Consider the following 115,343-nt stretch of genomic DNA (forward strand, 5'->3'; position numbering starts at 1 on the left):
TGATTCTGGCGATTGTCGGCATTCTCGGTCCAGGCCTGCTAAATGTCGTCGTCGCCAATATTATCGCCAAATGGGCCTGGTACACCCGGATGATTCGTACAACAGTTATTCAATATACGGACAAGAACTATATTCGGTTTGCCAAAGTCTCGGGATGCGGGACGGGTCATATTATGAGAAAACATGTGCTGCCTGGCGTTTCAGGCGAAGTCGCTGTCTTTGCGACGCTGGATACGGGTTGGGTTATCCTCAATATATCGGCGTTGTCCTTCCTTGGTCTGGGTGTACAGGCACCTACGCCGGAGTGGGGCATGATGCTGAATGATGCAAAAAATGTAATGATTACACATCCAACGCAAATGCTTGCGCCTGGATTGGCGATTTTGCTGGTCGTGGCTGCGTTCAACTTTTTGGGAGACAGCCTGCACGCGGCGATGAATCCGAAAAGTTATATGCATAAGAAGGGAGGCCGGTTGAATGTCTTTGTTAGAAGTAAAAAATCTGTCCATCACTGATTCCAGAACCGGTCTGCCCATTGTGCAAAATCTGAGCTTTGCGTTGCAGTCCAACACCTGCCTTGGCATTGTGGGCGAGAGTGGCAGCGGCAAGTCCTTATCCACCAAAGCCATTCTGGGATTGACCTCTCCCTGGCTTGAAATTAGTGGAACAGCCTTTTACCAGGGGAAAGATCTATTACAGCAAACCGGGGAAGAGCTTCGAAAGATCCGCGGTCAGCGTATTTGCATGATTTTACAGGATGCAATGACGGCATTTAACCCGCTCGAACCGATTGGGAAACAAATGATGGAGACCTTTCGAGAGAACCTTCGAATCTCCAAAAAAGAAGCCAGACAACTGGCGGCGGATGCCTTGCATCGTGTTCATATTCTTCAACCTGAGCAGGTGCTGCAAAAGTATCCGCATCAACTATCAGGGGGCATGCTGCAAAGAGTAATGATCTCCATTGCCATGATGCTGGAACCTGACATTATCATCGCCGATGAGCCGACAACCGCACTGGATTCGATTAACCAGCGTGCGATTGTTGAGCAATTCAAGCAGCTTCGCGAAACGATGGGTATGTCCATCATCTTCATATCGCATGATTTGGGTGTCGTGCAGTATTTGGCGGATGATCTTATCGTTATGCGGGATGGGGAGTGCGTCGAACAAGGAAAGGCGAATGACGTATTTACGAATCCTCAGCATGAATTTACACAGTTTCTGATCCAGACCCGAATCAAGCTGTCCGAGCCTTTTCAGGCTTCCATGGAAGCAGGTGTGCAGTAATGCTGGTTGAAGTGAATCATCTGTCCAAAAGCTATCCCAAATCGGGTGGTTTCTTTCGAAAAGAGAGAACAGAAATTCTAAAAGATATTCATTTTGAGATCCGTGAAGGTGAATGTCTGGGTCTGATTGGTGAGAGTGGAAGTGGGAAAAGTACGTTAAGCCGCCTGATTCTTGGATTGGAGAAACCAACGCAAGGAGAAGTTCGGATTGAGGGGATGGCCGTTTCCCAATGGATGAAGAAGAATAAAGGGAAAATAAGCGTTGTTTTTCAGGATTATACGTCTTCAGTCAATGGCAAATTCATCGTGCGGGATATCATAGCTGAACCCTTGGTTGCACTGGGTGATATTGCGGATCTGGATGACCGGGTCAATGACCTGCTCGCGAAGGTGGGGCTTCCTCATGCGGTGATGCACAAATATGCTCATGAACTGAGTGGTGGGCAATTACAGCGGGTATGTATCGCCCGTGCAATCTCAACCCGCCCGAAATTTCTGGTGTTGGACGAAGCACTTAGTTCTTTGGATGTCTCCGTCCAGGCGCAAATCCTGGAGTTGCTGCACACTTTGCAGCATGAAATGAACATGACCTATCTCTTTGTAGCACATGATCTTCAGGCTGTGGCGAATCTGTGTGACCGGGTACTCTTTCTCTATCGGGGAACGATTGTGGAGGAGCTTGAACGAAATCGTCTCTCGGATGCTACCAATGATTATGCAAAAGCATTGCTGGCATCCGTTATGCCTTTTAGAAGTCGCTGATGAATCTCTAATTGCATACGTTTGGCTAAATAGGGTTGACGCAAATGCGTCAGCTCTGTTCCTGTTTGAACATAAAATGACAGTTGTAACGCTCTCTTTTTGATATGGAAATATTTGTTGACGCTCCCAAGTAGGATGTGCTATATTTTTCTCGACTGATAATCGTAATCATTACTATTAACATTGTATAGCAATGTGAACTTAGGCTTAATTCCATATCAAGAATAGGAGTAGCGGCTGCGATGAAACAGGAGATCGATTTTATCAAGTTCAATCCCACGCAAAATATGACGGTTCTGGTGAAAACGGATCATCCGGCTGAGACATATCCACACATTGCCGCTCAAATTATGTCTTATGACAATGTGTACGCTGAACAAGTGGGGTTCATTGGGGGAGCAAAAAAGCAGGAGGCGGCTGCCCATTTGGAAATGGCCGGGGGAGAGTTCTGCGGGAATGCCTGCATGGCCTTGGCCGCGTACATCGCGTCCGAAGAGGAGCTGGAATCGTATGAGTTTACAGAAATCATGTTGGAAGTCTCCGGAACAGACCAATTAATCCGCTGTCAGGTGAAGAAGCAGCAACAGAATGAGTATTTCTGTCAGGTAACGATGCCGGTCCCTCAGCAGATTGAACGGCGAACGATCAAGTATGAGGGAACAGACATGGATATGGTGATCGTGCGGTATCGGGAGTTCATTCATATCGTCATTGAAGTGGAAACGTTTGATGAAGCGATGAGAAAGAGGGCACAAGCGCTGGCGCGATTACTCGGATTAACCTTGGGGGATAAGCTGATTGGCATTTTATTATACAACTCCCGATCCGAAGAGCTGGCACCGCTCATCTTTGTCCCGCAGCTGGATAGTCTGATCTGGGAAAGGGGGTGCGGTTCAGGTACAGCCTCCGTGGGAGCCTATCTGGCATGGAGCAGGCAAGGGGAGATCATTCAGCATATCAAGCAGCCCGGTGGTGCGATCAAAGTAATGGCTGAGTGGAATGGAGCAGAGCTTGAACGAATTACGATCGAAGGATCTGTTGGAATTGTAGCACAGGGCAAAGCATTTATAGATGCATGACCATGACAAGTTACAGGAGGAAAAGGAATGGAGACCTTGATTGATTTTCAAGCATGCTTGAGTGAATTTTCCGGGAAATTCGATGAGCTGGCAGGCAGATATGATCATACGGTTCAGCATAGCTCCGAGCTGGAGGCTTTAATCGATGACTATTCCACGTTTATAACAGACAAGCAAAATGAACGAATCTGGGAACAGCTCGATCGTCAGGAATCTGGCAGCATGCATCAGCTTGTCCTTGATCTGAGAGACAAGTCTGCACGATGTGTGGCGATTATGGAGAAATATAGGGCATTGAAGCTGCAAGACGGAGATGTGGAAATCGCGGATTATTTCAGAAACATCGAAGAATGTATTGAAAAAGAGTTTGGCAGCTCTTATGTCACTTCGGATTCCAAAGTACTGCTGATCGGCTCCGGGGCATTTCCGATGACGCCTTTGTTTATCGCCAAGCGAACAGGAGCGAAGGTAGTCGGCATCGATATTGACGAGGAAGCCATTACACTCGGGAAGCAGGTTGTGGAGAAGCTGGGTGCGGGCTTGAACATTCATTTGCAGCAGACATTAGTGCAGGACCTAGCTTTTACAAAAGAAGCCACGCATATCATTTTCAGTTCCACGGTTGCCAATAAATATGAGCTGCTGGATCAATTGCATGCATTGACGAATGAACATGTAGTGGTGGCCATGAGATACGGTAATCAGTTAAAGTCGTTGTTCAACTATCCGATGAGAGAGACCGACAGCAGCAAGTGGAATATGATCGACAATATTCTGCGTCCGGATGATGTATTCGATATTGCGTTATACCAAAAAGCATAGCTCGCTTGAGCTTGTGAAAAGGGAGGCTTAATATGAGCGGATTTCAGAAAATCTTGTTGCTTGGAACAGGTCCGGCATCCATTCAGCTGGCGGTAACGCTCAAAAAGCAATTCAGCTGCACCTTAGGCATCGTGGGAAGAGAATCGGTGCGTTCAGAATCTTTTTTTGAGGCCATTCGGCAAACGGACGGATTCATTGGGGCAAGCATTCAAAATGAAAAGCATCGACCGTTGGCGGGTGAATGCTTCATTGACCGGGTGTTTAGGGGATATGAGAGCATAGAAGGTGAATGGGATACACTCATTTTGGCCGTGACAACCGATGCTTACATCGATGTACTGAAACAAATGAATAACAACTTCATTAAACAAGTGAAATGCATTATTTTGGTCTCCCCAACCTTTGGCTCCAACCTGCTGGTAAAGCATTATGTCAGACAGCTACATGCGGACACGGAAGTTGTCAGCTTCTCTACCTATTTGGGGGACACCCGCTGGATGCACGACCAACCGTCCAATCATGTGATTACAACAGGCGTCAAGAAAAAGGTCTACATTGGTTCTACTTCAACACCTTCCGAACATGTGGACAGACTGTGCAAGATGTACGAGCAATTGGGCATTGGACTGGAAGTCATGCCATCTGCAATTGAGGCGGAAACGAGAAATATTTCTTTATATGTGCATCCGCCGCTGTTCATGAATGACTTTTCATTGGATGCCATTTTCGGAGCGTCAGACATTCGGAAATATGTATACAAAATCTATCCCGAAGGTCCGGTAACCCAATATTTGATTCGGGACATGCGAACGCAGTGGAACGAAATTATGACGATTACGGATCGACTTCGTATCCAGGGGGTCAATCTGCTGCAATTCATGACGGATGATAATTATCCGGTACGATTGGAGAGTTTATCACGCCAGGATATCGAGAATTTCAATCAATTGCAGGACCTTCATCAAGAGTACTTATTATACATACGATACACCTCGCTATTGATTGATCCCTTTTCGGAACCGAGTCCGGAGGGCAAGTATTTTGACTTTTCGGCCGTTCCTTTCAGGAAGATGTTCATCAATCAGGATGGAGCTTTGGACATTCCCAGAATGCCCAAGGAGGATTATTACCGCATCAAAATCATTCAGGGCATTGCGAGACATTTGCAGGTAAGCTGCCCAACCATTGATACATTTATTGCCACGTATGAGGCGAAGATTCAAGAAGTCGCTCGCGCTCACCCCGAACAGAATCTGTCGGATGCCTTTGCCGTTCAATCCTTCGATGAAGACATTCGGATGATCTGCTCAGGACTGGCGAATAGCAAGGTTTAATTACATCTCAATCTATACAAGTGAACCTGAATTTTACATCATAACGGAGAGTGCAGAACCAATCTGAAGAAGCGAAGCGTGCGCCTTTATCCCCGGATTTTTCCTTTTATATAAGGGAATCAAAAAAATCTGGGGATAAGAGCGATCGGAAGATGGTACTGCAATCGGAGTAGCACGATGTAACATTTTCTAAGTGAACTTGTATATATCTTTCATCATCAGGGGGAAATGTTGTGAAAAAAGGTAGTGGTTTTCGTTTTATATTGCTTCTATTGTCTGTTATTACGGTGCTCGGAGGATGCGGCCAAAAAGAGGGTGCCAACACCCAAACCGAGTCAGCCAATAGCGAAGTCAAGTCTGAACTCATATATGCATCCGCCAAGGATATTAATGATATGAATCCCCATCTGTACACAGGTTCAATGCCCGCACAAGGGATGGTTTACGAATCTTTGGTTGAAAACACAGTCGATGGAATCAAGCCATTACTGGCGGAATCCTGGGATATTGCCGAAGACGGGAAAACGTATACGTTCCATTTGCGACAGGATGTGAAATTCCATGATGGTGAGCCGTTTAACGCCGAGGCGGTCAAACAAAATATCGATGCGGTTCAGGCGAATGCCGAAAAACATGCCTGGATCAAGCTGTCCACCAAAATCGTAAGTACAACCGTCATAGATGAATACACATTCCAACTGGTACTTTCCGAGCCCTATTACCCAGCCCTGGTAGAGCTGTCCATGACCAGACCTTATGTATTTATATCACCGAAGGATTTCAAGAATGGGGGTACAAAGGACGGGGTGAGTGGCTACGATGGCACCGGACCCTACAAGCTCACCGGACATAAAATCGACGAGAATGCAACGTTTGAAGCCAATGAAGAATACTGGGGCGGCGCACCTGAGATTCAAAAAATTACGTCCAAGGTTCTGCCAGCAGGAGAAACGACATTATTGGCATTACAGAAGGGCGAAATCAACTTTGTGTTCACGGATGACCGGGGTGCAGACAGCATAGATGTTGAAGCCATGAATCAATTGGCTGACTCGGGTGATTATCAGGTGGTCCGAAGTGAAGCGATGAATACAAATATGATCGTCGCCAATAGCAGCAAAAAGGATAACCCTGTGCACGAGACGGCTGTTCGTGAAGCAATATGGTTTGCGATTGATCGGGAAACGATCAGTAATGATATTTTTGATGGAACACAGACTGTAGCGGATACCTTATTCTCATCAAACGTCAATTATGCCGATGTCGAGTTGAAGAAGCGGGAGTATAGCCCGGAGACGGCAAAGGAGCTTTTGGAAAACGCAGGCTGGACCCTGTCAAACACGGAAGCAGTGAGGACAAAGAACGGCCAGCAACTAGCCATGACCCTGTATTATGACAGCAATTCGTCTTCCCAGAAAACACAGGCGGAATTGATCCAGCATGCCTTAAAAGGATTGGGAATTCAATTGGAGATTGTCGGAGAGGAATCCACATCCATCGCGAACAGAAGGGCAACCGGGGAATATGATCTGTTGTTCAACCAAACCTGGGGACTGGCGTACGATCCACAGAGCACCATCTCTGCCTTTACTTCGGATTCCGCCTACAAGCATACAACAAGTGACCTTGCCCAAGCGGATGAGCTGTACAAGAAAATTGATGAAGTCATGGTGTCCACAGACGAGGCATCCCGCCAATCCCTGTACGCTGATATTATGAAAATCGTCCATGATGAAGCCGTGTTTATTCCAATTACCAATGGGCGGGTTACTGTCGTTGCTCCCAAAAATCTGGCCGGAATCTCATTCAAGCAGACTCAATATGAATTGCCATTCGAGCAAATGAATTTTAAATAGAGCGGGGATGGATATGGGAAGTTATATAGTCAAACGAATATTGCTCGCCATACCCTTGCTATTCGTTATTTCATTTATAACGTTTGTACTCATTAATTTGTCGCCTCTGGACCCTGCTGTAGTTGTATTACAGGCACAGGATGTTCCTCAGATTACGGATGAATTAATTGCGCAAACCAATGAAGCATTGGGGTTCGATAAGCCGTTCGTCATCCAGTATGTGAATTGGTTGATGGCCTGTATGCAGTTTGATTTTGGCAGCTCGTATGTATCCGGTGAAGCGGTATGGTCCCTGGTCGGTCCGGCATTCCTGAACACATTAAAATTAACGCTGGTATCCTCGGTATTCATTATCGGGTTGTCCATTCTTCTGGGTGTGATCTGTGCCATGAGAGAAGGGAAAGTGATTGATAAATCGGTCAGAGGCATTTCGTTTGTCCTGACCGCGATGCCTTCCTACTGGCTTGCAGCTATCCTGATCTGGTATTTTTCCGTGAAGCTGGACTTGTTGCCTACGAGCGGGATGGACTCATGGAAGAGCTACATTCTGCCGGTCATCGTGATTACGGTGAGTTATACAGGCATTTATTTTAGAACGGTCCGGAGTTCGATGTTAAGCAACATGAATGAGGATTACGTGCTCTACGGAAGGGCAAGCGGCTTAAGTGAGCGGAAGGTGACCCTGCATATTTTGCGAAATTCGCTGCAAGTGGCGGTATCCATATTTTGTATGGCGATCCCCATCGTGCTCGGCAGTACCGTCGTGATTGAAAATGTGTTTGCGTGGCCGGGACTTGGGAGGTTGAGTGTGAGGTCGATCCTCAGCCGGGATTTCCCGATTATTCAGGCGTATGTTCTTATATTGGCCGTAACCTTTGTGCTGTTTAATACGATTTCTGACGTGATCAATGCGGCGATGAATCCCAGGTTAAGAAAGGATCTCTGATGCGATTATTAAGAAATTTGAGCAAAGACAAGCTCGCGATGACATCGCTCGCTTTCATTGTGATCATTATTGCTGCGGGCCTATTTGCCCCTTGGTGTGCACCCCATGACCCGGAGGAAGTGAACATGAAGCTTCGATATGCTTCCTCCTCCTGGACCTATTGGCTAGGAAATGATCATCTCGGCAGATGTGTGTTTTCCAGACTCATTTATGGTATTCGTCCCAGTGTGCTATGGGTGCTGGCTGCCTTGATGATGTCTGTTCTGGTCGGAGCTGTCGTCGGATTTATCGCAGGTTATTTCAAGGGGAAGACAGATGCCTGGATCATGAGAATATGTGATGTCATGCTGTCTTTCCCGGGGTACGTCATGACACTGGCTGTAGTCGGTATTCTGGGTGCAGGACTTGAACATATTCTGATAGCGTTTGTGGTCCTGAAATGGGCGTGGTTTGCCCGCGTCATTCGGACATCCGTGATGCAATTCTCCGAAATGGAGTATGTGAAGTTCGCCAAAGCATCTGGCATTGGCAGCCTTAGCATTATCACCAAGCATATTGTTCCGGTTACCTTTGCTGATATAGCAGTGATTGCGAGTGGCTCCATGTGTTCGATGATGCTGCAGATGTCGGGGCTTTCCTTTCTGGGTTTGGGAATCCAGGCTCCTCATGCCGAATGGGGGATGATGCTGAATGAGGCAAGGCAAGTTATGTTCTCCAGACCGGAGTTAATGTTGGCACCTGGAATAGCCATTGTCATTGTGGTCTCGGCCTTTAATTTTTTATCAGATGCACTTCAGGTCGCTTTGGACCCCAAATTAATGACTTCCCAAGGTAAGCTTCGTAAAAAAGAGGTGGGAAAGAACGTTTATGAATACAGTAGAGGTTAAACATTTGAAGGTCTGGGATGCTAATACGGACAAGGTCATTATTCATAACAGTTCATTTCAGGTCAAACAAGGAAGCTGTCTGGCCATAGTCGGGGAAAGCGGAAGTGGCAAGTCCGTCACCTGCAGGTCCATTATGCGTTTGAATAAACCCTGGATTCGCCAATCCGGAACGATTCTCTTCCAAGGCGAGGACTTGAACCAGCTTTCTGAACAAGAAATGAGACGAAGAAGAGGCAAAAATATATGCATGATTCTGCAAAATGGCATGAGCGCTTTTGACCCTTCTTCAGTAATAGGCGTCCATATTCGAGAGACGCTCCAGACGCATTTTGACTGGAATAACAGAGATAGCGAACGGAAGATCATTAGTGCTATGGAAAGTGTCATGTTAAAGCATCCGCAGGAAATCCTGAATCAATATCCACATCAGCTATCGGGCGGCATGCTGCAGCGAATCATGATTGCATTGGCACTCGTGTTGGAGCCGGATCTGATCATTGCGGATGAACCAACAACGGCGCTGGATACGATCTCTCAATATGAAGTGGTTGAACAATTAATTCAACTGCGTGAACGAATGGGGTGTTCCATGCTGTTTATATCCCATGATCTCGGTGTGGTTCAGAAAATTGGGGATGAAGTGATGGTTATGAAAGACGGAGCCATTGTCGAAAGCGGGGACATTCGGTCTGTTTTTACGAAGCCGAAGCATGCCTATACTCAATATTTGGTTTCCACCCGGTTGGAGCTGAGCAATCATTTCAGGAAATTGATGCAGGGAGGGGATACAGATGCTCAAGGTGGATGGGATAGAAAAATCCTATAAACAAGGCGGATTGTTCTCCAAACAAAAGCAGCAGGTTTTGAAAAACGTGGCATTTGAATGCTACCAAGGCGAATGTCTCGGCATTATCGGCGAAAGCGGAAGCGGCAAGTCCACATTGGGACGTTTGATCCTGGGCATTGAAAAGCCTGATCGCGGTCGTATTTTATTTGATGGGAAAAACGTGAACAATCGCCGTGTGCGAATGGGCAGCATCAGTGCCGTATTTCAAAATTATGCGTCCTCCATTAATCCATTTCTCACGGTGGAGGAAGCCATTATGGAGCCCCTGAAGGCTCAAAAAAAAGTGGAAGCGGATATGCAAAGCAAGGTGGATCGGTTGCTGCATCAGGTGGGGTTGAATTCTTCCTACAGGCTTAAATATGCACATGAACTGTCCGGTGGAGAGGCCCAAAGAGTATGTATCGCAAGAGCCATATCCACAGAACCCCGATGCATTGTATTTGATGAAGCCATCAGTTCGCTGGACGTGTCTGTGCAGATTCAGGTGCTGCGATTGTTAAAGGAATTAAAGCAATTCTATCAGATGATCTATGTGTTTATTACGCATGATATTCAGGCGGCAGCCTATATTTGTGACAGGATTATTATTTTCAGGGACGGTCAGATTGAGGAAATGGTACCGATTAAGCAGCTAAAGGATGTTCAGTCTGATTATGCCAAAAAATTATTAACCTATTTAATTACTTTCCAGAGGGAGGACCAAAGATGAGTGGAGCGATGTCTTGGCCTTTTCTGCGTTTGTACATCTTGGTTCTTCTGTATTTTAGTGCAAATGCCATTCTTAATGTGATTATTCCTTTACAGGGTGAATCCTTGGGAGCGAGCAGTACAACCATTGGGCTGATTATGGGCGCCTATATGTTTACGACCATGTTTTTCAGGCCATGGGCCGGGCGGATCATTCAAAAGCGCGGGCCGATTAAAGTGCTGCGTTTTATTCTGATTATCAATGGTTTTGCCCTGATTTTATACACGTTTACGGGTCTCGGGGGTTATCTGGTGGCTCGTATTTTACAGGGGGTATCGACGGCATTCTTCTCGATGGCTTTGCAGATTGGCATTATTGATGCCTTGCCGGAGAAGGACCGTTCCCAGGGTATTTCCTATTATTCGTTGTTCAGCTATATCCCCGGCATTGTGGGTCCTGTTCTTGCGTTAGGGATTTGGCAAACAGGTGGCATGGATTATTTTACAGTTGTCCTGATCGGTATTGCCGTCTGCACAGGCGTCTTCGGATATACGGCCAAAATGGACAAGAGCAAGGAGCAGCCTCCTGGGAATTCGTCCGAACAGAACGTAAGCATGTTTCAGTCCTTTCGTCAGTTAGTGCAAAATCGATTCTTGTTTAGATGCAGTGTACTCATGTTAAGTGCTTCCGTTGTGTTCGGTGCAATTACGACTTTTATTCCCCTCTACGCCAGTCAATTGCCAAGCGGCAATGCAGGTGTCTATCTGATGCTTCAGGCGGGAACGGTTGTGTTGACCCGGATCATGTTACGCAAAAAAATCCCTTCCGATGGCAGGTGGCATGCACCTTTTATCATGGGAACAATGCTGCTGCTGGCAGTAGCCGCACAATGTGTCAGCCTGGCTATTACTGGAGGGGCTGCCTTGCTGTATGTGGGGGCAATCTTGATGGGCATTGCTCAATCCATCCTCTATCCGACGTTAACCACCTATTTATCCTTTGTGCTGCCGCAGCTGAATCGGAATGTATTGATCGGCTTATTTATTGCGACAGCAGATCTGGGTGTATCTCTGGGTGGTGTGTTGATGGGACCGATCGCTGATCTGTCCTCCTATTCGTTTATGTACATGATTTGTGCTATCCTAGGAGCGGTAATGATTGCTTTTGCCTATGAACGAAGAAAACCAGTCACAGATATGTCTGTGGGTTAACGCAACTAGAAAGTGGGGACATGTTTTGAAGTCTTCTGTCACGACCAGCGGTACATTAAATCCGGTATCCTTTTCGTTTATCCGGTTTTATCTGTTGGCCTTTTTATTTTTTGCCGCCAATTCGGCTTTGACGATTATTCTCCCTTTGCGGAGTGAAGCAGCAGGGTTGAACCAGGCCGAGATTGGTCTGATGATGGGCGCGTACATGTTTACGTGTATGCTTCTACGGCCTTTTGCGGCGCAGCTTCTGGGGCGTTATGGTCCGCTGCGTGTAATGAAGTGGCTGTTGATTTTGCATGCCGCAACATTACTGTTGTTTGTTGTGTTTGGTGTGGAAACGTATTTGTGGCTGCGGGCGCTGCAAGGTGTAGCGACGGCGTTCTTTTCCATGACGATGCAGGCTGGCATTGTGGAAAAGCTGGAGGACAAGGACCGGGCTCAGGGACTGTCCATGTATACCCTTTTCACGATGGTTCCGTCCTTGGTCATTCCCATTCTCGCCATCCAAATCTGGGAAAATGCCAGCGATATCTGGTTTACTTTGCTGATGATCGGTTTGGCAGCTTTTCCGCTCCTGATTGGCTATAACGTGGATCTGCCCCGAAGCACGGTGCAAAATAAATCGTATACGCTGGGTGATATGATGCGATCATTCGGCGGTATCTGGTGCAGCACACCACTGCTGATTAGCAGTGTGGTCATGCTGTTTGCTTCCTGTGTATTTGGAGCCACGGCGACCTTTCTTCCGTTGTATATGGTATCGACCGGAATGGCGAGTGCAGGGGTGTTCTTAACGATCCAGGGGCTGGTGGTCATTCTGTGCAGATTCATTTTGCGCAAAAAAATACCGTCTGACGGCAGCTGGAATACGTGGCTGATGGCGGGTTTGCTGCTGTGTGCAGCACTGGGAACCCAGTTGCTCGCAATGTCCGAGACGGTTGGTTCATTAGTGTACCTGTCCGCGGTGTTCAGCGGTTTTGCCGTAGCATTGCTCTACCCGACATTAACCACCTATTTATCATTTGTGCTGCCTGCCGATTCCAGATATGTGCTCATGGGTATTTTCATGTCCTCGTATGATCTGGGCTTCTCCCTGGGCGGTCTTGCGATGGGACTGATTGTACAAATAAGCTCGTATTCCACCATGTTTACGATCTGTACGCTGTTATCCGTTGCAGCCATGATCCTGGTTGTGGCCTACAGGCAACGGATGGAATCAGGCAATAGGGCTAAACCTGTGGTGACGGCCTGATTGTATGGCACATATAAAAACAAGAGTTAAAGGCATATGGACTGACTTTTCTGGAATCGTATCATTATGATTCGAAGCTACAGGAAACAGGCCATAGGCCTTTTTTTGACGGGGGTTTGCGGCAGTAGCGGAGGGGACGGAATCGATCTGAAGAAGCGGTAGCGTTCGCCTGAAAGCTTTCTGTAAGAAAGCTGCTTCGAAAGCATACGCTGTCTTTCGAATTTCTAACCTTTGATAGACTAAATTAAGGAAATTTGGAGACAACAGCGATCGGAAGACGATCCGTGACCAAAGCGGCCACCTCGCACGAGAAAAACAAAAATGATTTGACAACATCGTTCAACAGGATTATAGTCATTGTTGTTAATCGTAATAATTACTATTAAGGTCAGAGGCATATGACCACAACTATAAGGAGTAGATACACATGACACAAAAGCAAGTTCCGGTAACTGTTCTTAGCGGTTACCTCGGCTCAGGTAAAACGACGGTTCTGAATCACGTGCTGCACAATCGGCAGGGACTCAAGGTCGCCGTCATCGTCAATGACATGAGTGAGGTAAACATTGATGCTGCACTGGTAAAAGGGGAAGCGACCTTATCGCGCACTGAAGAAAAGCTGGTGGAGCTGTCCAATGGTTGCATCTGCTGCACGCTGCGGGATGATCTGATGCAGGAGATTGAAAAACTGGTGAATGAAGGCAGGTTTGATTATATCCTGATTGAATCGACAGGAATCAGTGAACCTGTTCCGGTAGCGCAGACCTTTACATATGCCGACGAGGAGTCGGGTATTGATCTGACAAGTCTGGCGAAGCTGGATTGTCTGGTGACGGTCGTGGATGCGAATCGTTTCTGGCAGGATTTTGCTTCAGGACAGAGCCTTCTGGATCGGAATCAGGCTACAGGGGACGAAGATACCCGTGACGTGGTGGACCTGCTGATTGACCAGATTGAGACCTGCGATGTGCTGTTGCTTAACAAGTGTGATCTGGTCGAAGACGTGGAGCTGAACAAGCTTGAAGGTATCATTCGCAAGCTTCAGCCCAACGCCAAAATTATTCGGACCATGAACGGACAGGTCAACCCGTCTGAAATTTTGAATACAGGTCTCTTCGACTTCGAGAAAGCAAGCATGTCCGCCGGATGGATTCAAGAGCTGGAGAAAGAATCACATACACCCGAGACGGAGGAATACGGTATTGGTTCCTTCGTGTACCGTCGCCGAAAACCATTCCATCCTTCTCGTCTGGCTGAATTCATGAGCTATTGGCCCGAAGAAGTGGTGCGAGCCAAAGGCTTGGTATGGCTGGCTGCTGAAGGGGATGTGGCTGCAAGTCTGAGCCAGGCGGGTTCATCCATTCAGTTTGGCCCTGCCGGACATTGGGTCGCGGCGCTGCCGGAAGCGGACAAGGAAGAAATTTTGCGTACGGAGCCTGATGTGCTGGAGAAGTGGGATGCACAATGGGGAGACCGCCAGACTGAGCTTGTCATGATCGGAATTGAAATGGAGCGTTCCATCATTGAAGAAGAACTGGACCAATGCCTGCTCAGCGATGAGGAAATGAAGGCCGACTGGGGCCATTTTGACAATCCGCTGCCTTGGCCCGTTGAAGTTGTATAAAAAAAATGCATAAAAGGAGCTGGAATCCATGGCTAAGAAATCAAAAGTAGTACGCGAAAAACAACGTCAGGCCATCGTCGCCAAATATGCGGACCTGCGTCGTGAACTGAAAGAAAAAGGGGATTATGAAGCGCTGCAGAAATTGCCGCGCAACGCTTCAGCGACCCGATTGAAAAATCGCTGTGAACTGACGGGCCGCCCGAGAGGGTATTTGCGCAAGTTCAAGGTATCGCGGATCGTGTTCCGTGAGCTGGCTCATCAAGGGCAAATTCCAGGCGTCACGAAGTCCAGCTGGTAAGACGCATGAATGATCCTTTTGATTATGATTGCGTGATTGTTGGAGGGGGGCCAGCCGGAATCGGCATGGCTTCTGTCCTGCAGGATATGGAGCTGTCCCGCTTTACCGTGCTGGAACGGAGTGAAGTGGGGGCCACTTTTCTTGCGTGGCCGGAGGAAATGCGTCTGATCACCCCTTCGTTTACAAGCAACGCCTATGGCATGATGGATCTGAACGCAGTGACTCTTCATACGTCTCCAGCGTATACGTTGGGAACAGAACATCCGACAGGGGTGGAGTATGCGAATTATTTGCAGGTGGTGAGCCAGTTTAAGAAATTGCCTGTGCAGACGGGTGTAGACGTTTCGGAAGTGATTCCTGAAGAGAACGGCTTTCGGGTTGTGACATCCAATGGACAACTGCGCACGCGCTTTGTCGTCTGGGCAGCCGGTGAATTCCAGTACCCGAGACTGGACCCGTTCCCTGGTGCCGAATATGGTGTGCATAGCAGTTTATTTTCCAGCTGGACGGCAGTTCAGGGAGAAGAATGTGTCATCGTTGGCGGCTATGAGAGCGGCGTGGATGCAGCCATTCACCTGAGTAAACTGGGGAAAAACGTAACGGTAATCGATCGGAACGGACGCGGGCTTGCCAAGGGCAGCAGTGATCCAAGTGTGGAGCTGAGCCCCTATACGAAGGATCGGCTGCGCGCGGCGATGATGGATCAGCGGATACGAATGATGCAAGGCTATGAGGTCAAGTGGATTGAGCCGGATGAACTGGGCGGTTACGTCATCTATTGCGAGAATGATTCCGGGGAATCCCACTTGCTTAAGACGGCTCAGGCTCCTGTTCTGGCGACGGGGTTCCGCAGCAGTTTACACCTGATTGAGAACCTGGTCGAGCGCAACAAGGAGGGACAGCTGCAATTAGGAGCAGCAGATGAATCGACGATTGCCCCTGGGCTATTCATTACCGGACCACAGGTCATGCATGCGCACCTCCAATTTTGTTTCATTTATAAATTTAGACAGCGCTTTGCAGTTGTGGCCGGGGCCATGGGTGAGAGACTTGGATTGGATCTGACTCCGCTGGAAACCTATCGCAAAGAAGGCATGTTTCTTGATGATCTGTCTTGCTGTGGTGAAGATTGCACATGCTGAATTCGGTTCTGGAACAGCCGGAAGAACTTTGTCAAGTGGTGCTGGTCGGTTTCGAATCTGCAGGTAAATCGGCTCTGTTTCGGGGCCTCACGGGCAGAGATACTGGCGAAGAATCCAATGTTCGAGGCTCCACGGTAACTGTCCGCAGGGCAGAACTGCCTGAACAGCAGCTTGAGCTGATCGATACGCCTGGAATCCGGTTGAAGGATGACAGTGTCACGACCATGCTGGCCCTAAAACAACTCGCAGCAGGTGATACGGTTGTCATGGTGGTACGCGGCACAGATGTCGTGCAGGAGCTGCCTTTACTGCTCGGCATGCTGGATGTCACAGGCAAAAATGCTGTGCTGGTGCTTACGTTTGCCGACAAATGCGGACCGGGTTTAACGGCTCAGGTTGACTATTACCGTAAAGGCCTGGGGATTTCCGTCCTGCCCTTCAATACAAGGGAAATGGACGGGAGCGCCCAAGGCCTGTTATGCCGCGCGATCGTTGCCGCCAGACCGATGAAGAGGCATCTACAGTTGGAATCACCGCCTGCCTCCCCTGTGATCGAACCGCAAACAACGATGTTTGAACACACGGTTTGGGGGCGTTTTGCGGCTTTGGCAGCACTCATCTTATTATTTGCAGTTCCGGTATATGTGGCGTATCTGTTCTCCGGCTGGGTACAACCACTCGCGGATGTCTGGATTCTTGAACCACTCGATCGGATGACTGTGGGATTATGGAACCCGCTACAAGCGATGATGCTCGGAGATTACGGCATGATCAGTCTGGGCTTGTATTCCTTTATCTGGGCTTTTCCGGTCGTATTCCTGATTGGCGTCAGTGTGGCGGTGACGGAGGAGAGTGGACTGAAGGATCGCATTACCGACTCGCTGGATGGGTGGATGCGCAAAATCGGCCTGAACGGTAAGGATCTGATTCCGGTCCTCAGTGGTTTTGGCTGCAATGTTGTGGCTGTGTTCCAGAGTCGTACATGCAGTTCCTGCACAACAAAGGCCTGTGTTTCAATGATCTCCTTCGCTTCGGCGTGCAGCTATCAGATTGGGGCTTCTTTATCGATATTCAGTTCCGGTGGCAAGCCGTGGCTGTTTTTTCCTTATATGCTTGTCCTGGTCCTTGTGGGCGCACTTCATACCCGTCTGTGGAATCGAAATCGGATGGATGATACGCTCCCGTTACATGCGAACCGGACATTTCTGCAAAAACCTTCATGGCGTTCCGTAAGCTGGCGCGTAAGATCCGTGATGAAACAGTTTCTCATACAGGCAATGCCCATTTTCATCGGTATTTGTGTGGTAGCCTCACTACTGGAGCAGACAGGAGTATTGTCTGTTCTGACCCGCACGCTTACGCCGCTGCTCGCGATCTTTCATCTGCCGGGCGATGCCGCGGGCGGCATTTTATTTTCCATTTTAAGAAAAGACGGGTTGTTGGTACTGAATCAGGATCAGGGCTCCTTTATTGCAGACTTGAGCGGCGGACAGTTATTTATCCTGGTGTATCTGGCTTCCACGTTAACAGCATGTCTGGTGACCATGTGGACCGTACGCAAGGAATTGGGAGCAGCCTTTGCTGCACAACTGACAGGCAGCCAGCTGCTAACGTCACTGGGCAGTGCATTTGTACTGGCATGGGTGTGGAACTGGATGGCGTAACGATGTGGAGGAAAGGGGGGATCACCATGCTGGACTCGTTTACCATTCGGAGAATTCAGTCGGTGCTGGACGGTTATATTCACGAGAAGGTGCCGGCTCCCCTGCGAACAATGGTGAAATTAACGTATGAGTTGAATAATAATGAACTGATTTTGACCGAGGAAAGGCCTGCTGAGGAACGCTATCAGTGGGACAAGCTGCCCATTGCCCGATTTTACTGGGAAGCGAATCAGTGGAAGGTATATGCGAAAGGTGATCACAGTAGCTGGAATGTGGTCGACGTCATTGAGCCTTGTCCTGATTTTGAAGTTATCCTGGAGCAGGTTGAGCGGGACGAGGCAGGTTTGTTCTGGCGATGAAGGTGCAGCGGATAACGGAAATATGTGATGGAGGGAGAGATTTGGAAAATGCAAAAGGAACAGCTGGTTAACAGGAGTAACCGAGTGGCGAGTGATGCTTTGATCATGCCGGACAAAGCCGAGCGCTTGCGGTTATTCGGCTCTGTTGACCCGATACAGGGAGATAAGCCTGTACGAAAAGAAGATATGCAGGATTTGCAGAACAGCAAAAATGATTTTCTGTTTGAGCTGCAACAAGTCGGTATTGATCAGGTGAAGTATCCTCTGGATGTCATTTCGGCCAAAGATCCCGAGAAATTGTCCAGCATTGGAACGTTCCGGCTGACGACTTCGCTGGATCGAGAATCCAAAGGCATTAACATGAGTCGCTTGATGGAGCAGCTTCAGAAAAGTCGCGGTGAAGGACTGAGTGACCGGATTCCGGATCTGATTGCGCTGACGCAGCAGATGGCCGAACAGATGAATCAACCGAAGGCAGAGCTGAAAGTAACCTATCCCTGGTTCTACGAGCGATCCGCGCCCGTAACCGGTATGTCTGGACTAAATCATTCTTTGGCTACGGTTCATGTCCTCTGGGAAGCTGGCAAATCCCCCGTTCTAAGAACGGGTTTACATATACAGATCACGACGTTATGTCCTTGCTCGAAAGAAATCAGCGAATATAGTGCGCACAATCAGCGAGGTTTACTGCGTATCCAGGTGCAGGGCGACCCGGGAGAAGCCTTGCCGGGCTATTGGAAGGAAGAGCTGCTGAATGTGGCCGAAACCAATGCAAGCAGCTGCCTGTATCCCATTCTCAAAAGACCTGATGAGAAACGGGTCACGGAACGTGCATATGAGAACCCGCGGTTTGTGGAAGATATCGTCAGGCTGGTGGCGGCAGATCTGTATGAGAAGCATTGGGTACGCAAATTTAAGGTGGATTGCAGGAATGAAGAGTCCATCCACCAGCATGATGCGGTGGCCCGCATCGTATATGATAAGTCGAGATAGCATGCCTGATGGCTGCAGAATTTTCATTTTATATATATGAAAGAAAACAGAAGAAACGCCGTCAGAGAGAGCAGAGGCGTTTCTTCTGTTTTTTCTGTACTTCCGAATTCCCATGAGAAATCCAGGTATAATCGCGCTAAACCTCGTATAAAATTTCACCTGTTCGAGATACATCATATCCCTCAAACGATTGCAGTTCATGCCGGAACTCCGTTGATTGAAGAATACGTAATACCGATTCGGTCCACGCTTCGTTTCCCGGTTTCTTCAGCATTACCAGGTCATAACGTTCCTGGACAAGTGGAATGAAATCAACCTGACCGACAAGTCGTGCAGCCTTCTCGCTGCCGATTCCGACATCGGCTTCGCCGGAACTGACCTTGGCGGCTACGCCCATATGACTGGTTTCTTCCACGTCATACCCGATCAGATGAGAGGTAGGGATACCGTGCAGACGCAATTGTTCGTCCAGGAGTACACGTGCACCCGAACCTTTCTCCCGGTTCGCCAATCGCAGCTCGGGCTGCTTCAGATCGGTCCAGTTCTGCAAGCCGCGCGGGTTACCGCGTTGGACGTACAGCCCGGCAGGTCGTGTCAGCAGATTGACGACGACATACGACCAGCCAATCAGGATTTTGCGTATATAAGGCAGATTATATTCTCCTGTATCTCCGTCGAGCAGATGGGTACTGACCAGATCAGACTCCCCGCGGTACATGGAGATCAGGCCGTCCAGACTGCCCATGAAGGAACGCAGTGGTCGAATATCCTGTGTTTGTTTCTCCATATATCGCATGAGAATATCGAGGCTGACATCCTGTCCCGTAATGACCAGATGGCGAGTCGAATGGACTGACGAAGTGTTGCCCGTCATGGAAGATGAAGCGGCGAATGTGCCTCTGGATGGAGAGGAAACAACATTTGCAGCGGAGTGAACGGCAGGATTAGATAGATTGGTTCCCGTCGCGTAATCAGATTCAAGAGGTTGACCCGAATCCACAGCGGCCCGGTGTGCTGGCGATTGCAGCTGCTTGGAGCGCTGTTTATACGCTTCCAGATCGGTGGCGTCAACACGCATTTGTTTGCCGACGCGATAAGCGACGAGGTCTCCCTTTTTGATCAGATCGTAGACCGTCAGTTTGGATATTTTGAGCAGCTTGGATATTTCTTCGGTGGTATAGGATTGCTCCTCCGTCATCAGTGAAGATCCTCCTTCAAGGTGCAGATCATAACTATATAACCTCAACTAATGAATATTTACACTGGCACTTCGATGACAGAACAATCTTCCGATCGCTGTTATCCCCAGATTTCTTTGATCCCTTTATGACAGATAAACGCTGTGGTCTCTTGTACTATACCATTAACAGCCAGAGGGTATAAACTCGCCACCGGAATTCAGTATATATGGCTTGCTCTTCAACGGGTTCATCAAAGACGACCTTCCTATTTCAATGATCTTATGTATAATGAAATATAATTAATTATATCTAGTTATAACTAAACATAACATCGGGGGAGAAGTGGATGAAAAAGAGTATTGGATATGTGTTGGGGAGTATGTCACTTGGACTGGCTCTCGTATTGGCCGGTTGTGGTGCAAGCACGGAGAGTACAGATACATCCACAGCAACACAACAAACGGGGTTAACTCCAGCGGCATTAGGCGAGGGTACATCAACTGAAAGTACCGAGTCGCAGGAAACAGTGGAATTGACGATCTCGGCAGCAGCCAGTTTGACCGATGCGATGAAGGAGATTGAGGCGAATTATGAGAAGTCTCATCCCTACATTGAACTCAACTTCAACTTTGGCGCATCAGGTGCATTGCAACAGCAGATTGAACAAGGTGCGCCAGCAGATGTTTTTGTATCGGCTGCGACCAAAAATATGAACGCGCTCGTGGATGAGAAATTAATTGCATCCGGTGATCAGAAGAGTTTGCTGCAAAATTCATTGGTAGCCATTATTCCAGCGGATAGCTCGAATACCGTAACAAGTGAGAAGGATCTGACGGCCGATTCCATCAAGACAGTCGCGATTGGTATACCGGAAAGTGTGCCTGCTGGAACCTATGCGAAGGAAGCATTGACCAATGCCAAACTATGGGATCAGCTGGAAGGCAAGCTTGTGCAGGGCAAGGATGTCAGACAGGTTCTACAATATGTAGAGACAGGCAATGCGGATGCGGGTTTTGTGTACAAAACGGACGCGCTCACTTCGGATCAGGTGAAAATTGCATTTGAAGTGGACCAGAACAGCTATACACCTGCCAATTATCCAGTAGGGATTATTGAAGGTACGAAACACCGGACAGAAGCGGAACAATTCTACACGTATTTGCAAACCCCTGAAGTGCTCGATGTATTTGCCAAATACGGATTCTCTATTCCGGAATGAATGTGAGCGCAATAGACTGGGCGGTATTCTGGCCACCGGTTCGTCTTTCCCTTCAGGTTGCCCTGCTGTCCAGCGTAATCGCAGCGGTGGCGGGTATCGCTGTGGCCTGGAAGATGTCGCGTACTACGTTCCGTGGGAAAATTTTTCTGGAAACGGTATTTATGCTTCCGCTCGTGCTTCCGCCGACCGTGGTCGGGTTTATATTACTCGTGTTATTGGGTCGTAAGAGTCTGCTGGGACAGTGGATCGAAGCGATATTCTCCGCGCCTGTCATTTTCTCCTGGTGGGCTGCCGTCATTGCCTCCGTGGTGGTTGCTTTCCCATTGGTATATCAGACGATGAAATCCGGATTTAGCGGGATTGATCGGGATCTGGAAGATGCAGGCCGCTCCATAGGAGCGAATGAATGGCAGGTATTCCGTTATATCTCGCTTCCGCTTGCAGGGAGAGCATTGATGACGGCTTTCATCCTGGGTTTCGCTCGTGCACTGGGGGAATTCGGAGCTACGCTCATGATTGCAGGTAACATTCCGGGCAAAACGCAAACCGTACCCACTGCGATCTATGTTGCTGTCGATTCGGGCAATCAGACGATGGCCTGGGCCTGGACAGGCTCCATTATTATTATTTCGTTTATCATGCTGCTCTTAACCAGACAGCCGCGTGACGGCAAGGCCTGATTTGAGCCATCCATGTGAATAAGACAAAACCCGCTTAAGGAATCTTCCCTCGGAGCGGGTTTTTGAATGATTTGAGCCGGGTATAGTCGTGTATATCATGTATGGTTGCGTTCATCCAAGACGTTCTTTATTTATCCGGTATGTACAGAAGGGGTCTAAAAACGGGAAGGGTCCAGCGTTTTGACCATAAATACAATCTCTTCCTGCCGTTCAGGGGTCTATAATATTTTGGTGTTATTTTATCATGAAATTGATGGTTGGAATATCATTCTCGAATCAGATCTGTCTATAAGTCCATCGAAAGCTTCTATATGTAAAAATGACAAAACTTTTTCCAATTTTACTCGTTTCAGGACTCGCCTAAAGCATGCTCCATCCTGTAAAATAGAAATGACTGATTCCAGCCAAGAACTGAAATAAGGAGAGACGACTAATGAATACGAAATCTGATTGCGGTATATCGTTGCAAATTGACGACTATCTGGATCTTTTGCATTTTGCCATCCAAATCGAGGATCAGGAATGGCAGCAGTCCCTTATCCACCAGCTCAAAATATTTCAGCCGGAAGCGGAGCAGCGCACACCTGAAGAAGAATTATGGATGAGATTTGACTATATCAACAGTAAACTGACAGGTCTCTGCCACCAGATTCACGCGACCCATTCAACGGATGAACGCAAGAAGTTTGAAGAACGAATCGGATTGTTGCAACTGCAGCGTATAGAAGTGGCTCGTAAAATTAAATGGGCCAGTCGCAGATAGATGGGTATTTGAAATGAAGTGATCTGGAATTGAAGAAGCGATCCCCAACCTGGTTGGTGAATCGCTTCTTTTGCTTTACTTTTAGATCATATCGCTGGTGAAGCATAGAGAAGTTCTATAACGTTATCAGGATGTCCTATTAACATATATATTGCCTGGATATGACATAGGGTGTTATTCTTTGTTCAATCTAATTCCGACTATACAAGTGTGAATGGTTAGTTAAATCAAAGATGAGGAATGGGAGTACACATCATATTGGCTGAAATGACAGCCTGTGGAGGAGATCGGGAATGGTTAATCAATGGGGGATTCGGAAATTCCGGACAGCATTGCTGTTCATTACGATGTTGGTGGTACTGGCGGGTTGCAGCTCAGGCAATGCAGCGAATGAATCGGATACCGCAGCTGCGTCCGGTCAAGATAAAGTGAAGAAGATTATCGTGGGTACAGGCACTCAATTCCCGAATGTTTGCTTTATTGATGAGAATGGCAAGCTGACCGGATACGATGTAGAGCTGATTCGCGAGATTGATAAACGATTGCCTGAATATGAATTTGAGTTCAGTACGATGGAATTCAAAAATCTGCTGCTCAGTCTTGAAACGAAGAAAATAGACCTGATCGCTCACCAGATGGAAGTGAATGAAGAGAGGCAGGCCAAGTTCCTCTTTAACGACGAGGCGTATAATATTTTTCCTAATAAAATCGTAGTCAGCGAGAAAAACCAGGATGTAAAATCCATCGAGGATCTGAAAGGGAAGAAGCTGATTGTTGGCGCAACAAGTAATGCAGCTGTATTGGCTGAAAAATGGAATGCAGCGAATGGCAAAGTCATTGATATTGTGTATTCCGGAGCAGGGGAAGATACGAATACCCAGATCAAAACAGGCCGGGTGGATGCAACCATCAGTACACAGTTTGCCATCGATTATCAGAATAAAGTAGTGGATGCCCAATTGAAAACGGTTGGTGAAGCGCTGTCCAATTCCAAGGTCTATTTTATTCTGAATAAGGATGAGCAGGAGCTCAAAACGAAAATTGATGAAGCGCTCAAATCAATCAAGGAAGATGGCACATTAAGCAAATTGAGCACAGAGTGGCTGGGAGCCGATTACACGGTTGAGGAATAGTTCGTTGAGAAAGGTGAGCGACGGTTATGGGTAAATCATTCGATCTGTCATTGGTTCTGGATTTCGTCCCTGAACTGCTGCGATATTTGCATATTACACTGATTGTACTGGGTGGTTCCATTGTGCTTGGCCTTGCGGGCGGTGTGCTTCTGGCGGTTCCGAGATTATACCGGATTCCGGTGCTGAGCCAGCTCGCGACCCTGTACATCTCTTTTATGCGGGGCACACCGATTCTCATCAAATTGTTTCTGGTCTATTACGGATTACCCGAATTGCTCAAGCCCATAGGTGTGGATTTGTCCAGAACTGATCCGCTGGTATTTGTCATCGTGACTTATGCGCTCAGTGATGCAGCGTCCTTTGCGGAAATCTTTCGCGGAGCTGTACGCAGTGTGGACAAGGGCCAGACGGAAGCAGCTTATGCTGCGGGCTTGACCACGTTTCAGTCATTTCGACGCATTGTGGTACCGCAGGCGCTCATTGTTGCTTTTCCGAATATGGCGAATACGTTGATTGGTTCGTTAAAGGATACGTCTCTGGCTTTTTCCATTGGGGTCATGGATATGGTGGGCAGGGGGCAAACGCTGATCTCGGCTACATCGCATGCACTTGAAGTGTATATTAGTCTATCGATCGTCTACTATGTTATCGTGCTTGTACTTGAAAAAGGATTTGCGCTCGCAGAACGCAGACTCCAGCGTCACGAACGCAAAAAAGAAGTCCGTGGGCCAGCGGTGAGAGCTGAACGCCTGAAACGAATAGCGGGGTGAGCGAATGTCTATTGATTTTAACTTTATCTACACCTCTTTTTTCCAGATTCTAAAGGCATTGCCACTGACACTCGTCATTACGATTGTACCGTTGATCGCAGGCTTTGGCATGGGGCTGGTTACTGCTTTGGTGCGGATCTATAAGGTTCCATGGGTCTACCGGATCGCTGATTTCTATGTTTCGTTTTTCCGTGGTACACCGATGCTGATGCACTTGTTTCTAATCTATTACGGAATTCCGTTGATCATCGACAAGCATGCTGCCCGGTACGGTTGGGCTTTTCAATCGTCTTCCATTCCGATTCTGGTATTTGTGCTGTTTGCCTTCTCGTTAACTGCGGGAGCCTATATGTCTGAGATTATCCGTTCCGGTATTCTGGCGGTGGATACCGGACAACTGGAAGCTGCCCATGCTGTGGGCATGAGTACCTCTCAGGCCATGAGACGCATTATTTTACCGCAGGCGGTTGGTGCAGTTCTGCCGAATCTGTGCAGCATGTTTGTTGGTTTCCTGCATGGATCAACCCTGGCGTTCACCGTGTCTCAGATGGATATTCTCGGCAAAGCGGATGTGGTCGCTTCGGTCAGTCTGAAATTTCTGGAGGCTTTCATTGCTGCTGCATTAATCTATTGGGGTCTGACAGTAATAGCCGAACGGATTACAGCTTTGCTGGAACGCAGGGTTGCCGTGTACAGCAAAGGAGGGGTGTCATGATATCACTGACGAATATACACAAATCTTTTGGCCAGCAGGAAGTGTTGAAAGGCATTGATCTGACTGTGGAACAGGGGGATGTTGTTGCCATTCTTGGACCAAGCGGGTCAGGTAAAACGACATTACTGCGTTGTGTGAATTTTCTTGAACGTGCCGATGAGGGCAAGGTACAGATCAGCGGATTAACCGTAGACTGCAAGCATGCGCGCAAACATGACATTGTGCAGTTACGGCGAAAAACGGCGATGGTGTTCCAGCATTATAATCTGTTCAAACATAAAACAGTGCTGGACAACGTTACCGAAGGGTTAATTATTGCCCAGAAGATGTCCAAAACAGATGCTCGTGAACGAGCCTTGCGTGTGCTTGAACAAGTGGGTCTGTCCGCCAAGATCAATGAGTATCCCAGCATGCTGTCAGGTGGACAGCAGCAGCGGGTTGGTATTGCTCGGGCGCTGGCATTGAATCCAGAGGTGATTCTGTTCGATGAACCTACCTCGGCGCTTGATCCCGAGTTGGTAGGTGAGGTACTGTCCGTCATTCGATCTATTGCCAAGGAAGGCATCACCATGATTGTTGTCACCCATGAAATGGGCTTTGCCCGCGAGGTGGCGAATCGAGTTGTATTCATGGATGGGGGTTCCGTCGTGGAAGAAGGAACACCGGAGGAGGTATTCGTGCGTCCCAAACAGGAGCGTACCCGCCAATTCCTCAGCCGATACTCATCCGATTGGAGTTATGTCATCTGACGATATAGGCGCAAGCTGGAGTAACTGACGATCCCGGCCCGGCATATGCTGTAGCAGGCAAATGCTGATAGGCCGGGTTTTTCTATGGGTGAAAGCAGGCCGTGACGGTAAGGAGGAGGACCATGCAGAGCAAGATCGATGAAATACTCACACATATTGCACATTCTCACCAGCAGGTTGCACGTGTACTGGATGCCAAACGTCAAGTCGCTGTGCGCATGTCTGAAATCATTAATCATTTGCCGGATATCGAACCGGAGCTGGATGGCGTTGACGGTCTGCTGGACAGCTCAGGACAAATCAACAAAAGCATCATCTCCTATTTGGGAGGCCTGGCAGATCTGGAAGAAGCCGTAGCCGAAACGCTGACCCAGGTAATGCGGGAGATGGCGGACCAAGAGGAAGAATAAGCCCGAAAGGCGGGTGAATGGACATGAGCAGAGAACAAAGCCTCATCCTGATGCTGGATGCAGCCGCCAAAATGCAGTGGAATATTGCCCTGATTTTGGAGGCCAAGGCGATTGAAGCTGAGAAGGTAAGGAACTGGGCGCTAAATCATCTGAATGGTGAAGCTTTTCTGACGCATAGCGATCAGGTGGCGGAGCCACTCAAGATGCATGATCAGCTGGTGGAAATACTGGAAGGACTGACCCGAATGGAAACCGGATTATGCAACAACCTGAAGGCCATTTTGGTCCAGAGCGATGGTGAAGAAGGCGGCATGGACGGTGGCATGTTTGGCGGTATGGATATGGGGGATCTCGGAAAATGAGTCTGTTGCGGCGTGAGCAGGAAGCGAAACTGTCCCTCATTGAGTCCATTGCACACAGTCAGCAGGCGCTCGCCCGCATTCTGGACAGTGTGGCCAGCGTGTCTGCCCACTCGGAAGTATCCGCCCGCAGTCTAGCTGAGAACATTCGTCTACTTAGCCGTTATCAAGAGGAGATGTCCCGGATGGTTACGGGGATAAGGCTGGCCCAAATCCAGCATGGGGAGCCTGGAGAGCCATGGCTCAAAGACCCTGGATATGCGATACGCATGGTCCGGAACATACAGGAGGAATGTTGACATGTTAAAGAAGAAAAAAATACGTCTGAGAACCAAAAGAGCTCTGCTTACTCGGGGGGCCCGTCTGCGCAAAATCCGTAAACTGCGTGCGGTCAAAGGCAAACGTGTACTGCATAAACGTACTCTCAAAGGACGCAGTGCGTGGCTCAAAAAAAAGAAACGTGCGGTACGACGGCACCGGAGTGTGAAACCTGCACAACCGTTCGTCCCGGCTACCCCTACCGATCCGAACCCGGACAGCGCCTACAGCCAGGGGTACAACGAGGCGTACAACGAGGGATTCAACGCGGGTTTCGCCAAGGGATTCGAGGACGGACATCAGCTGGCTTACAAAGCGCAATAACCGAATAGGTGTGCATTTTCTAAATAGTTAGATACATCCCAGTGTATGACGATTGCCCGGGGGGACAGATCCCTCCGGGTTATTTGTATCGCCGCAAAAGCGGACATGCCCGTGCAGGCGGATGTGGAGGGCAGACGCCAATTTTGCGCCTTGCAGGACACCCGTCCATGATGCATCTGACCCCGGGGCATATCCTTTAGAGGGAACACCAATCTCGGGGAGAATCTGACAATGGGATCTCCTGAAGGAAGACAGGGTGAAGGATGTGGCAAAACGAAGACACCGACCGCCCACAGAAGCGGCGACGGCTTACCGTGGCGGATATGTAGAAGGCCGCAGATTTGGCGGCTGTCAGGCCATGATGGAGCGAGTGCAGATGTTTGAGCCGACCGTGCGAAATATGAAAGTGCTGTATATTCCACAGGGATTCGATGCCATCGATGAAGGCGTCATTGGAGCTCTGCAGCAATCGGTTCGTGAGTGTGTTGTCGGATCGCCGGCAAACATGCTGCAGGAAGCCAGCCAGCACAGGCCCGATCTGGTACTGGTCATGAATGGACTACACGTATTCCCACCCGATCATCTGGAGCAGGTGAATGGCATAAGGGCACTGGGAATTCGAACAGCGGTATGGTTTGTGGATGACCCGTATTTTACTGAAGATACGACAAGCATCTGTCAGCATTATGATGTCGTGTTCACGCATGAGGAAGCGGCCGTGCCGTTCTATACTGCACATGGAGCGGGTCGAGTGATCTATATGCCGCTTGCAGTGAACCCGGGCATGTTTCAACCCAGACGTACGGCACCACAGCATCAGTATGACATTTGTTTTATCGGCACCGGATTCTGGAACCGAATTGCACTGTTCGACGAGCTGGCTCCTTTTTTGGCGGACAAAAAGGTATTCATTGCCGGCAGCCAGTGGAACCGGCTGAAACGCTTCGACATCCTGGGCCAATTCATCCATGAAGGCTGGATCGATCCTGGAGCGACAGTGGATTATTACAATGGCGCCAAAATCGTCATTAACGTTCATCGGACTTGCGAGAACGGGGAAGACAATCGCAATACACATCATCTTGAAGGTCATTCCATTAATCCACGCACGTATGAAATCAGCGCCTGTGGCACGATGCAGATTACGGATGCACGCCAAGATCTGCCACGCTACTACCGGCCCGGGTATGACATCGAAACCTTTACAACGGCGGCAGAACTTCAGCACAAAATCAAATATTATCTGCACCATGAAAAGGAACGGCAAGCGCTAGCCTGGCGTGGACTGCTCACCACGTTGAACCAGCATACGTTCACCCGTCGTATCGCTCAGCTGCTGGAGCACGTGTAAATCTCTTTCTGCAGGACAGCAGAGTTAGAGAACCCTATCCCAAAAATAAAAGGAGTGGCGGTATGTCTCTCAAACACCGTAAAACGAGAAAGTTTCATGCACCAGTGCTCAGTCTGGCTGACCAAGCACGCAAAAACGGGCAACATGCCGGATATGATGCGGGCAAGGAAGAAGGATATCTGCGCGGCCGTGCCAACTATATTGTCAATTGTGCACAGGAGCCATTGCCGTTCCGGCAGCTTCACGTGCTGTATGTATCTTCGGGCAAAGGATTCCCATATTCCCCACTGGATGAAGCCATCATGGCAACATTGCAGGGTATGGTTGCCCAGGTAACTCTTTCCGACCCGCGTCAGCCTGTATCTGAAATTGCGCTGCAAACCCGCCCTGACCTGGTGCTTGTGCTGGATGGCATGGATATTCCGCTGGAACATCTGGATGCGATTCGTCAAGCAGGCATTAGGACAGCAATTTGGCTCACGGATGATCCGTACTATACGGATATGACACTTGAGACAGTACAGCATTTTGACCATGTGTTCACATTGGAGCTGAACTGTGTCGAGTTGTATCGACAAAATGGCTGCCCTTCTGTTCACTACCTGCCCTTTGCTGCATTCACCAACCACTACTTCCCGATCACTACTCCATCTCCATTGCACCGGGATGTCAGCTTTATCGGTTCGGCTTACTGGAACCGGGTGTATTTCTTCAATCCGATCATGGCACAGCTGATGTCGCACAATACCGTATTTAATGGCATCTGGTGGGATCGCTTGCCTGACTATGCCGCTTACGGCGAGAAGATTGAACTGGGTCGCTGGATGAGTCCGCAGGAAACGAACGATGTCTATAACGGTACCAAAATTGTCATCAACCTTCACCGCTCCCACGAAGACGATTCCGTTAACAACAACCATGTTAAAATTCAACCAGCCTCCCCGAATCCGAGAACATTTGAAATTGCGGCTTCGACGACTCTTCAGTTGACCGATGCGCGGGATGACCTGGCACGTTTCTATAAACCGGGTGTGGAAATCGAGACTTACTCTTCCCCTCAGGAGCTGCTCGATAAGGTTGAATACTATCTCCATCATGAGAAAGAGCGCCGTGAGATTGCACTTCGAGGACTGGAACGGACATTGAAGGATCACACGTATGGCAAAAGAATCAACGAACTGCTGAGTATTATATTCCCATAATCCTGTCCGGAAGGAGGTGTGCACAGAACCCTGCATATTCGTATTCAGGGTCCGTGCAGCCATGGCGACTAAACCCAAACTCATGTTGTTTTCCCATGTGTGCAACACCCGCAGTATTACGGGCGCGGAGAAGCTGTTGCTTCATTTTATGAGGGAGATGGGTTCCGTCTTCGATTGTGTACTCGTCGTTCCTCAGGAAGGAAAGCTCGCCGGACTTGCACGGAGATTCGATATTCAGGTCAAAGTATGCTTCCTGCCGATGCTTCACGGTGTGTACACACCTTACCGGGGGATTGCAACGGATGCAGAACAGCTTCGTCATAAGCCAGATTACCAGGACGTGGTCTCCCTTATCCGGGAGACTGCACCTGATCTGGTGTTAACGAATACCTGTGTCAATGTGATGCCTGCCGTAGCAGCGAAGTCTCTGCAAATTCCGGTGATTTGGAAGATTACCGAAATTATTGAGTTGAATGAACATACAAACGAAGCCATACAGATGATTGGGCGTTACTCGGACTGGATCATAGGTATATCCGAAAGTGCCGTAGCGCCATTCAAGCAAGCCGGCATGAGTGCCAAATTGACCGTGATCTCCCCAACCTGGGACCCGGCCTTGCCGGCTCCGGAGCGGTGGGTTCATCTGAGAGAACGCAAACGCAAAGAGCTCGGTTTCAAGTCATCGCAGATCTGTATTGGTTACATCTCTTCCTTCATATATGATGCCAAAGGTCTGAAACCTTTTGTAGATATGGCTCTGCAATTGTGTGAAACCCATCCACGCTGCCGTTTCTGGATCATTGGTACATCAGCGGACAAAAAGTACTATGACGAATGTGTATCACGGGTGAAAAAATCAGGTTATTATCGCAGATTTACCTTTACGCCGTTTGAAGAGAACGTATCACTGGCCTATACGGCCATGGATATGGTGGTTATTCCGAGCATGGTTAAAGAAGGCTTCGGCATGACCGCGCTGGAGGGGCTTTATTTCGCCAAACCGGTTATTGCCTTTGCCCAGGGCGGACTTAAGGAATTGCTGGAATCGGTAGGCAGTGGTGCATTTTTGGCCCCGGCCGGGGATTACCAAGCGCTTGTCACCTTGGCAACAACCCTGCTAAATGATCCTGAACTGGCCTCAGACACCGGTTGGCGTAATCGGACAGAAGCGGAAAAGCTGTACGGTATTGAAACCTACAGGGCAAAGCTGCATACGATGGTGACACAGTGGTTGATGCGTTTTCCCGGATGGTTTCCGTACATTCAGCCTCCGAATGGGCCAGTGTACGCTTGGGATGAGGGCCGTTTGCGAACCGTGCTGATTCTGGATCCGGCTTCGGTTCGGACACGATTGTTCCCATTGAGTGTGATGCAGGCCTTGCCGCTCTCGTCCTTGCCTCCGCTTGCCATCGGTCAGCCTGTTCATGAAGAATCAGAACCTTACTCAAGCCACAGAACAGGTCGAAGTCGTTATCCGAAATCGCCTCACCGCAGGGGGAGACGTTACCGGTTGAAACGAGGAACGGGAACTGGTGGAAGAAAACTGAAGCCAGGCAAAAAGAAGAAACAGCGTGTGCGTGTGATGCAACCGACTGTTCGCAAACGTGTGCCTGGCAAAGCCAAACGAAGCCGGGTTCGCCGGAGATTATCCAATAGACGATGAAGGCAGGGGTTACGATGAAGATCATGACGGTGCTGGGTACGCGACCTGAAATTATACGGCTCAGCCTGATCATTTCCAAGCTGGACCAGTACGCGTCCAAACATATTCTGGTACACACGGGACAGAACTTCACGGAAAGTCTCAGCGGTCTTTTCTTCAAGGAAATGGGCCTGCGGGCGCCGGACTACGTCCTTCAGGATGAAGCGGCCTCGCTGGGTCGACAGTTATCCTCGATGTTTACGCAAATGGAAGATCTATTACATCAGGAGAAACCGGATAAAGTACTGCTGCTCGGGGATACGAACAGTGCATTATGTGCCGTTCTGGCAGAACGGATGGGCATACCCGTCATTCATATGGAAGCAGGCAATCGATGCTTTGATCTGGATGTGCCCGAGGAGAAAAATCGCAGGGTTATCGACGCCATTTCCACCATTAACATGCCGTATACCGAACAGAGTAAGAAACATCTGGTTAGTGAAGGAGTGCCCAGTCGCCGAATCGTGCTGACAGGTAACCCAATCTATGAAGTGATGCAACACTACGACGCACAAGTGAGTTCCAGCAAAATACTAAAGAAATTGAAGCTGAAGTCCGGGCAATATTTCTTGGTTACGGCCCATCGGGCGGAGAATGTCGACCACCCTCCACATTTGCTGGAAATCATGAAAGGCTTGAACCAGGTCGCTGAAGAACATGCCATGCGAGTCATATGCAGCATTCACCCTCGAACGGCCATTCGAATCGCCGAGCATCTGCAGCTGGAGATGCACCCGCTGGTGGAATTTCACGAGCCATTCGGTTTTTTCGACTTCGTGATGTTGGAACGACATGCACGCTGTGCACTTACGGATAGTGGAACCGTTCAGGAGGAGTGCTGCATCATGGGAGTGCCTACGGTAACCATGCGTCGAACGACAGAACGTCCGGAGACCGTGGATTGCGGCAGTAACGTGGTCTCAGGTCTGGATGCGGAGCGTATTGCGGGCTGTGTGAAAGTAATGACCGAAATGTCAAACGACTGGGATTGCCCACAAGGTTACAAAGCAACCGATGTATCCAGTAAAGTGGTCAAATTTCTGCTTGGAGGGAAAATGCATGTTTGAAAATAAGCGTATACTCGTGACTGGCGGTACGGGATCATGGGGTTATGAACTTGTGGCTCAACTGCTGCCCCAGCAGCCCAAGGAGATTATTGTTTACTCCCGGAATGAGTCCAGTCAAGTGGCGATGAGTCGTGAATTCGAAGACCCGCGCCTTCATTTTCGCATTGGTGATATTCGAGACAAGGATGCCCTAACCGTTGCCTGTCAGCATGTGGATTATGTATTTCATCTCGCAGCGCTCAAGCATGTGCCGGTGTGTGAAGACCAACCGTATGAAGCACTCAAAACCAATGTGATCGGCACACAGAATGTCATTGAAGCTGCGATTGAAAATAATGTGGAAAAAGTCATTTATATTTCGACCGACAAGGCAGCGAATCCATCCAATTTCTATGGCATGACGAAGGCAATCGGGGAGAAGTTAATCGTATATGCCAATCTGCTGCACAGCAATACTCGGTTTGTAACCGTACGTGGTGGGAATGTACTTGGAACGAACGGCAGTGTCGTCCACTTATTCAAGAATCAGATTCGATCCAAAGGTCAAGTATCCATCACGGATATGAAAATGACCCGATTCTTTCTCACCCTGAAAGATGCGATCACATTGCTGTTCAAGGCTTCGGTGGAAAGTGTCGGTGGTGAGATTTTTGTCATGACGATGCCAACCTGCAAAATTGTAGATCTCGCAGAAGTACTGATTGAGGATTCAGGCGTGGAGAATGTATCCATTGTGGAGCGCGGTACTCGGCCTGGTGAGAAGATTCACGAAATTCTGATGAGTGAATTCGAGAGCATGACCACTGTGGTATACGATGAGCAATACTTGGTGATTTTGCCTACACTGGGTATTCCGGGATTGAAAGAGCATTACACGAACTGTCCTCCGGTCTCCTTCAGCAGCTTCAGTTCCGAGCATCAACTGATGAGCAAAGCAGAGATTCGTGAAATTTTGCAACGCGGAGGATTCCTGTCATGAAACTTCTGATACTTGGGGGAAACGGAATGGCCGGCCATATCTTGGTCGACTATTTCCGCCGTCAAGGCGTGCATAGTGTCTTCTACACGACCCGGGATGTATCCGATCCTAACGGTCTGCTGCTGGATGTAAACGACTGCTTCATGGTCGATCGTCTGGTGGAGGCTGTGCACCCGGATGTCATCGTTAATGCAGTGGGTGTATTGAACAGCTTTGCGGATGAAGACAGAATTACCGCTTATCATATTAACGGATTTCTGCCACATCGTCTGCGGCGGATTGCCGATACGATCGATGCACGTCTGATTCACATCAGTACCGATTGTGTGTTTAGTGGGGACCGGGGAGCATACCGGGAGGATGATGTAACGGATGGAACATCTGCCTATGCCATCACGAAAGCACTGGGTGAAGTTCAGGATGCCGGGCATCTGACGATCCGTACGTCCATTATAGGACCTGAAATTCGAAAAGGCGGCATCGGTTTGATGCACTGGTTCATGTCTTGCACAGGCGAGGTTGGTGGGTATACACGTGTCTTCTGGAATGGAGTGACCACCCTAGAACTGGCCAAATGGGTAGATCATTATCTGGCGTCGCCGGTCAGTGGTCTCATCCATCTGGCGCATCCGGTGCCTGTCAGCAAGCACGATCTGCTTGTGCTGTTCAAACAGACATGGGATAAACAGGATGTTGTTATCGTACCTGATGATAGCGTTGTGCAGGACCGCACGTTAGTATCCACACGTGAGGATGTGAAGACAGACCTTCCGGATTATTCTACGATGCTGAAGGAGCTGGCATTATGGATGGAGCAGAGCTAACAGGCAAAAAGGTACTGATCACGGGTGCCTCCGGCTTCACTGGACGGCATGCGGTTGCTTACTTCAGGGCAGTCGGTGCGGAGGTGGCAGCGGTGGTCAGGCGGGTAGGCATACATTCGTTTGGCGATGGCGTGGCTGTACATGTCTGTGATCTTAACGATAAACAGCAAGTCCGTCATTTGATTGATGAGATAAAACCGGATTATGTGTTACATCTTGCAGGCAAAAATTCCGTACCGGATTCATGGACTGATCCGTTGCTCGTACTGGAGACCAATGTGATGGCTGTTCTGTACCTACTGGATGCGCTGAGAAGCTGTCCGGCGGCACGGATCGTAATTGTAGGTTCCCGATTAAAATATACCGCCGAACCCGGTCGTACACCGCAGCCTCCGCATCCGTACAGTCTCAGCAAAGCATTAGAGGAAATGGTATCTCTATCCTGGATGTCTCTCTTTGGACAGCAGATTATGCTGGCTGAGCCGGGAAATCTGATTGGGGCAGGTCCTTCGACGGGCATATGTTCGCTGCTGGCACGTCATATTGTTGCTTGTGAACTGGATGGCAAGACGGAAGCCTTTCGTCTATCCGGCCGGGATAATACCCGTGATTTTCTGGATGTGAGGGATGCGGTCAGAGCCTATGCAACACTGCTTGTTCAAGGCACCATGGGGAATGTATACCCGGTTGTGTCAGGCACGGAGCGCAGCCTCGGAGAGATTGCGGATATGCTGCTTACCATGTCCGAAGCGGAGGTGCCTGTACGATGGGACGGCGCTTCTTCCGGTCCGGACGGGGCAGGAGATCAGCAGGAATTCTCGGCGCTGCGCAAGTTGGGCTGGCAGCCACTGATTCCATTTGCCCAATCTCTTCAGGACATTCTGAGTGATGTTCGTACCCAGCATGGGAGGTCGACTGAATGAATCCGAAAGTGTCCATCGTCATTCCGTTTTACAATTGTCCCTATGTGCCTCAAGCGATCCAGAGTGCACTGAACCAGACATATACCGATGTGGAGATCATTATCGTCAACGATGGTTCTACCCGGCATGCGGAGCTGCTTCAGCCGTATCTTCCATACATTTATGTTCTTGGCAAAAGTAACGGCGGCACAGCTTCGGCTCTGAATCACGGCATCCGTCATGCCTCCGGGGACTATATCGCATGGTTAAGTTCGGATGATCTTTTATATCCGGATAAGATTCGTCATCAGGTTGAATTTATGCAACGGGAGAATGTGCTCATCTCACATACCAACTTTAATTACATTAATGAACATTCTGCGGTGACCAAGCTGAACGGAGGGGCTGACCCGGTACCTGAGCCAGATTGGCTGCGCCTCTTCGTTAATGGTAATCCGGTGAACGGTTGTACCGTGATGATCCGCAAGGATCTGTTCAGTGCGGTGGGATTGTTCGATGAACTGTTGCCTTATACGCATGATCTGGATCTATGGATGCGTATCCTGCTGAACGGTCATCGTTTTCCATATCTGAACGAGTCGCTCACAGCATATCGACGGCATGGAGAAATGGGGTCGGTACGTCATGCGGATTCCATCGGCCGGGAGGCCTCCATGGTGTGGTCCAGATATCGGGAGTCTTTGTTGCAGCGAATTGCTGTGATGGGAGGATAAAAAAACTTGGTGGGGGTTATGGAGGCCGCAGGGTGGCCGAATAACGCCCTCTTTTTTTGTAAGCATATTTCATAATTCACTAAAACTCGCTCCGGGAACAAGATGTAGACGAATAGAAGCATTTCGAGCTGTTTCCTACTGATTGAAAGATGCTCTCTGGATTAATGCAAGATGCTTATTTAAATTGTGGATAATTTATGCGTAGCTATGCCAACAGATGCCTGATACCTATCGGATCTGTCCTCATATAATAGGGGGAATGGGGATTATTTACGCGGAGAAAGGGGAGGACCGAATGGAGCCGAAAGTATCAATTGTCATTCCTTTTTATAATTGCGCGTACATCGAGCAGGCTGTTCACAGCGCCGTTCACCAGACGTATCAGAATATTGAGGTCATAGTGGTAGATGATGGCTCTACGCAGCATGTGGAGCGGCTGCAGCCCTTCATGGATCGCATTCGCTATATTCGAAAAGAGAATGGTGGAACGGCAACCGCGTTAAACGAGGGTATCAAGCAGGCGACAGGAGATTACTTTGTGTGGCTCAGCTCCGATGATGTGATGCTGCTCGACCGGGTAGAGAAACAACTGAAATTCATGCTCGACGTCAAGGCATCATTCTGTCACGGGGCCTATCATTATGTAGATGCAAACAGCGAGTGGATAGACACGGTGAGACCGGAGGTAGGAAGTCGTCTGGAGATGCTTCAGGTGTTGACCGAAGGTTGCCCAATTAACGGCTGTACCGTGATGCTAGAGATGGATGCATTTCGAAAGTTCGGCATGTTTGACACCGATTTTCGTTACACGCATGACTATGAGATGTGGCTGAGACTGTTTCCGCTCTATGAGCTGTTCTATTACAATGAGCCGTTGATGTGTTATCGGGTTCATGAATCCATGGGAACCAAGAAACACTTTGAGGCATTGAAAGCCGAAATGGAGCTTGTTCAAGCGAAGCATCGGCCTGTGCTGCTTAATCTGCTGCAGGTAGGCGGTTATTGGAAGTAGAGAAGCAAAAGCTAAAGTCGTGGGAGCCACGAATGCGTATCGCTAAGCTAGCTAGTGAAACGTAAGATAAAGAGAAAAAGAGGGTATTCGATTGCCGTGGTGGGGGCGGCATGAACGAATATCCTCTTGTTTGTTCCTGTTTGCCAAGTGTCTTGATTCTAGTTATTCTCAGAAGTCAGAATGATCATGGTTGCTGGATCAGGGAAAACATATCCTTTGGGCAGTTTCCTCATTAATTCGTTCATTACAGCGTAATCCACCTCAATATGTGTCGTCGACACTGGGATGGAGAACCAACGGTTATACAAATCACTGGGGACAAGCAATGTCATATTCTCTGACCTCCTAAATAAATGGCTTCCTGGTAAACATGCAGCGTGCGCAATCCCATCTCCTCCAGTGATCGATGTTGTTCAGCCCATGCTTTAGCCGCTGCTCCTACCTTCGCACGGCTGGCATTATCCTGCAGAAGAGCGTTTAACAGTTCACTAAGGGCCTCGACATCCTGCGGTGGCACGACCCAGCCGGTATGTTCAGGCTGCACCATCTCAGGCATACCTGCCGTCCCGCTTACGATGACAGGCAATCCGGCGAGCTGAGCCTCTGTGACCGAGAAAGGCTGCGTATCCTGCAAGCTGGGCTGCACATAAATATCGGCACGACGCAGGAATGAAGGAATGTTGTCGAGTTTACCCCAGAAAACGATGTCACCACCTACGCCAAGATCATTGGCCAGGGAACGCAAATCCTCCATCAGGTTGCCTTCTCCAGCAATCCAGCAGACCCAATCGGATCGGGTCTTCTTCAGGCTGGAGAGTGCTTTGACCAGAATATGCACCCCTTTGATGTGCTCCAGTCTGCCCGTAAAGGCGATCACTTTTTTGCCTGCTGGCTTGCGCTGACGGAACTTGACCGCTGCTTGTGCACGGTAGGCTGGAATATCCACAGCATAAGGAATAATTCGGAATTTTGATTCGGGAACACGGAGGTCCGTAAGTGTGCTCTTAATCCAATGGCTGGAGACCAGAATAAGTTCGGATTGTTCAGCACTTCGCTCTTCTAATGACAGGAAGTATCGTCCGCGTTTGGATTGCATATATTCGGGAAGTGTAAGCTTCGCGTTAGAGTTTTGAGCATCGTAAAAGGCTTCGCGCGCAAGCGCTCCGTGGTAACTTGTGACCAGCGGTGTATTGCGGTTCAATATGCGTTTCATTGCAACGGCAGCGACCGGATCCTGCGCATGGATGACGTCGTAATGATCAACGCCTAGATAGGCAGCACCCATTTCAAAGGCATATCTGTTCAACTCATAATAAGCCACGAGAGAATCGGCAGTGAATTGAGGAAAATCTGTTGGATTAAGCTTGGCTTGAAGCATAGGCCATACCTTATCCTTTGAGAAGGAACGATTTAGATTGCGAATGTACACTTCATTTTTGGCTCCGTTGGTGCCCATTATATCCACCTCTACGCCAAGTGCCATCAGCCTGTCAGCCAGCTGCTTCACATATGTCCATATTCCACCCATCTGTGTAAGCTCCCAATAGGTCACGAGCAGAACTCTCATAGGTACCCCCTTGTCTCGGCCTGCACAGGCCGAGCTTCTATCTATCCAGTCTATGAAAAAAGACAGACGAAAGGGTGGGCGTTTCCGTGGAATTGGTTAAAATGGGTGATTTTAAATAGCAATGGACGAGAGAAGGCATAACATATCTGGAGAAAGGTTCAACTCGCTTTACAGGAGGCGATGTACAGTGGTCGCATTTGTGTTGGAGATTCACGAAAACCTGCTGCAAACCGTTGTTCCGGTGAGATACATGGACATTGAATTGGCATTTGCAGGGAACGACGATGTGGATATATTTGTTGGAGGAGTAAGTTCTACCCGGGGGGAGCTATATCGATACCTTTTTCGGATAGGGGCAGATACAGGGAACTATATTATTCATAATCTGGCGATCTCATCCGATCCGTGCGAGCTGCGTATCATTAGCAACAGTTCTTCACCAAGCCATCTGGTTATTCGCATATACTGCAGAAGTGACCAGGGTCAGACCCTGGGAATACTTTCGGAGCATCAGATGATCAAGATGGCAGATTAGTAAAGCTCACATCGAGAACGAGTTTATCCAAACGGATGGAGCAGGAGAAGACCTGGTCCATTTTTTGGCATGCACACTTAATTCGTTGCCCAATAAAAATAGCTTGACAGCAAAGGTATTTTCATTAGAATTAACCTATGCTTAAACAAAAGTTTAAAACGACGGTTTAAAACAAAAGTTTGAAACGTCGTGAATATAAGGCCGATCGAGAGGCAGATACCAAGATAACGCCTCCAGGCCGGAAAAGAGAGTGGAGAGAGTGAAACAACAAACAGCAGTGCCCCAGGACCCGGCAGAGTTTTCGATTAAAACGATTATTTTGCCGCTACTGGCTATTATCGTCGGGATGATTATGGTCATCTTGGACAGCACGGTGGTTAACGTGGCGATTCCGAATCTGGTTCAATATTTTGAGACGGATCTGAAGACCATTCAATGGACCGTTACAGGTTATACGTTGGCCTTGTCAGCTGTCATTCCGCTGGCAGGATGGTTGACCGACCGATTTGGAGCCAAAAGAGTATTTCTGTTTACGATTGCCATGTTTACCTTGGGTTCGGTATTATGCTCAATTGCGCAATCTCCTGAACAATTGATTATTTACCGGATCATCCAGGGACTTGGCGGAGGCATGGTTGCTCCGATTGGTATGGCGATGGTGTTCCGTCTGGCTCCTCCTGAAAGAAGAGGCTCGATCATGGGGATGCTCGGAATTCCGATGTTGCTGGCTCCTGCACTGGGCCCCGTATTATCCGGCTGGTTCATTGAATCATTCAGCTGGCACTGGATTTTCCTGATCAATCTGCCGATTGGTATTGCCGCTTTTATTCTATGTATCAAGTTCCTGCCGGATACGGATCGTGGACGCACACCTGCACTAGATCTGCTCGGCATGATTCTGGCGCCAATTGCATTCTCGATGCTTGCATACGGTGTAAGTGAGGGTGGAACAAGCTGGAGTTCTGCAACAGCATTGACGGGTGTGATTGTCGGGGGCGTGGCCCTGATTCTGTTCATTATCGTGGAACTTCGTCACAAAAATCCACTGCTGGAACTTCGAGTATTCAGATCCTCGGATTTCACACGTGGTATTATTCTGGCATGGGTATCACAGGTTGCTTTGTTCGGAGCGATGATTTTGATCCCGCTGTATTTGCAGCAGATCAAAGGCTACACTGCACTGGAAACAGGACTCATTCTGCTTCCGCAGGCGCTGGCTTCGGGTGTGGGTATGCCACTTGGTGGACGATTGTTTGATAAAATCGGTGCAAGACCACTGGCCTTTGTGGGTCTGGGTATCATCTCGGGTGCACTGTTTATTCTGTCTTCCATTACGGCGGAAACCGGTCTGGGTCTAATCATTCTTAGTCTTGTCATGATGGGCTTGGGTATGGGCTTCTCCATGATGCCTCTTAATACGCATGTACTGAATGCTGCTCCACGTAAGCTGGTAGGTCGGGTCACCCCGCTTACTGCGGCTGCACAACAAGTAGTCGTATCCTTTGCCGTTGCCGGCCTGACCGGATTCCTGACCTCCCATATTGCAAGCAATACAGCTGGAGCTACTGATGCTGCAGGTATGGTGAATGGATTAGTGGCTGGTTTTAACGACACCTTCTTCCTGGCGGCTTGCATTGCCCTGTTTGGATGTCTGCTCAGTCTGATCCTGCGCAAACCGAAACGGGTGGAAGAAGATTCCCTTCAAACAGGGGATAAACCCGATCCAGCGATGATGATGGGACACTAATTCAAATCAGCTGAGATTAAGGTAACACTTCACTTGAATTTAAGGCAGTTCAGAGATTTTTCTGAACTGCCTTTTTGTTTTGTTCAAAAGAAAATGCTCAAGGCTGTCATCATTTCACGGAATGAAATGGCGTATCGGTCAGGTGAGAAGGAAACGGCCATATGCTGTCTGCCCTGAATGCGTATATAATCCCGCAGCTGTATGTTGTGCATCAGGTCTACTGCTTCAGATACAGCGGCATTCACGTTTCCAATCGGATAGAATTTCCCCGTTCGGTTATGTGTAATGAAGGAACGTACGCCATCCGAATCGGTACTGAGTACAGGACAGCCGCAGCTGATGGCTTCAGCAACAGCGTATCCAAAGCCTTCGAGCAGTGATGTAGACAGCATGATTCCCCCCGAAGCTGCGATCATGGAGTAGAATGTGGGCATCTGGGAATGGGGGACGTTGATAAAGATGCCAATCCGATCTTCTAGCCCGTACTCCGCAAGCATGTGTCGGAACATGACCTCATCCTCTGGATTGGCCAAGGTGGGATCATGGAACATCCATAGTCTGGCTTCTGGAACACTTTTAATAATTTCGCTGGATATCATCAAATATTCCCGCCAGTTTTTGTTGTGCTCGAGCCTTCCCACCCATGCAAGTACCGGATAGGGTGGGATATCCACCGAGATGGGGGCAAAGGTAGTGGTATCCAGCATATTGGGAATGACAAACCGATGAAGCCATGGACACATATGGATGAACAGCTCCAGTAAATGATCCGTAGGAGGAATGACCGCGGCATTACAGTGGGCTTGCAGATATGGTACTCCCATCTGAATGGTTTCCATAGCATGTTCACGCGTCCCTAGTCCCTGTGCTTCAAAGATAATGCGCCCATTATACCCGAGGGACCTTAATCTACCCGGCATGTAAATATCCGAAGTGACAATAATGGCATCATAACGATGATGATGGATCAAGCTGTGTATCTCCTCATCACTGGAAGCTGTGAAGACCGGCGTGCTGTTATTGTTCTGCATTCCCGAGCCAGGGTACAGATACAATACATGCGCTTCGATGCCATGGCGTTGCAGAACGGCTGTACGAAGTCGGTTTAATGTATTCACACCACCGCTTGGAACAAAAAATGTGAATAGTACTTTCACACGGTTCACCCTCTGACTTTTGTGAAGGAGCTCATGCTCCCGTACTGTATGGTACGTTGCCCCAGAGTACAGGGTGTGGGTGAATGAAGAGTTGTTCACATTTTAGACACATATTTTTAAGCTCTCTTTTAAGTGACTTTAAGCTGCATTTAGGATACAACACGTAAGATACAAGGAACTTCCCGTGTTGACCATCCGAAGAAAAGCGACGATGGCACACGGGTATTTTAACGGGAAAGGATGAATGATGTGCTCGAAGTGAAACAGGTAAGCAAAGTATTTGATGGACGGCGTGGCGTGCATCAACTGGATTTCACAATGGAGCGCGGTGAGATTGTTGGATTTTTGGGACCAAATGGTGCCGGGAAAACAACGACGATGCGAATGATCACAGGTTATTTGCATCCAACGGAAGGTTCCATAACGGTAGATGGCATATCCGTGCACGATCAGGGGCGGAGCGTTCGTTCCAAGATTGGTTATCTGCCGGAGACACCACCGCTTTATCCCGATATGACGGTGCAGTCGTATCTCAAATTCGTCGCTAATCTAAGAGATGTCCCAACACGTGAAGTAAAGTCACGGGTCAGTGAGATGGTGAGCAGACTGGGTCTCCAGGATCGGGAGAAGCAACTGGTTCGTGGACTATCCAAAGGGTACAAGCAACGTCTGGGTCTGGCTGGAGCCATTATTCACAAACCGGATTTGCTTGTGCTGGATGAACCCACTTCAGGACTGGACCCGAATCAGATTATAGAAATACGGGATCTGATTCGTGAACTGGGTGAGAATCATACTGTGCTGCTTAGTACACATATTTTGCCTGAAGTAAGCGCAATTTGTAATCGCATGTTAATCATTAATCAGGGACAGCTTGTATTGGATGGTTCACCTCAGCATTTTGGCTCAGCGATGGGTGATCAGTTCAAAGTATCCATTGAAGTGAAGGCAACAGAGCAGCAATTACATAACTTGCTGACACCTTGGGAGAAGGTGCGGAGTGAACTCGTTCATACACCTGATGGACATGCGTCCAACGATTCTTCCGATACGGTCAAAATGCTGCTTACGGGTGAATCGTCGGACGATTTTCGGGAAGAACTGTTTTACCTTTTGTCTGGGGCAGGCTTGCCGATCCTGGAGATGAAGAAAGAAAATCTCAGTCTGGAACAGATATTCCTGAAGCTTACGACAATGGAATCCGAAATGGAACTGCCAACCAAGGAGCCTCAAGCGGATACCGTGCAACTCGCGGCGACTGAAGCAGAGACCCAATCGGATATCGCTTCAGATCAAGAGCCATCGGCAATGTCCAAGAGCGCTTCATCTGAATCCCGCACAGGGGAGGAGTCCAAATGAGAAGAATGATGGCGGTTTGCAACAAAGAATTGCAAGCATACTTCCTGTCACCGACGTCGTATTTCGCGTTTGCTGTATATGTACTGATGACAAGTTTGCTGTTCTATTCCAGCTTTGTGTACTATCAGCCAAGTATTGTGGATTATCGCCTCGTACTGGGCGACACGTTATCCATGCTGCTGTTTGTAGTGCCCCTGCTAACGATGAGACTGGTGGCAGAGGAATTCAGACAGGGGACGGACGAACTGTTGTTGACTTCACCTGCACGGGTGACCGAGATTATTTTCGGCAAATATCTGGCATCACTGGCCATTCTCGTCGTACTTATTCTGTGCAGTCTCGTTTATCCGTTTATTATGTCCTTCTTTGGTGAACTGGATCTGACATCGGTGTGGTTGTCTGCACTGGGTCTATTTTTCCTGGGCGGAAGCATGATGGCGATCGGACTGTTTGCTTCCACGCTATCTCAGCACCAGATGGTCTCTGCGGTAGCCGGTTTTATTATCTTGCTCGTATTCTGGATGCTTGATTCATTTGTTGGCAATTCCGGATCTGCCCTACAGCAATGGCTTGACCCATTTGCACTGACGAACCGGTTTGACAGCTTTACGAAGGGCGTACTTAGTGGCCCGGATATATTGTATTACGTGACGCTCTCAGGTGTGTTTCTCCTGTTAAGTATTCAAATTGTGGAACGGAAGCGGTGGAGGTGAGAAGATGAAAAAATGGTTGAGTCATACCAACAGTACCGTGCTGTCTGTAGCGGTGATTGGCATCTTTATTTTGCTGACCCTGTTTCTGAATTCGCTTGGCGGTTTCCAATGGGATCTGACCTCGAACAAACAATATACCTTGTCAGACCAGTCTTTAACCGCGATCAAAAATGTAAAAGAAGACGTCAACGTCTTGGTGTTAACTGTCGAAAATGCGAATAATACAGTCTTGAACCGCGAAGTTACCGATATGGTTCAGGAATACACGAAACGCAACAGCAAACTGAAAATGAAGCAGTACAATCTGACACAGGAGCCTACGCTGGCTTCTAAATATGGCATCACAGGCAGCTCTATTGTATTGGAACAGGGCGATCAGCATAAAGTCATTGATATCGCCAGTCTGTTCACCGCTGTCGGGGATGGTAGCGATGGATCGTACCAGTTCACAGGTGAGGAGAAGCTGACACAAGCCCTAATGAACCTTTCTTCAACGGAGATGCACAAGATGGTCTTCCTGACAGGGCATGAGGAGCTTGGGGTGGATCAACTGACTACGCTGCGTTCATCACTGGAACAGAATAATATCACAACAGAAGAACTTCAACTGAATCAGGCAGGTCAGGTTCCCGAAGATGCGGATGTGCTTGCGATCATTGGTCCACAGCGCGACATCAGTGATACGGAACTGAAGGCAATACGGACTTATTTGAGTAACGGAGGAAAATTGCTGTTATCCCTCGGTTTTCACGAAGACATGAAATTGACATGGAAAAATATTGATGCACTCATGACCGATTATGGCGTGGTGGATGAGCATGCAGTCATGGTGGATAATCAGCAGGCCAGCACAATGGGACCACTTTGGGTCGTGCCGGAGTATGGCACACATGCCATCACGGATAAACTGGCAGAAAGCAAGCTTTATCCCATGTTATCCCTGTCTATTGCTTTGACAAGCAAAGAGCAGGATAAATACACGTTGTCGCCGCTCATTCATTCATCGAATGACAGTTATGGTGAGACGAACATTGGAGGCTTATTGCAAAACGAGACATCCAATGATCAAGATCAGGATGTACAAGGTCCTGTCGAGCTTGGATATGCGGCTGATACAACGGATGGCAAACCGAAGGCTGTTATTCTGGGTTCATCCATTTTCATGCAGGACTCGGAAATAGCGAACGGCGGAAATAGGGATTTTATTCTGAATACCGTTAATTATTTAAGTGAAAAAGAAGACGGGGTAACCATCCGTCCGCGGGTGCAATCCGGTTATCAAACGGCGTACCTGGACGGTGAGCAGGCCAGAACTATTTTCTTCGTGGCAATTGTCGCATTCCCGCTCATCTTTGTTATGATAGGTGTACTCTTATGGTGGAGGCGCAGACGGGTATGAAAAAATGGCTCCCAACGATTCTGGTCGTATTGGTTTTGATTATCGGCTGGGTCTATGCGGCCAGTCAAAATTATTTTCGTGAAGAGGAAGCGGAGAAGGTCAAGTTGCTTGGTATTAAGTCTGCCGACATTCAGTCCATCACGATTCATGACAACAATGCAGACACATCAGGTGCCTCAAAGCCCTCCCAATTGGAACTAAAGAATGGCGTATGGAGTATGGTGGAACCAAAGGCTTATCCTTTGAATGGTTATGCGGTTAGCAGTTGGCTTGATGCCTTGAGTGGCGCGGATCAGGAACTGATTGTGGAGGAAGAGACGAAGGATCTCGACAAGTATGGATTGGGTGCAGATGCAACGCTGCTGGATATCCAACTGAAGGATAACTCTGTAATCAAACTGAGCATCGGTGGCCAGCTGCCAGCAGATGACGCTCGTTATGTTCGGGTAGACTCCGGGCCTGTCGTAGCCGTACAGACGGAATCCATCAGCAATATAGAAAAATCACGGCACGATCTGTTGGACACGACTCCCTTTAATCTGGATGAAAGTAATGTGACTACGCTGGAGTGGGAAGGTGAAGCAGCCACATGGATGCTCAAATCAGCCTCTGAGGAGGGTGCAGCAGAGCAGACGTGGACGCTTAATGGTGAATCGGTTGAAGCTACAGATGCTGTATCGCTGATTGGCAAAATTAAAAACCTGTCCACAGCAGACGATGTACGCAAAGCTTCTGAACTGAAAGGCACCGTGCCACGCTTTACTTTATCCGTTGAGCAGACGGTTAATGGAGAAGCTGTTACGGATGTGTACCGTGGGCTTACTATTCCATCGGAACCGGATCAGATCTGGGTAGTCACACCAGACGGTCAGTGGGCTTATCCTATGGATGCAGCTAGTCTGAGGGAAGCAGAGCAATTTCCGACTTCGATCCAAAAATCAGATGTGTCATCTTCAGCGGAGAAGGACACTGATGGAACTTCCTCATCCAAATAAGTGAATTGTCTGCTTCAACATACAATTGAGGAGCTAACTGAAACAGGAATACGAAGGTAACGAAGGTGGTGCTGCACTTTGTGCATGCACCGCTTTTTTTGTTTTTTTTTTGAAACTTGAAAGAATTCCCGTTTAGCCCCGATAAATAGAGGTTGATGTTCCATATCCTTTCAGCATATCGGTCCGTACAGAAGAGCATCCTATCCTTGTGACCAAAACCAACATAATTGGAGGATGAGACATGCCAGCAGCCAAAAAGGCGACAGCAATCAGCTTATCTTTGTCTACTGCAATCTTCGTAATGGCCGGATTGACGGGTTGTGGAACCAGCACAAAAGATAACAACAATCTGCACACCCAAAGTGTTCGTCATGAAGTGAAAGGCATTAACCGTTATGGTGTTGAGTCCAATGGGATGGATGGTATTCGTGCGAAAAGCTATCGGACGCATAACGTCACTGACCTGAAATCAAGTGACGAGCTGGCTAAACGTATTACGGAAATGAAGGAAGTGAAGTCAGCACATGTTATGCTGACCGATCGTAACGCGTATGTTGCAGTCCGTTTGACAGATGGTCACACTGGCAAATTGGAAAGCAAATCTTTGCGTAACCGTGCAAATGGCACAATGCGTACCGAAAGCATGGGGCAGGAAATGGGCGGTTTGCGTGTAAATGGTGGTAATGGAACGATGTCTCCATACAGCACAAGTGGCATTGCACCAGGACTGAACACCAATGCAGCTACGGATCGCAGCCACATGGGCAATGACCGCAGCATCTATGGAACCATGGGTACTGGATCTTATGGCATGATGCGTGGTCTGACCAACAGTGGCAATGGCACTTCACGTTCAATGAGCGATGGTCATTATGGCATGAAGAGTGAGACCACGCGAATGGACAGCACGGATGACAACACACCGGAAGAGATTAAATCCAAAATCTCGGCCAAGATCAAACAGTTTGCACCTAACGTAGAGAACGTATACGTGTCGGCTAACCCGGAATTTGTCCAGCATGTGGAGAGCTATGCCACGGATATTCGTAATGGTAAACCGGTTAGAGGCATGATTAACACGTTCCAATCGATGGTTGAACGTATTTTCCCAACGAATGCGTTGAACACCAAGCACCGTGACGGCGTGCTCGATGATGGCATCATGAATCGTAACAACAACGATGGCATGATGAACCGCATGAATCATCGGTAACCAATAGTCAGAAGAACAAGTTGCCTTTGCGCAGATGGTTACATCAGCAGCAAAGGCATGCTTGTTTCTGAGTGAGAATAACGTTTTTAACAAAATGAAATAGAATGCTTATATAAGACTGAGCTTATTCTTAAAACCCCAATTTACTGCCCATTTTTTTGATAAAACTGAACCAACGCCCTTGACCTTACATAAGATGAGTTGACTGTATCCCCTTAACCTTGTTACACCAACACAACCCGAGCAAGGAGGGGTGAACATTGAAGGGTATCGATCATAAAAGCAAATTTCTGTTGACCCACCGTGAACGCGAAGTATTCGAATTACTGGTTCAGGACAAAACAACGCGTGACATCGCAGGGCAGTTATTCATCAGCGAGAAAACGGTGCGTAACCATATTTCGAATGTGATGCAAAAACTCAATGTTAAGGGTCGTTCGCAAGCAGTTGTTGAGCTGATTAAGCTCGGAGAACTGAAGATCTGACGCGATACTGCACAGTTGATTGAAGCAGCATGAAAGTCTTTTTCTATTCTTCATGATGAAGAATGGGGAAAGACTTTTTTGTGTTAGGTTGGAAAGCAAAAACAAGCGAATTCTCAAAGTGGAGAAATCGCTTGTTTTAAATAGTCATTCTCAGAAATTTAAATTCAAAATTTGCTGATTGCACTCCACTATTCTGGTTAGATCAGATTTAGGATAGCCTAGCCGCTTTGTCTTTTTACAGCACCACCAGCAGGAACAATGTATCTTTCCTTTGGCAAAAATCCCTTCGAACTTGTAGGACCAACCGTACCGAATAGCAAGCTGTTTTTTACGCTGAATAACACGCCTTCTGTGATGCCTGTAATAGGCTCGATTTCTTTGCTGAGATTTCATTGATCATCACGCTCCCTTGGGAAAAGGCTCAGCCCGCAGAAATTCCAAGGGTACAGATTGCTACGGGCAGAGCGTGATGGAAATCGTAATCGTATATGGCATAAGGGTTCACCTACATATTGTTATTGGAATGATCCTTCCTTAAAAAGGAAATTTCCACATTCGCTTCAAAGTTCAATTCCAATATAAGCTGAATCCGGTTCCTTAATCAAGAAAATGCCTTCTCAAAATTTCAACATACATACTGCTACTATATGGTGAGAATCCTCTTGATTTGCAGCAACGTATTGATTAAAATGAAAATATAAAAATGATTTTCTTTATTTATAATGAATTTATAAAAATAATTTTCAAAAAAGGAGTACTCATGGCAGCCATACTACATGCGTTGCAGCAAGAACTGAATGACCTTCCGTCACAGGAACGACGAATTGCAGAGGTGATTTTACAGTCCCCATCTGATATTCCTGGCTGGACCATTAACCATCTTGCACAGCAAAGCGGAACAAGTGCGGCTACGGTAACCCGCTTTTGCAAATCATTCCATTTCAAAGGTTTTCCTGATTTCAAAATGAAGCTGGCCGCAGAATTGTCGCATTCCACCAATGAAACAGCATATCAGGATATCGTGGCGGGCAATCCATTATCCAAAATTGTGGAAGCCATTGAAGCCAATCATCTAGCCTCCATTGCGGATACTACCCGTTTGCTGGATTTAGGAAGGCTGGAGCATGCGGTTCAGCTGTTATGTCATGCACGTCGCATTGATCTCTACGGTGTCGCAACCTCTTCCATTGTTACGCAGGATTTCTACCAGAAACTTGTGCGGATCGGCAAAAGCTGTACCGCCTTCTCGGATTCACATATGCAAATTACGTCGGCCTCTTCACTGTGTGAAGGAGATGTGGCGATGGCAGTATCCTATTCGGGTGAAACGCCGGAGACGATCGATGCTTTGCATTGTGCCAAACAGGCTGGAGCTTCAACGATTTCGCTAACTTCCTATGGGAATAACAAGCTTGCGGGGGTGTCGGATATTCCGCTGTTTACTTCTTCACTGGAAGAAGGCATGAGGCGGGGAGATATGGCTTCACGTATTGCACTGCTGCATGTCGTTGATATTTTGTTTACGGGCATGGTGAGTGCAGACTTTGATCGTTTTATCCCCAAATTGGAACAATCGTATCACAATGTACAGTCTTATCGAGTTCAACATAACGGAGGTGCCTAAGAAGATGAATATACGTATTTTTGAAAATGAAGAAGATTTGAACGCAACGGGTGCAGGTGTGATTGCCAGCTTGCTTCAGACGAAACCCCGGGCTGTACTGGGACTTGCGACTGGAAGTTCTCCTGTGGGTATCTATAAATCGCTTATTGCTTTGTATCAGAAAGGTCTGGTCAGCTTTGCGCAGGCATCGTCCTTCAATTTGGATGAATATGTCGGTCTCCCTGTGGACCATCGCGAAAGTTACCGCAGCTTTATGAATGAACAATTGTTTTCCCATATTGATATCGATCTCGCCAGAACGCATGTGCCGGAAGGACAGGCTTCGGATTTGAGCCAAGAATGTGTTTCCTATGAACAACGGATTGATGATCGTGGCCCTGTAGATCTACAGCTGTTGGGTATCGGCCATAATGGTCACATTGGCTTCAATGAACCTGGAACCGAGCTGACAGGGCGGACACATGTGGTGGATCTCAAAGAAGAGACAAGAAAAGCAAACGCCCGCTTTTTTAATAGCATTGATGAAGTTCCGACTCAGGCCATTACGATGGGGGTAGGTACGATTCTAAAAGCCAAACAAATTCTGCTGATCGCTCGTGGTGAGGAGAAAGCCGAAATTATTCGTGAAGCCTTTATGGGGCCGATTACGACACAATGTCCCGCTTCGCTGCTGCAATGTCATCCCAATGTGGTCGTATTGCTGGACCGTGCTGCCGGGAGGTTGGTGAAGTGAGCGTAGAACCTATGGAAAACCAGGAGCAAGGGAGTGAAAAAACCATTTCCCTTCTTCGAGGCAAACTCGTATTGCCCGATGGTGTAATGGAGGATGGTGCGCTCGTCTGGGCAGAAGGGAAAATCCTTTATGCTGGCGCACCCGAGGGACTATCTGAACACATTCGCCGTGAAGCCGTATCTGTGCCTGTTTCCAAGCATGGTGTCATTGTCCCTGGGTTTATAGATATCCATGTACATGGGGGTAACGGAGAGGACTTCATGGACGCGAGTAAGGAAGTGTTGGATAAGATCACTTCATTCCACAGCACACAGGGGACCACTGCAATGCTGGCTACGTCCATGACAGCGCCCAAAGATAGCCTGGATCGGGTATTGTCTGAAGTGCACAGCTACCGTTCCGGTGAAATGCCTTATGCACAGCTGGAAGGTGTACATCTGGAGGGTCCCTTTTTCAGTCCCAAATGGCCTGGCGCACAAAACCCAGATCATATCGTATTGCCTAATGTGTCTTGGCTTGAGGCGTGGGAAAAACAATATCCGGGCCTGATTCGTCAAGTCACACTGGCGCCAGAACGTGAGGGAGCGCTGGAAGTCATTTCGTGGCTGCGAGAGCAGCGAATTACGGCGGCATTAGGTCATACGGATGCTACTTATGAAGAAGTAGAGCGGGCTGTTGAAGCCGGACTGCATCATGCAGTGCATACATTCAATGCGATGACACCGCTGCATCACCGGAATCCCGGAGCTGCCGGAGCGGTGCTCAGTGATCCACGCATTAGTGCAGAGGTTATTGCAGACGGTATTCATGTACATCCAGCGGCGATCTCACTCATCGCACAATTGAAGCAAGCTTCCGATCAAATCGTGCTAATTACGGACGCCATGTCTGCTGCCGGGCTGGATGATGGGGAATACAAAATTGGCGACCTGCCTGTGATTGTTAAGGAAGGCGTAGCCAGATTGAAAGATGGCGGTGCACTGGCAGGAAGCACGCTCACGATGATTCGTGGTTTCCGCTATCTGGTACAGGAAGTAGGTATGAGTCTGAATGCAGCTTCACGTGCAGCCAGCCTGACTCCGGCACGTCTGCTCGGCATTGATCACCGAACGGGTTCCTTTACTAAAGGCAAACAGGCGGACGTCGTTTTGCTGAATGGTGATTTGAAAATTGAGGAAGTGTGGGTGAAGGGTAGAAGGGTGTAAGACTTCAATCTAAAGTTAAACATTAGGAGCCAATTCCACTGAGGTATAGCTCCATGAATAAAAACAAGCGTTGAAAGACAGAGCTATATGTCAATCGACGCTTGTTTTCTTTTTTTGTTTAGCAAGAATGGAAGAATTGTTAATGATATTCATTTTCTTTATCTTACAGAAGACGTTCGAAAAGCCAGAATGCACCTGCCGCTGCGATGAGGCAAGAGGCAACCTTCATACCGTTGTTGTAGGCAGAGCCCTTTTGTAAATATTTAAGGATAGGTACTGCAATTGCTACTAGGGCCAACTGAATGATCTCAATACCAATATTGAAGCTTGCCAAATCAATGGCGACCTCTTTTGCGGGAATGTGCATGCCCATAAGGATGTCTGCAAAGCCCATTCCGTGAACCAATCCGAACAGAAACGTAATTAGCCAGCGGAATCGGATGTTTCTGAGGAAAATATTTTCCACCGCGACATAAACAATGCTAAGTGCAATGCCGGCTTCAATCCACTTCGAAGGCAAATGAATAAGGTCCAGATAGGTCAGTGTAAGTGTAATGCTATGGGCAACCGTGAACGCGGTGATAGTCAGGGCATATTGCTTGAAAGTCTGCCTTCCAAGCAAGAGAGCAAGTAAAAATAACAAGTGATCATACCCTCCAAGGATATGATTCATCCCCAATTGCAGGAAGGATAACCATGCGGAACGAGTTGCAGGAGAATGTGATGTGGTTTGTTCCACCTCCTGGGTCGAACCTGAGCCTGATGACGACAGGGGGGCTGGCGTTGTCATTCCTTGCTGTTCAACTGAGGGCTCGTCCTGACTGATCTGATTCTCGGTAAGCAGAATGGTCCAATCCCGTTCTTTGCCCTGAAGAATGGCCTGACTTAGCTGTCCACCCTGTGTAGCCGCAAGAAGGTTGGTATATGTTGTATTTCCGTTATCGTAGTACAGTCCGTCATTGATCGTAATGGTTGTACCAGGTGAATAGGCAGGGAACTCCCAGTGAATGGTCACATAACGGGTACCGTTCTCATCCTTCATGTCCAGGTTCAGCAACGTCTCGGCCTGCTGTCTCCCGTCGGCTTCAAGGGCAATTGAATCCCCGATCCAATCGGCTATTTTATCTCCCCATACATCCAACTCATCCGGATCCAGCTTCTCGTTATTGTTGGTGTCTGCCTTAATGTTTTCAAGGACGGAGGTTTCATCTATGGAAAAATCAAGCGTAGTCCTCTCTTGTTCGAAATCAATATTGGTATAACTGGCGCTTAGCGGATGAGCTTGGGCTACCTGTGGATATGTAATTAACACAGTCATGGTTAATAGGATTATCCAGAATACAGATAGAAGGCGGTTCGCCCCGAGATGAGTGGAAATATGTGATGCGTTCATGAAGTTCCCCCTGATGGTATTTTTGCCAAGCCTGATAATGAGGTGAATTATAAGCTTGTCGTAATTCTGTGTCAATAAATTTAACATATATTTTACTTGTTTTTAACAATTGGTGAAAAATAGTTTACATAAACATAACGCTTTACAAACAAACTCATGTTCATATGTCACTATTTGATGTATATTATCCGTGATAGTGCACATTTGCTAATGGATACTTTACATAATTTCGTGCATTATTCAAAAGTATCTCAAGTAGGACGATTGTGTGGGGAGTGAGATTAGGGAAAAAGTGTTGACGTTTAGATAAGGACTCAAGTCGGAAGGGCATCTAAGAAGGAGAGGGAAACATGAAGTTAAATGTATTCAGAAAATTCAAGCAATGCATAAACATCGCACTTGTTATGTCGCTGATGCTATCGGCTTTGTCGGGGGCATTTGCTCTGCCAGTTCAAGCGTCACCTGCAGTGGACAATGTCGTAATTAGTCAGGTTTATGGCGGAGGCGGGAATAGCGGTGCTCCATATAAAAATGATTTCATTGAACTCTATAATCCTACAGGTAATGATATTGTACTGGACAATTGGAGCATACAATATGCAAGCAGCGCAGGAGCTCAATACACGCCAGAGAACATGACGGTTCTAAGCGGAACAATCCATGCGTACGGTTATTATCTGATTAAGGAAGCCACTGGTGGAGCTATCGGTTCGGATTTGCCTACTGCAGACGTTTCTGGAAATATCGCTATGGCCGCAGGCAGTGGAAAGGTTGCATTGGTTAAATCGAACACAGCTTTGAGCGCATCACCAGGTTCAGTCTTGCTTTTGAATAATTCAGACTTGGTGGACTTTGTTGGATATGGTTCAGCCAATCAATCTGAGAAAAATCCAACAGCTGCTCTGGCCAATGCGAAAGCAGCGATTCGTAAAGCTAACCCTTCGGATACAACTGCTTCTACTGGAAAAGGAGCAGGACAAGACTCAAATGACAATTCACTAGACTTCGTTGTAACTACCCCAAATCCACGCAATTCATCTATTATTGAGACTCCTTTTGATGCTGGAGAACTGCCGCAAAGCGTCCGGCCTGTAGGGGAGAACATCCTGTTTTCAGGAGTAAACGTTATTGGCTATGATGGCGCGGCTAAAGCATCGGTCACTGTCAGTGTTTACAGCGCGGATCCATTAACAGGAGGGGTCCCCGAGATTGCCCGGACACAGTCTACACCAAGTGGGGCTTTCAGCGTGGATCTGACAGGCACTACACTTGAGACGGCCAATACCATTTACTTGACTTCAACAGAATCGGACAAGCAAGCTAGTTTCGCACTTCAGTTAAATCGTGCTCAGACTTCTGCTGAGGTGAGTGAGGCTTCATATCTGGTAGAAAACTCAAGCGGAACCGTTACCGGAATCACAGAGGCAGCAGGCAGCCTGATCTCGGTGTACGCGGACGTCGAGAAAACCCAGCCATTGGCAGCGACCTCGGGTGCGACGTCTGTCGCATCAGGTCCTGATAAGAAATTTACTTATAAATTGTCGAGCACTCCGAGCACCATCTATGTGACTCAGGTGACATACGGGAGCACCGGACGCAGTCTTGAAAGCAAGCCGGTTGCCGTACAGAAGCTGGATCTTGCGGTAATAACACCAATTCAAGATATCCGTACAGTAGACAGTAAAGGCTCATCTGTATATACGAACGGAAAAATATTCACTATTGAAGGCGTGGTTACTGTTGACAACAATGTGTTTGGAACAGGGGCCAACTATTTTTTCATTCAGGATGACACAGCCGGCATTTTGATTTATGCGGGAACAAGCCTGGGGAGCAGCATCGTCAAAGGCGATCGTCTGAAAATTACAGGCACCATTCTTGAATACTATGGCTTACTGGAATTTCAACCGCTGCAGATAGAACGGACGGCGGTCCAACAGTCGCTTCCACAATTTGTTCCAATCACAGTAACGGATCTTTCAGCTTTTGCGACGGCAGAGCCGTTGGAAGGCAAGCGTGTGCAGTTGAATGCCACAGTAACTAACGTCCCTTCGACAAGTGGGAGTGTCAACGTTACAGTTAAGGACCCTGATTCAACAAAAACTACAACTGTCCGTGTGCTTCAGGGAGCCGGCATTGATTTAACGTCCACATTACAAAAGGACAGAATGTATACAATTACAGGTATCATCGGACAATATGATTCCTCTTCTCCATATACATCGGGTTATCAGTTGATGCCTACTTCGGCCGCAGATATCACCCCGATGCTGGGCATTACACATACCCCGATCAAACAGGCTTATGTAGATGCCGATGTGACCGTAACGGCAACAGCGGATGCAGCAGAACAGGTAACCCTGTATTACCGTAGCGAAGGGGAAACTGCATATATTCCGATAACGATGAGTTTATCTGATTCATCAACATATTCGGTTGTCATTCCGGGCGAAACCATTGGAACACGCAATTTCCAATATTATATTGAAGCTGTCAACGAGGACAATAAGGCATCTACCGGAACACCGGAGACACCTTATACTGTAGTGGTGTTGGATGACACTACTGGTCCTGAATTCGGTACGCCGACACCTGCACAGGATTATCGTCAGGAGAGCTATCGTCCGAAAATTTCACTCGAAATTAGTGATCTTAGCGGTGTGGATACTTCGACAATTGCGATGAAAGTGGATGGAATATCAGTAGAACCTGTCATCACACCGGGAGCGATCTTAACCTTGGTAGCGTATACTCCTGCTTCTGAGATGGCGCTTGGGCCGCATACCGTAATGGTAAGTGCAAAGGACAAAAAACAAAATGCAAATTCATTCTCATGGTCCTTTGAAGTTGTAGAGCCTTTCACTGGTGGTCATCAATATGCTGGGACGACACACAATCATACGAATGTGTCCCATGATGCAAGCGGAGAGCCCATAACCGCAGTTGAAGAATCCAAAAAGTATGGTTATGACTGGTTCGCCTTCTCCGACCATTCGCATGACATTGACTCGGCCCAGATTGACCAAGATACCGTTACGAATAGCGGTGGAATGCCGGAACGTACCGGCGGAGAAAAATGGAAATTGGAAAAACAGGTAGCTGAGCAGTACACCGAGGATGGGAAATTTGTTGTTTTTCCGGCATTTGAAGCGACCTCTACAACCTGGGGGCACTCTAACGTCTTTAATACCGATAATTTTATCGACCGGAAACAAAATGGCGGTCTTTATCAGAACCTGAACCAATATTATGCCTGGGTGCTGACGCAGGATCAGGCGATTGCCCAGTTCAACCATCCGGATACACCTGCTGGATCATTCAATGGATTCACTCCATATAACAAACAAGTGGATGATGTGTTCACTATGTCCGAAGTGGGTAACGGTTCTGGGCATTATGCTTACTATAATATGGAAGACACATACTTCAAGGCCCTCGATCTGGGCTGGCATCTTGCACCGACTTACGGCGAGGATAACCATGATGCTACCTGGGGACAAACGCTGAAGCGGACGATTATTGTATCCAAGGATCTTACTCCTGCTTCCTTACTTGATTCCATGCGCAAGATGCGGGTATACATGACCGAAGATCCGAATTTTAGAATGGATTTCTCGGCGAACGGCCAGTACATGGGCGCCGTGGTGGAAGGTAACACCCTAAATTTCAGTGTTTCCGGTCATGATGATGTCGCGGAGAACAAATCGATGGCAGAGTATAATTTTCTTAGCAACTCGTATGTCTCCAACGATACGATTGCAAAAGTAGAGTTGCTTTCCAACGGTAAAAAGGTTATTGACAGCATCGAGCCGAATTCAACCTCGTTTGAATGGCATCCAACGGTTGCGGTGACTGGCGGTCAGCAATGGTACATGATTCGTGTAACCCAAAAGGATGGCGAGCGTGCCTATTCAGCTCCAATCTGGTCGCAGGTTGTGCCTGTGGACGTCAAAGTATCTGGAATTGAAGTTGTAGACAATGCATTGGTGGGCAACACACCTGCAAATGTCAAGATCGGCGTATCGAACGCAGGTACAGAGGCATTGTCGAACCTGACCGTAGACTTGTACTATGACAGCAAGGACGCCGAGCATAAACTCGGCAGCGCAGCGGTCAGCTCAATAGAAGCAAATTCCGTCGCTTATGTGACTGTTCCATGGAGCAATCCGGTTTCCGGGGAGCATAAGCTGATTGCCGTTGTGTCAAGTCCTAACGGGGATGATCCATCAGATAATACGTATGAACTAAATGTGAAGGTGAAGGAGCCGCTTGGTCTAACCGTCATGATTGATGCGGCACACAAAAATGAAAATACGACAACAGATACTGGTACGTATGTCGACAAACTGCAAAATTTCACAAGCATGGTTAGACAGGAGGGTTATACTGTCGTTGAGAACAAATTGCCATTGACGGCAGATGTGCTCAAGGACGTCAAGGTACTGATGATATCCCATCCAAACGTCGATCTGACCTTCGAGGAGAATGCGGCCGTAGCGACCTTTGTCAAAAATGGCGGGGCTTTGTTAATGACCGAGAAGAGTAACTTTGGTGCCAATCCAACACTGAACAATGATTTGCTGGCAGAGATCGGTTCTCATATTCAGGTTTCCAATGATGGAATTTATGATGATTCTATCAGTGGCAACTTCTGGAGTACACCGGCTACTGCGAAGTTTGCTGTCAGACTGTTCCCAGAAATTGTAGACAACTATATCATGGATCGGGTTCCACCTATTGAGTATTACAGTGGGGCAAGTTTGTATAGGCTTGGAACGAGCGGACCGGAGCCGTTGATCACAGAGGATAACGTGCAGGTGCTGGCATTTGCCAATGAAACCTCTTACCAAAATAGTGTAAAGGCTCCGTCATATACCTATGATACGGTATCAGATGAATCGGGAGGTTCTGCTATTCCGGCCATTGCTTCCGAGCAGGTGGGTAGCGGACGTGTCATTGTGTCGGGGATGAACGTTGTTAATGATCAGCAGTGGGATGATGCTTTCGGAGATAACGGAAATAACGATTTTGGAATGAATGCAATCAACTGGCTTGCTGGAAGGGAAACCAAGGTATCGGAGATCGGTACGGCCCGTTCGTTACCGGATGGCTCCGAAGCCGTAGTGCAGGGCGTGGTGACTTCAGCGGCAGGTGTGTTCTTTGATGCTTTCTACCTGCAGGATGCAACAGGGGGTATCATGGCGTTCAAGGAAGTAACGGATGATTCGCTAAAACTAGGCGATATTGTTCGCGTATATGGATCGACTCATAATTTCGAAGGCAACAGGGAAATCACATTTGATCAGTTCAGCAAGGATGTCGTGATTGTGGGGCATGCTGATCCGGCGGAACCTAAATCAATTCATACGGGAGACTCGGAGGTAGTTGGTTATCAAGGTCTGCTTGTAAAGGTAACGGGTAAAGTTTTGTCAAAATATGATAGTAATTCTTATGTCATTGATGATAACAGTGGCCCAATGATTGTGTTTACGGACGGTTATATCACCAATCAGTCTGGTCCAGTACCGGAGCTGCAATCAGGAGATACACTTGAAGCGGTTGGAATCCTTGGCGGATTCGCCGAAGGTAGCCGCATCAGGGTGAGAGATACGCGCGAACTGAAAAAATTAGCCTCCACAGAATCTCCTGATTCAGAGGCAACACTGTCGGAGTTGGTGTTGAAAGACAAAGGCGGCAATACAGTGCCTTACACACCGCTATTTTCTAGTGAAATGATGCAATATACGACAACCGTGCCTAACAATGTTGATGCGGTTAAGATTTATCCATCAGCATCAGCAGGTGCTTTGGCAAGGATTGATATTAATGATATTGCCTTGTCGGGTGAAGGTTATACGCAGCTAGCGCTTGCTGCCGGAGCCGTTACCACGATAACGATACAGGTGACTGCTGAGGATGGCACAACTGTGAAGGTATACACCTTGAAGGTAACACGCCAGTCCGATGACAATTCCTCGGGTGGTAATGGTGCTTCACCTGGAGATAACGTAGGCACTCCGTCCATTGGCGACAATTCCTTGTCGGGTGGTGGAACAACTGCATCCGGAAGTGGCAGTACGGGCGAAACAACAACAAATATGGTTGATAAAGACAAGATGAATCATGCATTGAGCTCGGCAACAACGAAAGTACAGATTGACATGGGTACACAGGGTGAGATCACCGTAACTTCTGAGGCACTTGGTCTTTTCCTAAATCAATCCAAAGTACAGCAAGTGGTTCTCCAAAATGCACAGGGGCAATACACATTGACACCTGACCAAATCAACTGGAGCAAACTAGAGGAGCAGCTTGGCGTGACCAAAGATAAGCTTTCGCTCAACTTGAGCATCACTGCCAATGTGAACGCCTCCAGACAGGCCACCAATGCTGGAATGACTGTCATTGGAGCAACGGCGTTCACATTAACAGCAATGAACCCTGCGGGACAATCGCAGAACATTCAGCAATTGGACGAGTATGCCAACCATCAAGTTAGCGTTCTTAAAGGAACGGACACTGGTCATCTGGCTGTGCTTCGTGTGGATCAAATTAATGGCAAGACGGTATTCACACCGGTTCCGTTCACCTTGGACGGAAACAATGTCAACATTTACAGCCGAACAAACGGGTCTTATGTACTTGTTCAGCACACAGCTTCCTTCAACGATACGATGTCCCATTGGGCCCGTCAGGAGATCGAAGCTTTAGCCGGCAAATATATTATCCAAGGAGTAAACGACAAGGTATTTGAACCTAACCGTTCCATTACCCGAGCTGAGTTTACCGCTCTGATGATTCGTATGTTCGGTCTGTCTGTACCGGATATCGAAAGAAGCAGCTTTAAAGATGTATCCAATACATCATGGTATGCACCATATATTGCATCCGCAACAGAGGCTGGTCTGATTAATGGTTACACGGGCAGCAAGTTCAAGCCTGAACAGACGATCTCCAGAGAAGAAATGGCGGTCATCATCTCCAGAGGATTTGCTCTGGCGGGGTATGACACCAGCAGCACGACGAGTGTGGCATCGTTCGCCGACGGAGAACAGATTCAGAATTGGGCAAAATCAGCCGTAGGACTGTTGAATCAATATGAGATTGTCAAAGGCAATCCGGATGGAAGCTTCAAACCTAAAGGATTGGCAACACGTGCCGAAAGTGCGGCGATGTTGGGTCGTTTGAGTGAGATGCTAAAGTTTAATCCATGATTTCGATGTGAAGCTCCAATAAAACTTCATCGTTAATAGAAACAACCCTTCGTGCTGAATAGCATCCGAAGGGTTGTTTTTTTATTGTGTATACACTGGCATTTGTCGCAATGGTCCTGTCTCTGTGGTAAAATACCTGCAAATGAATTCTTACTCCTTGATCAATCGAATGGAGGTACTATACATGGAACGTAACGCTATGCTCGAATTCGACCCGTTCATCACAGAGCTGGCGGAAAAGCTGCACGTACACGGATATTATGCCTTTTATGGTGAGCACTACAATGAGACCGATATGGAGCAGTATCGCAGACATCTGTTCACCTTATTCAGCAATATCGTATGGGTGGAGCTGGAAGCACGCAAAAAATATATGATTGTTGATCATCGTGGACGCAACACGGTTATGAAATTGGTTGACGGCATGCTGAACACCCGCAGAACGCTGCGGGCCAATCTGGCGATGGCAGGTACTGACACCTCCGAAGTCCAGCAGGAAATCACGCACATGATGCAGCTTGTGCATATGTTAAATTTCACAACCTTCCGCTCATAGGTGGAGGTATATCCCGACTGTTGGTTATCTCCTTCTATTCTAGTCACAGTGCTAACGAACCTATTACACCTTATTATGAGGATTAGTCTGGATTGGAATGTCTAACGAACGTCAGCCACGCTATTCCGGTGAAAACTTGATGATCAACATGCAAAATGAGGAAATAAAGCGCCTACGATTCGTTAATTCCCCAGAACTGCGGATTTTCATCGAATAGCACGTGCTCGGTTCGTTAAAAGGAAAATAACGAGTCGTTGCAACGAATGTATCCAGATCTACCAATTACAAAAGGGGTGTGCCGTCATAAATAGGACGGCACACCCCTTTATCTATTTATATACCTACCTACTACCCATCATTTGTAAAGTAGTTCAATCGTAAAATCAGTCATGGAAAAGCGGCAAAGTAGTGCAGGGGACGAAATCGATTCTGTAGAAGCGGAGCGTTCGCCTAAAAGCTTTCTGCAAGAAAGCTACTTCGGAAGCATATGCTATCGTCGGATTTTACCCTTTGAGAAGGGGAATTCAAAAAAATCCGACGATAACAGCGATCGAAAGAACGATTCGGCACCGGAACGGCCACTCAGCACGCTTTCCAGCACTTATTTTTCACATGAACTCTACTTTACAAACTCTTCATAAACTGAACAATCGTCAACAACCCTTTATCAAAGTTCTCCAGGTTGAAATGCTCATTCGGTGCATGCAGATTCTCATCTGGCAAACCGAAGCCCATCATGACAGCCGGAATACCGAGCACGCGTGAAAGTTTCTCCACGATCGGAATGGAGCCGCCGTCTTTCGTAAACAGAGCACGAACGCCGTACACTTGCTCATACGCATCGGCTGCTTTTTGCATTACCGGATCGGAAGGATCGGTATTGAACGCAAAGGCTTTCTCAATCTGCTTCACATGCAGCGTCGCGCCTGGCTGAAGGTGAGCGCGCAGATGTGCTTCGATACGATCCAGCACATGTTGTGGATCTTGGTCCGCAACAAGGCGGCATGTGATTTTGGCATGAGCATCCTTCGGAATAACGGTTTTGGTGCCTTCCCCTTGAAAACCGCCCCATACGCCATTCAATTCCAGCGTTGGACGTGCGCCAACACGTTCCACGAATGAGTAGCCTTCTTCCCCGTACAATTGCTCCAGTCCCAGGTCTTGACGAAGCTGTTCTTCATTGAAGCCCTGCTTCACGAATTCTTCTCTCATCTCAGGAGAAAGTGGCAGAACACCATCATAGAAACCATCAACACTTACGCGACCTTGCTCATCATGCAGCGAAGCGAGCAGGGAAACCAATGCGTGCAGTGCGTTCGGTACACCGCCTCCAAATGAACCGGAGTGCAGGTCCGTATTGGCTGTGTTCAGATCCACTTCGAGCGAGCAAAGGCCACGCAGACCCGTGGAAATCGCCGGTTTTCCTTTTTCGAGCAGGGACGTATCCGAGATCAGTATCATATCTGCACGCAGCTTGTCCGTATTGTCATTCAGATAGATCGGCAGGTTTGGGCTGGAGATTTCTTCTTCCCCTTCGATGCAGAATTTTACATTCACGGGAAGTTCCTTGTTTTCGGCAAGCAGAGCTTCAACCGCCTTAATATGTATGAAGATTTGTCCTTTGTCATCCGTGGCCCCACGTGCAAACAGTTTGCCGTCCCGCACGGTAGGTTCGAATGGAGGTGTATCCCACAGGTTTAGCGGATCGACAGGCTGTACATCATAGTGCCCATAGATCAGTGCGGTAGGTTTCCCGGGTGCATGCAGGTGGTCTGCATAGACAATCGGATGTCCCGCCGTAGGAATAACCTCTACATTTTCCATACCTGCACGTGTGAGTGCATCCGCAGCCCATTGTGCCGCACGGTTAATATCCTCTTTATGCGCTGAAATGGCTGAAATACTTGGAATGGATAACCATTCATTTAATTCTGCCAGGTGTTTCTCTCTATTTTCTTGAAAATAAGCTTGTTCCTTCATTAAAAAGGGCCTCCTTCATGTTTTGCTTTACCTTATTGTAATCCATTTTGATGTGTTAATAAAACATTGGTTAAAAAATGATCTGCTACGTACCGTTTCATTCCCCTGGAAATTATGCGTATAATACAAGAAACGGATTTCATCCATATATTCTCAGATGTATTTTGCAGGGGAGTTGAGGGAGTTCCCATGACAGTTAGACCATACGCAAGCAGGCAGGTGAGCGCTGATGGAACCAGCTAGGAAGGTAAGGCTATCCGGTAGACTCACGCGTTGGCCAGGGTTCACGACAGGACGACATAAAGGGCGTTTTTACCGAAACAGTCTAATGCTTATTTTGCTCATTGCCAGCATTCCCGGACTGATTACAGGCATCGTGATGTACCAGTTGGTCGTTGGCCGGATGGAAAATGAATTTAATCAGATGCACCAAAGCCAGATTGAGAATCGGGCACGCAACGTGGACGATCAACTCGCATATCTGGAGATGACCTTGTCCCATTGGGCTTTTGAACCCAGATTTGGCAACGCGCTGCGAACGCTGGACTTTGTGTATTATTTCAACGAAACACAGGAGATTGTCACCACTCTTTATGTGCTGCAAGGCTCCCATCCGCTTATCAAAACCGCACAGCTATATTTACAGGAACCGAAATCGATTTTGTTTAACCGGGATTATAACGAGTTGAAGGATGATGCGAAAATAGAGGCCTATGATCGCTATCTGACGATGGGCAACCATGTGTATTGGACAGATTGGGTTGCGAGCCAGAGCAGCGATCAGGCAGCTCAAGCGAAGGATAGTATTCTGCATACCGATTCAGGTAATGCACTGGTTCTTGTACATAAGATTCCGGGAGAAAGCATTAATCCATTCGGTGCGCTGATCATTACGCTGGATAATGAGAAAGTCGCCAGCTTATTGAAAACGCTTACTCCTTATGACGAAGGGTTAACGTTTCTCATGGACCAGGAGGGAAATACGCTCGTTACCGGGAATCCGGCAGCTGGGAAGGGAGACCTTGCTTTTGAGCAGCAGCTCAAAGAAGAAGTCGTCCTGCATGCAGACAGCCATTCCTTCCTCTTCAAATATGAGGACGAGACCTATTCCGTATCCTATGGATCTTTGAGTCGGATTGATTCGGACTGGACGTATGTCTCTGCAGCCCCCCTGACATCGGTGACCTCGCCGGTGAAGCTTGTATCCAAAATTATTGTTATTGCGAGCGCAGGCAGTCTTCTCCTGGGGCTGGTGTTATCCTGGTTTGCTTCACGCAGGATATATTCTCCCGTAGCCAGGATGCTTCACTTATTGACGCCGGGCAGGAATGAAGTGACACCAGACACCAGGCTGGATGAATTCCAGCTGCTGGAGCAGCAGTGGAACGAGTTGACTTCGCAGAGTTTAACGGCGCACCGGCAACTGCAGGAGCAGCTGCCGCACTTGCGGGACAGTTTTGTATTACAACTGGTGCAAGGGCATCTGTATGCCTATAACGAGCAGGACCTCCAGCGGCGAATGAGGAATCTTGGCTTTGAGGTGGAAGGCCAGCAGTTTTTGCTGCTTCAGATGTATTTTACGGGATATGCTCAACTGCAGGGTCGATTTGGTAGCCAGGATACGGGGCTGGTTACCTTTGCGGCAGTCAATATTATTGAAGAAGTTGCCAAAAATGTTTTCAGTCAAATTAGCGTGATGAACTTTCATGACCTGTCTTCAGCCATGCTTGTGATTGCTCCCGAGGACGAGCCTGTAAAGTCACAAGTGTTGTTATGGGGACAGGAACTGGTGGAAGTTATTGGTCAGACATTGAAAATGAACGTGACGGTGATGGTAAGCCGTCCGGCTGCTTCCCTGCAGGAATTGCCGGGATTATTCGTAGAGATGGAGCAGGCGGTTGCTTATCGCAGCGTGGAAGCAGGGAGCCAGATTCTCGATCTGGAGGATGAGCAATGTTTCCGCAGGACGGAAGAAGCCTCGTATCCACTGGGGCTGGAACGTGAGATTCTTCAGGCGATCAGGCTTGGGAAGAAGGATGAATCGGAGCGCGTACTGGAGCAATTTATGAGCGAGGTCACCCGAGCAGGCGGTTCCGAATTCCAGGTGCAGCAGATGATGCTTCAATTGCTGGGAAGTATTCAGCATATGATGCTGCAGACCGGGGTAACGCCTTACAAGCTGTTTGGGGGCTGCAACATGTATGAGCGCTTGTCCACCATTCGCGAACCTGCCCAAATGATGAAATGGATGATCGGAGAAGTATTACTTCCTTATATACAGGAGATCGAAATGCGATCCCACGAGCCGCTGAAGCAGGTGGTGGAACGCACGATGTTGTTTATCGATGAGAATTATCAAAATGAGCTTTCCCTGGAAGGCTGTGCAGATGCGGAGCAGATGACCCCTTACGCATTAAGCAAAGCATTCAAGCAGGTATCCGGTATGAATTTCATTGATTATTTAACACGGGTACGAATGGATGCGGCGAAGCAATTGCTGCGTGAGACCACGATGAAAATCAATGATATCGCAGGCGCTGTTGGATACCAGCACAGTTACTTTAATCGGATTTTCAAGAAACAGGAAGGCTTAACGCCGAGCCGGTATCGGGATCAATGGATGGGTAAATAAACCTGTGCATAAGACTTCAACGCTGACCGGAATCCCGCTTCATGGGACTCCGGTTTTTCACGTTTTACCTCGGAAACACCTTGGGAGCAAAGAAGGATAATATTGCAAAAATGTGCAATCTCCACTGCCAAAATAGGTCCAAGTCGAAGTGCAAATGGCGTTATAGCGGGCTTTCGGGTCACTTTGCGTAACCATGCAAAAAATGAAGGTTGCCGGAAACAGGGCAGCTGTATAGTCTGAATAACAAGTCATTTGATAACGCTTACATAAATAAGGGGGGAGACAATATGAGCGGGAAGACGGACTGGAATGGAAATGGCGCTACAGCAGCTCAAGTGGAAATGGCCGCATTGCCGATGAAGCGGGAGTCCAACTGGAAGAGGCAGATCAAACGAAATAAATGGCTGTACGTGCTTGTGCTTCCCGGATTTTTGTACTTTGTCATTTTTAAATACTTGCCTATGTGGGGGATCGTTATTGCCTTCCAGGACTATCAGCCTTTTCTGGGCATCCGCGACAGTCAATGGGTGGGCATGGAGAACTTTACGAACTTCTTCTCCAATCCGGACTTCTTCCGATTGCTGAGGAATACACTCGTCCTTGCCTTATATGATCTTATATTCTTTTTTCCGGCGCCGATTATTATTGCTTTGTTACTCAATGAAATCCGGGTCGCTTTCTTCAAAAGAACCATTCAGACGCTCGTTTATGTACCTCACTTTGTATCCATGGTTATTATAGCGAGTATCACTTATGTATTTCTGACACCGCAAGGCGGGGTACTGTATGACCTGATCTCCTGGATCACAGGCAAACCGATCGATGTATTGGCGAGTCCGGGATCATTCCGTCCGCTCATTATTGTTCAGATGATGTGGAAAGAGATGGGCTGGGGAACGATTATCTTCCTGGCGGCACTGGCAGGTGTGGATACAGAGCAGTATGAAGCTTCAATTGTGGATGGTGCAGGACGATTGCGGCGTATGTGGCATATCACGCTTCCAGCCATTCGCACAACCATTGTCATCTTGCTCATTCTAAGACTGGGGAACTTCCTGGATACCGGCTTCGAACAGATCTATCTGATGACCAACTCGCTGAATCGTGATGTGGCAGACGTATTTGATACGTATGTATACACCGTCGGGATTACGCAAGGTGCATTCAGTTACAGTACGGCTGTCGGGTTATTCAAGTCTGTGGTCGGGATCATTCTGGTGCTCGGCAGTAACAAACTGGCCAAGAAATTCGGTCATCCCGGAATCTATTAAGGTGTGTTGCCATCCATTGCCATCCATTCATAAGGAGGAAATCGCCCATGAACAGCCGTCTATACAACAGCCCTGCCGGCAGAGTATTCGATATTTTCAATTACGTCATGCTGGGGATTCTGGGCATATTAACCGTCCTTCCTTTCCTGTATATTATAGGAAATTCATTCGCGACCGAAGCCGAGATAACCGAACGCAGCTTTTTTCTTATCCCGAAGGTATTTTCATTCAGCGCATATGAGTATATTTTCTCCTCGTCCACCATCTTCCGCAGTATAGGGGTTTCCATATTTGTAACGGTTGCAGGTACATTGGTCAATCTATTTTTCACGCTGACGATGGCATACCCGCTGTCCCGAAGTGATTTTTGGGGGCGTAATGTCATGATGAACATGGTGATTTTCTCCATGCTGTTCGGTGGCGGGATGATTCCAACCTATCTCGTCATTCGTGGACTTGGACTTCTGGATTCCTATTGGGCCCTCATGCTTCCTGGCGCGATCAGCGCTTTTAACTTAATTGTTGTCAAAAACTTTTTTCAGCAAATGCCGCCCGGGCTGGAGGAAGCGGCCCGCATTGACGGCTGTTCGGATCTTGGGGTGCTGTGGCGCATTGTTCTGCCATTATCCAAACCGGTGATTGCCACATTTGCGTTATTTTACGCCGTAGGGCACTGGAATAACTTTTTCTCGGCCCTCCTGTACATTTCCGACAGTGACAAATGGCCATTGCAAGTCATGCTGAGACAGATCGTTCTGCTCTCGCAGGCCAGTGTCGGCGATATGGCGAACATGGACCCCAACTTTGTACAGCCACCGGAGCAGTCCATTAAAATGGCGGTCATTGTGGTCGGTACCATTCCGATTTTGCTGGTGTATCCGTTTTTGCAGAAACATTTTGCCAAAGGTGTCATGTTAGGTTCAATCAAAGGCTAAAGCCAAGGGGGAGAACGTATGGGACAAAAGACGGGATTTAAAAAAGGTGCATTGCTACTCTCTGCATTATTAGTACTGAGTACGGTTCTGGGGGCTTGCTCCACAGAGAAAGCAGGTTCAGGAACCGCTGCAGGGGGCACGGATCAGATTACGATCATGCTTCCGAACTTTGAAGCGGAGAATCCGCCAGATAACAGCCCTGTGATTCAGAAGCTTGAGGAATTGACCAAGCTGGATGTGAATCTGCAATGGGTACCGAGCAGCTCCTATGAAGACAAATTCAATATTACGCTGGCTTCGGGCAAGCTGCCCGATGTTATGGTAGTGCTTGGCAAATCTCCGAGTTTCATTAATGCGGCTCGTACCGGAGCGTTCTGGGAGCTTGGGCCCTATCTGAAAGACTACCCGAACCTGAGCCAGATGAATGAAATTATCACCAACAATGCTTCCATCGATGGCAAAACCTATGGCATCTACCGCGCACGTGCCCTTGGACGTAACGGTGTCACGATCCGCAAGGATTGGCTGGAGAAGCTTGGTCTGGAAGAGCCAAAGACCATTGACGAGTTTTACAACGTATTGAAAGCGTTCACGAAGGATGATCCGGACGGCAATGGTAAGGACGACACTTACGGTCTGGTGGCGAGCAAATTTACGGGTCCTTGGGATAACATGCAGATTTGGTTCGGTGCACCTAACAAATGGGGCGATGATGGAAACGGAGGTTTGATGCCTGCACATGAGACACCGGAGTATATGGAAGCGCTGAAATTTTTCCGTCAAATCTATAGCGAGGGTCTGGTTAACAAGGACTTTGCCGTGATGGATGCAACCAAGTTGTCCGATCCTTTTGTGAACGGGCAAGCAGGCGTGATGGTGGATGTGGCGGATAATGCACAGCGCATGGATCAGAAAATTTTGGAGAAAGATCCGGCAGCAACGGGACACGTGGATGTGCTTCAAGCAATGGAAGGTCCAAAGGGCCTTCGTGACATGCCAACATCCGGTTATTCCGGCATGATTGCCATTTCCAAAAGCAGTGTCAAAACGGAAGAAGACCTGAAAAAGGTGCTGAGTTTCCTGGATCAGTTGAATGAACCTGAGCTGCAGGCGCTGTTGGGGAACGGTCTGGAAGGCAAGCAGTATGAGAAAAAAGAGGATTACATCATTCCGACGACCGACAAACTGGCGCTGCGAGACGTACAGGGTCTTAACCAGATCCTGATGTTTATTCCAGAGGACAAAACGCTGCGTGTGCAGCAGACACCTGTTCGCCAAAAGGTTGCAGAGGTGCAGAAAGCCAATGAGGAGATCGTCATTGCCAATCCTGGCGAACCGCTGATCTCTGACGTGTATGCCCAGAAAGGACCACAGCTGGATAACATCATTAATGATGCGCGTATCAAATTCATCGTAGGGCAAATTGATGAAAAAGGCTTCCAGGATGCCGTAGCACTGTGGAAAAGCAGTGGTGGTGATGACTATGTCAAAGAAGTGAATGAGCTGTACGCTGCACTGAAGTAGATTGATGTTCCAGAGCCCGGCAGCCTTGCTCGCAGTGTAAGGGCGGCAGCCGGGCATTTCCGTATATGCATTGCTCAGGCTATCTGAAAACCAGCTTCATCTCTTTTTGTGAAATATGGCTTCCAGTCTTTGGATTTTGATGTATAATCAATGCAAAACAAACTGATTTGAACTTAAATGAACGATATTGGTAGACGAATAGCCACTCTTGAACATACAGGGAGGAAGCGACATGTGGAACGGGGATGCATTTGAAAATCCTGAAGCGCAATACCGGGTTCATCCCTTTTGGTTTTGGAATGGGGATATGGAAGAAGGGCAAATCAAACGGCAAATCGCTGAAATGTTTGCACAGGGCGTAGGCGGTTTTTTCATCTGTCCACGTCAGGGGTTGGAGATTCCCTATCTGTCTGAAGCATGGTTTGACAAGGTACGGATTGCGGTGGAAGCGGCTGCTGCCTGCGGCATGCAGGTCTGGTTATATGATGAGTACCCTTATCCAAGCGGAATGGCCGGCGGTGAAGTGACACTTGATTTTCCCGAGGCGAAGCAGCGCCAGCTTGTACATCATCAATTTCATGTTCCTGGAGGAGAAGCTGTGGAGCATGAATTGCCATGGGGAAGAGTTCTAGTCGCAAAGGCAATACCCAAGGATGCGCACGGCAAACGATTATGGCATGAATCCATTGATTTGCGCAGCAATATCGGCAATATTCAGACGGATCAGGTATATCAAGAGACAGGACTCACGTCGTATAACCGTAAGCGGTTTTTTACATATCGAACGGCTTTCCGACTGTTGTGGGAAGCCCCCGCTGGGGAATGGGACGTAATTATCTTTCAGGAAGAAGAGATAGATGATTTCAAATATTACGGCAACTTTGTTGACCCGTGTCACAAGGAAGCGATGAGCCGTTTTATTGAACTGACCCATGACCGGTATAAGGAGGCAGTTGGAGAACAATTTGAAAGCGTAATCAAAGGCATGTTCTCCGATGAAATCGCGCCACTTGGGCGTATCCCGTGGTCTCCACAGCTTCCCCGATATTTCAGTGAACGCTGTGGTTACAGTCTGATTGAGGCCCTGCCCGCTCTGTTACATGGCGATGTTCCAGATGCAGAACGAATCCGGTATGACTATTACCAGTCGCTGCATCTGCTGCTCAGGGAGTCGTACCACAAGCAGGTACATGACTGGTGCGATGAGGCGGGGATTGAATATGCGGCAGAAGTGCCCGGGGTTCGGATGACCACGCAGTTGTTCAGCCACATGCCAGGTGGAGATTCAGCGCATGAGAAAATCGGACGCCCCTTATCCTGGATTCTGGAACGGTATGGCAAGAAAATGCGCGACAATCCGAAGATGGTCAGCTCGCTTGCCCGACAGCTGGGCCGAAGCCGTAATCTGATGGAGTGTTTTCACAGTGTAGGCTGGTCGATGACGTTGCAGGATGCCAAGTGGATGATTGATCGGATGGCAGCCATGGGCACCAACTTTTTTAACTTCCATGCCTTTTTCTATACGATTGGCGGACTTGCCAAACACGATGCACCACCATCCCAGTTCCTACAGAACCCGTATTGGCGTCATTTCCGACAGTTGGGAGATTACACGGGACGTTTAAGCTATCTGATGAGCACCGGAACAGCGGATATCCGAATTGCTGTGCTTGATCCAACGACTACGTTCTGGAGCCTGATGGGTAATCCGCTACACGGATTTGAATATGGTGGAGAGGACGAAGCAGAACGGACCAAGCTGGATCGTCTCACGAACGACTGGATGCGCATTAGCTCCCACTTGCTCGAAAACAGACGTGACTATGACCATCTGGACCCCGAGCTGTTGGCCGAAGCCGTGCTGGCCGATGGCACAATTCAGATTGGCGTTGCACGTTACGAGGTACTGATTCTTCCACCGATGCTTAACCTGGAGGCAGCAGCCTGGCAGCAGGTGAAACAGTTCGTGGAACAGGGAGGAACGGTCATTTCCGTAGGCATGCCACCATATGTAGCCATCCAGCCGGGGAGCCCTGTGGGAGATGAGGCCGCTCAGTTCTTTGGTGCAGGCAACCAGCCGCACGAGGCATATTGGGGCAATACGGAAGAAACAGATCACGACAGCGGAGAATCCATGTGGCGACGGGGGCAGGGTAATGCCTATTTTCTACCTGCGGGAACAGGTCGGGGGGATGACTTCTCCTTGGAATTGATCTCCCTGCTGCTGGATCAGGTACTGCCCGAACCGATCTGTTGGATTATGGAAGAAGAAAGTGCGTCGCTGCTTATGCAGACCCGTCAATTATCGGACGGAGAGTTTATGATCTTTTTGTCCAACCAGGAGGGCCAACACCTTGAAGGGCAGTTGAAAATAGTAGCCAAGCGGTTATGGTCGAGTGTGGATCTATCGGCAGGTACACGTCTGCTGGCGGAACGGCTCGATCTGGAGACCGGACAGTGTGATCCATTACCATATACCAGCAGTGGTGGGGAGTGGTGCATTTCGCAAAAGCTTGCTCCCTATGAAGCCCATGCTGTGAAGCTTACTTTACAACATGCCCAAGAGGCATCTGAGGGGGATACTTTTACTCTGAACCAAACAGGGACGAAGTCTGGCGCGGGCCGTTTAGTTACTGAGACTGAAAACGCACCCTATACCATTCAGCTACCTTCGGAAGGGCCATGGCGTCTGGAAACCGTGCAGTCCAACACACTTCGAATGGGACAGTTCAACCTAAGGGCTTCCAATGCCAACGGTGTAATTTTTGAACGTAATCCTGTTGCAGTCAAACCTTTTATTGACCAGGCGGCAGAATTATCGGAGCAACATCACCTGCCGCTCCAGTTTAACCAGGTATTTGGCACACCAAAGAAAGCATCCGTTGCCTATCCAATCCAGTGCAAATATACGACTTCATTTGAGCTGAGGACGGCATTGCCAGAATGTCTGTTATTCATGGACAGGGTGGCTATAGCGGGTGAATGGACCCTAGAAATTAACGGACAACAGATTGGACCGGATCAATTCGAGTCGATTGAAATTACCGATCACCATAATATTGGCTGCAATATAACAGAGTTGTTACACAGTGGTTTGAATGAAATGAGCGTTACCGTACAGGTCACGAGGGATGAAGAAGGTATCGTTGATCCGCTGTATCTGCAAGGGAGATTTGGTGTGGAATTCCATCATGAGGGGATGATCTCTCTTGTTCCTGAACCGGATACAGCGATTCGGATTCAGCCAGATCCCCAACCGCTTTATCCCTACTTTGCAGGAGAGATGAGTTATAAACGTAACTTCTGGCTGGATGAGCCTGCTGAAGAGATGGCGTCTTTTGACCTGGAATTCATCGACTGGCGGGTACAGGATGTGGTAGAGGTACGGGTGAATGGTTATAGTCTGGGCATTCGATGTTGGTCTCCATATCGCTGGACGGGTGAAGCCTCCTGGCTTCGAGCAGGGGATAACGATATTGAAGTACGTGTTACCAATACATTGATTGGACTGCTGGAAGGTACGTATTTTGACTCAGCCAGTCATAGCTTGCGTGAAGCGGGTCAGTGATCCGCTGAAAAATTAACATTACGAGAGAAACGGGTATGTCGGGATTACGCTCTATCATTTTCTCATCTGGAGATTCTGACTACTCAAGAGGAGGAGGAACAAGATGGGACATCGCATTCAATTCGACCGGTATCCGGGTGGCATGATGAAAGCCTTGACGTTCAGTTATGACGACGGGGTAATACATGACCGCAGACTGGTGGAACTTTTCAATCGACATGGACTGAGGGGCACATTCAATCTGAACTCCGGTACGCTGGGCAAGCCGGGTCGGATCGAGACGGCAGAAGTAGCGGAATTGTATGCCGGGCATGAAGTGGCTGTACATACGGTCACCCATCCTACATTGCCTTACGTTCCGGATGAGCTGCTGACCGAAGAGATTATGGAGGATCGGAGAGCGCTGGAACAGCTTGTCGGTTATCCGGTACGAGGTATGGCCTACCCGAATGGGGGCTATGACCGTTCACTCAGCACCAAGCTTGAATGGCTCGGTATCGATTATGCACGCACGGTTGAATCCCATGGCAGGTACACACTGCCTGAGCGACCGCTTGAATGGCATCCAACCTGCCACCATAACCATGATTTGGCGGCTCATGCTGAACGTTATATCCAGCATACGAAGACAGGTACGCCACTCTTGTTATATGTATGGGGTCACAGCTACGAATTCAATGATAACGACAACTGGGAAATTATAGAACAGTTTGCTGAGCAGATTGGCGGCCGGGAGGACATCTGGTACGCTACGAACATTGAAGTGATAGCTTACTGGAGAGCAGTCAAACGTCTGGAATGTTCAGCAGATCGGTCCATCATTCACAATCCATCGGCCATCTCCGTCTGGTTTACGGTGGATCAGCAGGTGGTTGAAGTGAAGGCTGGAGAGATATTGCGACTAACCGAACGAATCAAGGTATAGGAAGGGAGCTGACGATCATTCGTTATTTTCATGAGAACGAGGCGATTGCAGGCAAGGTGTATGATTCAATTCCGGATATTTTGACCACGGTGGCCCAGCGTTATATTGGGGATCATCCGAAACACTCCTTTTTGTTCCGGGCGTACCATCGGGGAGGCTTTCGCAGGCTTGGGGATTACCGTTATGATCTGAATCTGGATGCCAAGTGGAAAGAGGCTCGTACAGGACAGTATGTGTACGTGTGGGGCAAGCTGTGGAGTCAGCAGGAGGCTACATTAAATACGGGACTGAACTGTTATAGTCCGGTGACGGTCTACGTGAACGGAGAAGAAATCTTCAAATCCGAGCTGTTGCAGGAGTTATTTCCCGAGCGTAGAACCCAGATTCCCATTTCCGTGAAGTATGGCTGGAACGATGTGTTACTTTGTTTTGTAAAAACAGAGGTGGGTTTCGGTGGTATTTACGGCACGGCTTCATTTAAAAATTTCCCGCTTCACTTCCTCACGCCAGGCGTCGATCGCCAAGGTCAGGAGGGCTGGTTGTACTCGGAGCCAGTCGATGAACCTGTATCAATACTCCCTCGTGATGACATGACTGAAGCAGAAACGGGTCTCTCCTGGTACCCGCGCAGGGACTGGACAGAGGAGGAATTGGGAGCGGGGTGTTTTAACAGAATTCTGACAGGTGCCACGGATTCGACAGATAAATCAGATTCAGCAAATCCATCCGACACCGAACAGCATCTGGTGGCTTATGCTTGGTCCAAGCTGGATGTAATCCAGCCTGGATCGTCACCAGTAATTTTACAAGGAACGCATGACGGTGCACTGACTTTATATATAGATGGCAGGGAAGTGTACACTGCTGCGGCTACCGGAACTTTCCATGTTGAGCTGCCTCGTCGCTATGGTGCTTGTGATCTCGTAGCCAAAGGTGAAACGAAGGCTGGGAACGGCTCCTGGGGATTTACATTGAATACTGGGGAAACCTCAGATTCAAAAGGCTGGAGATTGAGACCACCTCATCCGGTTGCAGGATGTTCCGATGTGTGGCTGTACACAGGTTTATTTTCGCTCGGCTCTGAACCATCTCCCGAAGACATCGTGGTAACAGATACCGTATTTGATGATGGAGCCCAAGGGGTGTACTGGCATGTAGATCTTCCCGAAACCAGTGTTCGTCCCTATTTGGAAAATACCCATTACGGGAAATGGAATTATCCACTTGGTGTTACCCTGCTTGGCCTTCTACAGATTGGACAGGAGTTGGGGCGCGACGACTTCGTTCAGTATGTGCGGGACCATATCGGCCTGAGTACGTCGTTTGACCGTTACGGTCTATGGGATCGGGAAGGGTACGGCGCCGCGGGAATCAATAATCAGTTGTCTGCCATCGACAGTCTGGATGATTGCGGTTCATTTGGCTCTACGCTGCTCGCAGCAATGGAACTAGGCGACATTCGTGGAGGCCGGGATACCGCAGATCGTATTGCAGACTACATCACGAATGAACAGGAACGTCTGGAGGACGGGGCCTTTTACCGTGTTCGTGGCAGCGGCGAGATGCGTCAGGAAACGATGTGGTGCGATGATCTGTATATGAGCACACCTTTCCTGATGCGTTACGGTCAGTTGACGGGAGATACTTCTTATTGGGATGATGCGATCAACCAGTTTCTCATGTTCCGCAAATATCTCTATATTCCCGAACAGAAGATCATGTCCCATGTGTATGATTTTGTGCGTGGGCGGGCGACAGGTATTCCATGGGGGCGCGGAAATGGATGGGTTCTCTTTTCGCTAACCGAACTGCTATCGATTCTGCCAAGTGATCACGTCAAACTCCCGGAACTGCTGAGCTTCTACCGGGATTTATGTCAGGGCTATCTGGCTCTGCAAGGTGAAAATGGACTCTGGCATCAGGTGCTGAATCGCACGGATTCGTATGAGGAAACCTCCTGCACATCGATGTTCATCTACGCCTATGCCCGCGGTATTCGTGAAGGCTGGCTGGGGCAGCCAGAAGCCTATCTGGATGCGGTGCGCAAAGGATGGGAAGGCATGACCCGTCTGTCCATCGATTATAAAGGCAATGTGTACGGTGTATGCCGAGGTTCCGGTTATTCCTTTACTGCACTCTATTACCGGGATGATCTGGGGTGGATTCTGAACGATACCCACGGTATCGGCATAGTGCTCCTGGCAGGAATTGAGGCGTATAAAATGAACCAGCAGCTGAGCGGCATTTCGCTCGACTCTTCAGTTACAGCCGTGCAGCATTAGTACAGCAACCATGGGTTCATCACATATAGCCTAATGACCAATAAAGCGGCATAGCCCTGAGGCTTGCCGCTTTTTCTTTATGGATGGAAATATTCCGTTTACATTCTGAATTGCACTGAGTTGAAGCTTAAAACAGCTCCAATTGCTCCGGTCCCTCTTCCTCCTCCGGCTCCGTACGGTCAGGAAAGGGCTTCACAGGCTGCTCCAGCAGCTCCATCATCATCTGTGCATTCGCAGCGGCGTCGCCGCCTGAGTTGTTGTTGAAAATCACATAAACATCCTTGCTCTGCTCCTGCAATTGCTCCAGATAACCCTTCCACTCCAGCAGCTCTTCCTGGTTGTAGCGATAGAGATAACGGGTCTCGCGCCAATTAGGTGCACCATTCTGGTGCCAGCCTGATACATTGCGTCCGTGCATGCGCACCAGCGTCATCTCGGCATCGGTTGCCTCGGGGACGATGGGAATAGACCCCTGGCCTGCCTGAGGTTCATCACAGACACTGTGAATCCAGCCTTGCTCCTTCATAAAAGCCAGCGTTCGCTCGCGCATGCCTCCTTCATACCAGCTGCGATGACGAAATTCGAGAGCACATGGGATACCTTCCATTCTCAGCTTTACGTCACGCAGCTCATTGACATTGTCCCGATTGCATTCAAACCACGGCGGGTACTGGAACAAGGCTGCTTGCATCTTGCCTGCTTCCATAACAGGCTCCAGCGATTCGCGAAAAGCCTTATACATCTCTGAGGTGCTGGTGAAATAGGGCTTTCCTCGCAGATGTCCTGTCATCCCTTGATAGGCTTTGACGATAAAAGCAAAGGATTCCGGCGTCTCCGCTGCCCAGCGTGCCATCCGGTCCCGAGGCTGAACGGCGTAGAAGGAACTGTCTACCTCTACGGTCGTAAAATATTGTCCATACAGACGGAGCTTGTCTTTCGCTTTGGTACGATTGGGGTATAAATCTTCCTGATCTCCCCAGCCCGTAAGTCCAATCCGAATCATAAATAACACCTCCTGTTGCTGCTGCATATCTTATGTTAGCGTTATGTTTCAGTCGTCACCTGTCGTTCATGATGTGAAAATGCCATACTGGTTTGATATCAATCCTCTATGTATAGTTAACCGATTCGCGAGGGCCTGACTATGTTTAACATTATATCGTGTGGTTCCCGGCCGTTCAACGCAGACAAATCGTGGATATTTTTGAGTTTGAAGGATAAAGACGGTACAATGGCTAAAAGCTATAGAGAAATGATCCGGCTGGTATAACAGCGTATTACGGATAGTTGGGCCAGTGACCATGTGGAGGGCGATACGTAATGACGGAATGGTATGAAAAGAGTTTTGGAGAAGACTATCTTCTTGTGTATAAGCATCGGGATGTGCAGGGTGCATACCAGGAAGTACATAAAATGATAAGCTGGTTAAAGCTTCAGCCAAAATCCAAGGTACTGGATCTGTGCTGTGGTATGGGCCGACATTCTTTGGCCCTTGCTGACGCTGGTTTCCAGGTGACCGGTATCGACCTTTCTGATGTGCTTTTACGTGAAGCACGTGAAATGGATACCGAACATCGTGTAGAGTGGTATCACGCCGATATGCGCGAGCTTCCACTGAAAGGCGGATTTGACGCCGTGGTCAATCTGTTTACCTCATTTGGTTATTTCCGAGAGGATGGAGAGCAACTTCGAGTATTATGTGCCATTCAACGGATGCTGAAGCCGGGAGGCAGCTATATTATTGATTTTATAAACACGGCTTACGTGACTCGCCATCTGGTGCAGCATTCAACACGTGAAAGCGAAGGACAGTATATTGAAGAGTTTCGCAAGATCCAGGATGGATTTGTGCAAAAAGAAATACACATCACCGATATCGCATCCGGGCAGAAACCGCGAATCTATCAGGAACGCGTCAAATTGTACACCCGCGAACAACTACGTGATCTGCTTCACGAGGCAGGACTCGTGGTGGATCAGGTACATGGCGGTTATGATGAAGAAAAGTACGATGAGCAGACATCGCCGCGGATGATTTTTGTCGGTCATCGGCCTGTGCAGTAGAGTTGGAGGAGAAAATTAATGAAGCAAACGGAATCCATATCCATGCCAGCAGGCATGCATCGGGTCAAGATTACGATGGCTTTTCCACTGCGCTGGGTGAACAGCTATGTACTTCATGAACCGGACGGAACAATAACGATTGTTGACCCGGGACCACGCAGTGCTGAGACGGAACAGGAGTGGCACGAAGCGCTGGCCGATTTCAATTTAACTTTTCAGGATATTAAGCAAGTTGTACTGACCCACCATCATCCCGATCATCTGGGGTTATCTGGCTGGATACAGCAGCAAACGGGTGCGCCTGTCCGAATGTCCACACGATCCCGCCAGGAGGCAGATTATATGTGGGGTCCTGAGGCGACCATTAACACAGTGCTACCGGAATACTATGGTTGCCATGGGATGCCGGTAGACAAGACGCAGCAGATCCGCGAACATATGGAGGGATTCAACTCACAGATTACGCCACTTCCGGTTGTGACACCGATTGAAGATGGAGAATGGCTGGTTATGGGCGGGAAAAAGTGGATTGCGGTGGAAACAGGAGGTCACGCGCCTGGACATCTATCCTTCTATGCGCCCGACTCCGGGGAAATCCTGTGTGGAGATGCGGTATTGCCACAGATTTCCCCGAATATCAGCCTGCAGCCGGGAAGTGACGATCAGCCTTTGTTGTCTTACATGGAAGGGTTGCATCGATTGGGGGCTTTGGATGTAAAGGTGGCATATCCTGGTCACCGGAATCCGTTTGGCCATTTTGCCGATCGAACCGTCCATTTGCTTACTCATCATGAGGAACGCCTTCAGAAGATGGGTGAGCGAATCTGGGAAGCACCGACGAGTGCATATGATATGTGTATATTTATGTTCGGCGACCGCTTGGGAGCACATCAGCTTCGCTTTGCGATGAGTGAGACGTTAGCGCATCTGCAAGAATTGATCCGGCGTGAGGTTATTGTACAGGAGCAGCGGTCGGACGGAGAATTCTTTTTTAGGGAGCATGGTTAGGGAGTATGCTTGGGATTACAAGACTTTGAGGCAGGGGATATTCCTGGTCAGAGTCTTTTTTTGCGTGTAACGACTTAAATAATGACTTGAATAAAATAAAGCTTTAGTCTCTCTTAACGGTTCATTCATCTTCTTTTAAGCCTGCAACTCTATGATAAATGCATGAACTTCGCCACAGAAAGCAGGGAAGAGCGATGACTAGAAAAAAACGAAACCAATGGAGAAAATGGCAAGCCTCGGCGGCAGCAACGCTGACGGTGGCTGCACTCTTTCAATATGTAAGAACTTCTGATGCCTTTGATATCGCTTATGCGGCGGCTAATGGTAACGGTATAAGCAGTACAGCCTCTACCCGGGTGGATACCCAGGATGGTGTCATGGACGAATGGACAGATAACACGGATAGCATTTCCAATGCACCGTCCAATGAGGGCTATAGCCTGGATGAGGGGACAGCCGATGGAACCAACGCCATCGTTCCGAATCAAGGCAGATCGTCGGATGGCTGGATGTCAGATCAGAGCAGCAATCAGGATACAGACTCCGGTTATAGCCGTGGCAACTATCAGTCACGCACAGGTGCATCATGAGCCGCACAGAGCAAGCCTCCCGTCTGCTTAGGTTCCGTTTCCGGGCGATGAACACGGACATCGAAGTCCAGTTGGCAGCGGGACGGGAAGAGGCTGAGCATGCGGCAGCGCTGGTGAAAAATTGGTTCGAAACGCACGAACAGCGATTCAGCCGATTTGCGGCAGATAGTGAATTGAATCGTCTGAATCGTTGCACAGGCTGGATGCCCATCTCTGCAGCAATGGATGAAGTGTTAAGTTTGGCATACGGTTATATTGGTCAGACGGAAGGGATTTTTCAGCCAGGTATCTCTCAGGCTCTGCGGGCTTCTGGTTACGATGTCAGCTTCGAGCAGCTGAAGCAAAGAGAGCTTCATCCATCAGGAACCGAACGCAAAAGGGACATCCGACAATCGGATATAACAGATATGCTGAGAGACGAATATGACTATAGCCGCCCAAGCTGGATTCAAAGGGAAGGCAGCCGAATGGTTCATAAGGACCCTGGAACCGAGCTGGATCTTGGGGGCATAGTTAAGGGCTGGGCCGTTGAGCGTATAGCGGATTGGCTGCAACGTACACTTCATATTCCGGCGGGGTTGATTAACGCAGGTGGAGATATTCAGGCATGGGGGACAATGGATCATCCGATGTGGTCCGTACATGTCACCGATCCTTATCAAGAGGAGTGTAATCTGATAGGGAACATTCAGTTTCGGAAAGGTGCAGTTGCCACTTCTGGTATTGTGCGAAGACATTGGCAGAATACGGATGGTAGCCTATCGCATCACTTAATTGATCCCCGTACGATGAAGCCAGCGGATACCGATGTGCTGCAGTGTACCGTTCTGGGCCAGCATGCATCGCAATGTGAAATTATTGCCAAGACCGTTTGTATCTTGGGAAGCATCGAAGCGGTAGGCTGGTTAAACCGACATTATGATCGGCATGACGTCCTCTGGATGACTCGGAATGGGAGCACTTATTTTAGAGGCAATACCGATACGCTTGCTGAACGCTGGCCTGGTTTTGATCCGGATCACCGCTTCAGCCTTATATAAACGCCAAGTCTATCAGATATGGGGGAGCCGCTTATGGCACAATGGATTGTAGATTACCTGCCAACGTGGAATATCATTCGAATTAGTGGGATAGTCGCTTATTTGCTGCTCTTTGCGGGTGTGTTTCTGGGGATTGCCCAAGGGATGCCCATGGCCAAAGGCAAACCCAAAGCGGCCATGTATACATGGCATACCCGGACGACCTGGCTCGCCTTCGGACTTGGACTTGTGCATGCGTTAACCCTATATATTGATCACTATAGCCCGTTCACCTGGAGTGAATTGCTCATTCCGTTTACGGCTTCAGTGCATCCAATCGGAAGCGGACTGGGTACGTTAGCCTTTTATGGTCTGGTGATCGTATTGTTATCCAGTGACCTGCGTAACAAGCTTGGCCGCAAATGGTGGTTTATGTTCCATATGCTGTCTTATCCCGTATTTATCGGTTTACTGTTCCATGGCATGGTTACCGGTACGGATTCCGGCAACGTCATTATGCGCCTGATGTATGTATTTACTGGGTTGAGCATACTTGGTATTACTGTACTTCGTGGTTTGTTGCGAGAACGCAAAGGCCCGGAAATTACGATTGGACCCAGTCGTATACAAGCTAAGCCAGCTTCAGCCGAACAGAATTGGAGAGAAGTGTATCGTTTGGCGGGAGCGGGAAGACAGGAGCATATGAAATAACGTATACCGAAATAAGTGAATATACAAAAGAAGCGGCCTGGTGGCCGCCTTTTTGTCATGATCAGAATCGTAAACTATACGATATCATCGCTGATCGGTTTTTGTCCCAAAGCTTCTTCAAGCTCCGATTGTTTGCGATGTGCAATCCGGCTGCTGGCCGCCGAGGCAATAGCCCCCACGATATCATCCAGAAACGTATGCACAGGCCCAAGGCTCTTGTCGTTCAGACGTTCAAGCACGCCGGGTTTTAATTTGTCTACATAACCGTAATTCGTGAATCCGATACTGCCGTATACGTTGACGATGGAGAACGCGAGAATCTCATCCACACCATATAACCCCTCATCATTCTCAATCATCTCCTGCAAAGGCGAAATGAGTTTGCCTTGCTCTGCCAGCAGGTCCAGCTGAATGCCTGTCAGGAATGCGTTCTGGACCTCACGTTTGCGTAACACTTTCTCCACATTGTCGATACATTCTTCCATCGTCAGATCTGGATAATACTTTTTCTGCAGCATCATGACCAGTTCCGCGATCTCAGAGATTTTGACGCCCCGCTTGTGCAGCCATTCCCTCGTGGCCTCTTCCACTTTGCGGCTATTCAGGCTGTAAGGGATTTTTTCTTGCTCAGGATGTTCCATGGGCGATTCCTCCTCTGAAGTTAGCAATGTCCTTATGCTTGTATCCTAATACGTTATTAACCGTTTTGGGTTTCTTTGCTACTTTCGATGGGGATGGAACGCCTGTTTTTGACTTTATGCATGATGCACTTGTTTAAAAAGTAGTTATTTTTTGGGCAAAGGCTCGTATACATGGTAGTACAAACTGTAAAAATGATGAGGGGGAACGTGATCATGAGTAAGATCCGTTATTTGCGTACAGCTTCTGCAGCTGCGCTGTTGAGTATTCCTGTGGTGTTATCCGGATGTGGCATGTTTGGGGCACAGTCCTCCGAGGCAATCGATCCACCGCCGCCGATTCAGGAAGCGGCTATGATTCAGGCGGCCGAAGGCAACGGATCACTCGCCAAGCTGCCGCTTACAACCGTGTATTTGCAGGACCAGCAAGGTTTGCTTGCTCCGGTATCCATGACGCTTCCGTCGGGCACGGACGTTAGCAGCCCCAAAACAGCTCTGGATACACTCGTGACGGGCGGTCCTTATGCAGGGATGTTGCCTGAAGGATTTCAGGGCGTTCTCCCGCAGGGCACTGTTGTTCAGAACGTAACGATTCATGCGGATGACAAGCTGGCAGTCGTGGAGTTCTCGGGCGACTTCGCCAAGTATGATGCCAAGGACGAGCGCAAAATGCTGGAGGCTGTCACTTGGACACTCACGGGTACACCAGATGTGCAGAACGTACAGATCTGGGTAGACGGCAAAAAGCTGACGCAAATGCCAGTAAACAGCACACCGCTGCCGGAACCGTTGAACCGGGCGGTGGGCATCAATCTCGATTTGGGTGATACATTCACCACCAACAGCAGTCCGGTGACGGTTTATTTCTCAGCCGCTACGCCAGCAGGCATCCAATATTATGTTCCGGTTACACGTCTTGTGACACCAGGTGGAGACCGGGTGCAGGCGGCGTTGAATGAACTGATCAAGGGGCCAGCCAAAGGCGGGGAGCTGGAAGAGGTTATGACAGGCGGAACCCAGCTGCAATCGGTCAAAACGTCCCAGGATGGAACCGTAACGGTTGCACTCAAAGACGACATGTTTACCGAGGGAGATGTCGTGCCAAGTGAACTGCTGCAATCCGTCGTGTTGACCACGGCTGAGAACACAGCAGGCAAGGAAGCTAAAGTCCAGATTGAATGGAATGGCCAAAAGACAGTCATGAGTGATGATAATCGGGATTATAGTGCCCCCGTATCGAAGCCTGAATATATCAACGAGATTCCAATTTAAGCCACAAAGAGCCTTCTGGCGTAAGGTTGACAGAACTCTTTGGGGGACAGGATGCTTTTAACTGAACTCTTTGGTAATATAGAAGGGATTAGTAAAAGTGTGAACAAGCTCGACATTACAGGATGCTTAAGTCGTAGGAGGCAGAAATGATGAGATCTAACGGACGAACAAGCGACCAGCTGCGCCCGATGAATTTAACAATTAACACAAATAAATACGCCGAAGGTTCTGTACTGATTGAAGTGGGAGATACCAAGGTTATTTGCACAGCTACTGTGGAGGAACGTGTTCCTCCCTTTATGAAAGGGCAGGGTAAAGGCTGGGTAACGGCTGAATACTCCATGCTGCCACGTGCAACACATACCCGGAATCAGCGTGAAGCGAACCGCGGCAAATTGACTGGGCGCACCATGGAAATTCAGCGCCTGATTGGCCGGGCACTGCGCTCAGTCGTTAATTTGCAGGCGCTGGGTGAGCGTACGATTACACTGGACTGTGATGTTATACAAGCAGACGGGGGTACACGCACAACGTCCATTACCGGTTCGTTTGTAGCTCTGGCTCTCGCTGTGAACAAAATTTCCCAACAACATAAACTGCAAGTGTTCCCGATTACAGATTTCATTGCCGCGGTAAGTGTGGGTGTAGTTGGAGAACAACCTGTACTGGATCTGAACTATGATGAAGATTCCAAAGCCAAAGTGGATATGAATCTGGTGATGACAGGCGGCGGGAAATATGTGGAGCTTCAGGGAACAGGCGAAGAAGCACCATTTGACCGTCGTGAGCTGAACGCGATGTTGGAGCTGGGTGAACAGGGTATTCTGGAAATGATTGAGCGTCAAAAAGAAGTTCTTGGTCCCATTGCACTCAAGATCGGTGCTCGTGGATTAGGAGAAGCTTAAGATGAGTCTGGATAGCTCAATTATCATTGTTGCAACCCGCAATGCGGGGAAAGTACGTGAATTTGCTCATGCATTCGCTCCGCTGGGCAAAGAGGTCAAAAGCATGTTTGACTATCCGGAGCTGCCGGATGTTGTTGAGGATGGCGTAACCTTTGCGGAGAATGCCTGGAAGAAAGCCAAAGCGGTGGGTGATGCCCTTGGGCTGCCTGTCCTGGCTGACGATTCGGGATTGTGCGTGGATCTGCTGGACGGTGACCCAGGAGTGTATTCTGCGAGATATGCAGGCGAGGGTGCAACCGATGCGAAGAACAATGCCAAGCTGCTTGAGACGCTGGAATCGCTCAAATCCGGTGAAGATACCGAGCAGCCGCTGCTGAGTCCGGCCCGTTTCGTCTGTGCACTGGTGTTATATGATCCGGCAACCGGAATCAAGTATGAATCAGAAGGCATGGTGGAAGGCTGGATCACAGCTGAAGCAGCCGGTGGTGGCGGATTTGGATATGACCCACTCTTCTATGTGCCTGAATACGAGATGACGATGGCTGAGCTTACGTTGGAGCAAAAGCAGGCGATCAGTCACCGGGGTCATGCGCTGAGAGCGCTCGTATCCACACTGGAAGGCTGAGCGTCAACCGAACCGGCTCATACGAATATGAATGTATAAGGTGAATTCATAGCCTTGCTTCAATATCAAAGCGTTAGTGGAAGGTAAGAATCATTCCTGTGGAATGGTTTACCGACCATTAACGTTTTTTTATTTTTAAATGAGTGAGCTGACTTAATAAAGCCAGTACGTTAGACCCCCAATAAACCCCAAATTTCTTAGGATAAACATTAGAACGTATGTTCCTATACCTATAAAGGAAATATGAAGATTTCACGTTTGAGCAGAGCATTAGGACCGGGGTTGGAAGAAGTTGCAAGTCTTGTACTGTATGGGTTAACATTCAAGGTAATTGAATCATCAATGAACTCAAACGGAGGGGATTTGCTTATGCAAGAAGTGAAACTTACGGTGTCTTATGATGATTATGAGAACGGTATTCGTATGGAAACGTTGATCAGGGAGCTGGCTGCCAAACCGGAGGCTGGTTCGTTGGAGAGCCTGATTATTGGAGACTGGGGACAGGCTTATGAAAATTCGCCGGATGAATTCTTGGGAACACTCACCGAATTGGCTCCAAGCTTTCCGTCCTTGAAGAAACTGTTCATCGGAGATATGGGCTTTGAAGAATGCGAGGTATCATGGATTATTCAGACGGATCTCACACCACTACTGGTTGCTTTTCCTGAATTGAAGTCGTTTTCAGTAAAGGGCAGCAGCGGACTAAGTTTGGAGCCAATGGAGCATGCCAAACTTGAAGAATTGATCATTATTTGCGGTGGTCTGCCCCAAGGCATATTAGCTTCAATTGCCCGCGCTAAGTTGCCTGAATTGCGCAAACTTGAACTATATTTGGGTGTGGAGGATTACGGGTTCGATGGTTCGCTTCAGGATGTACTTCCATTCTTGGAACAAGGCTTGTTTCCAAAGCTCGTCTACCTGGGTCTGAAAGATAGTGAGATTCAGGATGAGATTGCAAAAGCTGCAGCAGAGGCGCCGATTTTGGATCAACTGGAAGTTCTTGATCTGTCGGAGGGCACGTTGTCTGATGAAGGGGCCGAAGCGCTGCTTGCCAGTGACAAGATCAAAAAACTTAAGCATCTTAATCTTAGTTACCACTACATGACGGACGAAATGCTCATTCGCTGGAAACGTTCTGGCATATCTGTAGATGTCAGCGAGCAACAACAGAGTGATGAAGATGACTGGCGTTACCCGTCGTTAACGGAATAAATGATGTCAGGCATGACGGAGATGGAACAACATTTGCAACGCCCATTGAAGGATTCGAATAAAACTCTGGAGCAGCCGTTATTGTTAATTGGAAACCCGAACAATCGTCGTACCCTTGGATTACAGGAGGCAAGACAGCGCCTTGGCTTACAACCTGCACTTGTGCTGCCTTATGCTTGTTTGCTACAAACTTGGAGACAGGGCGGAACCTTAACGGATGCTGTACAGCAATGTCTGGGAGCGCGAGGGACTACGCACATGTACGGAGAGCCGTGGATATCTTCACCAACGTCGATGTCATATGCGAATCATGATTCAGTTCATGGAGCGATTAACATACCTCTTATTCGAGTGGATGCTCCTGGTGAGGAATGGGAGGTAGAGCGTGAGCTGCTCTTTCTTGGAGCTATGGTGAGTGATACAGCTCAGTTAAAGGATGGTACTTCTGCAAGCATGATTTCGGCAGAACAGACACTCGTTCTTGAACAGGAGTGGGGGCGAATCCACGCACCCGGCCAATGGTTTCGTGGCTGGAAGGCGTGTTTGGAACGAATCGGTTGTGAAGCGCGGGAATATTGGCCCAATGCCCGGTTCATGAATGATCCCCATGACATTGCGATCATGTTTGATAAAAGGAAATGTCAGCAGCATCTAAACTCACACGGGGTTCAGGTCCCTCCAATGCTCCCCTCTTCGGAACCAATCAGAAACGCTGCCGAGCTTCGTATCGCAATGAAGACAGCCGGTATGAATCGCGTTTTCGTGAAGCTAGCGTGTGGTTCCGGGGCTTCAGGCGTTGTTGCCTATCAAATTAATCCCCGAACGGGTGCTGAAATTGCCATAACCACGGTGGGAATGGAGAGGGATCAAGGAAAGACCATTTTTTATAATGAAGGCCGGATGCGCAGGTACACATGTACTTCCGAGATTTCAGCGCTCATGGATTGGCTGTGTGCTGAGGGTGCCCAGATTGAACGCTGGATGGCCAAAGCGTCTCTGGGTTCAAGCGTGTTTGATATCCGCCAGCTTGTGGCAGGCGGACAAGCAGGTCATGCCGTCGTACGGCTTAGTCAGACACCGATCACCAATCTGCATTTACGCAATGAGCGGTTGCTGCCCGCAGAAGCGGGGCTGGATGGACAGCAGATGGAACGGGTTCAGACGGCAGCGAAAGCGGCGATGGCTGCCTTTCCCAACTCATGGTCTGCTGGTATTGATGTGATGCTCAGTAATGGCACTGAACCCCACGCTTATGTTCTGGATGTAAATCCGTTCGGAGATTTGTTGTACAGAGTACAGCATAACGGACTTGGAACGTATGAATGGGAAATGGAACTTTTGCGAAAGGGGCCTTACAACCATGCCTGATATGAACACCATCGTAGGCTCCCATGATCTGTTAATGATTACGCTGGACACGTTGAGGTATGACGTGGCAAAGCTGGAGGAACAGAATTGCCCCAACCTGTGTGGCTCGGGTTCCTGGGAGCAGCGTCATACACCGGGAAGTTTTACGTATGCGGCACATCATGCCTTTTTTGGTGGCTTCATGCCTACACCTGCCAATACGGACAAAGCCTCCCATGTGCGACTTTTTCATTCCCGGAATACCGGATTAAAGACTCATCCGCATACCTGGCTGTTCGATACACCGGATATCGTATCCGGGTTCGCTGCTGAAGGGTACCGTACGATCTGTATTGGCGGGGTCATTTTCTTCACCAAGAAAAATCCGCTCGCCAAAGTGCTGCCGGGTTATTTCCAGCAGAGCTACTGGCGGATGAACTTTGGGGTAACCAATCCCAAATCGACCGAGCATCAGGTTCAGCATGCCCTGAAGCTGCTGGAGCAGAGCGCGTCGGATGAAAAGCTGTTTCTGTTCCTAAATGTGTCTGCCATCCATGGACCCAATCGCTATTTTGTGGAAGGGGCAAGAGAGGACTCAATAGAAACACAGCGTGCTGCGCTTCGGTATGTAGACCAGGCCCTCGGACCATTGTTTGATGCAATGAGGCAGCGTTCACGGCCTACGTTTTGTCTTGCTTTTTCCGATCATGGCACGGCCTATGGTGAGGATGGTTATCAGGGGCACAGGCTGGCGCATGATGTCGTCTGGAATGTGCCTTACCGTGAATTTGTTTTATAGAACTGCTGAAACTGCTGGAGACAGCTTGTACTACGAACGATAACAAACCGGAGTAAGGAGGAAACTGATGGACGATCAATCTCAACATACGACAGCAGGTCATTCCGCACAGTCCGGCTCTAATACAGCTACCAGTCTTAGAGAAGTGCTTGCTTCACCCTATCGCTCTTATTTATATTCGTATCCCCACAAGACCGCATATCGGGACTTGAACCCGCCGTTACCGCTCGGTCCGTTGTGGGAACGTGAGAATACCGATACGTATTTTTTATATATGCACATTCCGTTTTGTGCCGCTCGTTGCGGATTTTGCAATCTGTTCACGCTGCCGGATCGCCGTGATGACACCCATGTACGTTATGTGGATGCGCTGGAACGGCAAGCCAGGCAGTGGGCCCCACTCACTTCACGCAGACCCTATTCGAGGTTTGCCATCGGTGGTGGGACACCCACATTATTGAATGAAATGCAGTTGAACCGCTTGTTTGATATTGCGGAACAGGTGATGGGGCTTGATCCGACGCAAGCTTCGATCTCGGTAGAAACGTCACCGGATACCGTGACGGAAGCGAAGCTGCAGATTATGAAGGCGCGAAGCGTGGACCGGGTAAGCATGGGCATCCAAAGTTTTATTGAAGCGGAAGCCGCTGCGATCTACCGTCCACAGAAACCGCAGGAAGTGGAACGCGCGCTTGAGAAACTTGCGCGTTTTGAATTTCCTTTGTTGAATCTGGATCTGATCTATGGGCTGCCGGGACAAACGGTGGAATCATGGCTGTATTCCCTGGAACGTGTCCTCTCCTATGAACCGGGTGAGATTTTCATTTATCCGCTGTACACCCGTGAGAATACCATTGTGAAACCGGACGATATTCAGCGTCAGGGACCGGATATCCGGATGGAGCTTTACAGGGCTGCGCGTGAGACTTTAAAAAGCCGGGGCTATGTCCAGTATTCCATGCGCAGATTTGCCAAAGAGCAATCCTCTTTTGGCAGTAAGGAGCTTCTGCCCTACAGTTGTCAGGAGGAAGGCATGGTTGGTCTGGGATGCGGTGCACGCTCGTATACCAGTGAAGTACACTATGCTTCCAAGTATGGTGTGAGTTATAAGGCCACACAAAGCATCATTGCTGATTATGTGGCGACCGAGCGCTATGATGTGGCCGATTACGGTATTGTCCTGAGTCGGGAGGAGCAGAAGCGCCGCTTTATTCTGAAAGCCTTGCTGCATCGGGAAGGATTGGCACTGTCGGATTATGATCAGCGATTCGGGACGGAAGTTATGTCAGACTACGGATGGTTGAGTGAATTGCTGTCAGAGGGCATGGCTGAGCTTGGGCAGGACGATAAGGATAACCAGGTGCTGCGTCTGACAGAAGAGGGATTGGGCTACTCGGATGCCATTGGAGATTGGCTCATCTCCGCTGAGGTTCGTGAACAAATGGAAGGGTTTGTGTTCTCATGAGAGCAACCTTGTATTATCGGGGCAAGCTGTCGTCCTGTAATTACGACTGCCCCTACTGCCCGTTTAGCAAAACGGTAGATTCCAAGGAGACGCTGGAAGTGGATGAACAACAACTTCGTCAATTTGTGAATTGGGTGGGTGAACAGGAGAACGCAGGACATCAATTTTCGATTTTCTTTAACCCGTATGGAGAAGCCCTGGTACGTCGCTGGTACCGGGACGCCATGATAGAGCTGTCACATATGCCGCATGTGGACAAAATTGCAGTCCAAACCAATTTATCTGTCAAACTGGACTGGGCCCGTGAACTGAATCATCAGAAAGCGGCATTTTGGGCGACCTATCACCCGCGTGAGACGAAGGAGTCTTCCTTTGTCAAACAATGTTTGACTTTACGTGAGATGGGGCTTGCTTTTAGTGTGGGGACGGTTGGATTGCGCAGTGCATTTCCGGCTATTGAATCGATGAGGCAGGCTTTACCCAAAGATGTATATATGTGGATCAATGCCTTTAAAGATCGACCGAAGTATTACACCGTAGATGAGGTCGCCTTTTTACGGTCGATTGACCCGCTGTTTGAAGGGAATTTGCAGGATTACGATAGCTTGGGCAAGCGCTGTTCCGCTGGTTCGCAGGTATTTTATGTGCAAGGGTCAGGGCATGTAAAAAGATGTTATAAAGATCGTCGGATCATAGGACATTTATACCGCGATGGTTTGGAAGCTTTAGCCGCAGATCGCCCGTGTGGCATGAAGAAGTGTGGCTGTTACATCGGTTATATTCATATGGAGGATACACCGTTCAGAGAGATCTTTGGCAGTGGATTGCTTGAACGAAATCCAGTTGCAATCCATGGATAGGCGGAAGGCCTCCAACCAAAATTTCAAAGTGAATATTATTTTGGTTTTATATATTAAAATGGGTGCTTGGTAAGATCAGCTATGCTGTTCACCAAACACCCATTTTTAATATTGACCCATACATGTGAACCTTAGTACAACTTACCGAATGGCCACCTTGTACGTACGGAGCCACGAGTTAATCTGTGTCAGATAAGCAAACAGCTGTGGACCCGACATTAACTGTCCAAACCAAGGCAGGTTCGATGAAGCATCCGATGAGGAGGCCAATTTGCGAATTTGAGCTTTATCGATTAATGGCAAGATCGGAGAGCTTGCGTCATCCAAAATATCAAGCACCTGCTGTTTAACGGCCGCCAGGTACTGCGGGTTATGTGTTTTCGGATACGGACTCTTTTTCCGATATAACACATCGTCAGGCAATACACCTTCCAGCGCTTTACGCAGAATTCCTTTTTCCCGTCCGCCTGTCATTTTCATTTCCCAAGGGACGTTAAACGCATATTGAATTAAACGATGATCACAGTAAGGCACCCGAACTTCAAGCCCGGCGCCCATACTCATCCGATCTTTTCGATCCAGGAGTGTAGGCATGAACCGGGTGATGTTCAGATAGGACATGACTCGCATTTGGGCTGCCTTACCAGTTTCTCCATCGAGTAACGGCACTTCAGCTACAGCATCTGAATAACGATCCGCGAGATATTCCAGCGGCTTGATCCATTCCCGAATGTCCGGGGATAACAATCCTGCTCGCATGTCAGGCGCTACAGACCATGGGAATGTACCGGAGTTCAGCATCTCTTCCCGATGGAACCAGGGATAACCGCCAAATACTTCATCTGCCGCTTCGCCTGAAATGGCAACCGTGGCTCCTTTTTTGATTTCTTTACAGAAGAGATAGAGGGAGGAATCCACATCTGCCATGCCCGGCAAATCACGCACGAGCATCGCCTGAGTCAGGGCATGAACCAGTTCACCATTTTCAATCTCAATCCAGTGATGATCCGTCTTCAGTTCATCCACCATTCGCTTAATCCAGGGGCCATCAGCACCAGGCTGGAAGGAATGGGCCTGAAAATGCTTTGCATTATCCACATAGTCGACCGAATACGTGCTGACTTGGCCCTGACCGGTACGGTTGTAATAATCCACCGCTAAAGCAGACAAAGCGCTGGAATCCAGTCCTCCTGACAACAGGGAGCAGACGGGAACGTCCGAGGCAAGCTGCCGTTCTAATGTATCCTGCAACAGGCTGCGCACCTCGGCAGCTGTTTCTTCCAGATTATGTTCGTGATGCTGACTTTCCAGCTTCCAGTAGGCATAGGTTTTGATACCGTTTCGGTTGTAGATAAGCGCATGGGCAGGTTTGAGCTCGTTAAGCGAGGAATATACGCCGTGTCCAGGTGTGCGGGCAGGACCGACAATAAATACCTCTGCCAATCCTTCAGGGCCAACAGCAGCTTCAACATCCGGATGGAGGAGCAGTGCTTTGGGCTCTGAGCCGAATACAAGGGTATCTTTTGCATTACTGTAGAACAGGGGTTTGACCCCGAGGCGGTCACGTGCGATAAAAACCTGTTCGCGTCCACCATCCCATATGGCAAAAGCAAAAATTCCGTTAAACCGGTCAACACAGGCTGGTCCCCACTCAATATAAGAGGCGAGCAGCACTTCCGTATCACATTGTGTGCGGAAATGGTGTCCCCGCTGGAGCAATTCCTTTTTCAACTCGGGGGCATTGTATAGTTCTCCGTTATACACGACGGTATAGGAGGTGTCTCCCTGTAACGCATGCATGGGCTGAGCCCCGTTCTCCGGGTCCATAACGCTGAGACGCCGATGTCCGAACGCACAAGGATTGGAGATCCATGTACCTGAAGCGTCGGGCCCCCGGTTCGACAAGCTGTCCGTCATCCGGACCAGCAGCTCTGATTCCTGGGTCAAGTCCCGATTCCACTGTATGAAGCCGGTTATACCGCACATGGTTTGTTCATCCTTTCTTAGTCGAGTCATTCATCCGAATGGCTGCTTAAGTTGCTAACAGCCAGCAAATGTTGTCTTTTTCGTCAGAAGTCGTAACAAATATATGCCGAAAGCAGGCATAAAATGTCTGTCCTCTTCGGAAACTAGTTCTAGGGACAACGGCCTCAACATGCCTGTGAAGGAGAGAACTTGCAAATGGACAGTATGACCTATTATGTATCTGTCATGGGGCGCTCCGTTATTCCGGACCCGTACGCAACGTCGTATGAATGGGTTATCCATGCGACGCCTCAAGAGGCGGAACAATTACTGGGACTGCTTAATCTAATGCAGGAAAAAGAGGAAGAAGCCTTTCCAGGAATGGTATTCCCTTTGCCGGAGGAGTCTGTAAACCGTGCATATGAATCTGTATTACAGCAGGTGTATCGGGAGATATATCGCTTGGGAACACCGGAGACCCGATACCAGATCGAACAAAGTACATGAAATGGACAAAGGAGCGCGATAACAAATGTATGCCATTCAGGATGCCAAAATACGCAGATTAACCGAAGTGGATGGATTGTCTTGTGCAGAAGTTGAGGTGCAGCCTGGAAATACGGGGGACCCGTCTTTGCTTGTATACGTTGCGGCAACCCAGCCAGGGAACTCGCTAGAAGTCGTTCGAATTGTACGCAATCATTCGGATGCTGTCCTGGACTGGTACAATAACAATATGCACACAGCGTTTGAAGATGCCACGGAAACGGCGTTTGAGAACAGTGAAGGCATTACAGCAGGAGAGGATAAAGCCCGGTTTCAGAGTGAACTGCTTGCTTTTGGCTTACTGGGGCCGACTCTTCAGCGCTATTTGGTGGGGCAGGCGTAAGGCGAGTGTTCCAACAAATGCCGATAGGGGCAAAGGATAAGCGGAATTACCCGGTGCCATACTAAAATCAAGTTCCGGGGAGGTGATAGCAATGGCTTCCAAGTTCAAGAAAAACAAAGGAAACCTTTACGCGCATCATACCGAGTTTGCCGAGGAAGTGCTAGCCATAAACAGCAAGCGTCCTGTCCAGAAAAATCCGTGGCGTCAGGGAAACAAGTAACCGGAATGCAGAAACCCGCCCTTCTTCCGAAAGGCGGGTTTTTGAATGTTTAATTTAACTTGATTGTGAAAACTTGTGGTCAGGCATATTCACGCAGCACTTGAATCCCTTTAACGATATTGTATACAAAACTTAATGCATAAATGACAAAGAACAGAATTACAAATCCGACAGCGGAACCGAAACTGTGGGCGGTAACGAAGAAATAAAGTAGCGGAATTGCCGCAAGAAACGGGAATATATGCGAAAATAGGGCCCGTTTAGCATGTCCCTCAATATAGTTGTCTTTGGCAACAATCCAAATAATGATGGGAAACAGGAACGGGGCGAAGAAAATACTAAAATAGGATAATGCTGATAACAGTTGTCTCATAGCGTTTCTCTCCTTTATCTAATTCAGTGAAATGTATGTATGCAAAAGATTACCCAGCAATACTCATCGTGAATATGTTTGCCCATTTTCTATATGCATCTGAGCTTAATATCCTCAATATTGCCTGCTTAAAGCATTCATATTCTGTACCTGTGTTGAGTATGAAAATAATACGTTCAAGTCATGTGGAAAGATGCAATTATTAATTTTTTTATAAAACTATTGAAAAATATAGAAAACGGAGTATAATAGGAATCGCGCCGTATTTTTTATACATATTTGTCTCAGTAGCTCAGCAGGATAGAGCAACGGCCTTCTAAGCCGTCGGTCGGGGGTTCGAATCCCTCCTGGGACGTAAGAAAAAGCTTCCTTCGGGAAGCTTTTTTGCGTTCTGGGGATGAGAGCCCCAAAGGTTCGTCGGAGGATAAGCTTCGGGAGGAATACTTCGCAGTCTCGACTGAATACGGCAAGAGTGAGGGAATCTGCTGTTCATGGAAAGAGTCGAAAGTACATAGGTATAACCTATTAAGTATATAGAGTTTATATATTTAAATAATAAACCATCTTGTGACACAATGAAGATATCAATCATGAAAGCGATGGTGGTATCATGCAATCAATGAATCAATGGCAAGCGGATGAATATGATAACAAACTGGCTTTTGTATCGGGTTACGGTAAAAGTCTGATCTCATGGCTTCAACCTCAAAAGGGGGAGTATATTCTCGACTTGGGATGCGGAACGGGGGATTTGACGTACGAAATTTCTGTAGCGCAGGCTGAGGTGGTTGGCATGGATGCATCACCAGACATGATTCGTCGTGCGAGGGAAAAGTTTCCCGATATCGCGTTCGTGGAAGGTGATGGACATCAGTTTGAGACGAGCAGGCTCTATGATGCGGTCTTTTCCAATGCAGCACTGCATTGGATGCGAAGTCCGCGACTTGTAGTGGACAGTATATGGAGGTCTTTGAAGCCCGGAGGACGTTTTGTAGCGGAGTTCGGAGGCAAAGGAAATGTGCAGATCATTGTAGATGCATTAGAGGAAGTATTTGAACAAAAAACTGGCATTCGTGGATCAGAGCGCAATCCCTGGTATTTCCCGACGATTGGGCAATATAGCAACATTCTGGAACAAGACGGATTTTTGGTACGACAGGCCTACCATTATGACCGCCCTACCCGACTAGCGGATGGTGAACAGGGTATAGAGGGCTGGTTGACTCATTTTGGTGGGGACTATTTTGAGGGGTTGAATCAGGAGCAGATTCAGAAAATCTGTCGTGAAACCAGCCAAATGGTTGTGCCAAAACTCTGGAAAGATGATGCAATCTATGCCGATTACAAGCGTCTTCGTATTGAAGCCGTGAAGCCAGAACGTTAAATAAGTAAATGAAATATCTTTGTTAAATGAACTCATATCCTATTTTTTTATCAAAATCTCCGATCACATAAAGGCTGAGAATCTCTTTCAGATGAAGAGGATCTTGGCCTTTTTTTCTATGCAGTAATTAAAAATTGAAATATTCAATCGACAAATAAATACAATTTTACACGTTTCTCTTACTCAAGAACCATATAAGTAATTTTTATATCATAATTGTAATTATTTAGAAGGGAAATCTGTTATTTTAGTAGAATAATTTACCAAGGGTCAATCTTCTTGCAGATAGGGCGGTGAGTTCTCACAGGTATTGCAGTACTTGTCATAGCAGGACCCAGGTGATTGGTGAGGTACTTTCATATTGAGAAGGAGGGGCATAGCCTTGAATAAAAGATTGATATCCATATTGTTAAGTATTCTAATGACTTTTTCTATCATCATGCCAGCGGCCGGAGCCGCTCCTGTAGGTGTTCAGCTTGAGAACTCGCTAAGCAAGGCTGAAGCCACACAATGGAGAGAGATTCTTGCCCAGCGGGAAGAACAGCTTGCAGCAGATCCATTTTTGGACAAGAGCTTGGAAGGTCTCGGGGGAGAGAAAACACGAGTAATTGTTGAGCTCTCCAATAAGCCAGTTGCTGTGGCGCAAGGCGAATCTACCCTCTCAGGTAAATCTTTTACCTCCTCTATGGAAACAAAGGCTGTGACTCAAGTGGAGCAACAACAAGAGTCATTTGCACAGAGCCTCACTCAGAATAAAATCAAACATGAAGTATTGGAAAATTACGCATACGCCCTAAATGGTGTAGCCATCGAACTTAAGGGCAACCAATTGGGACAGTTGCTTCGCATACCGGGTGTTGTCAGTGTATATCCTGACCTTGAAATTACCGTAGCCCCGGAAACAGATGAAGTGAATCCTTATATGAAAGATACCGCACCATTTATTGGCGCCCCTGAAGTATGGAATCTGGGATACAAAGGAAAAGGCGTCAAAGTGGGTGTTATTGATACAGGAATTGATTATGAGCATCCTAATTTGCAAGATGCCTACAAAGGTGGATGGGATTTCGTAGGAAATGACAATGATCCTTACGAAACAACACATGAAGAGTGGAAGGTTTCTGGTCAACCGGAATTCAATGATACGGGAAGCTCCTATTATACTTCCCATGGTACTCACGTAGCAGGTACCATTGCTGCTCGTGAAGCAGGGGACTACGGCATTGTCGGAGTTGCTCCTGAAGCGGATATCTATGCCTATCGTGTTCTTGGACCTTATGGCAGTGGACAGACCTCATGGGTACTGGGGGGAATTGATCGTTCCGTTGCTGATGGTATGGACGTGATCAATCTCTCACTGGGTAACGCTGCCAATGATCCAAGTTATATTACCTCGGTTGCTCTTAACAACGCCATGTTGGCTGGCGTGACAGCTGTTGTGGCGAGTGGTAACAATGGTCCTAACCGCTATACATTGGGCTCCCCAGGAGCATCGGCTATGGCGATTACTGTAGGTAACTCTACAGGCCCTAGCCAAACCATTACAGCCAACACTCATTTCTGGATTGGTGAGGAAGGTAAAGGTACGCTTCCTGAAGAACAGCCTGTCCCTGAGGTTGAGCCATCTCCTGAGCTGGGAACAGCACCGGGAACGGATACTTCTGAAATTCCGGCTCAAGGCGAACCATCAACAACACCGGAAGATGCGGTTGGTGAAGCTGCTTTGTCCGAATCGGAGCAAGGTGGAGTATCATCCGAAACACCTGCCGATGCTGCATCACCTACTGCTGAGAACAGTGAATCAGAAGATCCTACTCAACCAGCCTCCCCATCTGCGCCGATCGAAACATCTCCAGAGGTTGCACCTGCAAAAGAAGAGTCTGCGATTGCTCCAACGAAAACAGAACAAAGTCCATTGGCTGTTACTGAGTCGGTGTACCGTCTTGATGTAATGGGCTGGAGCCTTTCAGCTGATCCGGAATCTGTTTTGACAGATCAATATGGGCTTGTATTTGCCGGGTTGGGTAAACCGACCGATTTTGAAGGCAAGGATTTTACGGGTAAAGTGGCTTTTGTACAGCGTGGTGAGCTGGCATTTGTGGAGAAAGTAGCCAATGCCAAAGCGGCTGGTGCTGTTGCAATTATCGTATATAACAATATTCCAGGCCCGATCGGTGTGAGCTTGGGAGATAATTTTGAACTCATTCCAACCTTGAGCATGCCGAAGGAAGATGGAGAAAGTATCAAAGCTGAGCTGGATGCCGGCCAACGTGTTGAAGTGAGCTTCAATGATTTTGTTAAAGGCCAAACGGCTGGCGATGAAATGAATACATCCAGTTCCCGCGGACCAGCCAAGGTGACTCTGGATATCAAACCGGATGTAGTTGCGCCTGGTACCAGCATTTTGTCTACTGTTCCTGCCTATGGCAAGGATGAGCCTGGAGCAGATTATTCACAGGCCTATGATCGTAAATCAGGTACAAGTATGGCTACACCTCATGTTGCCGGACTGGTTGCCCTGTTGATTGAAAAGCACAGTGACTGGACACCATTTGATATCAAAGTTGCACTCATGAACAATGGTAAAGTTCTCGATACGACGAAATATGATGTATTTGATCAAGGTGCAGGACGTATTCAAGCGGTGAAAACAATTGATCCTGCTGCCCTGGTTAAAGTATTGGATGTAACGAAATATACAGAGAATGGGACGGTAGTTGAGAAGCCTAATGTTACAGGTAGTGTCAATTTCGGCAACTTCCTGAACACGGACGAAAAAACCGTCAGCAAAACGATTAAAGTGGAGTCGCTGAATGGCAGCGGTGGAAACTACACAGTGAGCGTGAATCCAACACGTACGGTGCCAGGCGTATCCGTTGTGGTGGACAAGAGCTCTTTTACACTGAGTGGTGAGGAAGAGTTGCAGGTGACCATTACCGTTCCAAAAGGGGTTACTGCGGTATCAGAAGCGCAAGGATATCTTCAGTTGTCTGATGGAACGAACACATTCACGGTTCCTTATGTCGCTCATTTCAACGTAACACAGGCAGGCGTTAAATACATTGAGACTGTAAAAGGTACAGAGAAGAACCCGTTCCATTATCCATTGAAGTCTGATGGTACGCTGGATACACTCAATGTAGCTATGGAATTCCATAATCCCATGAATTTTGCACTTATTGAGATCTTCGATGGACTTAATCCGGAAGGGGGTTATTATGGAGATGGATATATTGGATCTATCTTTGGCAGCTACTACAATTTCGCTGCTAACACAAGATATAATCTGGCTTGGGATGGACAGTATGCAGATTACACTACAGACGAGGTAACTACAATTCCGGATGGTCTTTACACGGTTGACATCACAACAATCGGTGTGGATGGCAAAACATATATTGAAGATACTTCTCCATTTTTGGTGAAAAAAAATGCTCCGGTTGTAACGGCACCAGAAAAGTTGGACTTCAAACAAGATGAAGCTGCTCTCATTAACGGCAGCGTGAATGACTTGTACTTCCGTGTCGCTCCTGCGCTTAAAGATAGCTGGAACATCGAGTTTGACCCGGCGGCTGCCTTGAAAGCAACATACGTCCTGAAAAAAGCGGATGGTTCAACATATAAAGATGGTGTTTTTGAAGTGAAGCCTGATGGTAGCTTCAGTCTTCCTTTGGAGGGCATCCAAGCAGGTGAATATACTGTTGAACTTACGGTAAAAGACCAACAGGGGCTTTCTGGCAAGGCCACTACGGCACTAAGTCTGAAGTCCACGGAGACCGAGCCGGAAACTCCAGCTGTCAAAGCGCCTGGAACACCTGTGTTGTCTCATAATAATTGGGTTGGTAATGGCCTGAGCGAAGGCTCATATATCGTTACCATGAACCTGTGGTGGGGCGAGAACGCCACCAGCTACAAGCTATATGAGGACGGGGTTTTGATCGATACGCAGAAGTTGACCTACAATGCGCCTCTGGCACAGTTTGCCCAAACGAAGATCACAGGCAAAGCCAACGGCACCTATACGTACGTAGCCGAGCTAACGAACGACAAAGGGACCACGCGGAGTCAGACACTGAAAGTCAAAGTTACCAACGCAGCGCCAGGCAAAGCAGTTCTCTCTCAAGATAACTGGGATGGCGACGGTAATTATAAGGTAACTATGAACTTGTGGTGGGGAACCAATGCTACCGAGTATCGCCTCTACGAGAATGATAAGTTGATCGACACTCAAGCACTCCATGCGGTTACGCCTAATGCGCAAAGCGCTGTTACTTCGGTGTCTGGACGCACTTCAGGCACCTATACGTACCGGGCTGAGTTACTCAACGCAGCGGGTGTCACCAGCACCGACAAGATCACAGTAAAGGTGAAGTAAGTTCTTCGATACTAATTTATTGAAGGAATTGTTTTGCATAAGCGGTCTTCATCCCGAACTCTTGCGGGATGGAGGCCGTTTTTTATTTTGGTCTTTTATTGCCACATGAATGGATAGCTACACTTTTATAACGAAACGCTCCCCTTGGGTGACAGGTTTTATTAGCCTGCACCCAAGGGGAGCGTAATTAAACGTCAAAATAATTGATAGAAGTTATCCTTTTTTTGAATCTAGCCAATCACTCGATTCTTGCTGGCCTTGATCCCTGCGATCAGTAAAACAATGGCAAGGATAACCTGTACCAGCAACGGAAGGGTCCATCCTTTTGTCCAGTCATGAAGCACGCCGAACAGCAAAGGTCCGAAGGCCGCCAGCATGTACCCAAAGGATTGAGCCATTCCTGAAAGTCCCGCAGCCTGTCTTGCATCAGCCGTACGCAGTACGAAAAGCATGGTTACAAGTCCGAACGATGCTCCGGCTCCAACTCCGGCCAAAGCAACACCGACAGTTACGAGAGAGGAAATACCGCTTAGAAGGAATGCGTATCCCAGAATCAGACATGAGCCTGTAATTGCTGTCAACCCACGTTGATCTTTCATTCGTCCAGCCAGAATCGGAACGATAAACGTTACCGGAACACTAACCATTTGCATCAGGGATAGCATCCAGCCCGCTGAAGAGGAACTGAAACCCTGATCAGATAAAACCTCAGGCAGCCAAGTAATTGTAGTGTAAAAAATTAAAGATTGCAGTCCCATGAACAGTGTGACATGCCATGCTAAGGAAGATGAAATAAGACGAACCGGCTTCGTTTCCGTTCTCGAAGCCACGTAAACTTCGCCGCGCCGTCCAGAACGGACATGAGGCAGCCAGAGAATCAGGGCCAGAATGGACAGTATAGCCCACATGCCGAGTGAGGCATGCCATCCCATGGAGGTTAACCCTGCCGCGGGAACACTGATTCCTGAGGCGATAGCGCCCCATATATTCATGGACACGGAATAGAGACCAGTAACGAGTCCTACACGCAATGGGAAATCCCGCTTAATCAGACTGGGCAGCAATACGTTGCTCAGGGCAATGCCGCATCCGAGAATCGCTGTTCCTGCGAAGAGAACGGGAACAGAGGGTATGAACCGGAGGGCAACACCTATGGTCACAAGAATTATGGCAGTTAACAGAGCAGTTTCAAGTCCAAATCTTCGCGCCAATTTTGGAGCGAAGGGAGAGATTGCCGCAAAGGCAAGCAAAGGAAGAGAGGTCAGCAAGCCTGCCATGGTATGACTTATTCCTGTATCTGTACGAATCAGATCCACGATTGGACCTGTTGCCGTAATCGGTGAACGCATTGTCGCTGCAATAACGATAATGCCTGCCAGTAAGAGTCCAAGTTTCATGGATGCTGACGATGAATTATCGACTGCAGACTGGTTAGGTGAGTTTTGTTGTAAAGATGAGGGCATGATAAATCTCCTATGTTTTATTTGTCTAATATGTATGCATTGATACATACATACACACAAACCAGCATAACATTCCATGTCAACATCAGACAATGAACGTATCCGATTATCCCCAGAACGCAAAAAAAAGCTTCCCGAAGGAAGCTTTTCTTATTACGTCCCAGGAGGGATACTCTCCTTGCAGTCGAGACTGCGAAGTAGTGCTCCCGAAGCTGATGCTCCGACGAACCGTTGGGGTTCTCATCCCCAGAACGCAAAAAAAGCTTCCCGAAGGAAGCTTTCTTTATTACGTCCCAGGAGGGATACTCTCCTTGCAGTCGAGACTGCGAAGCAGTGCTTCCGAAGCGGATGCTCCGACGAACCATTGGGGTTCTCATCCCCAGAACGCAAAAAAAGCTTCCCGAAGGAAGCTTTTTTTATGACGTCCCAGGAGGGATACTCTCCTTGCAGTCGAGACTGCGAAGTAGTGCTCCCGAAGCGGATGCTCCGACGAACCGTTGGGGTTCTCATCCCCAGAACGCAAAAAAAAGCTTCCCGAAGGAAGCTTTCTTTATAACGTCCCAGGAGGGATTCGAACCCCCGACCGACGCCTTAGAAGGGCGTTGCTCTATCCAGCTGAGCTACTGAGACATGAATTTTTTCAAGCAAAATTGATTTTATCATAAATAATGATGAATATCAAACATTTTATTTAAAACTATTTTTCGTATATGATATTTGGCGGCAGTAACGTTTTTTTCATTATAATTAAGGTTATGTTAGAATATCAGAAGAACTCAAAAAATAGATCGACTTTCGTTTAATATACATCTATTTATGGTTGATTGCGACTGGAGATTCAGGATACAGAGGAGGTGCTCCTATTAAGGAATCCACGACCCCGGAAACCGAGCATAGCAACAATATCGTGCTGTTTCCTAAGACGCTGGACTATTACCAGATTCAATTGACGGTTATGCTTGAAAATGAACGCTATGGTGAAGCGATGGACCTGCTTCGCTTTTTGCTGCAATGCCAAGGACAGGAAGAGCGGCATTATGACGAATGGCGAGCGTTGCTCGAATGGCTTGAAGCTGCTTTCCCTCACTATGGAGAGGATTTACCAGTGGTCCATGAAGAGCGTGAGGAAGAGGAAGTCAGTGAAGAGGACATGGCACGCCAACATGCGAGAACCAAGCTTGAGCAGGATGATGGCTATGCGGATAAATTGCTTCATACCGTGATGGAGGAACCTTTATCTGATCAGACAATGTTGGCGCTGGAGCAGCTTGCTTATCTCGATCGGCCAGAAATTGATGATTCGCTTACCGGATGGCTGAAAGACAAGACACTGCATCCTTTGCTACAGTTCCGTGTGCTTCAGACATTACGCCGTCGTGGTGTTCAAGGCATTATTGCATTTACTCGTGGCGAAGAGCCGGTTGAAGTGGAGATTGATACTGTTCCGCTTAGACCTGAGGATTTCCCGCTTCAGATTGTTCAGATTCTTGAAAGGGTGGCAGATCAGACGGAGGTTCATGAGCCTACACTCTTTTATTTTGCACAAGAACTGTGGATTCAATATGTTATGGCTGTGTATGGAACCCGTGATTATATGTCGATGTTGGAAGAAAATGATTCCATGACAGATATATGGGCAGCCGCTCTACATATGACCGTTGCAGATAGTCTGGGCGGTTCGCATGACGAGGAAGATACTCGCTCAATGTATGCTGTGACAGGGGCGATGCGCTTTCGCCTGGAGCAAGCATATCGATCAATGAAACAGTTTGTATCTGCCGGATTGGACGGTTAATAGGAGCCGGAAACGTTTTCCTCAAACCCTATCAAGGGATTCCCCTTGAAAAAGAATCTAATCTTGTTTATACTAAAATGGTTATTTTGTACGTGATTGTCTACGTGAACATGTGAATTTTGGAGGGGAAAGTATACAATGAAAGCAACTTGGGAAAAGATAGAGAAGAACCTTGGGGTTCTTGAGGTTGAAGTGGGTGCAGATCGTGTAACTGCAGCACTCGACAAAGCTTTTAATAAAGTAGTTAAACAAGCAAACGTACCTGGATTCCGTAAAGGTAAAGTTCCACGTCCAATCTTCGAAGCTCGTTTTGGTGTGGAAAGCTTGTATCAAGAAGCAATTGACATTTTGCTTCCTGAAGCTTACACAGAAGCAATCGACCAAACGGATATCTTTCCGGTTGACCGCCCAGATGTAGATGTGGAACAATTCGCTAAAGGACAAGTATTCAAGTTCAAAGCGAAAGTAACGGTTAAACCTGAAGTTACACTGGGTGACTACAAAGGCGTTGAAGTTGCTGTAGCCAAACATGAAGTAACGGATGTAGAAGTGACTGAAGAACTCGAGCGTCTTCAACAACGTCACGCAGAACTCGTTGTTATCGACGAAGGCTCTGCACAAAACGGCGATGTTGCTGTAATCGACTTTGACGGCTCCGTTGATGGTGTACCGTTCGAAGGCGGACAAGCTGAGCGTTATTCCCTGGAACTTGGTTCCAACACGTTCATCCCAGGATTTGAAGAACAGGTTTTGGGTCTGTCCACAGGCGACTTCAAAGACGTTGAAGTAACTTTCCCAGAGAGCTACCATGCGGCTGAACTGGCTGGCAAACAAGCGGTATTCAAAGTGAAAGTGCATGAAATCAAACGTAAACAACTTCCTGAACTGGATGACGAGTTTGCAAAAGATGTTAGCGAATTCGATACGCTTGAAGAGTACAAAGCTGATCTGAAAACACAATTGGAATCCCGTAAAGCAGACGAAGCCAAAGCAGCTCAAGAAAATGCTGTTGTAGAAAAAGTGGCTGAAAATGCTGAAGTGGACATTCCAGCAGCAATGGTTGAAAGTGAAGTACAAAACATGATGCGTGATTTCGACAACCGTCTGCGCAACCAAGGTATGAACCTGGAAATGTTCCTGAGCTTCTCCGGTCAAACTCAAGCTGACCTGAGAGGACAAATGCAGGAAGATGCTTCCAAACGTGTTCGCAACAACCTGGTTCTTGAAGCAGTTGGTAAAGCGGAGAACATCGAAGTGTCTGACGAAGAAGTTAACCAAGAACTCGAAAAAATGGCTGAATCCTACAAGCGTCCTGCTGAAGAGATTCGTGGCATTCTTGAGGGTAATGGTTCCCTGGACAGCCTTCGTGATGAAGTGAAACTGCGTAAAACGATTGATGTTCTCGTTGAGAACAGCAAAGTCGTTGAAGCTGTTGAAGCTCCAGCTGAAGAAGTTGCTGCAGAAGCTGACGAAAAATAAGACAAGCTGTTATGTAATGAACAGCTGAATAAACGATAAGGCACGTGAATCATTGCGTGCCTTATTTTTAAATTATGGCATCCATTTTATAGAGGATTCAGTAATAATATGGATGTAATTCTTTGTGGTGTCGCTGATGCATATTCAACGTCCTATGGTTCTCCTGCAAATAAAAAAAAGGCGAAACGGCATAGGATTGCTCCGATTTGCACATACATAGAAAACATGGTTAAATATGATCAGGCTAAAAAGTAAACTCACTTAGGCTTTACACCGCTTGTGAAAAATGACATTGTCACAGGAACGTGTTAGAATGAATTTGGGTTTGCTTTACAGGTAGCCTATGTCTAATTACATGTAGAAAAGAGGTTGGTCTCATGAGTCTGGTGCCAATGGTTGTAGAACAAACCAATCGAGGCGAGCGTTCTTACGATATATATTCGCGTTTGCTGAAGGATCGCATTATTTTTCTAACCAGTGCGATTGATGACGATGTAGCCAATCTTGTCATAGCACAGCTTTTGTTTTTGGCAGCCGACGATCCTGAGAAGGATATCAGCCTGTACATTAATTCACCTGGTGGTTCTGTCACCGCAGGGATGGGTATATACGATACGATGCAATATATCAAACCGGATGTATCAACCATTTGCGTAGGTATGGCAGCAAGCATGGGCTCGTTATTGCTGACAGCCGGTGCTCCTGGCAAACGATATGCACTGACGAACAGTGAAGTGATGATTCATCAGCCGCTTGGCGGCGTTCAAGGACAGGCTGCGGATATCAAAATTCACGCGGAATGGATTATTAAAACACGTCAAAAACTGAATCAAATATACGTCGATCGTACAGGTCAACCCCTTGAGAAAATCGAGCGGGACACAGACCGTGACTTTTTCATGAGTGCTGAGGAAGCCAAAACGTACGGCATTATTGACCAGGTGCTCAGCAGACCGATCAATTCCTAAAGGGGTGGTTTCATGTTTAAATTTAACGATGAGAAAGGGCAATTGAAATGCTCTTTTTGCGGTAAATCTCAGGAACAGGTGCGCAAACTGGTCGCTGGACCAGGCGTTTACATTTGTGATGAATGTATCGAACTTTGCACTGAAATCGTTGAGGAAGAGCTCGGTCATGACGAAGAACTGGACCTCAAAGATATTCCAAAACCAAAAGAAATCCGTGATATTCTGGACCAGTACGTTATTGGACAGGATCAGGCGAAGAAGTCTTTGTCTGTTGCGGTTTACAATCACTATAAACGGATCAACACACAAAGCAAGATTGAGGACGTTGAATTGCAAAAGAGTAACATTTTGCTGTTAGGACCTACGGGTTCAGGTAAAACGTTGCTTGCGCAAACGATGGCCAAAATCCTTAATGTTCCTTTTGCTATTGCGGATGCGACTTCATTGACAGAAGCTGGTTATGTCGGCGAGGATGTAGAGAACATTCTGCTCAAGCTGATTCAAGCTGCTGACTATGATGTGGAAAAAGCAGAGCGCGGCATTATTTATATCGATGAAATTGATAAAGTAGCACGTAAATCCGAGAACCCATCCATTACACGGGATGTATCGGGTGAAGGAGTTCAACAGGCACTTTTGAAAATCCTGGAAGGAACTGTAGCTTCTGTACCACCACAAGGTGGCCGTAAGCATCCACATCAGGAATTCATTCAAATTGATACCACCAACATCTTGTTCATTTGCGGCGGTGCCTTTGATGGGCTGGAGCAAATGATCAAACGCCGGATCGGTAAAAAAGTCATTGGCTTTAACACCGTTACGGAACAAAAAGATCTTAAACCAGGTGAATATCTGGGTATGGTATTGCCGGAAGACTTGCTGAAATTTGGTCTAATTCCGGAGTTTGTAGGCCGTTTGCCAGTCATCTCCACTTTGGAGCCACTGGACGAAGACACATTGGTACGGATTCTTTCCGAGCCGAAAAATGCGCTTACGAAACAATACCAAAAGCTGCTTGAGCTGGATAATGTGAATCTGGTGTTCGAACCAGGAGCATTGCTGGCGATTGCGAAGGAAGCCATTAAACGTAACACAGGTGCACGTGGACTGCGCGCGATTATCGAGGGCATTATGCTTGAGATTATGTACGAAGTGCCTTCCCGTGATGATGTTACGAACTGTGTCATTACTGAAGAGGTCGTTGAGAAGAGAGTCGTGCCTGAATTGAGTCAAAGGAAGGACGACAAGCAGGAAGAAAGTGCCTAACTACAGGTGAATATTCCGTTTCAACACTGAAATATAGACTTGTCAGTTCTCCACTCCTGGCAGAAGACGATTTCATGTCTCTGTCAGGGTGGAGCTTTGACGTTGTGGGGAGAGAAATCACTCATGTTTTTAAGACAAGATACACGTCCCGTAAAAGTGGGGAACTTAACGATTGGTGGCAGCAACGATGTCATCATTCAGAGCATGTGTACAACGAAAACGGCAGACGTAGAGGCAACCGTTGCAGAGATTTTGCGTTTGGAAGAAGCAGGCTGTCAAGTGGTGCGTGTAACGGTGAACAATGAGGAAGCTGCCGCAGCCATCAAGGAAATCAAGAAACGGATCCATATTCCGCTCGTAGCGGATATCCATTTTAATTATAAACTGGCTCTTCTTGCGATTGAGAACGGCATCGATAAAGTGCGGATTAATCCCGGTAATATCGGTAAACGTTCCAAAGTTGAGGAAGTCGTCAAAGCTTGTAAAGAGAAGGGTATTCCGATTCGGATCGGGGTAAACGCAGGTTCTCTGGAAAATCATTTGCTTGAAAAATATGGTTATCCAACAGCTGATGCTATGGTAGAAAGTGCACTTTATCACATTGGTATTCTTGAGGAATTGGATTTCCACGATATTATCGTGTCTCTCAAAGCTTCGGATGTACCGATGGCGATTGAAGCTTATACCAAAGCGGCTCAAATCATTCAGTATCCTTTACACCTGGGGATTACCGAGGCGGGCACATTGTTCTCGGGTACAATCAAAAGTTCTGCGGGTATGGGTGCCTTGTTATCTATGGGCATTGGTTCGACGATGCGGATATCGCTTAGTGCGGATCCGGTTGAAGAAATTAAGGTTGCTCGTGACCTGCTCAAAACCTTTGGTCTGATCTCCAATGCAGCTACGCTGATTTCCTGTCCAACCTGTGGACGTTTGGATATCGATCTCTTCTCCATTGCTAATGAGGTGGAAGAGTATATTTCCAAACTCAAGGTGCCGATTAAAGTATCGGTGCTGGGTTGTGCGGTTAACGGTCCGGGTGAAGCGAAGGAAGCGGATATCGGTATTGCCGGTGCACGCGGGGAAGGTTTGTTATTCCGTCATGGTAAAATGATCCGTAAAGTGCCGGAAGAAATCATGGTTGAGGAATTGAAAAAAGAGATCGACATCATCGTGGAAGCCTATGAAACCACAGGAGTTATTCCTGGTCGCTCGCACTGATTGATTCATATCACTTCTGTAACAGCCCGTCATCAATGACGGGCTGTTTTTTGTTCTTCAACATACAATTTCCAGATCACCCGTTTACGTCTCGGTGAAAAGGCTATACTACCAAGTATTAGCATGATCTCATATGAGAATAGGGATAGAACAGGAGGATGTTGAGACATGGAATTTGGTATGGTCATAATGATGATCCAGTTATTTTTTGGTGTGGTGATCGGTTTGTATTTCTGGAATTTGCTTCGTGGCCAGAAAACGAATCGCAGTGCGGTGGAGCGTGAATCCCGCAAGGAACTGGAGAAGCTGCGGAAGCTGCGCTCCATTTCACTCACCAAGCCTCTGGCAGAGAAGACGCGTCCAGCAACCATCAATGACATTGTAGGGCAAAAAGACGGACTTCGCGCTCTTAAAGCCGCGTTATGCAGTGCTAATCCCCAGCATGTCATTATATATGGACCACCAGGGGTGGGGAAAACAGCCGCTGCAAGGGTGGTTTTGGAGGAAGCCAAAAAGAATCCGTCATCGCCCTTTAAGGCAGATGCCAAATTCACGGAACTTGACGCCACGACGGCGCGTTTCGATGAACGGGGTATTGCTGACCCTTTGATTGGTTCAGTGCATGATCCGATCTATCAGGGAGCGGGAGCGATGGGCGTAGCAGGTATTCCACAACCGAAACCGGGTGCCGTTACGAAGGCACATGGGGGAATGCTGTTTATTGATGAGATCGGTGAACTGCATTCCATTCAGATGAATAAACTGCTGAAAGTCTTGGAGGACCGCAAGGTCTTTTTGGAAAGTGCGTACTATAACTCGGAAGACACGCATACTCCTGCTTATATCCACGATATTTTTCAAAATGGTCTGCCAGCCGATTTTCGTCTTGTCGGAGCGACGACTCGTTCGCCCCATGAACTGCCTCCAGCCTTGCGCTCGCGGTGCATGGAGGTCTATTTCCGTCCATTGCTTCCTGAAGAGATTGGGCGAATTGCGGAAGATGCTGTTCAGAAAATCGGGTTCAGTCCATGTCCAGAAGCCGTTGATGTAGTCAAGCGATATGCAACCAATGGACGCGAGGCGGTTAACATTATTCAGCTCGCTGCTGGGCTGGCCTTGACCGAAAAACGTGAAACGCTGCAGGCGTCGGATGTGGAATGGGTTGCTGGCAGCAGCCAGATTCAGCCCCGGCCAGATCGCAAGGTGCCTTTGCAGCCACAGATTGGTTTTGTGAATGGCTTGGCCGTATATGGACCCAATATGGGCACCATTTTGGAGATTGAAGTATCCGCTGTTCCGGCTCTTCGAGATCAGGGACGGATTAACATCACGGGAGTTGTGGATGAAGAAGAGATTGGAGGCGGTTCGCGCACACTCCGGCGAAAAAGTATGGCTAAAGGATCGGTTGAAAATGTGTTAACCGTATTAAAGGCCATGGGCATTCGTCCTAACGACTATGATTTACACGTCAACTTCCCAGGTGGAACGCCAATTGATGGTCCATCTGCCGGGATTGCCATGGCCACAGCCATTACATCAGCCATCCAGGGGCGTCCGATTGATCACGAGACAGCGATGACTGGCGAGATCAGTATCCATGGACGGGTAAAACCAATCGGCGGTGTACTTGCCAAAGTGGAAGCTGCATTCCAGGCGGGTGCAAAGACGGTCATTATTCCCGCCGAGAACTGGCAGTCCATCTTTGAAAATCTGGATGGCTTACGCGTTGTTCCGGTCGATACCGTTGAAGACGTGTTCCGTGAAGTATTTGACTGGGTACCTAATGAAGAGCAAACAAAACAATTAAACCTTGCGGAGGAGTCAGCGACACCTGCACCGGAGATTTTTCCACCTGCATCCGCTTCATATTTACGTGTCGACTTGCCCCGTCCAGGACAGGTTACAGATTCGGGAAGCTGTTAGGCGCTTCCCTTCATTGGTTTTTTATGTGAACATTTGATAGAATAATGAATGACTACAACCTGAGAGCCATTGGAGGTGCGAAAGCGATGGGACCGAGCAAAGCGAAAGGTCGTCGTTTTCCTTTACTGCCTTTAAGAGGACTTCTCGTCTACCCGAGTATGGTACTGCATCTCGATGTGGGCCGGGAGAAATCGGTCAAGGCTTTAGAAAAAGCGATGGTAGAAGAACATTTGATTCTCCTATGTTCCCAAGCCGAGGTAAATATTGAAGAACCAACACAAGAGGATATTTTCAGAATCGGAACGGTTGCCAAGGTCAGACAGATGCTGAAGCTTCCAAACGGGACGATTCGTGTACTTGTGGAAGGCTTGGAACGGGCTGAAATCATTGAATATACGGATAACGAGGAATATTACGAAGTGCTGGCACAAGAGCTTCCTGAAGAGGAGAACAGTCATCCAGAAACGGATGCGCTGATGCGTACGGTTCTGAACCAGTTCGAAAATTATATTAATCTGTCCAAAAAGGTTACACCCGAGACACTTGCAGCTGTGTCTGATATCGAAGAACCAGGTCGATTGGCCGATGTTATTACAAGTCACCTGTCCTTGAAAATCAAGGACAAACAGGAGATTTTGGAAACCATCGACGTTCGTGAACGGCTGGAGAAGCTGCTGGACATCCTGAACAATGAGCGGGAAGTACTGGAGCTTGAACGCAAAATCAGTCAGCGTGTGAAGAAACAGATGGAGAAAACCCAGAAGGAATACTACCTTCGTGAGCAGATGAAGGCGATTCAGAAAGAGCTGGGTGAGAAAGAGGGCCGTGCCGGCGAGGTTGAGGAGCTCCGAGATCAGATGGAGGCTCTAAGCTTGCCGGACAAGGTGAAGGAAAAGGTTGAGAAAGAAATTGATCGACTGGAGAAGATGCCATCTAGTTCTGCCGAAGGCGGGGTTATCCGCAACTATGTCGATTGGTTGCTGGGGCTGCCTTGGACACAGATGACAGCGGACGATCTGGATATTCAAAAGGCTGAAGATGTGCTAAACGCAGATCATTACGGTTTGGAAAAACCGAAAGAGCGTGTGCTGGAATATCTGGCTGTTCAGAAGCTGGTGAAAAAGCTTAAAGGGCCAATCCTTTGTCTTGTTGGACCTCCAGGGGTCGGCAAAACGTCGCTTGCCCGCTCCATTGCCAGATCACTCGGACGCGAGTTTGTCAGAATATCGCTGGGTGGTGTGCGAGATGAAGCGGAAATTCGCGGACATCGTCGTACCTATGTTGGAGCAATGCCAGGGCGTATCATTCAGGGCATGAAAACGGCGGGTTCACTCAATCCAGTTTTCCTGCTGGACGAGATCGATAAAATGGCTTCGGACTTCCGCGGAGACCCTTCCGCAGCGTTGCTTGAGGTACTTGATCCCGAACAGAATAACACGTTCAGTGACCACTTTGTAGAATTGCCGTTTGACTTATCTAACGTTATGTTCATTACAACGGCCAACACAGTGCATAACATCCCACGTCCGCTTCTGGATCGGATGGAAATGCTCAATATTCCAGGATATACTGAACTGGAGAAGCTGCAAATTGCCAAAAACTATTTGCTGCCGAAGCAGAAGCAGGATCACGGTCTGGAAGAAGATCAGTTGAATATTGGGGATGACAGCTTGCTGCGTGTCATTCGTGAATATACACGGGAATCCGGTGTGCGGAATCTAGAACAGCAGATGGCGTCTTTGTGCAGGAAAGCGGCTAAAAACATCGTATCCGGTGTAGAAGGCCAAATTAATATCGCATCGGATGAAGTCAAAGACTACCTTGGCCCTGGCAAGTTCCGCTATGGCATGGCCGAACTGGAAGATCAGATCGGTACGGTGACAGGTCTCGCTTGGACTGAAGTGGGTGGGGATACGCTTGTCATTGAAGTGACGGTCGTACCTGGAACAGGTAAACTGACGCTGACAGGTAAACTGGGCGATGTCATGAAAGAATCCGCTCAGGCAGCATTCAGCTATACCCGGTCCAAAGCTGCACAGCTCGGCATCCCGTCTGACTTCCACGAGAAGAACGATATCCATATTCACGTTCCGGAAGGAGCCATTCCGAAGGATGGACCATCTGCCGGGATTACAATGGCGACTGCGTTGATCTCTGCTTTGACGAACAAGCATGTCTCCAAAGACGTTGCCATGACTGGTGAAATAACGCTGCGTGGCCGTGTGTTGCCAATTGGAGGACTTAAGGAAAAATCACTGGCGGCCCACCGCGCCGGTTACAAAAAAATATTATTGCCCAAGGATAACGAACGGGACCTGCGGGATATTCCGGATAGCATCAAGGAAGATGTGGAATTTGTTCCTGTAGCCCATATGGATCAAGTGCTGCAACATGCGCTTGTGGAACAGGCAGGAATACACCTGTAACCCGTTAAACGAGGGATCGTATGAAGAGTAAACCGTTCTGCGGAAGCTTTGGCGTCCGTTGGAACGGTTTTTTTGGTATGATAGAACAATCCATGGCATAATACGAACAGCAGCCATAAGTAAGAGCACAGGAGTTCAAGAGAGGACAGATACATTATGAAAGTAAATCAATCTGAATTTATTATCAGTGCCGTTCGGCCTGAACAATACCCCGAGGATGGCCTGCCCGAGATTGCATTGGCGGGACGATCCAATGTAGGGAAATCATCTTTGATCAACCGTTTGATTAATCGCAAAAATTTGGCTCGGACGAGTTCCACCCCTGGTAAGACACAGCAACTGAACTATTATAAGATCAATCAGGATCTCTATTTTGTGGATTTCCCTGGCTACGGTTATGCCAAAGTGTCGAAGCAGCAGCGATTTGCCTGGGGCAAAATGATGGAGAAGTATTTGCTGGAACGGAAAGAATTGAAACTGGTTATGCAAATGGTGGATATGAGACATGAACCTTCCAAGGATGACATGATGATGAATGACTGGCTTCGCCATCATGGCTTGCCTCTCGTTGTAGTAGCGACGAAGATGGACAAGATTCCAAAAACGCGTAGAGCCAAACATATCAAAGTCATCAAAGAAGCTTTGGATCTCCGTCCTGGGGATCTGTTCGTACCGTTTTCATCGGAAGAAGGTTTAGGTAAGGAAGAATTATGGGAGATCATCACCCGCTATGCTGGAATCGGTCAAGCTGTAGCGGAAGAAGAGCCTGAGGCTGAGAGTCAAGAAGACCACGAAATTAACGGATAACCGGGGATTACGCCATGTGTATGCAGGAAAGTGAGCAACTTGGGTGTATCTTTGAGGAGATCAAGGAATAATCCATATTTTGCTGGGTTTTCGTGGAAATTCATCGTTTTATTCTGGGGTGAAATAGCAATACGGTAGTGTATAATGAGTATAGGTGCATTTGTGCCAACAGTACTAAAGTAGCGGCCTTGCCGACCTGAAGAATTTTGAGATCACTGCCACATGTGCAGGAAGACAAAACAATCGGGAAAGAATTGAGGAGATTTTTATGGCTCAGCGATTAGCCACAGAGTATGTTAAAGCCACTTTGAAATTGTCAGAACCCCAGATGCATCAGTTTTTGCGCATGACAGAAGATGGCCGGCTTCATCAACGTGTGAAGGTGATGGAGAATGGCTGCCAGGAAATTGTGCTCGTAGATGTGAGTGGAGAAGAAGTTCATTTCCCTTTTGACCGTAGGGAAGGGTTTTACATCTGTGAGTTATCTTGCCGCCTGGTGAATCATCATCTGACGAACGTAGTTCGGAAGCTCTTTATGACCTTTAAGGGTGACGGCGTTGTTCATCGAATTTATAAAGAGTTCACCATGACGTATGTTTATACTCAGGGCGTTGTCCGTAAAATTGTGGAGCAGACCGGTGAAAATATCCGTGTCATCTACGAATACAAAAATACGATTCTTGAATTGCAGCGTGTGTTCCAGGCTCGGGATATTGAACGCGAGATAAACCGGGTATACGCCGAGGTTGATTCGTTACTCGATACAAGAAAAGATGCGTCTACTTCTGAACAACTCCGGCAGATTGATGAAAAGCTTGCTCTTCACCAGAAACGGCTGTTTGAGCTTGAGGCCTATTGACCTGAAGGTGTGAATGATACAAGTATTTAAATAACCGTCCCCTTATGCTCTGATCTGGCACATTCCAGGCGGCAGCGAAAGGGGATTTTTTTGAATTTGAGAGTCTAACGGACACTGAATTTTTTTATTTTTTGTTCTTCTTAAAAGGGGTTGCATTCCTTTTGATTAGATGTTATTTTTAATCTCGTTGAAAAGAATATAGGAACCAGGATTCACTCAGGACATTATATGTTGCGAGAGATTTTTCCCTCGGGAAGTGAATGACGTAGGTCCTAGCGGATGAAATTTTCAAACATTTTATTCCTAGGAAGGGGGCGCCGAAGGATGGAATATTCAACTTTCGGAAGACACGTTGCTGTTGATGTTTGGGGTGTAGACTTTGATCTATTGAACAGTGCGGAGTATTTGCAAGCTCAACTGGTTGAAGCAGCGGAGGCATGTGGCGCGACAGTAATGTCCGTACAATCCAAGCAGTTTGAACCACAAGGAGCGACAGTGCTTGTACTACTGTCTGAGAGTCATCTCTCGATTCATACGTATCCTGAGAGAGGGTTTGCAGCGATTGATTGTTACACTTGCGGGGAGACCGTAGACCCACAACTGGCCATTGATTACCTGGTATCCGTATTAAAACCGGAAAAAACGTACGCAAAAAAACTGGTACGTGGATTGGGCGAATTGCATGTTGAGACACCAGAAATGAAACCAAATGATCTGCTATACATGATTTAATTACGACAGCATGAATAATGTTCACATATCGGGATGAACCCAGAATCATCTTAAACCCAAATAGTCATGGAATCTTCCATGGCTATTTTTTTATATGGGGTTTTCATGAATCTTTATTATTAAAACAAGTATTTAACGCATAAGGGCGAAGATTGGTGAGACACTACAATAAATGACAATGCATAAGATGATTTACATGTGGATTTCATAAACATTTCATAAAA

Annotated in this window: 98 protein-coding genes and 2 tRNA genes (1 of these 100 cut by a window edge); 88 read left to right on the top strand and 12 right to left on the bottom strand. The window is 48.0% G+C overall.

The genetic code is table 11. The features are described 5' to 3' along the window. The 19 genes from opp1C to folE2 form a co-directional block, all read left to right on the top strand. On the top strand, positions 1-515 hold the 3' portion of the coding sequence (opp1C, locus tag Q0V21_RS26575; RefSeq protein WP_301881325.1) for a nickel/cobalt ABC transporter permease. It extends 370 nt beyond the left edge of the window; only the last 515 of its 885 coding nucleotides appear in the window; its start codon lies off the left edge, out of view; the stop codon is at positions 513-515. Continuing rightward, positions 478-1,290 carry an ABC transporter ATP-binding protein gene (locus Q0V21_RS26580; protein ID WP_301881326.1) on the top strand — a complete coding sequence of 271 codons (813 nt, stop codon included), beginning with the start codon at positions 478-480 and terminating at the stop codon, positions 1,288-1,290. Before opp1C ends, Q0V21_RS26580 begins: the two co-directional genes overlap by 38 nt. After that, positions 1,290-2,051, top strand: a complete 762-nt coding sequence (locus Q0V21_RS26585) for an ABC transporter ATP-binding protein (protein ID WP_301881328.1) — start codon at positions 1,290-1,292, stop codon at positions 2,049-2,051. Before Q0V21_RS26580 ends, Q0V21_RS26585 begins: the two co-directional genes overlap by 1 nt. Positions 2,052-2,293: 242 nt before the next feature. Further along, a complete protein-coding gene (locus Q0V21_RS26590; protein ID WP_301881330.1) occupies positions 2,294-3,130 on the top strand; it encodes a histidine racemase CntK family protein in 837 nt (278 codons plus the stop codon). A 27-nt stretch (positions 3,131-3,157) separates the two neighbouring features. After that, positions 3,158-3,952 (top strand): methyltransferase domain-containing protein, encoded by a 795-nt coding sequence (locus tag Q0V21_RS26595; protein ID WP_301881332.1) that lies wholly within the window; start codon positions 3,158-3,160, stop codon positions 3,950-3,952. Positions 3,953-3,984: 32 nt separating this feature from the next. After that, the gene (locus tag Q0V21_RS26600) at positions 3,985-5,286 is read left to right on the top strand and encodes an opine metallophore biosynthesis dehydrogenase (protein ID WP_301881335.1); all 1,302 of its coding nucleotides are present in this window, start codon (positions 3,985-3,987) and stop codon (positions 5,284-5,286) included. A gap of 233 nt (positions 5,287-5,519) precedes the next feature. Beyond that, complete coding sequence (cntA, locus tag Q0V21_RS26605) at positions 5,520-7,142, top strand: staphylopine-dependent metal ABC transporter substrate-binding lipoprotein (protein ID WP_301881336.1); 1,623 nt, start codon at positions 5,520-5,522, stop codon at positions 7,140-7,142. Between the two features lie 13 nt (positions 7,143-7,155). After that, a complete protein-coding gene (opp1B, locus tag Q0V21_RS26610) occupies positions 7,156-8,088 on the top strand; it encodes a nickel/cobalt ABC transporter permease (RefSeq protein WP_079347591.1) in 933 nt (310 codons plus the stop codon). Then, on the top strand, positions 8,088-8,975 hold the full coding sequence (cntC, locus tag Q0V21_RS26615) for a staphylopine uptake ABC transporter permease subunit CntC (RefSeq protein WP_301881337.1): 888 nt from the start codon (positions 8,088-8,090) through the stop codon (positions 8,973-8,975). The genes opp1B and cntC overlap by 1 nt, the downstream gene beginning before the upstream one ends. Continuing rightward, the gene (cntD, locus tag Q0V21_RS26620) at positions 8,956-9,801 is read left to right on the top strand and encodes a staphylopine uptake ABC transporter ATP-binding protein CntD (protein WP_079347587.1); all 846 of its coding nucleotides are present in this window, start codon (positions 8,956-8,958) and stop codon (positions 9,799-9,801) included. The genes cntC and cntD overlap by 20 nt, the downstream gene beginning before the upstream one ends. Next, complete coding sequence (locus tag Q0V21_RS26625) at positions 9,767-10,531, top strand: ABC transporter ATP-binding protein (RefSeq protein WP_301881340.1); 765 nt, start codon at positions 9,767-9,769, stop codon at positions 10,529-10,531. Before cntD ends, Q0V21_RS26625 begins: the two co-directional genes overlap by 35 nt. Further along, positions 10,528-11,721 carry a staphylopine family metallophore export MFS transporter CntE gene (cntE, locus tag Q0V21_RS26630; protein WP_301881343.1) on the top strand — a complete coding sequence of 398 codons (1,194 nt, stop codon included), beginning with the start codon at positions 10,528-10,530 and terminating at the stop codon, positions 11,719-11,721. Before Q0V21_RS26625 ends, cntE (Q0V21_RS26630) begins: the two co-directional genes overlap by 4 nt. 25 nt (positions 11,722-11,746) lie before the next feature. Further along, positions 11,747-12,973 (top strand): staphylopine family metallophore export MFS transporter CntE, encoded by a 1,227-nt coding sequence (cntE, locus tag Q0V21_RS26635; protein ID WP_301881345.1) that lies wholly within the window; start codon positions 11,747-11,749, stop codon positions 12,971-12,973. A gap of 427 nt (positions 12,974-13,400) precedes the next feature. Next, on the top strand, positions 13,401-14,597 hold the full coding sequence (locus Q0V21_RS26640; protein ID WP_079347579.1) for a GTP-binding protein: 1,197 nt from the start codon (positions 13,401-13,403) through the stop codon (positions 14,595-14,597). A gap of 28 nt (positions 14,598-14,625) precedes the next feature. After that, complete coding sequence (gene rpsN, locus Q0V21_RS26645) at positions 14,626-14,895, top strand: 30S ribosomal protein S14 (protein WP_079347577.1); 270 nt, start codon at positions 14,626-14,628, stop codon at positions 14,893-14,895. Positions 14,896-14,900: 5 nt separating this feature from the next. Then, positions 14,901-16,037, top strand: coding sequence for an NAD(P)/FAD-dependent oxidoreductase (locus tag Q0V21_RS26650; protein ID WP_079347575.1), 1,137 nt, complete (start codon positions 14,901-14,903; stop codon positions 16,035-16,037). After that, positions 16,031-17,701 carry a nucleoside recognition domain-containing protein gene (locus Q0V21_RS26655; RefSeq protein ID WP_301881348.1) on the top strand — a complete coding sequence of 557 codons (1,671 nt, stop codon included), beginning with the start codon at positions 16,031-16,033 and terminating at the stop codon, positions 17,699-17,701. The genes Q0V21_RS26650 and Q0V21_RS26655 overlap by 7 nt, the downstream gene beginning before the upstream one ends. Before the next feature lie 26 nt (positions 17,702-17,727). Beyond that, positions 17,728-18,060 (top strand): DUF3024 domain-containing protein, encoded by a 333-nt coding sequence (locus Q0V21_RS26660; RefSeq protein WP_179132716.1) that lies wholly within the window; start codon positions 17,728-17,730, stop codon positions 18,058-18,060. A gap of 48 nt (positions 18,061-18,108) precedes the next feature. Further along, complete coding sequence (gene folE2 / locus Q0V21_RS26665; RefSeq protein ID WP_079347571.1) at positions 18,109-19,053, top strand: GTP cyclohydrolase FolE2; 945 nt, start codon at positions 18,109-18,111, stop codon at positions 19,051-19,053. A 136-nt stretch (positions 19,054-19,189) separates the two neighbouring features. Here folE2 and Q0V21_RS26670 read toward each other — a convergent pair whose 3' ends face one another. Next, positions 19,190-20,251 carry a substrate-binding domain-containing protein gene (locus tag Q0V21_RS26670; RefSeq protein ID WP_079347569.1) on the bottom strand — a complete coding sequence of 354 codons (1,062 nt, stop codon included), beginning with the start codon at positions 20,249-20,251 and terminating at the stop codon, positions 19,190-19,192. Between the two features lie 329 nt (positions 20,252-20,580). Here Q0V21_RS26670 and modA point away from each other — a divergent pair, with 329 nt between their 5' ends. The 20 genes from modA to Q0V21_RS26770 all read left to right on the top strand — a co-directional run bounded on the left by modA (position 20,581) and on the right by Q0V21_RS26770 (position 37,447). Continuing rightward, positions 20,581-21,453, top strand: a complete 873-nt coding sequence (gene modA / locus Q0V21_RS26675) for a molybdate ABC transporter substrate-binding protein (RefSeq protein WP_301881350.1) — start codon at positions 20,581-20,583, stop codon at positions 21,451-21,453. Continuing rightward, positions 21,450-22,133, top strand: coding sequence for a molybdate ABC transporter permease subunit (gene modB, locus Q0V21_RS26680; protein WP_179132715.1), 684 nt, complete (start codon positions 21,450-21,452; stop codon positions 22,131-22,133). The genes modA and modB overlap by 4 nt, the downstream gene beginning before the upstream one ends. A 433-nt stretch (positions 22,134-22,566) precedes the next feature. Next, positions 22,567-22,896, top strand: coding sequence for a hypothetical protein (locus Q0V21_RS26685; RefSeq protein WP_079347565.1), 330 nt, complete (start codon positions 22,567-22,569; stop codon positions 22,894-22,896). A 293-nt stretch (positions 22,897-23,189) separates the two neighbouring features. Further along, a complete protein-coding gene (locus Q0V21_RS26690) occupies positions 23,190-24,029 on the top strand; it encodes a transporter substrate-binding domain-containing protein (protein WP_301881353.1) in 840 nt (279 codons plus the stop codon). 26 nt (positions 24,030-24,055) lie between these two features. Beyond that, positions 24,056-24,799, top strand: a complete 744-nt coding sequence (locus Q0V21_RS26695) for an amino acid ABC transporter permease (protein WP_301881354.1) — start codon at positions 24,056-24,058, stop codon at positions 24,797-24,799. Positions 24,800-24,803: 4 nt separating this feature from the next. Further along, positions 24,804-25,514, top strand: coding sequence for an amino acid ABC transporter permease (locus Q0V21_RS26700; RefSeq protein ID WP_301881355.1), 711 nt, complete (start codon positions 24,804-24,806; stop codon positions 25,512-25,514). Continuing rightward, the gene (locus Q0V21_RS26705) at positions 25,511-26,263 is read left to right on the top strand and encodes an amino acid ABC transporter ATP-binding protein (RefSeq protein WP_079347557.1); all 753 of its coding nucleotides are present in this window, start codon (positions 25,511-25,513) and stop codon (positions 26,261-26,263) included. The genes Q0V21_RS26700 and Q0V21_RS26705 overlap by 4 nt, the downstream gene beginning before the upstream one ends. 122 nt (positions 26,264-26,385) lie before the next feature. Then, on the top strand, positions 26,386-26,673 hold the full coding sequence (locus Q0V21_RS26710) for a hypothetical protein (protein WP_024632560.1): 288 nt from the start codon (positions 26,386-26,388) through the stop codon (positions 26,671-26,673). A 23-nt stretch (positions 26,674-26,696) separates the two neighbouring features. After that, positions 26,697-27,035, top strand: a complete 339-nt coding sequence (locus Q0V21_RS26715; RefSeq protein ID WP_024632559.1) for an alpha-helical endospore appendage domain-containing protein — start codon at positions 26,697-26,699, stop codon at positions 27,033-27,035. Then, positions 27,032-27,331 (top strand): hypothetical protein, encoded by a 300-nt coding sequence (locus tag Q0V21_RS26720; protein ID WP_079347555.1) that lies wholly within the window; start codon positions 27,032-27,034, stop codon positions 27,329-27,331. The genes Q0V21_RS26715 and Q0V21_RS26720 overlap by 4 nt, the downstream gene beginning before the upstream one ends. Before the next feature lies 1 nt (position 27,332). Beyond that, positions 27,333-27,674 carry a hypothetical protein gene (locus Q0V21_RS26725; RefSeq protein ID WP_024632557.1) on the top strand — a complete coding sequence of 114 codons (342 nt, stop codon included), beginning with the start codon at positions 27,333-27,335 and terminating at the stop codon, positions 27,672-27,674. A 256-nt stretch (positions 27,675-27,930) separates the two neighbouring features. Then, entirely contained in the window at positions 27,931-29,025 is a 1,095-nt protein-coding gene (locus tag Q0V21_RS26730; RefSeq protein WP_079347553.1) for a CgeB family protein, read from the top strand. A gap of 62 nt (positions 29,026-29,087) precedes the next feature. Then, positions 29,088-30,227: a CgeB family protein gene (locus Q0V21_RS26735; protein WP_301881359.1), complete on the top strand. Its 1,140-nt coding sequence runs from the start codon at positions 29,088-29,090 to the stop codon at positions 30,225-30,227. A 61-nt stretch (positions 30,228-30,288) separates the two neighbouring features. Beyond that, positions 30,289-31,890: a glycosyltransferase family 4 protein gene (locus Q0V21_RS26740; RefSeq protein ID WP_079347551.1), complete on the top strand. Its 1,602-nt coding sequence runs from the start codon at positions 30,289-30,291 to the stop codon at positions 31,888-31,890. Between the two features lie 14 nt (positions 31,891-31,904). Next, the gene (wecB, locus tag Q0V21_RS26745) at positions 31,905-32,996 is read left to right on the top strand and encodes a non-hydrolyzing UDP-N-acetylglucosamine 2-epimerase (protein WP_079347722.1); all 1,092 of its coding nucleotides are present in this window, start codon (positions 31,905-31,907) and stop codon (positions 32,994-32,996) included. After that, a complete protein-coding gene (locus Q0V21_RS26750) occupies positions 32,989-33,975 on the top strand; it encodes a polysaccharide biosynthesis protein (protein WP_024632552.1) in 987 nt (328 codons plus the stop codon). Before wecB ends, Q0V21_RS26750 begins: the two co-directional genes overlap by 8 nt. Continuing rightward, the gene (locus Q0V21_RS26755; protein ID WP_079347549.1) at positions 33,972-34,799 is read left to right on the top strand and encodes a dTDP-4-dehydrorhamnose reductase family protein; all 828 of its coding nucleotides are present in this window, start codon (positions 33,972-33,974) and stop codon (positions 34,797-34,799) included. Before Q0V21_RS26750 ends, Q0V21_RS26755 begins: the two co-directional genes overlap by 4 nt. Then, complete coding sequence (locus Q0V21_RS26760; protein ID WP_079347547.1) at positions 34,781-35,722, top strand: NAD-dependent epimerase/dehydratase family protein; 942 nt, start codon at positions 34,781-34,783, stop codon at positions 35,720-35,722. The genes Q0V21_RS26755 and Q0V21_RS26760 overlap by 19 nt, the downstream gene beginning before the upstream one ends. Then, entirely contained in the window at positions 35,719-36,435 is a 717-nt protein-coding gene (locus Q0V21_RS26765; protein ID WP_079347545.1) for a glycosyltransferase, read from the top strand. The genes Q0V21_RS26760 and Q0V21_RS26765 overlap by 4 nt, the downstream gene beginning before the upstream one ends. Positions 36,436-36,730: 295 nt before the next feature. After that, positions 36,731-37,447 carry a glycosyltransferase gene (locus Q0V21_RS26770; protein WP_301881361.1) on the top strand — a complete coding sequence of 239 codons (717 nt, stop codon included), beginning with the start codon at positions 36,731-36,733 and terminating at the stop codon, positions 37,445-37,447. 158 nt (positions 37,448-37,605) lie between these two features. Here Q0V21_RS26770 and Q0V21_RS26775 read toward each other — a convergent pair whose 3' ends face one another. Both Q0V21_RS26775 and Q0V21_RS26780 read right to left on the bottom strand, forming a co-directional pair. Then, entirely contained in the window at positions 37,606-37,779 is a 174-nt protein-coding gene (locus Q0V21_RS26775) for a hypothetical protein (RefSeq protein ID WP_179132714.1), read from the bottom strand. Next, the gene (locus Q0V21_RS26780) at positions 37,776-39,014 is read right to left on the bottom strand and encodes a glycosyltransferase family 4 protein (protein WP_301881362.1); all 1,239 of its coding nucleotides are present in this window, start codon (positions 39,012-39,014) and stop codon (positions 37,776-37,778) included. Before Q0V21_RS26780 ends, Q0V21_RS26775 begins: the two co-directional genes overlap by 4 nt. Positions 39,015-39,201: 187 nt before the next feature. Here Q0V21_RS26780 and Q0V21_RS26785 point away from each other — a divergent pair, with 187 nt between their 5' ends. Continuing rightward, positions 39,202-39,549 (top strand): hypothetical protein, encoded by a 348-nt coding sequence (locus tag Q0V21_RS26785; RefSeq protein ID WP_301881363.1) that lies wholly within the window; start codon positions 39,202-39,204, stop codon positions 39,547-39,549. Between the two features lie 259 nt (positions 39,550-39,808). Beyond that, a complete protein-coding gene (locus Q0V21_RS26790) occupies positions 39,809-41,296 on the top strand; it encodes a DHA2 family efflux MFS transporter permease subunit (RefSeq protein WP_301881365.1) in 1,488 nt (495 codons plus the stop codon). An 83-nt stretch (positions 41,297-41,379) separates the two neighbouring features. Here Q0V21_RS26790 and Q0V21_RS26795 read toward each other — a convergent pair whose 3' ends face one another. Beyond that, entirely contained in the window at positions 41,380-42,453 is a 1,074-nt protein-coding gene (locus Q0V21_RS26795) for a glycosyltransferase family 4 protein (protein ID WP_079347536.1), read from the bottom strand. A 249-nt stretch (positions 42,454-42,702) separates the two neighbouring features. On the opposite strand from Q0V21_RS26795, the gene Q0V21_RS26800 reads away from it, so the two are divergent. The 9 genes from Q0V21_RS26800 (at position 42,703) to nagA (ending at position 52,179) form a co-directional block, all read left to right on the top strand. After that, entirely contained in the window at positions 42,703-43,812 is a 1,110-nt protein-coding gene (locus Q0V21_RS26800) for an ABC transporter ATP-binding protein (protein WP_301881366.1), read from the top strand. Next, on the top strand, positions 43,809-44,525 hold the full coding sequence (locus Q0V21_RS26805; protein ID WP_301881367.1) for an ABC transporter permease subunit: 717 nt from the start codon (positions 43,809-43,811) through the stop codon (positions 44,523-44,525). The genes Q0V21_RS26800 and Q0V21_RS26805 overlap by 4 nt, the downstream gene beginning before the upstream one ends. 4 nt (positions 44,526-44,529) lie before the next feature. Next, positions 44,530-45,924, top strand: coding sequence for a GldG family protein (locus tag Q0V21_RS26810; RefSeq protein WP_301881368.1), 1,395 nt, complete (start codon positions 44,530-44,532; stop codon positions 45,922-45,924). Further along, positions 45,921-46,919, top strand: a complete 999-nt coding sequence (locus Q0V21_RS26815) for a DUF4340 domain-containing protein (protein ID WP_301881370.1) — start codon at positions 45,921-45,923, stop codon at positions 46,917-46,919. The genes Q0V21_RS26810 and Q0V21_RS26815 overlap by 4 nt, the downstream gene beginning before the upstream one ends. Positions 46,920-47,160: 241 nt before the next feature. Next, entirely contained in the window at positions 47,161-48,132 is a 972-nt protein-coding gene (locus Q0V21_RS26820; protein WP_301881372.1) for a YhcN/YlaJ family sporulation lipoprotein, read from the top strand. A 260-nt stretch (positions 48,133-48,392) separates the two neighbouring features. Further along, positions 48,393-48,617, top strand: a complete 225-nt coding sequence (locus Q0V21_RS26825; RefSeq protein ID WP_017692532.1) for a helix-turn-helix domain-containing protein — start codon at positions 48,393-48,395, stop codon at positions 48,615-48,617. Between the two features lie 760 nt (positions 48,618-49,377). Then, entirely contained in the window at positions 49,378-50,241 is an 864-nt protein-coding gene (locus Q0V21_RS26830) for a MurR/RpiR family transcriptional regulator (protein WP_079347524.1), read from the top strand. 4 nt (positions 50,242-50,245) lie between these two features. Beyond that, positions 50,246-50,974: a glucosamine-6-phosphate deaminase gene (gene nagB / locus Q0V21_RS26835; protein WP_301881385.1), complete on the top strand. Its 729-nt coding sequence runs from the start codon at positions 50,246-50,248 to the stop codon at positions 50,972-50,974. Positions 50,975-50,985: 11 nt separating this feature from the next. Next, complete coding sequence (gene nagA, locus Q0V21_RS26840) at positions 50,986-52,179, top strand: N-acetylglucosamine-6-phosphate deacetylase (protein WP_301881472.1); 1,194 nt, start codon at positions 50,986-50,988, stop codon at positions 52,177-52,179. 163 nt (positions 52,180-52,342) lie between these two features. Here the strand turns inward: nagA and Q0V21_RS26845 are convergent, their stop codons facing one another. Beyond that, a complete protein-coding gene (locus tag Q0V21_RS26845; protein ID WP_301881396.1) occupies positions 52,343-53,572 on the bottom strand; it encodes a HupE/UreJ family protein in 1,230 nt (409 codons plus the stop codon). Positions 53,573-53,922: 350 nt separating this feature from the next. On the opposite strand from Q0V21_RS26845, the gene Q0V21_RS26850 reads away from it, so the two are divergent. Both Q0V21_RS26850 and Q0V21_RS26855 read left to right on the top strand, forming a co-directional pair. Then, positions 53,923-60,786 (top strand): S-layer homology domain-containing protein, encoded by a 6,864-nt coding sequence (locus tag Q0V21_RS26850; RefSeq protein WP_301881398.1) that lies wholly within the window; start codon positions 53,923-53,925, stop codon positions 60,784-60,786. Positions 60,787-60,970: 184 nt separating this feature from the next. Continuing rightward, entirely contained in the window at positions 60,971-61,342 is a 372-nt protein-coding gene (locus tag Q0V21_RS26855; RefSeq protein WP_301881400.1) for a hypothetical protein, read from the top strand. 624 nt (positions 61,343-61,966) lie between these two features. Here the strand turns inward: Q0V21_RS26855 and Q0V21_RS26860 are convergent. Beyond that, the gene (locus tag Q0V21_RS26860) at positions 61,967-63,322 is read right to left on the bottom strand and encodes a dipeptidase (RefSeq protein WP_285078369.1); all 1,356 of its coding nucleotides are present in this window, start codon (positions 63,320-63,322) and stop codon (positions 61,967-61,969) included. Between the two features lie 229 nt (positions 63,323-63,551). Between Q0V21_RS26860 and Q0V21_RS26865 the strand changes: the two genes are divergently transcribed. From Q0V21_RS26865 to Q0V21_RS26895, 7 genes are all read left to right on the top strand, one after another. Then, positions 63,552-65,954 carry an AraC family transcriptional regulator gene (locus Q0V21_RS26865; RefSeq protein WP_301881401.1) on the top strand — a complete coding sequence of 801 codons (2,403 nt, stop codon included), beginning with the start codon at positions 63,552-63,554 and terminating at the stop codon, positions 65,952-65,954. A 341-nt stretch (positions 65,955-66,295) separates the two neighbouring features. Beyond that, a complete protein-coding gene (locus tag Q0V21_RS26870) occupies positions 66,296-67,225 on the top strand; it encodes an ABC transporter permease (RefSeq protein WP_052016746.1) in 930 nt (309 codons plus the stop codon). Positions 67,226-67,272: 47 nt separating this feature from the next. Next, a complete protein-coding gene (locus Q0V21_RS26875; RefSeq protein ID WP_024632531.1) occupies positions 67,273-68,160 on the top strand; it encodes a carbohydrate ABC transporter permease in 888 nt (295 codons plus the stop codon). An 18-nt stretch (positions 68,161-68,178) separates the two neighbouring features. Further along, positions 68,179-69,684 (top strand): extracellular solute-binding protein, encoded by a 1,506-nt coding sequence (locus Q0V21_RS26880; protein WP_301881402.1) that lies wholly within the window; start codon positions 68,179-68,181, stop codon positions 69,682-69,684. Positions 69,685-69,916: 232 nt separating this feature from the next. Then, positions 69,917-73,252, top strand: a complete 3,336-nt coding sequence (locus Q0V21_RS26885) for a glycosyl hydrolase (protein ID WP_301881403.1) — start codon at positions 69,917-69,919, stop codon at positions 73,250-73,252. A 103-nt stretch (positions 73,253-73,355) separates the two neighbouring features. After that, the gene (locus tag Q0V21_RS26890) at positions 73,356-74,177 is read left to right on the top strand and encodes a polysaccharide deacetylase family protein (protein ID WP_301881404.1); all 822 of its coding nucleotides are present in this window, start codon (positions 73,356-73,358) and stop codon (positions 74,175-74,177) included. 56 nt (positions 74,178-74,233) lie between these two features. Then, positions 74,234-76,459 carry a glycoside hydrolase family 88/105 protein gene (locus Q0V21_RS26895; protein ID WP_301881406.1) on the top strand — a complete coding sequence of 742 codons (2,226 nt, stop codon included), beginning with the start codon at positions 74,234-74,236 and terminating at the stop codon, positions 76,457-76,459. A 127-nt stretch (positions 76,460-76,586) separates the two neighbouring features. Here the strand turns inward: Q0V21_RS26895 and Q0V21_RS26900 are convergent, their stop codons facing one another. Further along, entirely contained in the window at positions 76,587-77,462 is an 876-nt protein-coding gene (locus tag Q0V21_RS26900; RefSeq protein ID WP_301881407.1) for a DUF72 domain-containing protein, read from the bottom strand. A gap of 317 nt (positions 77,463-77,779) precedes the next feature. Between Q0V21_RS26900 and Q0V21_RS26905 the strand changes: the two genes are divergently transcribed. The 5 genes from Q0V21_RS26905 (at position 77,780) to Q0V21_RS26925 (ending at position 81,851) form a co-directional block, all read left to right on the top strand. Further along, entirely contained in the window at positions 77,780-78,523 is a 744-nt protein-coding gene (locus Q0V21_RS26905; RefSeq protein ID WP_301881408.1) for a class I SAM-dependent methyltransferase, read from the top strand. Positions 78,524-78,541: 18 nt separating this feature from the next. Next, positions 78,542-79,531 (top strand): MBL fold metallo-hydrolase, encoded by a 990-nt coding sequence (locus Q0V21_RS26910; RefSeq protein ID WP_301881409.1) that lies wholly within the window; start codon positions 78,542-78,544, stop codon positions 79,529-79,531. A gap of 194 nt (positions 79,532-79,725) precedes the next feature. After that, complete coding sequence (locus tag Q0V21_RS26915; protein WP_301881410.1) at positions 79,726-80,121, top strand: hypothetical protein; 396 nt, start codon at positions 79,726-79,728, stop codon at positions 80,119-80,121. Then, positions 80,118-81,161: an FAD:protein FMN transferase gene (locus Q0V21_RS26920; protein ID WP_301881411.1), complete on the top strand. Its 1,044-nt coding sequence runs from the start codon at positions 80,118-80,120 to the stop codon at positions 81,159-81,161. The genes Q0V21_RS26915 and Q0V21_RS26920 overlap by 4 nt, the downstream gene beginning before the upstream one ends. 33 nt (positions 81,162-81,194) lie before the next feature. Continuing rightward, a complete protein-coding gene (locus Q0V21_RS26925; RefSeq protein WP_301881412.1) occupies positions 81,195-81,851 on the top strand; it encodes a ferric reductase-like transmembrane domain-containing protein in 657 nt (218 codons plus the stop codon). A gap of 74 nt (positions 81,852-81,925) precedes the next feature. Here Q0V21_RS26925 and Q0V21_RS26930 read toward each other — a convergent pair whose 3' ends face one another. Continuing rightward, positions 81,926-82,492, bottom strand: a complete 567-nt coding sequence (locus Q0V21_RS26930) for a phosphatidylglycerophosphatase A family protein (RefSeq protein ID WP_079347397.1) — start codon at positions 82,490-82,492, stop codon at positions 81,926-81,928. 213 nt (positions 82,493-82,705) lie between these two features. On the opposite strand from Q0V21_RS26930, the gene Q0V21_RS26935 reads away from it, so the two are divergent. The 8 genes from Q0V21_RS26935 (at position 82,706) to Q0V21_RS26970 (ending at position 90,974) form a co-directional block, all read left to right on the top strand. Continuing rightward, positions 82,706-83,761, top strand: a complete 1,056-nt coding sequence (locus Q0V21_RS26935) for a GerMN domain-containing protein (RefSeq protein ID WP_079347395.1) — start codon at positions 82,706-82,708, stop codon at positions 83,759-83,761. A 146-nt stretch (positions 83,762-83,907) separates the two neighbouring features. Next, complete coding sequence (gene rph / locus Q0V21_RS26940; RefSeq protein ID WP_024632518.1) at positions 83,908-84,666, top strand: ribonuclease PH; 759 nt, start codon at positions 83,908-83,910, stop codon at positions 84,664-84,666. Position 84,667: 1 nt separating this feature from the next. Next, a complete protein-coding gene (locus Q0V21_RS26945) occupies positions 84,668-85,291 on the top strand; it encodes an XTP/dITP diphosphatase (RefSeq protein WP_079347393.1) in 624 nt (207 codons plus the stop codon). Between the two features lie 369 nt (positions 85,292-85,660). After that, positions 85,661-86,503: an STM4015 family protein gene (locus Q0V21_RS26950; RefSeq protein ID WP_301881414.1), complete on the top strand. Its 843-nt coding sequence runs from the start codon at positions 85,661-85,663 to the stop codon at positions 86,501-86,503. Positions 86,504-86,515: 12 nt separating this feature from the next. Further along, entirely contained in the window at positions 86,516-87,871 is a 1,356-nt protein-coding gene (locus tag Q0V21_RS26955) for an STM4014 family protein (RefSeq protein WP_301881415.1), read from the top strand. After that, complete coding sequence (locus Q0V21_RS26960; protein ID WP_079347391.1) at positions 87,864-88,649, top strand: STM4013/SEN3800 family hydrolase; 786 nt, start codon at positions 87,864-87,866, stop codon at positions 88,647-88,649. Before Q0V21_RS26955 ends, Q0V21_RS26960 begins: the two co-directional genes overlap by 8 nt. A gap of 67 nt (positions 88,650-88,716) precedes the next feature. Continuing rightward, entirely contained in the window at positions 88,717-90,114 is a 1,398-nt protein-coding gene (locus Q0V21_RS26965) for an STM4012 family radical SAM protein (RefSeq protein WP_301881416.1), read from the top strand. Continuing rightward, a complete protein-coding gene (locus Q0V21_RS26970; protein ID WP_301881417.1) occupies positions 90,111-90,974 on the top strand; it encodes an STM4011 family radical SAM protein in 864 nt (287 codons plus the stop codon). Before Q0V21_RS26965 ends, Q0V21_RS26970 begins: the two co-directional genes overlap by 4 nt. A gap of 141 nt (positions 90,975-91,115) precedes the next feature. On the opposite strand, the gene asnB is transcribed toward Q0V21_RS26970, so the two are convergent. Next, positions 91,116-92,960 (bottom strand): asparagine synthase (glutamine-hydrolyzing), encoded by a 1,845-nt coding sequence (gene asnB, locus Q0V21_RS26975; protein ID WP_024632511.1) that lies wholly within the window; start codon positions 92,958-92,960, stop codon positions 91,116-91,118. 195 nt (positions 92,961-93,155) lie between these two features. On the opposite strand from asnB, the gene Q0V21_RS26980 reads away from it, so the two are divergent. The 3 genes from Q0V21_RS26980 to Q0V21_RS26990 all read left to right on the top strand — a co-directional run bounded on the left by Q0V21_RS26980 (position 93,156) and on the right by Q0V21_RS26990 (position 94,048). Beyond that, positions 93,156-93,446: a hypothetical protein gene (locus tag Q0V21_RS26980; protein ID WP_079347383.1), complete on the top strand. Its 291-nt coding sequence runs from the start codon at positions 93,156-93,158 to the stop codon at positions 93,444-93,446. Between the two features lie 25 nt (positions 93,447-93,471). Continuing rightward, entirely contained in the window at positions 93,472-93,828 is a 357-nt protein-coding gene (locus tag Q0V21_RS26985; RefSeq protein WP_079347381.1) for a hypothetical protein, read from the top strand. A 91-nt stretch (positions 93,829-93,919) separates the two neighbouring features. Continuing rightward, complete coding sequence (locus Q0V21_RS26990) at positions 93,920-94,048, top strand: hypothetical protein (RefSeq protein WP_301881421.1); 129 nt, start codon at positions 93,920-93,922, stop codon at positions 94,046-94,048. A gap of 79 nt (positions 94,049-94,127) precedes the next feature. On the opposite strand, the gene Q0V21_RS26995 is transcribed toward Q0V21_RS26990, so the two are convergent. After that, positions 94,128-94,421 (bottom strand): magnetosome magnetite crystal formation protein family, encoded by a 294-nt coding sequence (locus Q0V21_RS26995; protein ID WP_079347379.1) that lies wholly within the window; start codon positions 94,419-94,421, stop codon positions 94,128-94,130. A gap of 281 nt (positions 94,422-94,702) precedes the next feature. Here Q0V21_RS26995 and Q0V21_RS27000 point away from each other — a divergent pair. The 3 genes from Q0V21_RS27000 (at position 94,703) to Q0V21_RS27010 (ending at position 100,180) form a co-directional block, all read left to right on the top strand. Continuing rightward, positions 94,703-94,776, top strand: a tRNA-Arg gene (locus Q0V21_RS27000). Positions 94,777-95,040: 264 nt separating this feature from the next. Further along, positions 95,041-95,805 (top strand): class I SAM-dependent methyltransferase, encoded by a 765-nt coding sequence (locus Q0V21_RS27005; protein WP_367620553.1) that lies wholly within the window; start codon positions 95,041-95,043, stop codon positions 95,803-95,805. A gap of 382 nt (positions 95,806-96,187) precedes the next feature. Further along, positions 96,188-100,180 carry a S8 family serine peptidase gene (locus Q0V21_RS27010; RefSeq protein ID WP_301881423.1) on the top strand — a complete coding sequence of 1,331 codons (3,993 nt, stop codon included), beginning with the start codon at positions 96,188-96,190 and terminating at the stop codon, positions 100,178-100,180. A 230-nt stretch (positions 100,181-100,410) separates the two neighbouring features. Here the strand turns inward: Q0V21_RS27010 and Q0V21_RS27015 are convergent, their stop codons facing one another. After that, entirely contained in the window at positions 100,411-101,643 is a 1,233-nt protein-coding gene (locus Q0V21_RS27015; protein WP_301881424.1) for a CynX/NimT family MFS transporter, read from the bottom strand. Between the two features lie 556 nt (positions 101,644-102,199). Further along, positions 102,200-102,273 (bottom strand) — tRNA-Arg (locus Q0V21_RS27020). Positions 102,274-102,505: 232 nt separating this feature from the next. Between Q0V21_RS27020 and Q0V21_RS27025 the strand changes: the two genes are divergently transcribed. The 10 genes from Q0V21_RS27025 (at position 102,506) to speD (ending at position 115,119) form a co-directional block, all read left to right on the top strand. Next, on the top strand, positions 102,506-103,438 hold the full coding sequence (locus tag Q0V21_RS27025; protein ID WP_443146356.1) for a hypothetical protein: 933 nt from the start codon (positions 102,506-102,508) through the stop codon (positions 103,436-103,438). A gap of 138 nt (positions 103,439-103,576) precedes the next feature. Beyond that, complete coding sequence (gene tig, locus Q0V21_RS27030; RefSeq protein WP_301881425.1) at positions 103,577-104,917, top strand: trigger factor; 1,341 nt, start codon at positions 103,577-103,579, stop codon at positions 104,915-104,917. Positions 104,918-105,294: 377 nt separating this feature from the next. Next, positions 105,295-105,885, top strand: coding sequence for an ATP-dependent Clp endopeptidase proteolytic subunit ClpP (clpP, locus tag Q0V21_RS27035; protein WP_024633993.1), 591 nt, complete (start codon positions 105,295-105,297; stop codon positions 105,883-105,885). A 12-nt stretch (positions 105,886-105,897) separates the two neighbouring features. Next, entirely contained in the window at positions 105,898-107,151 is a 1,254-nt protein-coding gene (gene clpX, locus Q0V21_RS27040) for an ATP-dependent protease ATP-binding subunit ClpX (protein ID WP_024633992.1), read from the top strand. A gap of 123 nt (positions 107,152-107,274) precedes the next feature. Beyond that, positions 107,275-108,372 (top strand): flavodoxin-dependent (E)-4-hydroxy-3-methylbut-2-enyl-diphosphate synthase, encoded by a 1,098-nt coding sequence (gene ispG, locus Q0V21_RS27045; RefSeq protein WP_301881427.1) that lies wholly within the window; start codon positions 107,275-107,277, stop codon positions 108,370-108,372. A gap of 168 nt (positions 108,373-108,540) precedes the next feature. After that, positions 108,541-110,295 carry an ATP-dependent protease LonB gene (gene lonB, locus Q0V21_RS27050; protein WP_301881429.1) on the top strand — a complete coding sequence of 585 codons (1,755 nt, stop codon included), beginning with the start codon at positions 108,541-108,543 and terminating at the stop codon, positions 110,293-110,295. An 86-nt stretch (positions 110,296-110,381) separates the two neighbouring features. After that, on the top strand, positions 110,382-112,721 hold the full coding sequence (gene lon / locus Q0V21_RS27055; protein ID WP_301881430.1) for an endopeptidase La: 2,340 nt from the start codon (positions 110,382-110,384) through the stop codon (positions 112,719-112,721). Between the two features lie 156 nt (positions 112,722-112,877). Next, the gene (yihA, locus tag Q0V21_RS27060) at positions 112,878-113,528 is read left to right on the top strand and encodes a ribosome biogenesis GTP-binding protein YihA/YsxC (protein ID WP_285078342.1); all 651 of its coding nucleotides are present in this window, start codon (positions 112,878-112,880) and stop codon (positions 113,526-113,528) included. A 268-nt stretch (positions 113,529-113,796) separates the two neighbouring features. Continuing rightward, a complete protein-coding gene (locus tag Q0V21_RS27065) occupies positions 113,797-114,387 on the top strand; it encodes a non-ribosomal peptide synthetase module (RefSeq protein WP_301881434.1) in 591 nt (196 codons plus the stop codon). Positions 114,388-114,711: 324 nt separating this feature from the next. Beyond that, positions 114,712-115,119 carry an adenosylmethionine decarboxylase gene (gene speD / locus Q0V21_RS27070; RefSeq protein WP_301881436.1) on the top strand — a complete coding sequence of 136 codons (408 nt, stop codon included), beginning with the start codon at positions 114,712-114,714 and terminating at the stop codon, positions 115,117-115,119. Positions 115,120-115,343 lie beyond the last annotated feature (224 nt).

It is taken from the genome of Paenibacillus sp. 11B (genome assembly GCF_030487755.1).
In the GTDB taxonomy this organism is placed as follows: domain Bacteria; phylum Bacillota; class Bacilli; order Paenibacillales; family Paenibacillaceae; genus Paenibacillus; species Paenibacillus vandeheii.

Bases quoted from the DNA above. Each gene is read 5' to 3' on its own strand.
- Q0V21_RS26985 (WP_079347381.1), top strand. From the start codon at position 93,472: ATGTATGCCATTCAGGATGCCAAAATACGCAGATTAACCGAAGTGGAT.
- Q0V21_RS26920 (WP_301881411.1), top strand. From the start codon at position 80,118: ATGAGCCGCACAGAGCAAGCCTCCCGTCTGCTTAGGTTCCGTTTCCGG.
- Q0V21_RS26685 (WP_079347565.1), top strand. From the start codon at position 22,567: ATGAATACGAAATCTGATTGCGGTATATCGTTGCAAATTGACGACTAT.
- Q0V21_RS26855 (WP_301881400.1), top strand. From the start codon at position 60,971: ATGGAACGTAACGCTATGCTCGAATTCGACCCGTTCATCACAGAGCTG.
- Q0V21_RS26910 (WP_301881409.1), top strand. From the start codon at position 78,542: ATGAAGCAAACGGAATCCATATCCATGCCAGCAGGCATGCATCGGGTC.
- Q0V21_RS26935 (WP_079347395.1), top strand. From the start codon at position 82,706: ATGAGTAAGATCCGTTATTTGCGTACAGCTTCTGCAGCTGCGCTGTTG.
- rpsN (WP_079347577.1), top strand. From the start codon at position 14,626: ATGGCTAAGAAATCAAAAGTAGTACGCGAAAAACAACGTCAGGCCATC.
- Q0V21_RS26995 (WP_079347379.1), bottom strand. From the start codon at position 94,421: ATGAGACAACTGTTATCAGCATTATCCTATTTTAGTATTTTCTTCGCC.
- Q0V21_RS27005 (WP_367620553.1), top strand. From the start codon at position 95,041: ATGAATCAATGGCAAGCGGATGAATATGATAACAAACTGGCTTTTGTA.
- Q0V21_RS26705 (WP_079347557.1), top strand. From the start codon at position 25,511: ATGATATCACTGACGAATATACACAAATCTTTTGGCCAGCAGGAAGTG.
- Q0V21_RS26720 (WP_079347555.1), top strand. From the start codon at position 27,032: ATGAGTCTGTTGCGGCGTGAGCAGGAAGCGAAACTGTCCCTCATTGAG.
- Q0V21_RS26955 (WP_301881415.1), top strand. From the start codon at position 86,516: ATGACGGAGATGGAACAACATTTGCAACGCCCATTGAAGGATTCGAAT.
- ispG (WP_301881427.1), top strand. From the start codon at position 107,275: ATGTTTTTAAGACAAGATACACGTCCCGTAAAAGTGGGGAACTTAACG.
- Q0V21_RS26735 (WP_301881359.1), top strand. From the start codon at position 29,088: ATGTCTCTCAAACACCGTAAAACGAGAAAGTTTCATGCACCAGTGCTC.
- Q0V21_RS26880 (WP_301881402.1), top strand. From the start codon at position 68,179: ATGGGACAAAAGACGGGATTTAAAAAAGGTGCATTGCTACTCTCTGCA.
- Q0V21_RS26585 (WP_301881328.1), top strand. From the start codon at position 1,290: ATGCTGGTTGAAGTGAATCATCTGTCCAAAAGCTATCCCAAATCGGGT.
- Q0V21_RS26845 (WP_301881396.1), bottom strand. From the start codon at position 53,572: ATGAACGCATCACATATTTCCACTCATCTCGGGGCGAACCGCCTTCTA.
- Q0V21_RS26810 (WP_301881368.1), top strand. From the start codon at position 44,530: ATGAAAAAATGGTTGAGTCATACCAACAGTACCGTGCTGTCTGTAGCG.
- rph (WP_024632518.1), top strand. From the start codon at position 83,908: ATGATGAGATCTAACGGACGAACAAGCGACCAGCTGCGCCCGATGAAT.
- Q0V21_RS27015 (WP_301881424.1), bottom strand. From the start codon at position 101,643: ATGCCCTCATCTTTACAACAAAACTCACCTAACCAGTCTGCAGTCGAT.
- Q0V21_RS26980 (WP_079347383.1), top strand. From the start codon at position 93,156: ATGGACAGTATGACCTATTATGTATCTGTCATGGGGCGCTCCGTTATT.
- modB (WP_179132715.1), top strand. From the start codon at position 21,450: ATGAATGTGAGCGCAATAGACTGGGCGGTATTCTGGCCACCGGTTCGT.
- Q0V21_RS26915 (WP_301881410.1), top strand. From the start codon at position 79,726: ATGACTAGAAAAAAACGAAACCAATGGAGAAAATGGCAAGCCTCGGCG.
- cntD (WP_079347587.1), top strand. From the start codon at position 8,956: ATGAATACAGTAGAGGTTAAACATTTGAAGGTCTGGGATGCTAATACG.
- cntC (WP_301881337.1), top strand. From the start codon at position 8,088: ATGCGATTATTAAGAAATTTGAGCAAAGACAAGCTCGCGATGACATCG.
- Q0V21_RS26700 (WP_301881355.1), top strand. From the start codon at position 24,804: ATGTCTATTGATTTTAACTTTATCTACACCTCTTTTTTCCAGATTCTA.
- clpP (WP_024633993.1), top strand. From the start codon at position 105,295: ATGAGTCTGGTGCCAATGGTTGTAGAACAAACCAATCGAGGCGAGCGT.
- Q0V21_RS26900 (WP_301881407.1), bottom strand. From the start codon at position 77,462: ATGATTCGGATTGGACTTACGGGCTGGGGAGATCAGGAAGATTTATAC.
- Q0V21_RS26670 (WP_079347569.1), bottom strand. From the start codon at position 20,251: ATGACGGAGGAGCAATCCTATACCACCGAAGAAATATCCAAGCTGCTC.
- Q0V21_RS26950 (WP_301881414.1), top strand. From the start codon at position 85,661: ATGCAAGAAGTGAAACTTACGGTGTCTTATGATGATTATGAGAACGGT.
- Q0V21_RS27065 (WP_301881434.1), top strand. From the start codon at position 113,797: ATGGCTCAGCGATTAGCCACAGAGTATGTTAAAGCCACTTTGAAATTG.
- Q0V21_RS26625 (WP_301881340.1), top strand. From the start codon at position 9,767: ATGCTCAAGGTGGATGGGATAGAAAAATCCTATAAACAAGGCGGATTG.
- Q0V21_RS26595 (WP_301881332.1), top strand. From the start codon at position 3,158: ATGGAGACCTTGATTGATTTTCAAGCATGCTTGAGTGAATTTTCCGGG.
- Q0V21_RS26925 (WP_301881412.1), top strand. From the start codon at position 81,195: ATGGCACAATGGATTGTAGATTACCTGCCAACGTGGAATATCATTCGA.
- cntE (WP_301881343.1), top strand. From the start codon at position 10,528: ATGAGTGGAGCGATGTCTTGGCCTTTTCTGCGTTTGTACATCTTGGTT.
- wecB (WP_079347722.1), top strand. From the start codon at position 31,905: ATGAAGATCATGACGGTGCTGGGTACGCGACCTGAAATTATACGGCTC.
- Q0V21_RS26860 (WP_285078369.1), bottom strand. From the start codon at position 63,322: ATGAAGGAACAAGCTTATTTTCAAGAAAATAGAGAGAAACACCTGGCA.
- Q0V21_RS26765 (WP_079347545.1), top strand. From the start codon at position 35,719: ATGAATCCGAAAGTGTCCATCGTCATTCCGTTTTACAATTGTCCCTAT.
- opp1B (WP_079347591.1), top strand. From the start codon at position 7,156: ATGGGAAGTTATATAGTCAAACGAATATTGCTCGCCATACCCTTGCTA.
- Q0V21_RS26905 (WP_301881408.1), top strand. From the start codon at position 77,780: ATGACGGAATGGTATGAAAAGAGTTTTGGAGAAGACTATCTTCTTGTG.
- Q0V21_RS26865 (WP_301881401.1), top strand. From the start codon at position 63,552: ATGGAACCAGCTAGGAAGGTAAGGCTATCCGGTAGACTCACGCGTTGG.
- Q0V21_RS26740 (WP_079347551.1), top strand. From the start codon at position 30,289: ATGGCGACTAAACCCAAACTCATGTTGTTTTCCCATGTGTGCAACACC.
- Q0V21_RS26930 (WP_079347397.1), bottom strand. From the start codon at position 82,492: ATGGAACATCCTGAGCAAGAAAAAATCCCTTACAGCCTGAATAGCCGC.
- lon (WP_301881430.1), top strand. From the start codon at position 110,382: ATGGGACCGAGCAAAGCGAAAGGTCGTCGTTTTCCTTTACTGCCTTTA.
- folE2 (WP_079347571.1), top strand. From the start codon at position 18,109: ATGCAAAAGGAACAGCTGGTTAACAGGAGTAACCGAGTGGCGAGTGAT.
- Q0V21_RS26945 (WP_079347393.1), top strand. From the start codon at position 84,668: ATGAGTCTGGATAGCTCAATTATCATTGTTGCAACCCGCAATGCGGGG.
- Q0V21_RS26770 (WP_301881361.1), top strand. From the start codon at position 36,731: ATGGAGCCGAAAGTATCAATTGTCATTCCTTTTTATAATTGCGCGTAC.
- Q0V21_RS26830 (WP_079347524.1), top strand. From the start codon at position 49,378: ATGGCAGCCATACTACATGCGTTGCAGCAAGAACTGAATGACCTTCCG.
- Q0V21_RS26650 (WP_079347575.1), top strand. From the start codon at position 14,901: ATGAATGATCCTTTTGATTATGATTGCGTGATTGTTGGAGGGGGGCCA.
- Q0V21_RS26600 (WP_301881335.1), top strand. From the start codon at position 3,985: ATGAGCGGATTTCAGAAAATCTTGTTGCTTGGAACAGGTCCGGCATCC.
- Q0V21_RS26890 (WP_301881404.1), top strand. From the start codon at position 73,356: ATGGGACATCGCATTCAATTCGACCGGTATCCGGGTGGCATGATGAAA.
- Q0V21_RS26760 (WP_079347547.1), top strand. From the start codon at position 34,781: ATGGATGGAGCAGAGCTAACAGGCAAAAAGGTACTGATCACGGGTGCC.
- Q0V21_RS26690 (WP_301881353.1), top strand. From the start codon at position 23,190: ATGGTTAATCAATGGGGGATTCGGAAATTCCGGACAGCATTGCTGTTC.
- asnB (WP_024632511.1), bottom strand. From the start codon at position 92,960: ATGTGCGGTATAACCGGCTTCATACAGTGGAATCGGGACTTGACCCAG.
- Q0V21_RS26970 (WP_301881417.1), top strand. From the start codon at position 90,111: ATGAGAGCAACCTTGTATTATCGGGGCAAGCTGTCGTCCTGTAATTAC.
- Q0V21_RS26775 (WP_179132714.1), bottom strand. From the start codon at position 37,779: ATGACATTGCTTGTCCCCAGTGATTTGTATAACCGTTGGTTCTCCATC.
- nagA (WP_301881472.1), top strand. From the start codon at position 50,986: ATGGAAAACCAGGAGCAAGGGAGTGAAAAAACCATTTCCCTTCTTCGA.
- Q0V21_RS26725 (WP_024632557.1), top strand. From the start codon at position 27,333: ATGTTAAAGAAGAAAAAAATACGTCTGAGAACCAAAAGAGCTCTGCTT.
- Q0V21_RS26990 (WP_301881421.1), top strand. From the start codon at position 93,920: ATGGCTTCCAAGTTCAAGAAAAACAAAGGAAACCTTTACGCGCATCAT.
- Q0V21_RS26780 (WP_301881362.1), bottom strand. From the start codon at position 39,014: ATGAGAGTTCTGCTCGTGACCTATTGGGAGCTTACACAGATGGGTGGA.
- Q0V21_RS26875 (WP_024632531.1), top strand. From the start codon at position 67,273: ATGAACAGCCGTCTATACAACAGCCCTGCCGGCAGAGTATTCGATATT.
- Q0V21_RS26655 (WP_301881348.1), top strand. From the start codon at position 16,031: ATGCTGAATTCGGTTCTGGAACAGCCGGAAGAACTTTGTCAAGTGGTG.
- lonB (WP_301881429.1), top strand. From the start codon at position 108,541: ATGGAATTTGGTATGGTCATAATGATGATCCAGTTATTTTTTGGTGTG.
- Q0V21_RS26750 (WP_024632552.1), top strand. From the start codon at position 32,989: ATGTTTGAAAATAAGCGTATACTCGTGACTGGCGGTACGGGATCATGG.
- Q0V21_RS26965 (WP_301881416.1), top strand. From the start codon at position 88,717: ATGGACGATCAATCTCAACATACGACAGCAGGTCATTCCGCACAGTCC.
- modA (WP_301881350.1), top strand. From the start codon at position 20,581: ATGAAAAAGAGTATTGGATATGTGTTGGGGAGTATGTCACTTGGACTG.
- yihA (WP_285078342.1), top strand. From the start codon at position 112,878: ATGAAAGTAAATCAATCTGAATTTATTATCAGTGCCGTTCGGCCTGAA.
- Q0V21_RS26640 (WP_079347579.1), top strand. From the start codon at position 13,401: ATGACACAAAAGCAAGTTCCGGTAACTGTTCTTAGCGGTTACCTCGGC.
- tig (WP_301881425.1), top strand. From the start codon at position 103,577: ATGAAAGCAACTTGGGAAAAGATAGAGAAGAACCTTGGGGTTCTTGAG.
- Q0V21_RS26695 (WP_301881354.1), top strand. From the start codon at position 24,056: ATGGGTAAATCATTCGATCTGTCATTGGTTCTGGATTTCGTCCCTGAA.
- Q0V21_RS26885 (WP_301881403.1), top strand. From the start codon at position 69,917: ATGTGGAACGGGGATGCATTTGAAAATCCTGAAGCGCAATACCGGGTT.
- Q0V21_RS26805 (WP_301881367.1), top strand. From the start codon at position 43,809: ATGAGAAGAATGATGGCGGTTTGCAACAAAGAATTGCAAGCATACTTC.
- nagB (WP_301881385.1), top strand. From the start codon at position 50,246: ATGAATATACGTATTTTTGAAAATGAAGAAGATTTGAACGCAACGGGT.
- clpX (WP_024633992.1), top strand. From the start codon at position 105,898: ATGTTTAAATTTAACGATGAGAAAGGGCAATTGAAATGCTCTTTTTGC.
- speD (WP_301881436.1), top strand. From the start codon at position 114,712: ATGGAATATTCAACTTTCGGAAGACACGTTGCTGTTGATGTTTGGGGT.
- Q0V21_RS26850 (WP_301881398.1), top strand. From the start codon at position 53,923: ATGAAGTTAAATGTATTCAGAAAATTCAAGCAATGCATAAACATCGCA.
- Q0V21_RS26820 (WP_301881372.1), top strand. From the start codon at position 47,161: ATGCCAGCAGCCAAAAAGGCGACAGCAATCAGCTTATCTTTGTCTACT.
- Q0V21_RS26870 (WP_052016746.1), top strand. From the start codon at position 66,296: ATGGCCGCATTGCCGATGAAGCGGGAGTCCAACTGGAAGAGGCAGATC.
- Q0V21_RS26590 (WP_301881330.1), top strand. From the start codon at position 2,294: ATGAAACAGGAGATCGATTTTATCAAGTTCAATCCCACGCAAAATATG.
- Q0V21_RS26660 (WP_179132716.1), top strand. From the start codon at position 17,728: ATGCTGGACTCGTTTACCATTCGGAGAATTCAGTCGGTGCTGGACGGT.
- Q0V21_RS26710 (WP_024632560.1), top strand. From the start codon at position 26,386: ATGCAGAGCAAGATCGATGAAATACTCACACATATTGCACATTCTCAC.
- Q0V21_RS26580 (WP_301881326.1), top strand. From the start codon at position 478: ATGTCTTTGTTAGAAGTAAAAAATCTGTCCATCACTGATTCCAGAACC.
- Q0V21_RS26960 (WP_079347391.1), top strand. From the start codon at position 87,864: ATGCCTGATATGAACACCATCGTAGGCTCCCATGATCTGTTAATGATT.
- Q0V21_RS26755 (WP_079347549.1), top strand. From the start codon at position 33,972: ATGAAACTTCTGATACTTGGGGGAAACGGAATGGCCGGCCATATCTTG.
- Q0V21_RS26715 (WP_024632559.1), top strand. From the start codon at position 26,697: ATGAGCAGAGAACAAAGCCTCATCCTGATGCTGGATGCAGCCGCCAAA.
- Q0V21_RS26815 (WP_301881370.1), top strand. From the start codon at position 45,921: ATGAAAAAATGGCTCCCAACGATTCTGGTCGTATTGGTTTTGATTATC.